This is a genomic window from Solibacillus sp. FSL W7-1324 (assembly GCF_038008025.1).
In the GTDB taxonomy this organism is placed as follows: Bacteria; Bacillota; Bacilli; order Bacillales_A; family Planococcaceae; genus Solibacillus.
This window is the reverse complement of the sequence record NZ_JBBOYH010000001.1, coordinates 2,430,225-2,545,567: the sequence shown is the minus strand read 5'-3', so window position 1 is coordinate 2,545,567 and position 115,343 is coordinate 2,430,225. Positions and strand designations below refer to the sequence as shown.

111 protein-coding genes, 2 pseudogenes, 3 riboswitches and 1 other annotated feature (1 of these 117 only partly in view) are annotated in these 115,343 nt (G+C 39.4%); of the genes and pseudogenes, 90 read left to right on the top strand and 23 right to left on the bottom strand.

The window, feature by feature from the left end; genetic code table 11:
* Positions 1-163 precede the first annotated feature (163 nt).
* Positions 164-373, bottom strand: coding sequence for a small acid-soluble spore protein SspI (gene sspI / locus MKY71_RS12595; protein WP_339172476.1), 210 nt, complete (start codon positions 371-373; stop codon positions 164-166).
* A 123-nt stretch (positions 374-496) separates the two neighbouring features.
* On the opposite strand from sspI, the gene MKY71_RS12590 reads away from it, so the two are divergent.
* The 7 genes from MKY71_RS12590 (at position 497) to pheT (ending at position 9,678) form a co-directional block, all read left to right on the top strand.
* Entirely contained in the window at positions 497-1,258 is a 762-nt protein-coding gene (locus MKY71_RS12590; RefSeq protein WP_340732830.1) for a TrmH family RNA methyltransferase, read from the top strand.
* Positions 1,259-1,859: 601 nt separating this feature from the next.
* Positions 1,860-2,747, top strand: a complete 888-nt coding sequence (gene qoxA, locus MKY71_RS12585) for a cytochrome aa3 quinol oxidase subunit II (RefSeq protein WP_339172472.1) — start codon at positions 1,860-1,862, stop codon at positions 2,745-2,747.
* 37 nt (positions 2,748-2,784) lie between these two features.
* Positions 2,785-4,749, top strand: coding sequence for a cytochrome aa3 quinol oxidase subunit I (gene qoxB / locus MKY71_RS12580; protein WP_339172470.1), 1,965 nt, complete (start codon positions 2,785-2,787; stop codon positions 4,747-4,749).
* Positions 4,749-5,348, top strand: coding sequence for a cytochrome aa3 quinol oxidase subunit III (qoxC, locus tag MKY71_RS12575; RefSeq protein WP_339172467.1), 600 nt, complete (start codon positions 4,749-4,751; stop codon positions 5,346-5,348). Before qoxB ends, qoxC begins: the two co-directional genes overlap by 1 nt.
* A 3-nt stretch (positions 5,349-5,351) precedes the next feature.
* Entirely contained in the window at positions 5,352-5,633 is a 282-nt protein-coding gene (gene qoxD / locus MKY71_RS12570; RefSeq protein ID WP_008407695.1) for a cytochrome aa3 quinol oxidase subunit IV, read from the top strand.
* Between the two features lie 68 nt (positions 5,634-5,701).
* Positions 5,702-5,932, top strand: a binding site (T-box leader).
* 285 nt (positions 5,933-6,217) lie between these two features.
* Entirely contained in the window at positions 6,218-7,255 is a 1,038-nt protein-coding gene (gene pheS / locus MKY71_RS12565) for a phenylalanine--tRNA ligase subunit alpha (protein WP_079528316.1), read from the top strand.
* Positions 7,256-7,272: 17 nt separating this feature from the next.
* Positions 7,273-9,678: a phenylalanine--tRNA ligase subunit beta gene (gene pheT / locus MKY71_RS12560; RefSeq protein WP_340732826.1), complete on the top strand. Its 2,406-nt coding sequence runs from the start codon at positions 7,273-7,275 to the stop codon at positions 9,676-9,678.
* Positions 9,679-9,724: 46 nt separating this feature from the next.
* Here the strand turns inward: pheT and MKY71_RS12555 are convergent, their stop codons facing one another.
* Positions 9,725-10,201 (bottom strand): nucleoside-diphosphate sugar epimerase, encoded by a 477-nt coding sequence (locus MKY71_RS12555; protein ID WP_340732825.1) that lies wholly within the window; start codon positions 10,199-10,201, stop codon positions 9,725-9,727.
* 126 nt (positions 10,202-10,327) lie between these two features.
* Here MKY71_RS12555 and MKY71_RS12550 point away from each other — a divergent pair, with 126 nt between their 5' ends.
* A complete protein-coding gene (locus tag MKY71_RS12550; protein ID WP_339172459.1) occupies positions 10,328-10,867 on the top strand; it encodes a hydrolase in 540 nt (179 codons plus the stop codon).
* 311 nt (positions 10,868-11,178) lie between these two features.
* Here the strand turns inward: MKY71_RS12550 and MKY71_RS12545 are convergent, their stop codons facing one another.
* Together MKY71_RS12545 and MKY71_RS12540 are read right to left on the bottom strand one after the other, a co-directional pair.
* Entirely contained in the window at positions 11,179-11,718 is a 540-nt protein-coding gene (locus MKY71_RS12545) for an ECF transporter S component (RefSeq protein ID WP_339172456.1), read from the bottom strand.
* Positions 11,719-11,917: 199 nt separating this feature from the next.
* Entirely contained in the window at positions 11,918-13,312 is a 1,395-nt protein-coding gene (locus MKY71_RS12540; protein ID WP_340732823.1) for an amino acid permease, read from the bottom strand.
* A 333-nt stretch (positions 13,313-13,645) separates the two neighbouring features.
* Here MKY71_RS12540 and MKY71_RS12535 point away from each other — a divergent pair, with 333 nt between their 5' ends.
* From MKY71_RS12535 to MKY71_RS12520, 4 genes are all read left to right on the top strand, one after another.
* Positions 13,646-14,296, top strand: a complete 651-nt coding sequence (locus tag MKY71_RS12535) for a TrkA C-terminal domain-containing protein (protein WP_339172452.1) — start codon at positions 13,646-13,648, stop codon at positions 14,294-14,296.
* Positions 14,297-14,522: 226 nt separating this feature from the next.
* A complete protein-coding gene (locus MKY71_RS12530) occupies positions 14,523-15,722 on the top strand; it encodes a quaternary amine ABC transporter ATP-binding protein (RefSeq protein WP_339172450.1) in 1,200 nt (399 codons plus the stop codon).
* Positions 15,715-16,578: an ABC transporter permease gene (locus MKY71_RS12525; RefSeq protein WP_339172449.1), complete on the top strand. Its 864-nt coding sequence runs from the start codon at positions 15,715-15,717 to the stop codon at positions 16,576-16,578. The genes MKY71_RS12530 and MKY71_RS12525 overlap by 8 nt, the downstream gene beginning before the upstream one ends.
* A gap of 1 nt (position 16,579) precedes the next feature.
* On the top strand, positions 16,580-17,467 hold the full coding sequence (locus tag MKY71_RS12520) for a glycine betaine ABC transporter substrate-binding protein (RefSeq protein WP_340732821.1): 888 nt from the start codon (positions 16,580-16,582) through the stop codon (positions 17,465-17,467).
* Positions 17,468-17,604: 137 nt separating this feature from the next.
* Here the strand turns inward: MKY71_RS12520 and MKY71_RS12515 are convergent, their stop codons facing one another.
* Positions 17,605-18,795: a coenzyme F420-0:L-glutamate ligase gene (locus MKY71_RS12515; RefSeq protein ID WP_339195304.1), complete on the bottom strand. Its 1,191-nt coding sequence runs from the start codon at positions 18,793-18,795 to the stop codon at positions 17,605-17,607.
* Between the two features lie 133 nt (positions 18,796-18,928).
* Between MKY71_RS12515 and MKY71_RS12510 the strand changes: the two genes are divergently transcribed.
* Both MKY71_RS12510 and MKY71_RS12505 read left to right on the top strand, forming a co-directional pair.
* Positions 18,929-19,843, top strand: coding sequence for a LysR family transcriptional regulator (locus MKY71_RS12510; protein ID WP_340732820.1), 915 nt, complete (start codon positions 18,929-18,931; stop codon positions 19,841-19,843).
* Positions 19,844-19,845: 2 nt separating this feature from the next.
* Positions 19,846-21,291: a DEAD/DEAH box helicase gene (locus MKY71_RS12505; RefSeq protein ID WP_340732819.1), complete on the top strand. Its 1,446-nt coding sequence runs from the start codon at positions 19,846-19,848 to the stop codon at positions 21,289-21,291.
* Between the two features lie 69 nt (positions 21,292-21,360).
* Here the strand turns inward: MKY71_RS12505 and MKY71_RS12500 are convergent, their stop codons facing one another.
* Positions 21,361-22,254, bottom strand: a complete 894-nt coding sequence (locus MKY71_RS12500) for a TetR/AcrR family transcriptional regulator (protein ID WP_339172442.1) — start codon at positions 22,252-22,254, stop codon at positions 21,361-21,363.
* Positions 22,255-22,485: 231 nt separating this feature from the next.
* Between MKY71_RS12500 and MKY71_RS12495 the strand changes: the two genes are divergently transcribed.
* The 4 genes from MKY71_RS12495 (at position 22,486) to MKY71_RS12480 (ending at position 26,366) form a co-directional block, all read left to right on the top strand.
* Entirely contained in the window at positions 22,486-24,009 is a 1,524-nt protein-coding gene (locus tag MKY71_RS12495; RefSeq protein ID WP_339172440.1) for a DHA2 family efflux MFS transporter permease subunit, read from the top strand.
* A gap of 570 nt (positions 24,010-24,579) precedes the next feature.
* Positions 24,580-25,476: a group II intron reverse transcriptase/maturase gene (ltrA, locus tag MKY71_RS12490; protein ID WP_340731702.1), complete on the top strand. Its 897-nt coding sequence runs from the start codon at positions 24,580-24,582 to the stop codon at positions 25,474-25,476.
* Positions 25,380-25,865 carry a group II intron maturase-specific domain-containing protein gene (locus MKY71_RS12485; protein WP_340731987.1) on the top strand — a complete coding sequence of 162 codons (486 nt, stop codon included), beginning with the start codon at positions 25,380-25,382 and terminating at the stop codon, positions 25,863-25,865. Before ltrA ends, MKY71_RS12485 begins: the two co-directional genes overlap by 97 nt.
* A 129-nt stretch (positions 25,866-25,994) precedes the next feature.
* Positions 25,995-26,366 carry a VOC family protein gene (locus tag MKY71_RS12480; RefSeq protein WP_339172438.1) on the top strand — a complete coding sequence of 124 codons (372 nt, stop codon included), beginning with the start codon at positions 25,995-25,997 and terminating at the stop codon, positions 26,364-26,366.
* A gap of 39 nt (positions 26,367-26,405) precedes the next feature.
* On the opposite strand, the gene rnhC is transcribed toward MKY71_RS12480, so the two are convergent.
* Entirely contained in the window at positions 26,406-27,335 is a 930-nt protein-coding gene (gene rnhC / locus MKY71_RS12475; protein WP_340732818.1) for a ribonuclease HIII, read from the bottom strand.
* A gap of 263 nt (positions 27,336-27,598) precedes the next feature.
* Here rnhC and zapA point away from each other — a divergent pair, with 263 nt between their 5' ends.
* The 13 genes from zapA (at position 27,599) to MKY71_RS12410 (ending at position 42,687) form a co-directional block, all read left to right on the top strand.
* The gene (gene zapA, locus MKY71_RS12470; protein ID WP_339195292.1) at positions 27,599-27,859 is read left to right on the top strand and encodes a cell division protein ZapA; all 261 of its coding nucleotides are present in this window, start codon (positions 27,599-27,601) and stop codon (positions 27,857-27,859) included.
* 5 nt (positions 27,860-27,864) lie between these two features.
* A complete protein-coding gene (locus tag MKY71_RS12465; RefSeq protein ID WP_339172432.1) occupies positions 27,865-28,404 on the top strand; it encodes a CvpA family protein in 540 nt (179 codons plus the stop codon).
* 215 nt (positions 28,405-28,619) lie between these two features.
* Entirely contained in the window at positions 28,620-30,335 is a 1,716-nt protein-coding gene (polX, locus tag MKY71_RS12460; RefSeq protein ID WP_340732816.1) for a DNA polymerase/3'-5' exonuclease PolX, read from the top strand.
* A 14-nt stretch (positions 30,336-30,349) separates the two neighbouring features.
* Positions 30,350-32,716: an endonuclease MutS2 gene (locus tag MKY71_RS12455; RefSeq protein ID WP_339172428.1), complete on the top strand. Its 2,367-nt coding sequence runs from the start codon at positions 30,350-30,352 to the stop codon at positions 32,714-32,716.
* A 70-nt stretch (positions 32,717-32,786) separates the two neighbouring features.
* The gene (locus tag MKY71_RS12450) at positions 32,787-33,200 is read left to right on the top strand and encodes a DUF350 domain-containing protein (RefSeq protein ID WP_339172426.1); all 414 of its coding nucleotides are present in this window, start codon (positions 32,787-32,789) and stop codon (positions 33,198-33,200) included.
* A gap of 417 nt (positions 33,201-33,617) precedes the next feature.
* Positions 33,618-35,309 (top strand): long-chain-fatty-acid--CoA ligase, encoded by a 1,692-nt coding sequence (locus tag MKY71_RS12445; RefSeq protein ID WP_339195290.1) that lies wholly within the window; start codon positions 33,618-33,620, stop codon positions 35,307-35,309.
* Positions 35,310-35,413: 104 nt separating this feature from the next.
* The gene (locus MKY71_RS12440) at positions 35,414-35,995 is read left to right on the top strand and encodes a TetR/AcrR family transcriptional regulator (protein WP_339172423.1); all 582 of its coding nucleotides are present in this window, start codon (positions 35,414-35,416) and stop codon (positions 35,993-35,995) included.
* A 14-nt stretch (positions 35,996-36,009) separates the two neighbouring features.
* Entirely contained in the window at positions 36,010-36,783 is a 774-nt protein-coding gene (locus MKY71_RS12435; RefSeq protein WP_340732814.1) for an enoyl-CoA hydratase, read from the top strand.
* Positions 36,784-36,845: 62 nt separating this feature from the next.
* A complete protein-coding gene (locus MKY71_RS12430) occupies positions 36,846-37,619 on the top strand; it encodes an electron transfer flavoprotein subunit beta/FixA family protein (RefSeq protein ID WP_339195289.1) in 774 nt (257 codons plus the stop codon).
* A 56-nt stretch (positions 37,620-37,675) separates the two neighbouring features.
* Positions 37,676-38,653, top strand: a complete 978-nt coding sequence (locus MKY71_RS12425) for an electron transfer flavoprotein subunit alpha/FixB family protein (RefSeq protein WP_339195286.1) — start codon at positions 37,676-37,678, stop codon at positions 38,651-38,653.
* Between the two features lie 261 nt (positions 38,654-38,914).
* On the top strand, positions 38,915-39,229 hold the full coding sequence (trxA, locus tag MKY71_RS12420; RefSeq protein ID WP_339172413.1) for a thioredoxin: 315 nt from the start codon (positions 38,915-38,917) through the stop codon (positions 39,227-39,229).
* A gap of 135 nt (positions 39,230-39,364) precedes the next feature.
* Positions 39,365-41,155: an excinuclease ABC subunit UvrC gene (gene uvrC / locus MKY71_RS12415; RefSeq protein ID WP_339172410.1), complete on the top strand. Its 1,791-nt coding sequence runs from the start codon at positions 39,365-39,367 to the stop codon at positions 41,153-41,155.
* 32 nt (positions 41,156-41,187) lie between these two features.
* Positions 41,188-41,366, top strand: a riboswitch (Lysine riboswitch).
* 88 nt (positions 41,367-41,454) lie between these two features.
* The gene (locus MKY71_RS12410) at positions 41,455-42,687 is read left to right on the top strand and encodes an aspartate kinase (RefSeq protein ID WP_340732810.1); all 1,233 of its coding nucleotides are present in this window, start codon (positions 41,455-41,457) and stop codon (positions 42,685-42,687) included.
* 96 nt (positions 42,688-42,783) lie between these two features.
* Here MKY71_RS12410 and MKY71_RS12405 read toward each other — a convergent pair whose 3' ends face one another.
* Entirely contained in the window at positions 42,784-43,200 is a 417-nt protein-coding gene (locus MKY71_RS12405; protein ID WP_339172406.1) for a YslB family protein, read from the bottom strand.
* 271 nt (positions 43,201-43,471) lie between these two features.
* Here MKY71_RS12405 and MKY71_RS12400 point away from each other — a divergent pair, with 271 nt between their 5' ends.
* The 11 genes from MKY71_RS12400 to MKY71_RS12350 all read left to right on the top strand — a co-directional run bounded on the left by MKY71_RS12400 (position 43,472) and on the right by MKY71_RS12350 (position 52,047).
* A complete protein-coding gene (locus MKY71_RS12400; protein ID WP_339172403.1) occupies positions 43,472-44,086 on the top strand; it encodes a succinate dehydrogenase cytochrome b558 subunit in 615 nt (204 codons plus the stop codon).
* Positions 44,087-44,180: 94 nt separating this feature from the next.
* Positions 44,181-45,926, top strand: a complete 1,746-nt coding sequence (sdhA, locus tag MKY71_RS12395; RefSeq protein WP_339195281.1) for a succinate dehydrogenase flavoprotein subunit — start codon at positions 44,181-44,183, stop codon at positions 45,924-45,926.
* Between the two features lie 16 nt (positions 45,927-45,942).
* Positions 45,943-46,719, top strand: coding sequence for a succinate dehydrogenase iron-sulfur subunit (gene sdhB / locus MKY71_RS12390; RefSeq protein ID WP_251686562.1), 777 nt, complete (start codon positions 45,943-45,945; stop codon positions 46,717-46,719).
* A gap of 142 nt (positions 46,720-46,861) precedes the next feature.
* Positions 46,862-47,305, top strand: coding sequence for an acyl-CoA thioesterase (locus tag MKY71_RS12385; protein WP_340732807.1), 444 nt, complete (start codon positions 46,862-46,864; stop codon positions 47,303-47,305).
* A gap of 69 nt (positions 47,306-47,374) precedes the next feature.
* Positions 47,375-47,596 carry a helix-turn-helix domain-containing protein gene (locus tag MKY71_RS12380; RefSeq protein ID WP_008405041.1) on the top strand — a complete coding sequence of 74 codons (222 nt, stop codon included), beginning with the start codon at positions 47,375-47,377 and terminating at the stop codon, positions 47,594-47,596.
* Positions 47,597-47,669: 73 nt separating this feature from the next.
* Positions 47,670-48,113: a MarR family winged helix-turn-helix transcriptional regulator gene (locus tag MKY71_RS12375; RefSeq protein ID WP_339172394.1), complete on the top strand. Its 444-nt coding sequence runs from the start codon at positions 47,670-47,672 to the stop codon at positions 48,111-48,113.
* A 16-nt stretch (positions 48,114-48,129) separates the two neighbouring features.
* Positions 48,130-48,930: a glutamate racemase gene (gene racE, locus MKY71_RS12370; protein ID WP_339172391.1), complete on the top strand. Its 801-nt coding sequence runs from the start codon at positions 48,130-48,132 to the stop codon at positions 48,928-48,930.
* A 124-nt stretch (positions 48,931-49,054) separates the two neighbouring features.
* On the top strand, positions 49,055-49,807 hold the full coding sequence (gene rph, locus MKY71_RS12365) for a ribonuclease PH (RefSeq protein ID WP_339172388.1): 753 nt from the start codon (positions 49,055-49,057) through the stop codon (positions 49,805-49,807).
* Positions 49,807-50,400 (top strand): XTP/dITP diphosphatase, encoded by a 594-nt coding sequence (locus MKY71_RS12360; protein ID WP_339172386.1) that lies wholly within the window; start codon positions 49,807-49,809, stop codon positions 50,398-50,400. The genes rph and MKY71_RS12360 overlap by 1 nt, the downstream gene beginning before the upstream one ends.
* 106 nt (positions 50,401-50,506) lie before the next feature.
* Positions 50,507-51,007 (top strand): metallophosphoesterase family protein, encoded by a 501-nt coding sequence (locus tag MKY71_RS12355; protein WP_339195272.1) that lies wholly within the window; start codon positions 50,507-50,509, stop codon positions 51,005-51,007.
* A 611-nt stretch (positions 51,008-51,618) separates the two neighbouring features.
* A complete protein-coding gene (locus MKY71_RS12350) occupies positions 51,619-52,047 on the top strand; it encodes a group I intron-associated PD-(D/E)XK endonuclease (RefSeq protein WP_339195249.1) in 429 nt (142 codons plus the stop codon).
* Between the two features lie 101 nt (positions 52,048-52,148).
* Here the strand turns inward: MKY71_RS12350 and MKY71_RS12345 are convergent, their stop codons facing one another.
* Positions 52,149-52,649 (bottom strand): nucleoside-diphosphate sugar epimerase, encoded by a 501-nt coding sequence (locus MKY71_RS12345; protein WP_339172365.1) that lies wholly within the window; start codon positions 52,647-52,649, stop codon positions 52,149-52,151.
* A 240-nt stretch (positions 52,650-52,889) separates the two neighbouring features.
* On the opposite strand from MKY71_RS12345, the gene MKY71_RS12340 reads away from it, so the two are divergent.
* The 7 genes and pseudogenes from MKY71_RS12340 (at position 52,890) to MKY71_RS12310 (ending at position 59,974) form a co-directional block, all read left to right on the top strand.
* Positions 52,890-53,966, top strand: a complete 1,077-nt coding sequence (locus MKY71_RS12340) for an aldo/keto reductase (protein ID WP_340732800.1) — start codon at positions 52,890-52,892, stop codon at positions 53,964-53,966.
* Between the two features lie 271 nt (positions 53,967-54,237).
* Positions 54,238-55,038: an ABC transporter ATP-binding protein gene (locus MKY71_RS12335; RefSeq protein ID WP_339172361.1), complete on the top strand. Its 801-nt coding sequence runs from the start codon at positions 54,238-54,240 to the stop codon at positions 55,036-55,038.
* Positions 55,039-55,053: 15 nt separating this feature from the next.
* A complete protein-coding gene (locus MKY71_RS12330; RefSeq protein ID WP_340732799.1) occupies positions 55,054-55,533 on the top strand; it encodes an ABC transporter permease in 480 nt (159 codons plus the stop codon).
* A gap of 244 nt (positions 55,534-55,777) precedes the next feature.
* Positions 55,778-57,016, top strand: coding sequence for an IS110 family transposase (locus tag MKY71_RS12325; RefSeq protein WP_340716285.1), 1,239 nt, complete (start codon positions 55,778-55,780; stop codon positions 57,014-57,016).
* A 129-nt stretch (positions 57,017-57,145) separates the two neighbouring features.
* A pseudogene (locus MKY71_RS12320) lies at positions 57,146-57,496 on the top strand (ABC transporter permease); the annotation flags it as partial.
* Positions 57,497-57,580: 84 nt separating this feature from the next.
* Positions 57,581-58,594 carry an ABC transporter substrate-binding protein gene (locus tag MKY71_RS12315; RefSeq protein WP_340732798.1) on the top strand — a complete coding sequence of 338 codons (1,014 nt, stop codon included), beginning with the start codon at positions 57,581-57,583 and terminating at the stop codon, positions 58,592-58,594.
* A gap of 39 nt (positions 58,595-58,633) precedes the next feature.
* Positions 58,634-59,974, top strand: coding sequence for an LLM class flavin-dependent oxidoreductase (locus MKY71_RS12310; RefSeq protein ID WP_340732796.1), 1,341 nt, complete (start codon positions 58,634-58,636; stop codon positions 59,972-59,974).
* 120 nt (positions 59,975-60,094) lie between these two features.
* Here the strand turns inward: MKY71_RS12310 and MKY71_RS12305 are convergent, their stop codons facing one another.
* Genes MKY71_RS12305 through MKY71_RS12295 form a run of 3 tightly spaced genes read right to left on the bottom strand, consistent with a single transcriptional unit; the run spans position 60,095 to position 62,314 of the window.
* Entirely contained in the window at positions 60,095-60,766 is a 672-nt protein-coding gene (locus MKY71_RS12305; RefSeq protein ID WP_340732794.1) for a GNAT family N-acetyltransferase, read from the bottom strand.
* Positions 60,766-61,446 carry a GNAT family N-acetyltransferase gene (locus MKY71_RS12300; protein WP_339172348.1) on the bottom strand — a complete coding sequence of 227 codons (681 nt, stop codon included), beginning with the start codon at positions 61,444-61,446 and terminating at the stop codon, positions 60,766-60,768. The genes MKY71_RS12305 and MKY71_RS12300 overlap by 1 nt, the downstream gene beginning before the upstream one ends.
* Positions 61,436-62,314, bottom strand: coding sequence for a carbon-nitrogen hydrolase family protein (locus MKY71_RS12295; protein WP_340732793.1), 879 nt, complete (start codon positions 62,312-62,314; stop codon positions 61,436-61,438). The genes MKY71_RS12300 and MKY71_RS12295 overlap by 11 nt, the downstream gene beginning before the upstream one ends.
* A 308-nt stretch (positions 62,315-62,622) precedes the next feature.
* On the opposite strand from MKY71_RS12295, the gene MKY71_RS12290 reads away from it, so the two are divergent.
* From MKY71_RS12290 to MKY71_RS12195, 20 genes and pseudogenes are all read left to right on the top strand, one after another.
* On the top strand, positions 62,623-64,074 hold the full coding sequence (locus tag MKY71_RS12290) for an aldehyde dehydrogenase family protein (protein WP_340732792.1): 1,452 nt from the start codon (positions 62,623-62,625) through the stop codon (positions 64,072-64,074).
* Positions 64,075-64,377: 303 nt separating this feature from the next.
* Entirely contained in the window at positions 64,378-65,727 is a 1,350-nt protein-coding gene (locus MKY71_RS12285; protein ID WP_340731670.1) for an IS1182 family transposase, read from the top strand.
* A gap of 492 nt (positions 65,728-66,219) precedes the next feature.
* Positions 66,220-66,726 (top strand): annotated as a pseudogene (locus tag MKY71_RS12280) (HD-GYP domain-containing protein); the annotation flags it as partial.
* An 81-nt stretch (positions 66,727-66,807) separates the two neighbouring features.
* The gene (locus MKY71_RS12275; RefSeq protein WP_340733645.1) at positions 66,808-67,416 is read left to right on the top strand and encodes an HD-GYP domain-containing protein; all 609 of its coding nucleotides are present in this window, start codon (positions 66,808-66,810) and stop codon (positions 67,414-67,416) included.
* 111 nt (positions 67,417-67,527) lie between these two features.
* Positions 67,528-68,712: a PqqD family protein gene (locus MKY71_RS12270; protein ID WP_340732791.1), complete on the top strand. Its 1,185-nt coding sequence runs from the start codon at positions 67,528-67,530 to the stop codon at positions 68,710-68,712.
* A gap of 412 nt (positions 68,713-69,124) precedes the next feature.
* Positions 69,125-70,573 carry an aryl-sulfate sulfotransferase gene (locus tag MKY71_RS12265; protein WP_340732790.1) on the top strand — a complete coding sequence of 483 codons (1,449 nt, stop codon included), beginning with the start codon at positions 69,125-69,127 and terminating at the stop codon, positions 70,571-70,573.
* 62 nt (positions 70,574-70,635) lie between these two features.
* The gene (locus tag MKY71_RS12260; RefSeq protein ID WP_340732788.1) at positions 70,636-71,643 is read left to right on the top strand and encodes an ABC transporter substrate-binding protein; all 1,008 of its coding nucleotides are present in this window, start codon (positions 70,636-70,638) and stop codon (positions 71,641-71,643) included.
* A gap of 17 nt (positions 71,644-71,660) precedes the next feature.
* Complete coding sequence (locus tag MKY71_RS12255; protein WP_340732786.1) at positions 71,661-72,440, top strand: ABC transporter ATP-binding protein; 780 nt, start codon at positions 71,661-71,663, stop codon at positions 72,438-72,440.
* A gap of 24 nt (positions 72,441-72,464) precedes the next feature.
* Positions 72,465-73,283 carry an ABC transporter permease gene (locus tag MKY71_RS12250; protein ID WP_340732785.1) on the top strand — a complete coding sequence of 273 codons (819 nt, stop codon included), beginning with the start codon at positions 72,465-72,467 and terminating at the stop codon, positions 73,281-73,283.
* A 200-nt stretch (positions 73,284-73,483) separates the two neighbouring features.
* Positions 73,484-74,263, top strand: coding sequence for a uroporphyrinogen-III C-methyltransferase (gene cobA, locus MKY71_RS12245; protein ID WP_339172327.1), 780 nt, complete (start codon positions 73,484-73,486; stop codon positions 74,261-74,263).
* Between the two features lie 14 nt (positions 74,264-74,277).
* Positions 74,278-75,006 carry a sirohydrochlorin chelatase gene (locus tag MKY71_RS12240; protein ID WP_339172325.1) on the top strand — a complete coding sequence of 243 codons (729 nt, stop codon included), beginning with the start codon at positions 74,278-74,280 and terminating at the stop codon, positions 75,004-75,006.
* Positions 75,007-75,025: 19 nt separating this feature from the next.
* A complete protein-coding gene (locus MKY71_RS12235; RefSeq protein WP_339172323.1) occupies positions 75,026-75,169 on the top strand; it encodes a YezD family protein in 144 nt (47 codons plus the stop codon).
* Positions 75,170-75,193: 24 nt separating this feature from the next.
* Complete coding sequence (locus MKY71_RS12230; RefSeq protein ID WP_340732783.1) at positions 75,194-77,017, top strand: assimilatory sulfite reductase (NADPH) flavoprotein subunit; 1,824 nt, start codon at positions 75,194-75,196, stop codon at positions 77,015-77,017.
* A gap of 35 nt (positions 77,018-77,052) precedes the next feature.
* Complete coding sequence (gene cysI, locus MKY71_RS12225; RefSeq protein ID WP_339172317.1) at positions 77,053-78,792, top strand: assimilatory sulfite reductase (NADPH) hemoprotein subunit; 1,740 nt, start codon at positions 77,053-77,055, stop codon at positions 78,790-78,792.
* A 2-nt stretch (positions 78,793-78,794) separates the two neighbouring features.
* A complete protein-coding gene (locus MKY71_RS12220; RefSeq protein ID WP_339172314.1) occupies positions 78,795-79,412 on the top strand; it encodes a precorrin-2 dehydrogenase/sirohydrochlorin ferrochelatase family protein in 618 nt (205 codons plus the stop codon).
* Positions 79,413-79,463: 51 nt separating this feature from the next.
* Complete coding sequence (locus MKY71_RS12215; protein ID WP_339172311.1) at positions 79,464-80,114, top strand: SIMPL domain-containing protein; 651 nt, start codon at positions 79,464-79,466, stop codon at positions 80,112-80,114.
* 170 nt (positions 80,115-80,284) lie between these two features.
* A complete protein-coding gene (locus MKY71_RS12210; RefSeq protein WP_340732782.1) occupies positions 80,285-81,343 on the top strand; it encodes a YkvI family membrane protein in 1,059 nt (352 codons plus the stop codon).
* A gap of 306 nt (positions 81,344-81,649) precedes the next feature.
* Positions 81,650-82,459 (top strand): ABC transporter ATPase, encoded by an 810-nt coding sequence (locus MKY71_RS12205; RefSeq protein ID WP_340732781.1) that lies wholly within the window; start codon positions 81,650-81,652, stop codon positions 82,457-82,459.
* 2 nt (positions 82,460-82,461) lie between these two features.
* Positions 82,462-82,935: an SMI1/KNR4 family protein gene (locus MKY71_RS12200; protein WP_340732780.1), complete on the top strand. Its 474-nt coding sequence runs from the start codon at positions 82,462-82,464 to the stop codon at positions 82,933-82,935.
* Between the two features lie 328 nt (positions 82,936-83,263).
* Positions 83,264-84,454, top strand: a complete 1,191-nt coding sequence (locus MKY71_RS12195) for a M14 family metallopeptidase (protein WP_340732779.1) — start codon at positions 83,264-83,266, stop codon at positions 84,452-84,454.
* A 41-nt stretch (positions 84,455-84,495) separates the two neighbouring features.
* Here the strand turns inward: MKY71_RS12195 and MKY71_RS12190 are convergent, their stop codons facing one another.
* Positions 84,496-84,780: a hypothetical protein gene (locus MKY71_RS12190; protein WP_079528174.1), complete on the bottom strand. Its 285-nt coding sequence runs from the start codon at positions 84,778-84,780 to the stop codon at positions 84,496-84,498.
* 193 nt (positions 84,781-84,973) lie between these two features.
* Here MKY71_RS12190 and MKY71_RS12185 point away from each other — a divergent pair, with 193 nt between their 5' ends.
* On the top strand, positions 84,974-85,126 hold the full coding sequence (locus MKY71_RS12185) for a YpzG family protein (protein WP_079528172.1): 153 nt from the start codon (positions 84,974-84,976) through the stop codon (positions 85,124-85,126).
* A gap of 64 nt (positions 85,127-85,190) precedes the next feature.
* Here MKY71_RS12185 and MKY71_RS12180 read toward each other — a convergent pair whose 3' ends face one another.
* On the bottom strand, positions 85,191-85,352 hold the full coding sequence (locus tag MKY71_RS12180; RefSeq protein WP_340732778.1) for a hypothetical protein: 162 nt from the start codon (positions 85,350-85,352) through the stop codon (positions 85,191-85,193).
* A gap of 135 nt (positions 85,353-85,487) precedes the next feature.
* Here MKY71_RS12180 and MKY71_RS12175 point away from each other — a divergent pair, with 135 nt between their 5' ends.
* Positions 85,488-85,694: a hypothetical protein gene (locus MKY71_RS12175; RefSeq protein WP_339172296.1), complete on the top strand. Its 207-nt coding sequence runs from the start codon at positions 85,488-85,490 to the stop codon at positions 85,692-85,694.
* Positions 85,695-85,767: 73 nt separating this feature from the next.
* On the opposite strand, the gene MKY71_RS12170 is transcribed toward MKY71_RS12175, so the two are convergent.
* Entirely contained in the window at positions 85,768-86,208 is a 441-nt protein-coding gene (locus tag MKY71_RS12170; protein WP_339172294.1) for a cell wall hydrolase, read from the bottom strand.
* A gap of 202 nt (positions 86,209-86,410) precedes the next feature.
* Between MKY71_RS12170 and MKY71_RS12165 the strand changes: the two genes are divergently transcribed.
* The 9 genes from MKY71_RS12165 (at position 86,411) to MKY71_RS12125 (ending at position 96,774) form a co-directional block, all read left to right on the top strand.
* Positions 86,411-87,667: a LysM peptidoglycan-binding domain-containing protein gene (locus tag MKY71_RS12165; protein WP_445683737.1), complete on the top strand. Its 1,257-nt coding sequence runs from the start codon at positions 86,411-86,413 to the stop codon at positions 87,665-87,667.
* A gap of 133 nt (positions 87,668-87,800) precedes the next feature.
* Positions 87,801-88,781, top strand: a complete 981-nt coding sequence (locus tag MKY71_RS12160) for an NAD(P)H-dependent flavin oxidoreductase (protein ID WP_339172291.1) — start codon at positions 87,801-87,803, stop codon at positions 88,779-88,781.
* 179 nt (positions 88,782-88,960) lie between these two features.
* Positions 88,961-89,059, top strand: a riboswitch (TPP riboswitch).
* Between the two features lie 66 nt (positions 89,060-89,125).
* Positions 89,126-89,224, top strand: a riboswitch (TPP riboswitch).
* A gap of 76 nt (positions 89,225-89,300) precedes the next feature.
* The gene (gene tenA, locus MKY71_RS12155; protein WP_339172290.1) at positions 89,301-89,993 is read left to right on the top strand and encodes a thiaminase II; all 693 of its coding nucleotides are present in this window, start codon (positions 89,301-89,303) and stop codon (positions 89,991-89,993) included.
* The gene (thiM, locus tag MKY71_RS12150; RefSeq protein ID WP_339172287.1) at positions 89,971-90,714 is read left to right on the top strand and encodes a hydroxyethylthiazole kinase; all 744 of its coding nucleotides are present in this window, start codon (positions 89,971-89,973) and stop codon (positions 90,712-90,714) included. The genes tenA and thiM overlap by 23 nt, the downstream gene beginning before the upstream one ends.
* On the top strand, positions 90,711-91,523 hold the full coding sequence (gene thiD / locus MKY71_RS12145; protein ID WP_340732777.1) for a bifunctional hydroxymethylpyrimidine kinase/phosphomethylpyrimidine kinase: 813 nt from the start codon (positions 90,711-90,713) through the stop codon (positions 91,521-91,523). The genes thiM and thiD overlap by 4 nt, the downstream gene beginning before the upstream one ends.
* Positions 91,507-92,124: a thiamine phosphate synthase gene (gene thiE, locus MKY71_RS12140; protein WP_339172284.1), complete on the top strand. Its 618-nt coding sequence runs from the start codon at positions 91,507-91,509 to the stop codon at positions 92,122-92,124. The genes thiD and thiE overlap by 17 nt, the downstream gene beginning before the upstream one ends.
* A 125-nt stretch (positions 92,125-92,249) precedes the next feature.
* Positions 92,250-94,613: a bifunctional 2',3'-cyclic-nucleotide 2'-phosphodiesterase/3'-nucleotidase gene (locus MKY71_RS12135; RefSeq protein WP_340732776.1), complete on the top strand. Its 2,364-nt coding sequence runs from the start codon at positions 92,250-92,252 to the stop codon at positions 94,611-94,613.
* Between the two features lie 197 nt (positions 94,614-94,810).
* Complete coding sequence (locus tag MKY71_RS12130) at positions 94,811-95,725, top strand: glycine betaine ABC transporter substrate-binding protein (protein ID WP_340732775.1); 915 nt, start codon at positions 94,811-94,813, stop codon at positions 95,723-95,725.
* A 140-nt stretch (positions 95,726-95,865) separates the two neighbouring features.
* Positions 95,866-96,774 carry a glycine betaine ABC transporter substrate-binding protein gene (locus MKY71_RS12125; protein ID WP_340732774.1) on the top strand — a complete coding sequence of 303 codons (909 nt, stop codon included), beginning with the start codon at positions 95,866-95,868 and terminating at the stop codon, positions 96,772-96,774.
* An 83-nt stretch (positions 96,775-96,857) separates the two neighbouring features.
* Here the strand turns inward: MKY71_RS12125 and MKY71_RS12120 are convergent, their stop codons facing one another.
* A complete protein-coding gene (locus MKY71_RS12120; protein ID WP_340732773.1) occupies positions 96,858-97,580 on the bottom strand; it encodes an EAL domain-containing protein in 723 nt (240 codons plus the stop codon).
* 96 nt (positions 97,581-97,676) lie between these two features.
* On the opposite strand from MKY71_RS12120, the gene MKY71_RS12115 reads away from it, so the two are divergent.
* A complete protein-coding gene (locus tag MKY71_RS12115; RefSeq protein ID WP_339172274.1) occupies positions 97,677-98,768 on the top strand; it encodes an NAD(P)-dependent alcohol dehydrogenase in 1,092 nt (363 codons plus the stop codon).
* 267 nt (positions 98,769-99,035) lie between these two features.
* On the opposite strand, the gene MKY71_RS12110 is transcribed toward MKY71_RS12115, so the two are convergent.
* Positions 99,036-99,719: a TraR/DksA C4-type zinc finger protein gene (locus tag MKY71_RS12110; protein ID WP_339172272.1), complete on the bottom strand. Its 684-nt coding sequence runs from the start codon at positions 99,717-99,719 to the stop codon at positions 99,036-99,038.
* A gap of 161 nt (positions 99,720-99,880) precedes the next feature.
* Between MKY71_RS12110 and MKY71_RS12105 the strand changes: the two genes are divergently transcribed.
* The gene (locus MKY71_RS12105; protein WP_340732772.1) at positions 99,881-101,545 is read left to right on the top strand and encodes a ribonuclease J; all 1,665 of its coding nucleotides are present in this window, start codon (positions 99,881-99,883) and stop codon (positions 101,543-101,545) included.
* 104 nt (positions 101,546-101,649) lie between these two features.
* Here the strand turns inward: MKY71_RS12105 and MKY71_RS12100 are convergent, their stop codons facing one another.
* Together MKY71_RS12100 and MKY71_RS12095 are read right to left on the bottom strand one after the other, a co-directional pair.
* Entirely contained in the window at positions 101,650-102,201 is a 552-nt protein-coding gene (locus MKY71_RS12100) for an integrase (protein ID WP_340732771.1), read from the bottom strand.
* Between the two features lie 266 nt (positions 102,202-102,467).
* On the bottom strand, positions 102,468-102,764 hold the full coding sequence (locus MKY71_RS12095; RefSeq protein WP_340732770.1) for a KGG domain-containing protein: 297 nt from the start codon (positions 102,762-102,764) through the stop codon (positions 102,468-102,470).
* Between the two features lie 357 nt (positions 102,765-103,121).
* On the opposite strand from MKY71_RS12095, the gene MKY71_RS12090 reads away from it, so the two are divergent.
* Positions 103,122-104,915 carry a carbon starvation CstA family protein gene (locus tag MKY71_RS12090; RefSeq protein ID WP_339172267.1) on the top strand — a complete coding sequence of 598 codons (1,794 nt, stop codon included), beginning with the start codon at positions 103,122-103,124 and terminating at the stop codon, positions 104,913-104,915.
* A 34-nt stretch (positions 104,916-104,949) separates the two neighbouring features.
* On the opposite strand, the gene MKY71_RS12085 is transcribed toward MKY71_RS12090, so the two are convergent.
* Positions 104,950-105,513, bottom strand: coding sequence for a GNAT family N-acetyltransferase (locus MKY71_RS12085; protein WP_340732769.1), 564 nt, complete (start codon positions 105,511-105,513; stop codon positions 104,950-104,952).
* Between the two features lie 205 nt (positions 105,514-105,718).
* Here MKY71_RS12085 and MKY71_RS12080 point away from each other — a divergent pair, with 205 nt between their 5' ends.
* From MKY71_RS12080 to MKY71_RS12070, 3 genes are read left to right on the top strand one after another with little or no spacing between them, the layout of a single operon-like run.
* A complete protein-coding gene (locus tag MKY71_RS12080) occupies positions 105,719-106,492 on the top strand; it encodes an ABC transporter ATP-binding protein (protein WP_340732768.1) in 774 nt (257 codons plus the stop codon).
* Between the two features lie 11 nt (positions 106,493-106,503).
* Positions 106,504-107,445, top strand: coding sequence for an ABC transporter substrate-binding protein (locus tag MKY71_RS12075; RefSeq protein WP_340732766.1), 942 nt, complete (start codon positions 106,504-106,506; stop codon positions 107,443-107,445).
* Between the two features lie 19 nt (positions 107,446-107,464).
* Entirely contained in the window at positions 107,465-108,235 is a 771-nt protein-coding gene (locus MKY71_RS12070) for an ABC transporter permease (RefSeq protein ID WP_339172262.1), read from the top strand.
* Positions 108,236-108,240: 5 nt separating this feature from the next.
* Here MKY71_RS12070 and MKY71_RS12065 read toward each other — a convergent pair whose 3' ends face one another.
* Positions 108,241-108,669 (bottom strand): winged helix-turn-helix transcriptional regulator, encoded by a 429-nt coding sequence (locus MKY71_RS12065; protein WP_339195183.1) that lies wholly within the window; start codon positions 108,667-108,669, stop codon positions 108,241-108,243.
* 163 nt (positions 108,670-108,832) lie between these two features.
* Between MKY71_RS12065 and MKY71_RS12060 the strand changes: the two genes are divergently transcribed.
* The 3 genes from MKY71_RS12060 (at position 108,833) to MKY71_RS12050 (ending at position 113,788) form a co-directional block, all read left to right on the top strand.
* On the top strand, positions 108,833-109,348 hold the full coding sequence (locus MKY71_RS12060; protein WP_339172258.1) for a DUF4242 domain-containing protein: 516 nt from the start codon (positions 108,833-108,835) through the stop codon (positions 109,346-109,348).
* 20 nt (positions 109,349-109,368) lie between these two features.
* Entirely contained in the window at positions 109,369-110,412 is a 1,044-nt protein-coding gene (locus MKY71_RS12055; RefSeq protein ID WP_340732765.1) for an acyl-CoA dehydrogenase family protein, read from the top strand.
* Positions 110,413-110,602: 190 nt separating this feature from the next.
* Positions 110,603-113,788: a DEAD/DEAH box helicase gene (locus MKY71_RS12050; protein ID WP_340732764.1), complete on the top strand. Its 3,186-nt coding sequence runs from the start codon at positions 110,603-110,605 to the stop codon at positions 113,786-113,788.
* Positions 113,789-113,829: 41 nt separating this feature from the next.
* On the opposite strand, the gene MKY71_RS12045 is transcribed toward MKY71_RS12050, so the two are convergent.
* Positions 113,830-114,279 carry a universal stress protein gene (locus tag MKY71_RS12045; protein ID WP_340732763.1) on the bottom strand — a complete coding sequence of 150 codons (450 nt, stop codon included), beginning with the start codon at positions 114,277-114,279 and terminating at the stop codon, positions 113,830-113,832.
* 107 nt (positions 114,280-114,386) lie between these two features.
* Positions 114,387-114,977 (bottom strand): biotin transporter BioY, encoded by a 591-nt coding sequence (locus MKY71_RS12040; protein ID WP_339172252.1) that lies wholly within the window; start codon positions 114,975-114,977, stop codon positions 114,387-114,389.
* Positions 114,978-115,178: 201 nt separating this feature from the next.
* Here MKY71_RS12040 and MKY71_RS12035 point away from each other — a divergent pair, with 201 nt between their 5' ends.
* Positions 115,179-115,343: the beginning of a protein adenylyltransferase SelO gene (locus MKY71_RS12035; protein ID WP_340732762.1), read on the top strand. It continues 1,299 nt past the right edge of the window; the window shows 165 of its 1,464 coding nt (coding positions 1-165); its start codon is at positions 115,179-115,181; its stop codon lies off the right edge, out of view.

Sequence of the window (115,343 nt, the reverse complement as noted above, 5' to 3'; positions counted from 1 at the left end):
TGAATAACAACGGGAGACGCTGTGACGATTCATGAAGAGCTACAAGTGATGTCTGTATTCAAGATGGAATGCCCCATCACTACATAGAAAAAGCAATCCGGGAGACGCTGGATTGCTTTTTTGTATGGAATCATAATTGAAAGTTGGTTGGTTATGCTAAAAGTTAGCTGACAAATTGTTTTGCTAATTTTTGTGAAAATTCATTTCGCTCACTTTCGCTTGCACCATTCCACCATTTTTCCAGGAATACTCCAAGGCCTGGTAGTAAATGTTCCTCGCCCCGTGAAATTGCATCATTGACGATATCCTGAAATTCAGCGGCATCTGAGCCTGTAACATTGGCAGTAATTGCTTGTCGAATTTGAAAATCCATATGAAACCTCCTTTTCCCATACTTTGTTCAAAATAATAAACTTTATACATGGTATTGCATTATGGTTTACAAAATAATTGTGATAAAATATACAATCGAGTACGTAAAAAAGGACGGGAAATCATGAAAAGAATCGAATCAACACAAAATGCGCTAGTGAAGCATTGGAAAAAGCTTGTTACACAACGTAAAGAACGTGAAAAAACAGGAGAGTATATTGTCGAAGGCTTTCATTTAGTGGAAGAAGCGTTAAAACATAAAGAACAGATTGTACAAATCATTGTGCGTGATGGTGTGGATCTACCATTATTATGGGCAATCGATGAGGTAGTATTAGTCCATGTAAATGATGCAGTCTCTAAAGAAATTGCGGAAACAGAAAATTCCCAAGGAGTATTTGCCCATTGTAAGCAACAGCAAATTTCAGAAGATGAACAATTTAATTGGCGTAAAGTACTATTAGTCGATGCTGTTCAAGATCCGGGTAATATCGGTACGATGATTCGTACGGCAGACGCTGCTGGAATTGATGCGGTTGTTTTAGGCAAAGGCAGTGTCGATGCATTTAATCCAAAGTCATTACGTTCAGCACAGGGCTCTCATTTTCATATTCCAGTCGTACGTGGAGACTTGTTGGAATGGGTGGAAAACCTGCAGGCTGACGGTATCCGTGTATATGGGACTTCACTAGATGAGTCGATTTCATATAAAAATGTTGAGCCTAGTGATTCATTTGCTTTAATTGTGGGTAATGAAGGGAGTGGCATTAATCCGCAAATTTTGGCAAAAACAGACCAGAACATCATTATTCCTATTTTAGGTGGAGCAGAATCACTAAATGTAGCGGTGGCAACAGGAATATTATTGTATGCTTTTGTAAAATAAACAGGTAAAACGTTGACGAGGGATTTTGTAAGTAAGTACTTATAAAATCCCATTTCTTTTAAAATATTAGGTAAAAAGTGGAAATAAAATCCATAATTTGAGAGGGATTACGCTTTCTGATTAGTCGCAAAATATGAACTTTAACGAGTTCATAGAAATGTCATTTTTGAAATGAAGTTCCCTTTTAGCTCGCAATTGCTCTGTTTTACTGCATTTGTCGTCATTATTTTAAAATATTAAAAAAGAATCGCTTGAAAAATGGCAGAAATAAGGGTTTTTTCCAATTTGATGTTTTGACACTTATTTGATGTTTAACTAAAATCTAAGTAGGTTAGACAGGCGCCTTAAGTTGTCACAACAAAAAAATAAAATAATGCTTTTTGAAATAGTGAGCAAACTGTTAATTATGGGATTCAATTTAAAGGCTCTAAATGGTGATGAATTGATGGTCTGGCTATTTGCCACTATATGCATAGTGTAAATGGTAATAAGTGAATTTATTCATTCGATGTCGCACTACGTATTATTTTATTTTCGCTCTCACATGAAAGCGCTTAAGCAAAATCTAACAAGCTCTATTTAATTGGAAAGGAGTCCAACTATGAAAGTAAATATGAAGGGAACATTACTCTCTTTCATGGGACTAGGTGCTATTCTATTAGCAGGCTGTAACGATAAGTTAGCAGTACTTGATCCTAAAGGTCCTCAAGCTCAAAGACAAGCCGATGACACAATGTTATTAATTTACCTAATGTCAGGGATTGTTCTAACAGTATTAGCAATTTTGGTATTTATGTTATTTAAATACCGTGCATCAAAACAAAGCCCAGATTACGAGCCACCGCATATTCATGGTCACTGGCTTGTAGAAACAATTATGATTGGTATTCCTGTTATCATCGTTATTTTCTTATCATTTGTTTCTGTTAAGAGTAACTACATTGTTGAGAATGTTCCTCAAGAATATGAAGATCAGGAACCATTAGTTATTTATGCTTCATCATCTAACTGGAAATGGCACTTCAGCTATCCGGAACAAGATATTGAAACAGTAAACTACCTATATATTCCTGCTGGACGTTCAGTTGAATTTAAACTTTATTCTTATGGTCCAATTACAAGTTTCTGGATTCCACAACTAGGTGGTCAGAAATACGCAATGGCAGACATGGTAACAACATTACACTTAGCTGCTGACAACCCAGGCGAATTCTGGGGACGTAACGCGAACTTCTCAGGTCGTGGTACAGCAGAAAACATTTTTGATGTAACAGCATTAACTCAAACTGAATTCGACGAATGGGTAACAGAAGTTCATGAAACGGCTGCTCCATTAACAGAAGAGAAGTTTGATGAATTATTAGAGCCAGGTCACCTTGGTAAACAAACTTATACAGGTACACATCTAGAGTTCTCACCAGCTCCAGAACACAACCATGAATCTTCAGACGAAAACGAAGAAGATGAAGAAGATCATTCTTCACACTAATTTTTGAAAGTAACAACTTTTCGAAAGGAGTACTACTATGTCGGAATTCTTTGCACAGTTTGCAGTTCCACACCCAAGCACATTAATTTATATCGCAATGGCTTCTATAGTATTAGGGTCAATCGCGTTAGTAGCAATCGTTACTTATTTTAAATTGTGGGGCTACCTATGGCGTGAATGGATTACAACTGTTGACCATAAAAAAATTGGTATCATGTATTTAATCACCGCTTTAGTTATGCTTTTCCGCGGCGGTGTCGATGCCGTAATGATGCGTTTACAATTAGCTGTTCCAGAAAACGGTTTCTTAGACGCTCAGCACTATAACGAAGTATTTACAACTCACGGAGTAGTCATGATTTTATTCATGGCGATGCCATTCATTACATTCTTCTTTAACTTTTTAGTACCATTACAAATCGGGGCACGTGACGTAGCGTTCCCACGTTTAAACAACTTGGCATTCTGGTTATTCTTCATGGGTATGGGATTATTTAATATCTCATTCATCGTTGGTGGATCACCTGATGCTGGATGGACTTCATATTTCCCATTAGCGGATAATGAGTTCAGTACATCAGTTGGTACAAACTATTACATGCTGGCACTTCAAATTGCCGGTCTTGGTACGTTAATGACAGGTATTAACTTCATTACGACAATCTTTAAAATGCGTGCACCAGGTATGACATTATTCAAAATGCCAATGTTCACTTGGTCAGCACTTATTGCAAACTTAATCATCGTATTCGCGTTCCCAGTATTAACAGTAGCATTAGCTATGGGTACATTGGATCGTTTATTCGATACTAAATTCTTTGCTATCGGCGACGGTGGTATGGACATGCTTTGGGCCAACCTATTCTGGGTTTGGGGTCACCCTGAAGTATATATCTTAATTTTACCGGCATTCGGTATTTTCTCTGAAGTTATTTCGACATTCGCACGTCGTAACTTATATGGTTATACGTCAATGGTTTGGTCAATGATCTTAATTTCAGTATTCTCGTTCGCTGTATGGACTCACCACTTCTTTACAATGGGTCAAGGTGCATTCACGAACTCGATCTTCTCGATCACAACAATGGCAATTGCAATCCCAACAGGGGTTAAAATTTTCAACTGGTTATTCACACTTTATAAAGGGAAAATTGAAATTACAACACCAATGTTGTATGCATTACACTTCATTCCTTTATTTACACTTGGTGGTGTAACTGGGGTTATGCTTGCGATGTCAGCAGCTGACTACCAATACCACAACACAATGTTCTTAGTAGCCCACTTCCATAACGTAATCATCCCAGGTGTTGTTTACGCGATGTTAGCTGGTTTAACGTTCTACTGGCCAAAAATGTTCGGTTTCATGTTAAACGAACGTATTGGTAAAGCAACAGTTTGGGTAATGTCATTCGGTTTCGTACTTGCATTCATTCCAATGTATATCACTGGTTTAGATGGTCAAGCGCGTCGTATGTACACTTTCTCTGAAGCTTCAGGTTTCAGTACATTAAACATGGTATCGTTCGTAGGTGCCGGAATCATGTCTGTTTCATTCATCATGTTAGTATGGAACATTTGGTACAGTTTCAAAAACTCTCCACGCGACATCGGTTCAGATCCATGGGATGCACGTGGTCTTGAGTGGGCGACACATACACCAATCCCACACTATAACTTTGCAATTACTCCAGACGTAACTGATTCAACTTCAGAAGCATTCTGGGATTCTAAGAAAAATGGCACGAAGTTATTCAAAGGTCAAATTGAAGATATTCATATGCCAAATAACTCAGGTCAAACATTTATCTTATCAATATTCTTCTTCATCGGTGGTTTCGCTATGGTATTCAGTATGTTTACTTTAGCTATCATCAGCTTAATCGGTATTTTAGCTTGTATGGGTTACCGTTCTCTAGAAGACGACCATGGCTACCATATCCATAAAGAAGAAGTAGAATTAATCGAGAAAAAATATGAAAAAGAAGGAGGTGCGAAATAATGGGTAAAGTTAATAACAATGTTCCATTGGAATATTCAACAGAGGAAAATAACCTGAAAATCTTCGGATTCTGGACTTTCCTAGGTGCGGAAATTATGTTATTCGGTACATTATTCGCATCATACTTTGTTCTATCTGGTCGTACAGGTGACGGTCCTACTCCTGCTGAGATTTTCGAAATCGGTCCAGTATTAGCAGAGACATTCATTCTTTTAACATCAAGTTTTACAATTGGTTTAGCTATTCATGCGATGCGTCTTGGCAGTAAAAAAGCGACATTGTCATTTATGGGTATTACATTAGCACTTGGTGCAGCGTTCGTATCTGTCGAAGTGTATGAATTTATACACTACGTGCATATTGGTGCAGGTATTACTACTAGTGCCTTTACATCTGCTTTATTAACAACGTTAGGAACACACGGTCTTCACGTATCGTTCGGTTTATTCTGGGGAATCTTCATTATGATCCAAATCGCTAAACGTGGACTTAACTCAGTAACAGCAGGGAAAACGTTTATCTTCTCACTATACTGGCACTTCCTGGATGTTGTTTGGATCTTCATCTTCAGTTTCATTTACTTGAAAGGAATGATGTAATCTATGGCTAAGTTCTTTCCAATCGGCCAAATTATGGGCTTCGTATTTTCACTGATTTTAACAGTGATTGCAATGCTTGTTTACTTCACAGATATGTCATTCACAACTGGAATGGTTATCCTTTTAGTAACAGCATTCATTCAAGCAGGTTTACAGTTTATTGTTTTCATGCACGCTGGTGAAACAAATGACAAGTGGGCTATCTACTCGAACATCGTATACGGTATCGGTTTAGTAGTATTGACTGTTTTAGGTTCTTTATTAATCCTTCTTTGGGATATGTAATGATGAAAAACACTCCAGCTAGTTGATAAATGTATGAAAATACATTAAACTAGTTGGAGAATATATTACGAAATGCGTTGACCGGGAAGAGTAGGTATACACCATTTGTTTTAGGGAATGCAAGCCAATGACTGAAAGCTTGCTAACAAATTGTATAGCGAAGTTCACCCCGCGAGCAGCATCCGGGATCCACTTGTGGTGAAAGGATTGCCGGCTAGACATAGTCGTTAGCTCCAATGAAGTGATTGCGGTTGCGCAATAACTAGGGTGGTACCGCGAAACTCGTCCTCGTCCCTTTCTTAGGGGACGAGGATTTTTTATTTTCATGAATGTTAATTATAGTTTCGAGGGTTTGCTTGCATATTAACTTGGTGAAGTTGATTGAAGTGGAGGTTCGACTCCTGCAGGAATAGCGTGACGCCTGAGACTAGGAACAAAAGCTAAGAACGCCACGTCCTGTGGCAACGCTTTTGTGACCAACATCCTGTTGGCCTCACGCCCGAGGAAAGCGTAACCGTAACGGAAATCAACGTTTTCAAAGTCGAAACTTTGTTAGCGAAACTTATAAGGAGGAATTTTTTTAAATGGAACAACAATTAAAGCAATTGGAACAAGAAGCATTAGCCAAAATTGCCGATGCAGCGGACTTAAAAGCATTAAACGAAGTTCGTGTAGCGTACTTAGGTAAAAAAGGACCAATCACGGACTTATTAAAAGGAATGGGGAAACTTTCTGCAGAAGAACGCCCGAAAATGGGTGCCCTCGTTAACACTGTACGCGAAAATGTAACAGCAGAACTTGAAAAGAAAGTTGCAGTACTAGAAGAAGCAGCAATTTTAGCACAGCTTGAAAACGAATCAATCGATGTTACGTTACCAGGCGCAAAAGTGCGTGCAGGTAACCGTCACCTGTTAACACGTGTAATCGAAGAAATCGAAGACCTTTTCCTAGGAATGGGCTACGAAATCGTGGAAGGTCCAGAAGTAGAAAAAGACTACTATAACTTTGAAGCGATGAACTTGCCTAAAGGTCACCCGGCTCGTGACATGCAGGATTCATTCTATATTTCAGAAGAAACATTATTACGTACACATACATCACCAGTGCAGGCACGTACAATGGAAGCCAAAAAAGGCGAACCAATCCGTGTGATCTGCCCAGGTAAAGTATTCCGTCGTGACACAGATGATGCGACTCACTCACACCAATTCATGCAAATTGAAGGCCTTGTGATCGGTGAAAACATCCGCATGTCTGACCTTAAAGGTACACTTGATGCATTAGCAAAGAAAATGTTTGGAGCAGAACGCGAAATTCGTCTTCGTCCATCATTCTTCCCATTCACAGAGCCATCTGTAGAAGTAGACGTTTCTTGTCATAAATGCTCAGGAAAAGGCTGTAATGTATGTAAACAAACTGGCTGGATCGAAATCTTAGGTGCCGGTATGGTACACCCGAACGTACTTGAAATGGCGGGCTACGATTCAACTAAGCTTTCAGGTTTCGCATTCGGTATCGGTGCAGAACGAATCGCAATGTTAAAATACGGTGTGGATGATATTCGTCATTTCTATACAAATGACACACGCTTCTTATCACAATTCCACCAGGCAGAAGTGTAAGAAGGAGGATAATATAAATGTTAGTTTCATTAAAATGGTTAAGTCAATATGTAGACATTTCTTCGTTGGAAGCAAATGAATTAGCAGAAAAAATTACGCGCGCGGGGATTGAAGTTGATGCAGTAATTGACCGTTCACAAGGCATGTCAAATGTTGTTGTTGGTCACGTTGTATCAAAAGAAAAACATCCGGAAGCAGATAAATTAAATGTGTGCCAAGTGGATGTAGGGGAAGAAGAACTACAACAAATCGTATGTGGTGCGCCAAACGTCGATGCTGGTCAAAAAGTTATCGTAGCACGTCCAGGAGCAAAATTACCAGGCGGCATTAAAATTAAAAAAGCAAAGTTACGCGGACAAGAATCAAAAGGGATGATATGTTCACTACAAGAGTTGGGCATTGAAGGCCGTCTTGTGCCAAAGGCTTATGCGGATGGCATTTATGTATTACCTGCCGATTCAACTCCAGGTGCAGACGCATTGGAAGTTTTAGGCTTACGTGATACAGTGCTTGAACTTGGTTTAACACCGAACCGTTCAGATGCAATGAGCATGCTTGGTGTTGCTTATGAAGTAGCTGCAATTTTATCTCAAGATGTTAAATTACCGGAAATCGTTTATACAGCTTCAGCTGAAAAAGCGGAAGACGTTTTAAAATTAACGGTAGAAGATAAAGAAGCGAACCCGATGTATGCAGCAAAAGTTGTAAAAAACATTGAAGTAAAAGAATCTCCTTTATGGCTGCAACATGCGTTAATGTCTGCTGGTGTACGCCCACATAATAACGTAGTCGATATTACAAACTATGTATTAATGGAATACGGTCAACCATTACATGCATTTGACTACGATAAATTGGCAACAGGAGAAATTGTGACACGTATGGCTCGTGATGGCGAAGTAATGACGACGCTTGATGACCAGGAACGTAAATTGGCCAGCCACAACCTTGTCATTACAAATGGTCAGGAAGCAGAAGCGGTTGCAGGTGTTATGGGCGGTGCTAAATCAGAAGTATCAAATACTACAACAACAGTAGTAATCGAATCTGCATACTTCAATCCGGCGTCTGTACGCCGTACTTCAAAAGAAATCGGCTTACGTTCAGATTCGTCAGCACGTTTTGAAAAAGGTGTTGATCCGAACCGTGTCCTTCCTGCAGCAGAACGCGCAGCACAATTACTTGCTGAACTAGCAGGCGGAGAAGTATTGGAAGGTACAGTGCTAGTCGATGAACTTGAAAAATCACCTGCACGTGTTGTCGTATCACCTGACTTTATTAACGGTCGTTTAGGGATGAAGATTTCTTTAGAGGACATGCTGTCTATTTTAGAGCGTTTAAAATTTGATGTGGAAGCAGCTAATGGCTTATTAATCATCGATGCTCCGACACGACGTCAGGATATTAAAATTCCGGAAGATATCGTGGAAGAAATTGCACGTATGTATGGCTATGATGAAATTCCGGTTAGCTTACCGGCAAGTGAGCAAGTTGGCCGTTTAACACCATATCAAGCAGGACGCCGTATTGTACGTAATGTTATGGAAGGTGCCGGTCTTTATCAAGCGGTAACATATTCATTAACTTCAGCGGCACAGGCTCAAAAGTTTGCATTAAAAGCTGAAGAGACAACTAAGTTATTAATGCCTATGTCTGAAGAGCGTACGACATTACGCCAAAGCTTAATTCCGCACTTAGTAGAGGCAGCAAGCTATAACACAGCCCGTCAAGCGGAAACAGTGGCATTATATGAAATTGGTTCAGTATTCCTTGGACAAACTGCTGAAGAACTTCCATTTGAAGAAGAGCACTTGGCGCTTGTATTAACAGGAAAATGGATTGATAATACATGGCAAGGCGAAAAGAAAAATGTTGATTTCTTCGTGGCCAAAGGTATTGTGGAAGCGGTATTTGCTAAATTAGGCTTAACAGCTCGTGTAAGCTATGTTAAAGCACAAGTAGATGGCTTACATCCTGGTCGTACTGCTGATGTTTTATTAGATGGTGAAAAAGTGGGTGTCATTGCACAGCTTCATCCGCAAGAACAAAAAGCATTCGATGTAAAAGAAACATATGTTGCGGAACTGAACTTGAATGCCATTTTAAGTGCAACACAAGAAGAGCTTGTTTATTCGATGATTCCGCGCTTCCCGGCAATGAGTCGTGATATCGCATTAGAATTGGATGTAGCAGCTCCAGCTGGTGAAATTGTAAGCATTATTAAAGGTGCAGGCACTTCTTTATTGAAAGAGGTAAAAGTATTTGATGTTTATGCAGGGGAGAAAATGACGGCTGGTAAAAAATCAGTAGCCTTCTCGTTAACATACTTCGACCCAGAGCGTACATTAACAGATGAAGAAGTAGTCGCAGCACACAATAAAGTACTAAAAGCATTGGCAGCAGCTGGTGCAGAAGTACGCTAATTAACAATAATAAAACCCGAATGGTTCGATGACCATTCGGGTTTTATTATTGCGGAGATGGTTTTGCAGGCTTGACCATTCCTGTAACAGCACCGATTAAAGCGCTTAATGTATGGACAATTCCAAACGTATAAAAGTTAAGGAAAACATGATTCGTATACTCATTTAACAGGGGGAAACGATAGATTGTCGAGCCGGGTGTCTTCGTATCACCACCGAGGGATGCATATACATTGTTTGAAAAATCAATGGCATAATAGATGAACGCCACTAACAGCGCAATTCCAAATACTAAATAAATTATACGCATAAGTTGATCTTTTGCGTTTCTGGCTGTTTCAGTAAAAAAGCGAAACGTAATAAATAAACTAAGTATAATAAATGGTGCAACTAGTGCTAAACCAAGTGCACCCAGATTTCCTCCATTTGCAACATCGTCCGGTTTCACTGTAAAAAAGTGCTGAATGATTAATACTCCAAATAAAGTAATGCCCATACTTATGAACCAACTAAGACGCAACATATAAATCCTCCATTTCTCTTTTCACTATACAGTGTCATGCATTTCGTTTCAATGGAGGTTCTACTATTCATTTAGTGGAAAAGTTCAGTATAATAGAGAAGAATGCAACTTAGGGGAGGTATATTCATGTTAAAAAAAGAAGAAGCAGTATTAGTACTGATTGATATTCAGGGGAAATTGGCGCAAGTTGTTGAAGAAAGCGCAGTCGTTGTAGATAATATCGCCACAATGGTACAAGGGGCAAAATTATTGGATTTACCTATTTTATGGCTTGAACAATATCCAAAGGGACTTGGGCCGACAGATGAGCGGGTTGCCGCGCATTTAACAGATGAAAAACCGATTGAAAAAATTACATTCAGTGCTTATGATACAGAGGAATTTGTACAGGCTTTACAGCAAACAGGCCGTAAAAAGATTTTACTGGCTGGGATTGAAGCGCATATTTGCGTCTATCAGACAGCGGCTCACTTACTGGAAAATGGATATGAAGTCGAAGTACTGGCAGATTGCGTGTCTTCGCGAACAGCAAGTAACCGCGAAGTAGGGATTCAGAAAATGATGCAGCTTGGTGCGCGCGTAACGAGTGTTGAAATGGCACTATTCGAAATGCAGCAAGTAGCAAAAGGTGATACATTTAAAGCAATCAGCAAATTAGTAAAATAAATCAGATTGAGGCAGGGACATAAGTAGATTTATTGCTAAATAAGAGGAAAGCATTTATTAAGAAATGGATATATTGCAAAATTGATTGGAATGGAGGGCGACTCCTGCGGGAATAGCGTGACGCCTGAAACTGGGAACAAAAGCTAAGAACGCCACGTCCTGTGGCAACGCTTTTGTGACCAACATCCTGTTGGCCTCACGCCCGCGGAAAGCGTCCCGGAATGGAAATCAATTTTAACGCTCAGCAAAAAAAAGCTATTTTTCTCTCAGAGAAAAATAGCTTTTTTGGGTTATGTCCCAACCTCATTTTTTTATTTGAAAAGAGGCAGTTTTTTCAAAGCGATACATACAGGTAATGCAATAAGAAGACCTACTGCATTTTGCACGAGATTTCCGGGAATTGATGCAAGTGGGATAACCCAGTTCCCATAAAGAACACGTTCACAAATATAATAACCGCCAAGCATAAATGGAACCGAGATAACAATAGCCGCAAAGTTATAAATAATGCTGCCGCCATTTTTTCCATGCATTGTAGCAATTTTACCTACGATATAGCCTTGCAGACCACGTGTGATGAATGTAAATGGTGCCCACAATGTCCAGCCGGATAAAATATCAAACAGTGCCATACCGAATGCTCCAGCCATAGCGCCCTTCTTTGGACCAAATAAAATCGCGATGATAAAAAGCATGGCAGAACCTAAATGAACGAGCCCCCCATTTGCTGCAATCGGCAAACGGATATTAATAAAAAATGTGGCTACGAATACGAGTGAAATAAGAAGGCTCGTAATAATTAAATCTTTTGTTTTTTCTGATGAGGTAGTGATTGTTCGTGTTGATTCCATATTGATTGACGCTCCCTTGCTTGAAATTATCTCTCATATTAGCAATTCGTTGGCATGTGTAAAAGGTTCAAAAACAAACAATTTAATAAGGTCAGAAAATTTGGATATCAATCCTCTGAAATAGAAAAGCGCCTCAAATTATGGAAACAAATTTGTGGCGCTTCGGTTATAGAGCGGTTATTGTACCATCTCTGTTCAATTATTCAGATTTAGAATTCAACGTAGAATGTTTTTTCCCGTACATAAAATAGACGATTAGCCCGATAATGAACCAAACACCGCAAGCAATCCATGTGTGGAAGGATAGTTGTGTAATCAGAAATATACATAAAATAAATGATAAGATAGGTAAGACAGGATAGAACGGTACTTTAAATCGATCCTTCGGCAAGTCTTTATTTTTTCGCAAGTACAAAATGCCGGCAGAAACAAAAATAAATGCAACCAATGTACCCATATTTACAAGCTCAGCCAATAAATCCAATGGAATAAACCCTGCAAAAAATGAAATAATCACGGTAAACAGCCATGTGTTTTTGGCAGGCATTTTACGTTTTTTGCTTAATTGTGCAAGCATTTTTGGCATTAAACCATCACGGGCAAAAGCCATCAACAATCTTGTCCCACCGTACATCATGACTAGTATAACGGTCATCATGCCTATTACGGCACCGAGCGATATAATGCCAGCCGCCCATTCCTGATCGATCACTTGCATCGCGTAAGATACCGGATCGGTTACGTTCAAGTCTGTATAAGGTACAATCCCTGTCAGTACAAGTGAAACAACAATATACAATACAGTACAGACAAGCAGGGAACCGATAATTCCGATTGGCATGTTCCGCTGTGGATTTTTCACCTCTGCGGCAGCCGAGGATACGGCATCAAATCCTAAGTAAGCAAAGAAAACGAGCGCGGCACCTGTGAAAACACCACTCACTCCAAATGGCATGAAAGGTGTCCAGTTTTCCGGTTTCACATAAAAGACACCAACAGCAATAAACAATAAAATAACGCCAAGTTTAATCGCGACCAATAATGCATTAAAACGTGTCGATTCTTTCATACCCAATGACAACAGAGCACCTATCGCAAAAATAATACAAATCGCAGGCAAGTTAATATATGTACCATTTTCAGGACTGAATGCCCCTGTCAATGCTACCGGCAAATGAATACTCAATCCTTCCAGCAGTGAAACGAAGTAACCTGACCAGCCTGTTGCCACGGCAGCTGTTGCGAGTCCGTATTCCAATAATAATGCCCAGCCGACCAGCCATGCGATGATTTCACCAAAAACAATGTAGCTATATGAATAGGCACTTCCCGCAACGGGTACAGTAGAAGAAAATTCAGAATAGCAAAGTGCTGCTAATGCACAAACGACAGCAGCAATCGTGAAGGAGAAAACAATTGCAGGGCCTGCATGGAGCGCCGAGACTGTCCCCGGTAATATGAAAATGCCTGTACCGACAATGGCACCGACACCTAACATAATCAAATCAAAAGGACCGATTGTTTTGGGTAACTGCATGTTGCCATTTTTGAGTAAAAGGTCACTGATTGGTTTTTTTCTAAATACTTTTTTCATTAATACACCTTTTTCTAATTTACAATAATCAAAATCTTATCATCATTTTTCAGAATAATAAACAAGTTTATTGAGTTGAAGTGCTGAAGTGTTAATTTTGTCGAAAAATGGAGAAATAACTCGAATGAACTAGTTAATAATGTTATTGTTAGTATTTAACAGAAAAAAATACGTGTCATTTACTACAAAATTATTTGAAGAAATTGAATAAAGTCGATTATTCAAAATCGGTGAACTATTTGTTGTTTTTATAAAAAGGTATATAATGCGATATAGTGTAAATATAGAAATTTTACTTATGTATTATGAACACAGCACAAAGGAGTGCAAATAATGGAGAAAAAAATCCAAATTAAGCAGCCTAAATATCAAGTAATAGCAGAAGATATTGCAGCTAAAATTGTTGAAAAAAAATATGTTGTCGGTGAAAAGATTTATGCCCGATCATCGCTGGCATCCCAATATAATGTTTCATCGGAAACTGCAAGACGAGCGATTGCCGTTCTGCAGGATTTAAATATTGTCGAAGCGACAAAGGGGAGCGGTGTTGTCATCGTTTCCTATGAAAATGCCGCTAAATACATCCAGCGTTTAGCAGGCGTCAAATCAATTAGAGATCTACAAAAGCAATTAACCGATAGTATTGAACGCCAAATTGATGAATTGCATCATTTACAGGATACATTAGGAGAAATGGTCAATCGGACTAGCCGCTACCAATCGATAAACCCGTTTGTACCATTTCAAATCGATATTACTGAAAATTGCCCATTCATATCGAAAAATGTAGGCGAGATTAATTTCTGGCAGCAAACGGGTGCTACCATAATTGGCATCAAAAAAGATCATGAGCTGATTGTTTCACCTGGTCCATATGCAACACTCTCTGCCGGAGATACATTATTTTTTATCGGTAAAGAAGAATGCTATTCGAATGTAAAACACTTTTTACAGCTAGAAAGTAACAACTTTCAATCAGAATAGATAAAGTTCGTCAAATTTATAACAAAAACAAACTACTCCATCGTTGTATTTGAGGGGTAGTTTTTTCTGTTTAAAGGACTATTTTTCTAGATGAGCGAGTAAAAAATGCACTCTTAATTTGACATTAGTAACAACGTCTATTAATATGAAAGTTGTTGCTTTTAACAACCTTAGATAAATATAAAGTTGTTACTAGCATGAAATTAATTATTTTAGGAAGTGGATTATGGGGAAAATAAAAATAGACCGAGTCACTAAAGTATTTGGAAAAAATACATCACAGGCATTAAAGCTCGTGAAGCAAGAGAAATCCAAAGAACAGATATTAAAAGAGACAAATGCTACTGTAGGTGTATATGAAGCTAGTTTGACAATTGAAGAAGGTGAGATTTTCGTAATTATGGGGCTTTCAGGAAGTGGGAAGTCTACATTAATCCGTTTACTTAATCGTCTTATTCAACCGACAAGTGGTGATATTTATATAGATGACCAAAATATTACGAAGCTCAATAAAAAAAGCCTGCAGCTTGTTCGCAGAGAAAAAATGAGCATGGTGTTTCAAAACTTCGCTTTATTCCCGCAACGTACCATTTTACAAAATGCAGAGTATGGCCTGGAAATCAGAGGCGTTCCTAAAGAGGAAAGACGATTAAAAGCAGAAAAGGCTTTACAGAATGCAGGGTTGCTCTCCTATAAAGACCAGTATCCAGATCAATTATCAGGTGGTATGCAGCAGCGTGTAGGACTTGCACGGGCGTTGGCAAATGATACAGAAATCATATTAATGGATGAAGCTTTTTCTGCTCTTGATCCGCTTATTCGTAAAGAGATGCAAGATGAGCTATTGGAGTTACAAGCTAATTTACAAAAAACAATTGTCTTCATTACACATGATTTAAATGAAGCGCTTCGTATTGGTGACCGTATTGCCATTATGAAGGATGGAAAGGTCATGCAAGTAGGAACAGGGGAAGAGATTTTGACAAATCCTTCAAATGAATATGTTCGTTCATTCCTGGAAGATGTAGACCGTTCGAAAGTATTGACAGCAGAAAATGCGATGATTCGTCCAATGACTATTCAAATTGATCATGAAGGACCAAAAGTTGCGTTGCAGCGTATGAGAGAAGATAAAGTAAGTGTGCTTCTCGCTGTAGATAAAGCCCGAAAATATTTAGGCTATATTACTGCAAATGATGCACTGGAGCTTGCACAATCTGGTGAAAAATCACTGCATTCAATTTTACGCAATGATATGCCGATTGTTGAGCCATCAACAGTTATTCAAGATATTTTATCGGTTATTTCCGATTCTCCGACACCGGTTGCTGTCGTCGAAGAAGGAAAACTGCGCGGAGTACTGATCCGTGGAGTTGTTTTAGAGTCGTTAGCCTCTGAAAAAAACGGAGGTGTAGACAATGAGTAAAATTTTAAATTTAGCAACGCCATTACCGGTAGCGGAAAAAGTTGAAGATTTGATGGATATTGTAACAGATACTTTTTCAGCCCAGTTCCGTTTCATTCAAAGTAACGGTGAAGATACGATGAATCTGGTTACATCAGGATTAACAGCTATTCCGCCGTATGTATTTATTTTAATCATTGCCGTGTTGGCATTTTTCGCAACAGGCAAAAAATTCGGTTTAGCCATCTTTTCAATTATCGGTTTACTGTTCATATTAAACCAGGGCTTATGGGATCAGCTTATGAATACATTTACACTCGTGCTGTTTTCAAGTTTAATCGCGATTGTAATTGGTATACCACTTGGCATTCTAATGTCAAAATCCAAAGTAATAGAAGAAATTTTAAAACCAATTTTAGACTTTATGCAAACAATGCCTGGATTCGTTTATTTAATTCCAGCGGTTGCGTTTTTCGGAATTGGTGTCGTACCAGGTGTATTTGCCTCAGTTATCTTCGCATTACCACCAACTGTACGTTTTACAAATCTAGGTATCCGTCAAGTTCCGACACATTTAATCGAAGCTGCGGATTCTTATGGTAGTACATTCACTCAAAAATTAGTGAAAGTAGAACTGCCGCTTTCAAGATCTACGATTATGGCCGGTATAAACCAAACCGTACTATTATCTCTATCGATGGTCGTTATTGCATCAATGATCGGTGCACCAGGTTTAGGTCGTGAAGTATTATCGGCTTTACAACGAGCTCAAATCGGTAATGGATTTGTTGCGGGGATAAGTCTAGTAATCTTCGCTATTATTGTAGACCGATTAACACAAAGTTTAAACAAACAAAAATCAAATGGGGGAAAGTAAAATGAAAAAAATGAAATGGATGCCTGCAGCAACAGCATTGAGCGCAGCGCTATTATTAGGTGCGTGCGGAGATGATACATCAGAGAAAAAAGATACAGCCTCTACGGAAGATTTAGGCTCAATTGATTTAGCCTATGTAGAATGGGATTCAGAAGTTGCTTCTACGTATGTAGTGGCAGAAGTACTGGAAAGTGTCGGCTATAAAGTTGATATCACACCATTGGATAATGCGATCATGTGGGAAGCAGTTTCCAAAGGTGAAGCAGATGCGATGGTATCTGGCTGGTTACCTGCTACACATGCGTCACAGTATGAAAAATACGGTGCAGATGTAGAAGATCTAGGACCAAACTTAAAAGGTGCAAAAATCGGATTAGTTGTCCCAAGTTATATGGAAGCAACATCAATTGCTGATTTAACTACTGAAGCGGCATCAACGATTACTGGTATTGAAGCGGGTGCAGGTGTAGTAGCGGCTGCTGAAAGAGCACTTGAAACATATCCAAACCTTGAATCTTGGTCATTACAACCATCTTCATCAGGTGCGATGACAGTTGCTTTAGAACAGGCGATTAAAAATGAAGAAGATATCGTTGTGACAGGCTGGAGCCCTCACTGGAAATTTGCCAACTTTGATCTGAAATATTTAGAAGATCCTGAAGGTGTATTTGGCGGAGAAGAAAATATTCATACATTTGTTCGTCAAAACTTGGAAAAAGAGTCTCCTGATGCATTCAAGATTTTAGATGCGTTTGAATGGACAACAGAAGATATCGAAGAAGTAATGCTGAACATCTACTCAGGAACAAAACCTAAAGAAGCAGCAAAACAATGGGTTGAAGCAAACCAGGATGTTGTAAACAACTGGACAGAAGGTATAGAGAAGTAAATTAAAAGAGTCTATAAAAGACTAAGCTAAAACAAAGAAACGGTGCAAAATTTGAAATTCAAATTTGCACCGTTTTTTTTAACTTTCAACATATAAATGAAAGACTCAACTCCTGTTAAGGGAATTGAGTCTGTTTTTTATTTTGTATAGTTATCGAAATAACCTTGGATGTAGATCATTGGTGTACCTTTATCGCCTGAACCAGAAGTCAGGTCAGATAAAGAACCGATTAAATCTGTCAGCTTACGAGGTGTTGTCCCTTGGGCAGCCATATTACCAGTTAAATCTTCTTCTTTGTTGTTGATGTATTCTTTGATAGCATTTTTCAGTTCTTCACCGTGCAGGTTAGCGAAATCATTGTCAGCTAAATACTTCAACTTAATTTCGTTTGGCGTACCATCAAGACCTGGTGTATACGCAGGTGATACAACAGGATCTGCAAGTTCCCAAATTTGGCCTACAGGATCTTTGAATGCACCATCACCGTAAATCATTACTTCTACAAGTTTCCCTGTAGCAGCTAAAATTTTAGCTTGGATGTCATCAACGATTGGTTGACAGTTGTCCGGGAATAATTTCACGCCATCTTCTGTCGATTTGTTAGATCCAAGTAAACCGTATTTAGAGTTAAAGCCAGAACCGTTTACAGATTCAGCTAAAATGTTATCAAGACCATAAACTTTTTCTGCACCGGCAGCTTTTAAAATGCGTTTTGTACGGAAGCGAGAGTGAATATCACAAGTTAAAATGCTTTTCGTATAATCTAAAATCGTTTTTGCATTGTTCGAGAAGATAACTTCAACTTCTGCACCTTGTTCAACGATTAATTCTTTATAATATTCAATGTAATCTACACCTGTAAATGTATGTTTGTTAAAACCGAAATGACCACGGAATTCAGCTTCTGTCAATACATCCGTCCATGGATTGATTCCTTTTTCGTCAAGATCATCCAATGATACTAAATGGTTGCCCACTTCATCAGATGGGTAGCTTAGCATAAGAATGATTTTCTTAGTACCTGCTGCAATTCCTTTTAAAATGTTCGAGAAGCGGTTACGTGAAAGAATAGGGAAAATCACACCTACCGTATCATCACCGAATTTTGATTTTACATCAGACGCGATATCTGAAATTTTAGCGTAGTTCCCTTGTGCACGAGCAACAACAGATTCTGTCACTGTTACAATATCACGATCTTCAATTTCAAAGCCTTCTGTTTTTGCGGCATTTAATGCTGTATCAACAACGATTTGTACAATATCGTCCCCTTCATTAATAATTGGGCCACGAAGACCGCGTACAACCGTTCCTACTACTCGTTCCAAAATAATCTCTCCTTCAATAGCTCTAAGTTATATTTTAATTGTCTTTGCTTTAATCTCACAATGTTTACTATAACCTGTTCATGTGATATAAGTAAAATTAATAAATTTAATATCTGATATAAGTAGGGATTATATGATAATAAAACTAGAAGCATATCGTATTTTCAATGAAGTGAGTCGAAGCAAAAGCTTTTCTAAGGCAGCAAACGCTTTATATATGACACAGCCGGCCGTGAGCCAGTCTATTTTAAAGCTTGAAAAAGAACTTGATACCGTTTTATTTAATAGAACACCAAAAGGAGTAACCTTGACAGAAGAAGGTGAATTATTACACGAATATGTTAACTCTGCTCTTGGCATTTTAGACGCGGGGGAAGAAAAAATCGCCGAGTTTAAAAATCTGCGTACAGGCGTTTTACGTATTGGAGTAGGAGATACAATTTCAAGGTACTTTTTACTGCCGTATTTAGAGGCATTCCATATAAAATATCCTGGCATTAAACTAAAGGTTTTAAACGGTACTACAAATGAAATATTAGCTTTTATCAAATCGGGGGAAGCGGATTTGGGCATCTGCAACTTGCCGGTTAAAGATCCACAGCTTCAAGTTATCCCTTGTAAGGAAATTCATGATATATTTGTGTGCGGACAAAAATACAAAAATTTATCAAAAAAGCCAATCCGTCTGGATATGCTCATGAAGCTGCCATTAATTTTTTTGGAGAAAAAGGCAAATTCCCGTAATTATGTGGAAAACTATTTAAAGGAACAAGGGTATACAATTTCTCCTGAATTCGAGTTAGGTTCACATGATTTAGTATTGGAATTCGCAAAAATTAATTTAGGTATAGCAAGTGTAACGAAGGAGTTTGCGACCGATTATCTTGATAAAGGGCTTTTGCATGAAATTGAGCTCCAACAGCCAATTCCTAAGCGTAATTTAGGGATTGTCCATTTAAAAAATGTTTCACTTTCAAAAGCAACGAAAAAACTTATCGCAATTGTTGATCCGGGAATCATTCATATAAAAGAAGAAAATGAGGAATAAATATGACAACTAATTTTAACGACTATCCATTATCACCTGAATTACAGCGTGCGCTTAAAGATTTGGATTACAGCACACCGACTGAAGTTCAGCAAAAAGTGTTGCCCCATGCATTAAAGAAACAAGATTTAATTGTTAAAGCACAAACAGGAAGCGGAAAAACTGCGGCATTCGCAATTCCGATTTGCGAAAATATTGATTGGATCGAAAACAAGCCACAAGCACTCGTATTAACACCGACACGTGAATTGGCTGTCCAAGTAAAAGAAGAGTTTACCAATATCGGACGTTACAAACGTATTAAAGCAGCCGCCTTATACGGAAAGCAGCCGTTCCGTTATCAGCAGGACGAATTAAAGCAAAAAACACATATTGCTGTTGGTACTCCGGGACGCGTCCTGGATCATATCGAAAAGGGAACACTGAAGCTCGATAAAATTCGCTATGTTGTGCTTGATGAAGCAGATGAAATGCTCAATATGGGCTTTATCGAGCAAGTTGAAGCAATATTAGCCCATGTGGAACATCGTGAAGTAATGATGCTGTTTTCCGCGACAGTACCGGAAACGATAAAAAAACTGGCATCGAATTATTTAAACGACGCTGTTGATATTGAAGTCCATTCGGAAGAGGCAGCGCCAAAAATTGAGCATGCGGTTATTGAAGTACAGGACGAGGAAAAGACTGCGGCGGTTGAAAAAATGGCGGTTGTGGAAAATCCGGATACGTGTATTATCTTCTGTCGTACGAAAGATCGCGTCGATGCCTTGCATGATTATTTATATGACCGTGAATACAGTGTCGATAAGCTGCACGGTGGTATGGATCAGTCGACCCGTCTACTTGTTATGAACGATTATAAGCGCGGTGACTTCCGCTATTTAGTAGCGACAGATGTTGCAGCGCGCGGTATTGATATCGAGAACATTTCATTGGTGATTAACTATGATTTACCAATGGAAAAAGAAGCATATGTCCACCGTACAGGACGAACTGGACGTGCGGGCAAGGAAGGGAAAGCTGTTACGTTTGTTACACCATTTGAACATGACTTCCTTGCAGGAATTGAAGAACTGATCGGATTTACGATTCCGAAGATGGATTTGCCGACACATGAAGAAGTAGAGGCAAAGGCAGAGGCGTTTGACAAAAAGATGCAAAGCCGACCACAAAAGAAAAAACAAAAGAATGCAAAAGTTGATGCAAATATTACGAAGCTTTATTTTAATGGTGGTAAGAAGAAAAAGCTGCGTGCTGTTGATTTTGTCGGAACAATTGCAAAAATTCCGGGGATGACCGCTGCAGATATCGGCATTATTACGATTCTGGATACATCTACGTTTGTGGAAATTTTAAATGGTAAAGGCAATCTCGTATTAAAAGCGATGAAAACAACGCCGATTAAGGGCAAGCAACTGAAAGTCCACATTTCAACGAGCAATAACTAATAAAAAGTCGTATTGAACAGATGACGTTCAATACGACTTTTTTATTGATAACGGAATCAGATACAAACATTACTTCTGGTCCACATTTTTAATGAAGTACCATAATAAATTTGCAAGCTCGACATTTTCTCCGGCATGCAGTGTGTTTGCGAATGATTCGCGGAAAGGCTTAAGCAATGTTTCGATAACCGGAAGACGTAGCTCTTTACGCTGCAGCTCATCCAAAATACTTTCAGTGAATTGTGCACCCACCTCATTGTCAGTATCCAGTTTCAACTGGTCAAGGAAGCCCTGAACCTTTTCGATTAAATCGTTCTTTGTAATCGTCTGGTAAATTGTTTTCTCTTCAACAAGTTGAAGGGCGTCCTGTGTAACGAGGATTTCGCCGTTTTCCAACATAATAGGATAAATTGCTTTCACATTTCGAAGGGCAATTTGCAATATTTTCTTCTGGTCGATTATTTCACTATAGAAGAGGCGGTGGGAATAGGTTAAATGGTGAACCATCGCAAAATAAATTATGGCAAGTTCAAGGGAATAGGGACGAACTTCCTCTCCAAAAATATCCGTAAAACGATTGGATACCCACTCAATTTCCAATAGGCGATAGCGTTCCAATAAATGACGTAGCTCCTTGTCGTTCGACTGGAAAATATTTTCGAACAAGGATACTAAGTTTTGTTTTTTGTTGATTTGCATAAGAACGAGAATTTGTTCCAATAATAAGTTTTCATCGGTAATATCTTGATTCAGCAGCATTTCATGACGTAGTAGGCTTGCTTCGTATCGGGTCTGTTCCATAATCGCCTTAAAACATTCCACTTTAGATGAGAAATAATTATAAAATGTCCCTTTTGAAATAAGCGCTTTGTCTAAAATGTCTTGTATTGATGTTTCATGAAAGCCTTTTTCGATAAAAAGCTGCAATGCACTATCAAGTACCTGTCTTTTTCGTTGATTCATGAACTTCCTCCATATCAATTAAAGCGATTTCCTTTGCATATAACGTAATAAAAGTGAATTTTTTCTGTACTATATACTCTGAATTGTACTCTCATTCTACTGTTTAAAGCGAGTATTCGCAATGTTTTTAGACTATGAGTATAAAATTGTTGAATTTTTTGGACTCCGAGTATAAAATAGTTCGAGTACAGAAATAGGAAGATTGAAAGATTAAAGAAGGGAAATAAAATTATGGAACAGACACAAGATGTAAAAACATTTAAAAAGCCTCCGTATTTAATGATTGCCGTATTATTTGTCGGGGCGTTTGTAGCATTTTTAAATAACACATTATTAAACGTAGCATTACCATCTATTATGGCTGCCTTTGATATTGAAGATTATTCAACAGTACAATGGTTAGCGACAGGCTATATGCTTGTAAGTGGGGTATTGGTTCCTGCTTCTGCATATTTGATTACAAAGTTCAGAACACGACCTTTATTCATTATTTCGATGTCGATTTTCGTTATCGGTACAGCATTGGCTTCATTTGCGCCTAGCTTCGGATTTTTATTGGCAGGCCGTATGATTCAGGCAGCCGGTGCAGCAACAATGGCACCGGTTTTAATGAACGTTATGCTAATTAGCTTCCCGGTTGAAAAACGCGGGCAGGCAATGGGGATGTTCGGTCTAGTTATGGTATTGGCACCGGCAATCGGACCGACTTTATCTGGATGGATTGTTGAACATTATGACTGGAGCGTACTGTTCAAAATGATTCTTCCGATTGCCGTTTTATCACTATTATTGGCAATTTGGAAACTGGAAGATGTTCTTCCAAATCGTGACGCTAAAATCGATATACTTTCAATTGGATTGTCTACAATCGGTTTTGGGGGATTATTATACGGCTTCAGTACAGCAAGTTCAGCTGGCTGGTCAGCAATTGAAGTATGGGGAACAATTACTGTAGGGGCAATTGGCTTAGCATGGTTTATCATTCGCCAGTTCCGTTTAGAGCAGCCGTTATTGGATTTACGTATTTACACATATCCTTCATACGCTTTAGCATCTGTCGTATCAATGGTATTATCTGTAGCGATGTTCTCGGGTATGATTTTAACACCTGCATATGTGCAGAATGTTCGTGGAATCGAACCATTTGAAGCAGGTTTAATGATGTTACCGGGTGCGATCGTAATGGGGATTATGTCACCAATTACAGGGAAATTATTCGACCGTTTTGGACCGCGTATTTTAGCGGTTATCGGATTAACGATTACAACATTAGCAACGATCGGATTAGGTTATTTGGAAGTTGATTCAACTTACTTATTTATTATTTCGATTTACACAATCCGTATGTTAGGTATTTCAATGGTTATGATGCCAATTATGACAAACGGTTTAAATGCTTTGCCAAACCGATTGAATCCGCATGGTACAGCGATGAACAATACAGCTCAGCAAGTAGCAGGGGCAATTGGTACAGCAGTTTTAGTAACAATCTTCAACTCACATACAAAAACACGTGCAGCTGAAATTGCAGCGGATATGCAGGCAAACGCTTCATCTGCAGTACAGCCGACTGCTGAGCAAATTGCACAAGCCCAAGCACAAGTAATGCAACAGGCAATGCTTGACGGGATTACGTTCAGTTTCTTCGTAGCAGCAGGAATTACAGTTGTAGCTTTAATTTTAGCGCTATTTATTAAGCGTGTAGACGTTACGAAACGTGAAGACTTTACTGGAAATATACCAGAAAAAAAATAAAATGATGCAACGGCGGGAGATTTTAGCTCCTGCCGTTTTTTTAGTGTGCCCGGCATGCACAACAGCTTGGTGGTGAAAGTCCACTACAGGCTTGGCAGTAGGAACTGTTAGCGAAAGACAAGGGTGTCCATGGTGACGTGGAATCTGAAGGAAGTCGGACGCAAACTCTCGAACTGACGAACAGAAATCAGATAAAAGGCTGACTTGGGACGGATGAGCTTGCTAAACAAAGCGAAGTCCAATACTGCCCAAATCCCATACAGTAAATCTGGCAGTTACATGAGAGGAAGGCGGTTGTGCTTACCCGGGGAGGTCTCTTGAGGGTTATCTAATTAACAATTTGTTTAGTGATAAATGGATGAATCAAGAGAAGTCAGCAGAAGCCATAGTAGTCTTCGACCGAAGATGAAGGGCCGAACAATCTTTTAATCTTGAAAGAAACAAGGAGGTGGAGACATCCCGCCAAAACACAGAAAACATCAAGGTATAGACCAAATAGATGGCTACTTATAGAGGGATAAGCTGGAAGCGAAAGAGTATATAAGAGTGTGTAGGGATGTAAACATGGAAATGAAGAAACAAGAAAGTATCAATTTAATTGACAGAGTAACGTCTCATAGAAACCTATGGAACGCATACAAGAAAGTAAAAGGGAATGGTGGAGCACCTGGAATCGATGGTATCACAGTTGATGGACTGAAAGCGCATTTAATGAAATATGAAGAACCATTGAAAAGGAAATTAAAAGATGGTTCCTATCAGCCACAACCAGTGAAGCGGGTAGCTATCCCAAAAGCGGATGGCTCCAAACGATATCTAGGTATACCATGTGTATTAGACCGAGTTGTGCAACAAGCCATTTTACAAGTAATCCATCCAATTATTGATCCACACTTCTCGAATAAAAGCTTTGGTTTCCGAAAAGGTCGAAATCAACACCAAGCGATTGCCCTTGCGAAGAGATATTACGAGGAAGGTTTTCGAACAGTGGTCGATTGTGACTTGAAAAGCTACTTTGACACAATCCATCATCAACGGCTACGAGCTTATCTAGAAGAATTCATAACAGATAAAATCGTACTTAAGTTAATATGGAAATTCCTACGCTCTGGCATATTGGACAAGGATATCCTCATTGAAACGACAGAAGGTACACCTCAAGGTGGTCCACTCTCTCCTATTCTAGCAAATGTGTACTTAAACAAGCTAGATAGAGAATTAGAAAAACGAGGACATCGATTCATTCGCTATGCGGATGATTTCGTGATTTATGTGAAGTCGCCAAGAGCAGGTGAACGGGTCATGACAAGTGTCAAGAAATTTATCGAAGATGAACTGGGTCTAACAATCAATGAGCAGAAAAGTAAAGTATGTGGAGCAACAGCAGCTACATTCCTAGGTTTTCATCTTCAAAATCTGTCGGGAAAGTTGGATACCGACCAATCAAGTCCGCCAAGAAACGACTAAAAGATAAGTTAAAAACATTGACGAGTCGTAAACGAACCGGGACATTTCGTGAGATTGTGAAAAGAATCAATCAAACAACGGTGGGTTGGATAAATTACTATGGTATCGCTAACATGAAAACTTTTATCAGAGAAATACAAGCATGGCTAAATCATCGCTTACGTCAATTAATATGGAAACGGTGGAAACTACCACGAACAAAATATGCGAAATTAAGCCAATACGGAATCCAACATGATGAAGCCATGAAAACGGCACATTCAAGAAAAGGATACTGGCGAATATCACGAAGTGAGGTTCTACACCAAGCCATTCCAAATAAAAGGCTCGTAAAGTGGGGACTGAAAGACCTGTCCCAACTTTACGAGCGAAGATACTCAAAAGATTGAACCGCCGTATACGGAACCGTACGTACGGTGGTGTGAGAGGTCGGCTAATTAAATAATAATTAGCCTCCTACTCGATTTTGTTATACTTGGGTAAAGTGAAATACGCTGTATTAAAAAGGAGTTCGAAAAATGATTGAACAATTAGGGCAAGTCATGTTGTATGTAGAAGACCAGGAGCAGTCAAAAAAGTTCTGGACTGAAAAGTTAGGATTTACTGTAGTTTCCGATATCAATAACGGCATGCGAATTATTACGATTGCACCAAAAGATGAAACTCAGACAAACCTTGTATTGCATGATAAAAAGAAAATAGAAGAGATGTCTCCTGAATTAAATTTGTCTACGCCTTCATTAATGTTCTATGCACAAAATTTAGAGGAATTGTATGAAGATTTTAAAGCAAAGGGAATTACAGTCGGGGAGTTCATGAAGATGCCTTTCGGGAAAGTTTTCAACTTTGCCGATGATGAGGAAAATTATTTTGCCGTAATGGAAAAATAATGAAGGAGCTGAGCCAATTTAATGGCGACAGCTCCTTTTCTATTTCTTCTTTTGTAGAAGTTTGCGTGCTTTTTCCGTATTGGCAAAATGCCATTTCGTCATGGAACGAAGTGTGTCCTCGCCATGCTTCAACCAAATTTTAGCGGCCATTTCATCGACTTTGCCGCTCGCTCCTTTTTGAAGAGGGAACCCGGTCACTTTGGCAAGCCGGTCCATTTCTTTAAGGAATGCATAACGCGCCAAAATCGAGGCTGTAGCAACAGCTACATGCAGATTTTCGGCTTTAGTCGAGAAAAGGACATTTTGACGGACAATTTCTTTTTCATTTTTTATGTGATTATAGTATATTCCGCGCTCCGCAAATTGGTCGATTAAAATATATTGCGGGGTTTCTGGTGCTATTTTCTCCAATACATGCTTTAATGCCTGATTGTGCAGCAGCGCTTTTATTTTACCTTGTGAATACCCGCGTGACTGAATAGCATTATACTTATCATTGCGCAGTGTCAAAATACTGTGAGCGCATACCTTCATTAAGTCTGGGGCGATTTGTCGCATATAATCATCAGTTAATTGTTTGGAATCCTTTACTCCAAGTTCCTGGACGAGCGCAATTTTATCTGCGGGAACATAAACAGCAGCAACAGTTACAGGACCAAAGTAATCGCCTGTTCCAGTTTCATCTGAGCCTAAAACCGATAATGCCGCAAAATTGTCCGGGAGTGTATCACCCTTCGTGGAGGCAATTTTAGCCGGCGAAACCCCTGCTTGCCCCCAGCGTGCCGCCTCACGTTCTGCACCTGCCCCTTGAAACATTACTTTTCCTGATTTATAGGCGGTAATAGCCGTATCCGATAATTTTACCGCAAAAATAACGCCGGGAGCCTTTCGTTCTATTAAAGCGTCTTTATAAAAATGTTGAATTGATTGCTGTTGTTCAGCACTGCAAAGTAAAACAATATTTGTCATAATCGATCCTTTCAAAAATGATGTAATACTATGTAGTATAGCTTTTTGAATAGAAAAGGGGAACTCACTTATGTATGCTTCATACAGAGGAACATTCGGCACATGGTGTTGCGATAGTGAAATTGGAAATGTTATGATGTACAATAGGAAAATGGCATCGTTATATAATAGAATCAATCAGGTTTGCTTTCAATCTTTTATTGGGCAAAGAACGAAAAAAGTTTATTCGTTATTGTTCACTTATTTTTTCTGGAGGGATTATTTTGGCTGAGCAAGAAAAGAATCGCATTTCCGTAGAAATATATGGTAATACATATAAAATGGTAGGAACAGAATCATCGGTCCATATGCGTCTTGTTGCTTCATTAGTGGACGACAAAATGCGGGAAATCAGTGCCCATAATCCATCTTTAGATACAGCGAAGCTAGCTGTATTAACAGCCGTAAATTCTGTGCATGACTATCTATTATTAAAAGAGCAATATGAAAAACTAGAAATACAATTGAAACATTTGAAGGGTTGACATACATGTTAGATTTAATTATTCTCGCAGTCTTTATCATTAGTCTTATAGTTGGGGCGAAACGAGGGTTCGTCGTTCAGCTTATTAATATCGGAAGTTTTATCATTGCCCTCATTGTAGCGATTATATATTATAAGCCGCTAGCAGAAAAATTTGTTTTATGGATTCCGTATCCTGGATTTACAGAAGGTTCAACAATGACGCTCGTTCTGGATTCACTCGATGTTGACCGTACATTTTATCGCGTCTTTGCGTTTGCCATTATTTTCTTTGCAGTGAAGATTGCCCTCCAAATTGTCGGATCGATGTTTGATTTTTTAACGTATTTACCTGTATTGAGTTCGTTAAACTATGTGTTGGGTGCAGTTCTTGGATTCATCGAAATGTATCTTGTACTTTTTATTGGACTGTACGTAGTAGCACTGCTGCCGGTGGAATCGATTCAGACATTCATCGACAGTTCGATTTTGGCAGGACTCATACTTGAGCATACACCGCTAATTACGAGCATGTTCCAAAATTGGTGGTATATACAAAAAAACTAACTTATTTTAGCGGGTGTCCTAAATTCGGAAAAGGAGTCACTAAAGAAGGAAGTCAACCTAACAAGCATCGCAGTGTGCTAAACAGCTGACTTTTCCGCGCACCGTGCATCTTTAGCCGAATCGGGACATCATTATGCCGAGGCCTAATTGATTTGAAAATCATGCGAATGCTTCTCTCGATTTTCGGGAGGAGCTTTTTTAAAGGAGAGACAATGATGAACAAAAAAATTATTATTCGTACATTGGAAAAAATAGCTTTATATATGGAGCTGCAGGCAGAAAATCCGTTTAAAGTATCCGCCTTCCGAAAAGCGGCGGCGGCACTAGAAGCAGATGAACGAAGCCTTAGTGAAATCGATGATATTACAGCAATTAAAGGAATCGGTAAAGGAACGGCAGCGGTTATCACTGAACTGATGGAAAACGGGGAATCGACTGTCCTGAAAGAGCTGGAGGCAGCCGTACCGAAAGGGCTCGTTCCATTGATGAAACTACCGGGTTTAGGCGGTAAAAAGCTTGCAAAACTGTATCAGGAACTGAACATCGTGGATGCCGATACATTAAAGGCGGCATGTGAGGCAGGACAAGTACGAGGGCTTGCCGGGTTTGCAGCAAAAACAGAGGAAAAAATCCTAAAAGAACTTGAAACATTTGGTTCTCGTGCTGAACGATTGCCTATTTGGCAGCTTGAGCCTGTCGTACTGGAAATTAACGAACTTTTAGCAAGTTTGCCTGAAGTGGAGAAGTTCTCGGTTGCAGGGAGCTTCCGCCGTGTTGCGGAAACGAGTAAAGATGTTGATTTTATTGTGGCAACTAAGGAATATGAAGTTGTACGTGAAGCAATTTTAACGCGCCTCGCAATATTGGAAACCGTTGCCGCAGGGGATACAAAAGTGTCCGTCATATTGGATCGTGAAGAACCGGTAAGTGTGGATTTCCGTTTAGTGACACGTGAAGAATTCGCTTCGGCACTACATCATTTCACAGGATCAAAAGACCATAATGTACGTATGCGTCAGCTTGCAAAGTCAATGGGCAAGAAAATTAGTGAATATGGGGTCGAGCAAGAAGACGGAACCGTCGTAACATTTGAATCGGAAGAAGCGTTTTTTGCGCATTTTGATTTACCTTTTATTCCGCCGACTGTACGTGAAAGCGGTAAAGAGCTCGATCGTCTAGATGAACTAAGCGGATTAGTAAAGCTGGAAGATATAGTAGCGGATCTTCATATGCATACAACTTGGTCTGATGGCGCGCATTCAGTGAGCGAGATGGGGCAAGCTTTAATAGATATCGGTTATTCCCATGCGGTCATTACCGATCATTCGCAGTACTTAAAAGTGGCGAATGGATTAACACCTGAACGACTTGAGCAGCAAAAGATTGATATTTATGCATTTAACGAAGCAAATCCAAATTTCCGACTATACAGAGGTACGGAAATGGATATTCTTCCTGATGGGACATTAGATTTTGGAGACGATGTTTTAAAAGAACTTGATTTTGTGATTGCATCGATCCATTCAAGTTTTACACAATCGCAGGACAAAATTATGGCGCGTTTAAAAACAGCGGTGGAAAATCCATATGTCCATATGATTGCCCATCCGACTGGCCGAATCGTCGGACAGCGCGGAGGCTATGATCCGGATGTGCCATTATTGATTGAATGGGCGGCAGAACATGGTAAAATATTGGAACTCAATGCAAATCCGTACCGCCTGGACTTAAGTATCGAATATTTAACGCTGGCAATGGAGAAAAATGTACCAATCGCCATCAATACAGACGCGCATGCAATTGACCAGTTGCGCTTTATGGACATCGGTGTCAAATATGCACAAAAAGCGTGGCTGAAAAAAGACCTGATCGTCAACACATGGTCAAAAGAAAAGTTCGAAGCATTTATTGCGAAAAATAAAGAAAAGTAATAGGAGGTGTTCTCATGATCGAACAACGAGCATTGAAAACACTAGAATTTCATAAAGTACGCGAGCAAGTAGCGGCATTTTGTACAAACTCGATCGGAAAACAGGCGATCGATGAACTTGTACCGGAAACAGATTACGATACAGTTGTTGAACTGCTGGAAGAAATGGATGAAGGACTTGCGATTTTGCGTGTGAAAGGCAATGTGCCATTGGGCGGCATTTTCGATGTACGTCCGCATGCACGCCGCTCACAAATTGGCGGTATGCTCAGCCCGATGGAATTAATGGAAATCGCAAGCACAATACGTGCAAGCCGGATTTTACGGAATTTCATAGAAGATATCGAATCTGAAAATACAATTGAAATTCCACATTTTATCGAGCGTAAAGAACAAATGCCTGTCTTAACGGCATTACAGCACGAAATTAACGATTGCATTGATGATAATGGTACGGTACTTGATTCAGCGAGTTCTGCATTACGCTCCATTCGCCAGTCATTGCGTTCAGAGGAATCGAAAGTGCGTCAAAAGCTGGAAAGTCTCACACGTGGTTCAAATGCAACAAAGATGCTGTCTGACGCGATTATCACAATTCGTAATGACCGTTTCGTAATCCCTGTTAAACAAGAGTATCGGTCACACTATGGCGGAATCGTCCACGATCAGTCCGCTTCAGGTCAAACATTATTTATCGAGCCTGATGCAGTGATTCAAGCGAACAATGAAGTACAGCGCCTAAAAGTGAAAGAAAAGGCTGAAATCGAGCGCATTCTATCCGAGTTGACTTTGAAGGTACAGGAAGTAGGACACGAAATATTCGTTCTTGTGCAATTACTTGGAGAACTGGACGTTATTTTAGCAAAAGGGAAATACGGACAGGCGAATAAATGCACAATGCCTAAAATGAATAAAGAAGGTTATACACGACTAGTCCGTGCACGTCACCCGCTATTGCCAATTGATGAAGCAGTAGCCAATACGATCGAATTTGGACGGGATGTTACAGCAATTGTTATTACCGGACCAAACACAGGCGGTAAAACAGTAACGTTGAAAACTGTGGGTCTGTGTACAATTATGGCACAGTGCGGTCTTCCGGTTCCTGCACTGGATGGTTCGGAATTAGCCGTGTTCGAACAAATTTTTGCTGATATTGGCGATGAACAGTCCATTGAACAGTCATTATCAACTTTCTCCTCTCATATGGTGAATATAGTAGACATTTTAAGCAAATTTAACGAAAAATCGTTAATTCTATTCGATGAGCTTGGCGCAGGTACCGATCCGCAGGAAGGTGCAGCACTCGCAATTGCTATATTGGATGAAACAGTTGATCGCGGTGCGCGTGTTATGGCAACTTCTCACTATCCGGAGCTGAAGGCATATGGCTATAACCGTCCATCTGTAGTTAATGCAAGTGTAGAGTTCGATATAGAAACACTGAGCCCGACTTATCGATTGCTCATTGGAGTGCCGGGTCGTTCAAATGCATTTGAAATTTCGAAACGTCTTGGATTAAGTTCGAATGTAATCGACCATGCAAAATCCTTTACAGGTACTGACCGTCATGAAGTAGAATCAATGATTGCTTCACTCGAAGAAAGCCGATTACGATCTGAACGTGAAGCGGATGAAGCTCATCTTTTACTGGAAGATGCACAAAAGATCCGTGCAGAGCTGGAAGAACGTCTTCGTATTTATGATGAGAAAAAGGAAAACCTCGAGAAAAAAGCAAAAGACAAGGCGCGCAAAATTGTCGATGAGGCGAAGAAAGAAGCAGAAGCAATTATTGCAGAGCTGAGAAAAATGAAAGAAAATGCCGCATTATCGGTGAAAGAGCATGAGTTAATCGATGCGAAGAAGCGTTTAGATAATGCAGCACCGATTGATAATAACAAAGTGCTTCAAAAGGCTGTCGCTGCCCGTGAACGTAAGCAGAATCTGCAAGTGGGCGATGAAGTAAAAGTATTGAGCTATGGACAAAAAGGTACACTTCTGCAAAAAGCAGGAAATGAGTGGGTTGTTCAAATTGGTATATTAAAAATGAAACTTCCGGAATCTGATTTAGAGTATGTCAAACCGGAAAAAGAGCAGGCTACTCGTCCGATGATGAATGTGAAAAATCGCAATAGTGTCGTCAAACTGGAACTGGATTTACGTGGGGAACGATATGAAGAAGCGCTTATACGCACAGAAAAATATTTGGATGATGCGTTATTGGCGAACTATCCGCGTGTATCGATTATTCACGGTAAAGGCACTGGTGCATTACGCCAAGGGATTCAAAGCTTCCTGAAAAACCATAAGCGTGTTAAATCATACCGTTATGGTGAAGCAGGCGAAGGCGGATTTGGTGTTACAGTCGTAGAACTAAAATAGTTGTTGCTCCTTTTAAATTATGCGCTAATATTAAACATAGAAAGAAAATAATTAAAGGGGGTAAAATGGATTGCTAGGATCAGACTTTTGGCACCATCCTCTCGTAGAAACAGCAGGCTATTTTAGTGTGGTAGTCCTTTGCCTATTCGTATCAATGATTTTATTTGAGATTGTAACAAAGTATAAAAATTGGGATGAAATAAAAAAAGGAAATGTCGCGGTCGCTTTAGCTACTGGAGGAAAAATTTTAGGCGTCTGTAATATTTTCAGATATTCAATTAATCAGCATACATCATTTATTGAAATGCTCGGTTGGGGTTTATTCGGTTTTACGTTACTAATCTTTGCCTATTTTTTATTTGAGTTTTTAACGCCGAAATTTAATGTGGATGAGGAGATTGCAGCTGACAACCGTTCAGTCGGATTTATCTCATTTACCATTTCACTCGGTTTGTCATTTGTTATCGGAGCAAGTATTTCATAGGAGCATATACATGGAAACATTATCGAAAATCTTACTCGTCGTCTGTTTCATTTTTTTCGCAGTCGGCATTTACTACATGATGACACTCTAAACATAAAAGCAAATGTCCTAGTATTTCGCTAGTGCATTTGCTTTTTTTACTGGTTTTGAAATTTATTATCACTCGACCAATCTATCCTTAACCAAAAAATATTTAATTTATTTAAAACTTTATTGGAAAAGTTATATTTCCATACTAAACGAATAGTCCTATATGTTTTATAGTCAATAATACTATAAAAGTCAAAATAAATAACGAGAAAATAATTGCATAAACGAGAATATAATGTGTATATCTATGAAAATAGTTTGAAACCATTTCCAGTTTTCATTATAATGATGTAAACAAGTAAAGCTTTATCGAAGGGGAGGAGTTTTATGACAGAAAAGGTTTGGTTGGCAAGCTATCCGAAAGAAGTACCACATTCAATTGAGTTGCCGGAAATACCTGTACACCAGTTTTTAACAGAAGCATTTGAGTCAATGCCGAATAAAGTGGCCATACACTTCATGGGGCGTGAACTTACGTACAAAGAGCTATATGAATCAGCATTGAAGTTTGCGAACTATTTGCGTTCTCTAGGGGTGGAGAAAGGCGATCGAGTAGCGATTATGCTGCCGAACTGTCCGCAAGCGGTTATCGCCTACTATGGCACGATGTATGCCGGTGGGGTTGTCGTACAGACGAATCCGCTTTATACAGAACGTGAGCTTCAATATCAGATGGCGGATTCCGGAGCAAAAGTAATCTTAGTGATGGATATTCTATACCCTAGGGCAATGAAAATATTACATGAAACTAATATTGAAAATGTCATTGTTTCAGGAATTAAAGATTATTTGCCATTCCCGAAAAACCTGGTGTATCCGTTCATCCAAAAGAAACAGTATGGTTTTAGTGTAAAGGTGGAGCATAGCGGAACGAATCACCTGTTCACAGAAATCATGAAAATGGCCAAGACGGATAAAATCGAGCAAGACTTTGATTTTGAAAACGATTTAGCCTTATTGCAATACACTGGGGGGACAACAGGTTACCCGAAAGGTGTTATGTTAACGCATAAAAACCTGATTGCAAATACATTAATGTGTGATGCATGGATGTATAAATGTAAAAAAGGTGAAGAGACAATTTTAGGCATACTTCCATTCTTCCATGTATATGGTATGACTACGGTATTAATTTTATCGGTCATGCAGCAGGGCAAGATGGTATTACTGCCGAAATTTGATGCAGAGCAAGCATTGAAAACGATTGATAAACAAAAACCAACTTTATTCCCCGGCGCCCCAACAATGTATATTGGCTTGTTGAATCACCCGGATTTATCAAAATATGATCTATCATCAATTAAAGCATGTTTAAGCGGTTCTGCTGCATTGCCACTGGAAGTTCAGGAAAAGTTTGAAGCATTGACAGGTGGTCGTCTAGTAGAAGGATACGGCTTAACCGAAACTTCTCCCGTAACACATGCCAACCCGATTTGGGATCATCGGATCAACGGTTCAATCGGTTTACCTTGGCCAAACACAGAAGCGGTTATTTTACGTTCAGGTGAAGCAGAAGTATTGCCTGTAGGTGAAATCGGCGAAATAGCGGTAAAAGGACCGCAAGTTATGAAGGGCTATTGGAATCGTCCTGAAGAAACAGCGATGACATTTACAGATGGCTGGTTTTTAACAGGGGATTTAGGTTATATGGATGAAAAGGGTTATTTCTATGTTGTTGACCGCAAAAAAGATATGATTATTGCAGGTGGATTTAATATTTACCCGCGTGAAGTAGAAGAAGTGCTGTATGAGCATGAGGCGATCCAGGAATGTGTCGTTGCCGGTATACCTGATCCGTATCGCGGAGAAACCGTTAAGGCGTATATTGTTCTTAAAGAGGGTAAATCAGTTACAGACAAAGAACTGAACGAGTATTGCCGTAAAAACCTGGCTGCTTATAAAGTGCCTCGTTTCTATGAATTCCGTCAAGAGCTGCCGAAAACAGCAGTCGGAAAGATTTTACGCCGTACATTGATTGAAGAAGAAAAACAGAAAATGGCACAACAAGAAGCAAAATAATTAATTGTTTAGCAAACTATTGACAGAATGCAGAACAAACTATAATATGAAAACATGAATGAATGGTCATTCATGTTTTCATATTTTTTTTGGTGGTGATCTGCTTGAAACGAAACAAACCCAAATATATGCAAATAGTAGACGCGGCAGTCATTGCTATAGCAGAAAACGGCTATCATCAAGCCCAGGTATCCAAAATAGCCAAACAAGCCGGGGTTGCTGATGGTACAATCTATTTATATTTTAAAAACAAAGAAGATATTTTAATTTCTGTATTCCAGGAAAAAATGGGTATTTTCGTAGAGAATTTACAGGCTATAATAAAAAGTGGGGAAACTGCTTCCGATAAGTTATGTAAAATGATCGAAAATCATTTCCGTGTTCTATCAAGTGATCGCCACTTGGCAACAGTAACTCAGCTGGAGTTACGCCAATCGAATAAAGAAATTAGACTGAAAATTAATTCTATTCTAAAAGAATATTTAATTTTACTAGATCAAATTTTAATCGAAGGTATGCTAAATGGTGAATTCAACCAGACGATGGATGTTCGTATTGCGAGACAAATGGTGTTTGGCACAATTGACGAAATTACGACAACTTGGGTAATGAATGAAAATCGATATGATTTATTAGAGCAAGCTCCGAAAGTAAAGCAATTACTGCTAAACGCACTAAAAGCATAAAGGGGATGTAGAGGATGGAGTTTCTAAGTTGGAAAGTAGAAGAAGGGGTAGCAATTGCAACAATTTCAAGACCACCAGCAAATGCACTTTCACAAGGCTTGATCCAAGATGTGAATGCACTTTTAGACGCTGTAGAAAATGATGAAAATGTACGTGTTATCGTCTTACATGGCGAAGGACGGTTCTTCTCTGCAGGTGCGGATATTAAAGAGTTTACGAGTGTACAGTCAGGAGAAGCATTTACAGGATTGGCGAAAAATGGACAAGATGTATTCGAGCGTATTGAAACATTCAGTAAACCGGTTATCGCCGCGATCCACGGTGCAGCATTAGGGGGCGGATTGGAACTTGCGATGGGATGCCATATGCGCTTTGTAACCGCATCGGCAAAATTAGGCTTACCTGAACTATCACTAGGCTTAATACCTGGATTCGCAGGAACACAGCGATTACCACGTTATGTTGGTGTAGCAAAAGCAGCGGAAATGATGTTTACAAGTGACCCGATTACGGGGGCTGAAGCTGTTGAGTGGGGATTAGCAAACCGTGCTTATTCCGATGAAGAGCTGTTGCCTGAAACATTGAAAATCGCTAAAAAAATTGCGAAAAAATCACCAATCGCGCTTAAAGCAGCGATCCAAATGCTGAATTACTCGAAACCATCATCTTATTACGATGGTGTAAATGCTGAAGCAAACAGCTTCGGTGAAGTATTTGTTTCGGAAGATGCTAAAGAAGGTATCAAAGCATTTATTGAAAAACGTGAGCCAGTGTTTACTGGCAAATAAAAAAATGTATTCTTCCCTGTTTTTCGGGATTAAAATTAAAAAGCTTTTAGGAGGTCTAGATTATGAATATTTTTGTATTAGTAAAACGTACTTTTGACACAGAAGAAAAAATCGTCGTATCAGGCGGTAAAATTCAGGAAGATGGTGCAGAATTCATCATCAATCCATACGATGAGTACGCAATTGAAGAAGCAATTCAAAAGCGTGACGCATTAGGCGGTAAAGTAACAGTTGTGACAATCGGTGGCGAAGATGCGGAAAAGCAGTTACGTACAGCTTTAGCAATGGGTGCCGATGAAGCGGTATTGATTAATACAGAAGATGATTTAGATGAGCTTGACCAATATTCTTCAGCTTATATTTTAGCGGAATATTTAAAAGACAAAGAAGCAGATTTAATTTTAGCAGGAAATGTAGCGATCGATGGTGGTTCAGGACAAGTTGGCCCGCGCTTAGCAGACCTGCTGGGCATTAACTACGTAACAACAATTACTTCATTGGAAATCGAAGGCACGAACGTTAAGATTGTGCGTGATATCGAAGGGGACGCTGAAGTATTAGAAACATCATTACCATTATTAGTAACAGCTCAACAAGGTTTAAACGAGCCGCGTTACCCATCTTTACCGGGGATTATGAAAGCGAAGAAGAAACCGCTTGCAGAACTGGAATTGGATGATTTGGATATCGATGAAGACGATGTTGAAGTAAAAGTAGAAACAGTTGAAATTTACTTACCGCCACAAAAAGCGGCTGGTCGTGTTTTAGAAGGTGATCTTTCTGCACAGGTAAAAGAATTAGTAAACTTACTTCATAACGAAGCAAAAGTAGTCTAATAGAAGTCAACTAGCGTACGAAAATTTTTACGAAGATGGTAATGGAGGGATATTCTATGTCAAAGAAAGTTTTAGTGTTAGGTGAAGTTCGCGAAGGGAGCTTACGTAACGTTTCATTCGAAGCAATTGCAGCAGGTTTACAAATCGCTGACGGCGGTGAAGTAGTAGGTTTATTAGTTGGGGATGCAGTAGCTGAATTAACACAGGAATTAATCGCATACGGAGCGAGCCGTGTTATCACAGTAGAACATCCACATTTGAAAAACTATACATCTGACGGATACAGCCAAGCAATTTTAGCAGTAATAGAACAAGAAAATCCAGAAGCAATCGTTTTCGGTCATACTTCTTTAGGTAAAGACTTATCGCCAAAAATTGCTTCACGCTTACAATCTGGTTTAATTTCAGATGTTACGGAAATTCAGGGAGCAGGCGATGATACAGTATTTGTTCGCCCAATCTACTCTGGTAAAGCATTTGAAAAAGTAAAAATCAAAGAGGGTATTATTTTTGCGACAATTCGTCCAAACAATATTCCGCCATTAGTAAAAGACGATTCTCGTTCTGGTGAAGTATCATCAGTATCAGTTGATATTACAAATTTACGTACAATCATCAAAGAAGTTGTACGCAAATCAACTGAAGGTGTAGATCTTTCAGAAGCGAAAGTAGTAGTTGCAGGTGGTCGTGGTGTTAAATCAGAAGAAGGTTTTGAGCCATTAAAAGAGCTTGCTAATTTACTAGGTGGAGCAGTTGGCGCATCTCGTGGTGCATGTGATGCTGAATATTGCGATTACTCATTACAAATCGGCCAAACTGGTAAAGTTGTAACACCTGATTTATATATCGCTGCAGGGATTTCTGGTGCGATCCAGCATTTAGCTGGTATGTCGAACTCAAAAGTGATTGTTGCGATCAACAAAGATCCAGAAGCGAATATCTTTAAAGTAGCAGACTACGGTATCGTTGGCGACTTATTCGAAGTAGTGCCAATGTTAATCGAAGAGTTTAAAGCACTTAAAGTAAATGCTTAACAAGTGATTAGGGGCTTCCTTCTTTTGAAGGGAGCCTTTAATTTTTATAATGGTGAGGTATGTATGGTGTGAAGAAAAACGGATATCGTATAATGCATTAAATTGTTTAAATAAAGGGTATAGTTCTTCTAATATCCTCTAAAATCCATCGGAAACAACGGCTAAATTTGAGGGTCATGATATTCCCAAGCATTTTACTACTGTTTAATTGGGAAAACATGCTATACTACAACCATATGTTATTTAAGGAGGCTATTTAATATGGCAATTGTACACGCGACAGATCAAACATTTCCACAAGAAATTTCAAACGGCACAGTTTTAGTAGACTTTTGGGCTACTTGGTGCGGACCATGTAAAATGATCGCTCCAGTTCTTGAAGAATTAGATTCAGAAATCGGTAACGATGTTAAAATCGTAAAAGTTGATGTTGATAACAACCAAGGTACTGCTGCTGATTACCAAATCATGTCAATCCCATCATTATTATTATTCGTAGATGGTGAATTAAAAGCAAAAACTGCTGGCTTCATGCCAAAAGAAGCTTTAGTTGATTTCATTAACGACAACAAATAATTAAACCATTGACCATTCAAACGCCAAGGCGTTACTGATATGTCAACAAGCCGTATGCCGTATAAGGTGTACGGCTTTTTTCTTATACCCCAATCAGTTAAAATAAAAGAAAGGACATATTAAACAGGTGAGAAAATGAATGCAATCATAAAAGCAAAACTAGAAATACTGCCAAATGAATCAGGTTGCTATATTATGAAAGACCGTCAAGGCACGATTATCTACGTTGGTAAGGCGAAAGTATTGAAAAATCGAGTACGTTCTTACTTTACGGGAAGTCATGACGGGAAAACTGCAAGACTAGTCAGTGAGATTGAAGACTTCGAATATATTGTGACTTCAAGCGATTTGGAAGCCCTTATTCTGGAGCTGAATTTAATTAAGCTGCATGACCCGAAGTATAATGTAAAACTAACGGATGATAAAACGTATCCTTATATAAAAATAACGAATGAACGATACCCTCGTATTATTACGACAAGAAAAGTGAAGAAGGATAAAGCGAAATATTTCGGTCCGTATCCGAATGCCTATGCGGCGAACGAAACGCGTAAATTACTGGACCGTCTGTACCCGCTTCGTAAATGTACGCATCTGCCTAACCAGGTGTGCCTGTACTATCACTTAGGTCAATGTTTGGCACCGTGTGTAAAGGATATTGAAAAACAGGTGTATGATGAAATGATTGATGAGATTTCGAAGTTCTTAAATGGGGGCGTCGAAGAAATACAACAAGACCTTCAGCAAAAAATGCTGGATGCAGCCGAAAATCTGGAGTTTGAGCGGGCAAAGGAATTCCGGGATTTGATTGCCCATATTGATCAGATTATGGAAAAGCAAAAAATCGTCACAGATGATTTAAGCAACCGGGATGTATTTGGCTATGCAGTGGAAAAAGGCTGGATGTGTGTTCAGGTGTTTTTCGTGCGTCAAGGTAAACTCATTGAGCGGGATGTTTCGGTTTTCCCGATCTATAATGAGCCGGAAGAGGAATTTTTAACATTTGTCGGGCGTTTTTACGAACAGCCGCATCATCTATTGCCAAAAGAGATTTTTGTACCGAAATCGATTAACGAAACAATTTTACAAAAGCTTTTGAATGTGAAGGTACTGACACCAAAGCGCGGTTCCAAAAAAGAGCTTGTTGATCTGGCGATGAAAAATGCGGAAATCGCCATTCATGAGAAATTCCAGTTGATTGAACGTCAAGAAGAGCGGACAGTAGGGGCTTGTGAAGCGCTTGCTGAAGCAATGCAAATTCCGTTGCCGCTTAGAATAGAGGCGTTTGATAACAGTCATATGCATGGTGCAGACCCGGTATCGGCGATGGTTGTTTTCATCGACGGGAAGCCTGCGAAAAAGGAATACCGGAAATATAAAACAAGGGAAGCGGCCAAGCATGATGACTATGGTGCGATGCAGGAAGTCATTCGACGTCGCTACACACGTGTACTGCGAGAAAACCTGCCATTGCCTGACCTGATTCTTATCGATGGGGGAAAAGGACAGATGGAAGTCGCACGTGAAGTAATTGAAGACGAACTTGGCTTAGTCATCCCGATTGCAGGACTTGCTAAAGACGAAAAGCATAATACGTCCCAGCTTTTATTTGGTACGCCTCCGGGAGTTGTACCGTTGAAGCGTACAAGTGACGGCTTCTATTTATTGCAGCGTATTCAAGATGAGGTTCACCGATTTGCGATTACATTTTTACGTCAGCAGCATCAAACGAATGCCATTACTTCTGTTCTTGATGGGATTGAAGGAGTGGGTCCGAAGCGGAAGCAGCAGCTTATGAAGCATTTTGGATCAGTGAAAAAAATTCGCGAAGCTAGCGAGCTGCAGCTGCAGGAATCAGGAGTACCGGCAAAATTGGCGGAAGTCATCTATCGTCATTTTCATGAAGCACCATTGAATAAAGAATAGGGTTGTGCTAATATAAAAGACAATTCAATATTTACTAAGATAGAGGCGCAGTATTCAACAGTACATTGCTCGAGGAAGAACAATTCCATTGACAGCAATCGAAAGGGGGTCCTGCCGAAGTGAAGTGCGTATTGTTCGCGCAGTTTGCTGGTTTTGCATTTAAGAGATGTAAAACTGTCAGAGCTTTATGTTCTGGAGGGCTATCCTGAAAAACTTATAACTATTATTTGTATTGACGGCGGCTTTCCATGAACATGGAAAGCCGTCTTTTTTGTTTTCGAATTTAAGGAGGGAAAAGAATGGAGACAGTTGTAGTAAAGTTTGGCGGTCCGGCATTGACTACACCGGAAAAAATCGTACACCTAGCTAAAAAAGTGATAAAAGAGCAAGGGCGTGGCATAAACTTAGTCGTTGTCGTTTCTTCAATGCCCGCTATACGACGAGAATTGAGACAATATGCTGCTGAAATTACCGATGAGCCGTCGAAACGGGAAATGGATGCACTTGTCTCATCAGCAACACAAATAACAAGTGCGATGCTTGCAATGGCGATTCAGGAGCATGGAGGCAAAGCTGTCTCTTTAGCTGGATGGCAAACAGGTATCCATACAAATCAAAAGCATGGTAACGCACGGATCGATAATGTCGATAGTAAACGAATTCAGGAACATTTGGCATTAGGCGAAATCGTCGTCGTAGCAGGTTTTCAAGGAGTTACGGGGACAGACAATATTTCAACATTCGGCAAAGGAGGTTCTGAAACTTCAGCGGTTGCACTTGCGGTTGCCCTCGAAGCAGAGCGTGTCGAGATTTTTTCATCGGTTGAAGGGATTTTCACAGCAGACCCAGAAATTGTAAAGGGATCTAGGAAACTACCGGAAGTTTCTTATGATGAGATGTTGGAATTTGCAAATTTAGGGGCTAAAATATTGCACCCACGTGCGGTTGAACTTGCCAAAAAATACAATATACCGCTCATTGTACGTTCTTTCGTACAGGACGTGGAAGGCACTTTTATTAAAGGGGATGTAGACATGGAGAAAAACTTACTTGTACGCGGGATAGCCTACGAATCGGATATTATTCGTTTGACGATCGGCTATGATTCGTATGAAACCGCGTCATTGGCAGAAGTGTTTAGTGTTTTAGCAGAAAATGATATCAATGTGGATATTATTGTTCAAGCAGTCATTGATGGCGTGAAGCCGACCATTTCCTTTACAATTTCCAAGGATGAGTTTGCGGAAGCATTACGGGTTTTGGAAACTAGTAAATTATCACTTGGATTTAGTTTTGCAGATTTTGAAGTAGGTTTAGCGAAAGTATCGATTATCGGTTCTGCGATGGCATCCAATCCGGGGGTGGCAGCTCGCATGTTTGCACGTTTGGGACGCGAACATATTCCTGTAAAAATGGTCAGCACTTCGGAAATTAAAGTGTCTGTCGTTGTACCACAGGAAGAAATGGTTCGTGCTGCGAATGTGCTGCATGAGGAATTCGATTTGGCAATGAAAGAAGTAACCGCTTCTTAAAGTAATAGCTGGAAATGAGCTGAAGTAGCTTATTTCCAGCTTTTTTATTGTGTAAATTTGCATCTTCACCAATAGATAATTATGATAAGTTGAAGACTAAATTTTCTCTTTTAAATCCCATTTTAACGTAAATTTTACGATGTGTTTGTCATTGTCTTTTTCTTCATAGCATTCCGTCAAATAGCCAAGCTGTTTTTGCTTCTGCTCTGCCAAAAAGCCGGCTTCAAGACGGAAACAACGTTGTACAATATTAAGTGGCAATTCCTCAGATGTCGAAAGTATGTAGTGAAGTTCGTCCTTCGTTTCCTTTTCCAGAATTAACTGGCCCCAGCCAGCTTCCATGAAAAATGAAGGCAGTTCATCCATTGAAAATAATGGGAACTTTCTTGCAATTTCTTTACCTGCCCAATATAAAACATCTTCTTCATGCTTTCCTAAAATAGAAGGAAGAAGATGGTCACGAATGATTTCGTAGCCAAAAGTTGGAATCGTTTTCATTTTGTACCCTTCCATATAAAAAACCTCTTTCATAAATTTTCGTATAATTTTCATTCTTTCGTGAAGAAAAGAGTTATAAGCAGAAAAAACGGTTCTCAAAACAGCGTAAAACCGTCTTTAAAATGATTATAAAATATCCTGCGTTGCCTTGACGCTAGTATCTGTTGAGAGTACAATGGACATGTCATAATATTGTACCATGATGAAATGCGCAGTCAACATCCCAACTTTTACAAATTTGAGGCGTTGCGCATGTGTATTTCAAGTACTAAGGGGGGTAACAGTTTTGTCGAAAGATCGTGAATTTTTATGGCGCCGCTTACACTCGTTACTAGGTGTAGTTCCTGTCGGGTTGTTCTTGGTGTTCCACTTATTTCTGAACTTCACTGCAATTGGCGGTGAGGAAACTTACAATAACGCTACAGGTGTTATGGAATTACTTCCACACTCGTTATTGTTAGCGATGGAATGGATTATTATCTATATTCCATTAATGTTCCACGGATTCTATGGAGTGTATATTGCTTTTACAGCGACATACAACACGGGACGTTTCAGCACATTCCGTAACTGGATGTTTGCATTGCAACGTTTCACAGGGATCTTCCTTGTAATCTTCATTGCGTGGCATATTTTCCAAACACGTATCCAAAAAGCATTAGGTGCTGAAGTTGAATTTAATATGATGGTTGAAATCGTTGATAATCCATTAATGTTAGTATTCTACATTTTAGGTATCGTTTCAGCAGCATTCCACTTAGCGAACGGTTTATGGTCGTTCTTAGTAAGCTGGGGTATTACACAATCTAACAAATCTCAACGAATCGCAACTTATGTTACATTGTTAATCTTCGTAGTATTAGCAATCGTTGGTGTTGCAGCTATCTTAGCATTCGTTTAATCACTTAACTTAGTCACTACTACATAGTTAAGTACCTAGACGGAATGGAATATGAGTAAAAGTTTTAGCAATTAATGAGGAGTGAGAAATAATCATGGCAAAAAGTAAAGTTATCGTCGTTGGTGGCGGTCTTGCTGGCTTAATGGCTACGATTAAAGCAGCTGAAGTTGGTACTGAAGTTGAATTATTCTCGTTAGTTCCGGTTAAACGTTCACACTCTGTATGTGCACAAGGCGGAATTAACGGAGCAGTTAATACAAAAGGTGAAGGGGATTCTCCATGGATCCACTTTGATGATACAGTTTATGGTGGTGACTTCTTAGCGAACCAACCTCCAGTTAAAGGTATGTGTGATGCAGCACCAGGTATTATCCACTTAATGGACCGTATGGGTGTAATGTTCAACCGTACTCCAGAAGGTTTACTTGACTTCCGTCGTTTCGGTGGTACGTTAATGCACCGTACAGCATTCTCTGGTGCGACTACTGGTCAACAATTATTATACGCACTAGACGAGCAAGTTCGTTCACACGAAGTAGCTGGTTTAGTTACGAAATATGAGCACTGGGAATTCCTTGGTGCAGTGCTTGATGACGAAGGCGTTTGCCGCGGTATCGTAGCACAAGATTTACGTAGTGAAGAAATTCGCTCATTCCGTTCTGATGCTGTAATTATGGCAACAGGTGGTCCTGGTATTATCTTCGGTAAAACAACTAACTCAGTAATCAACACTGGTTCTGCAGCATCGATTGTTTACCAACAAGGTGCAACATATTCAAATGGTGAAATGATTCAAATTCACCCAACAGCGATTCCTGGAGACGACAAAAACCGTCTAATGTCTGAATCTGCTCGTGGTGAAGGTGGACGTGTATGGACGTATAAAGACGGTAAGCCTTGGTACTTCCTAGAAGAGAAATATCCAGCTTACGGTAACTTAGTACCACGTGATATCGCAACACGTGAGATTTTTGACGTGTGCGTAAATCAAAAATTGGGTATTAACGGGGAAAACATGGTATACTTAGACTTATCCCATAAAGATCCTCATGAATTAGATATTAAACTAGGTGGTATCATCGAAATCTACGAAAAATTCGTAGGTGATGACCCACGTAAATTACCGATGAAAATCTTCCCAGCGGTACACTATTCAATGGGTGGATTATGGGTTGACTATGACCAAATGACTGAAATCCCTGGTTTATTCGCTGCAGGTGAATGTGACTACTCACAACACGGTGCAAACCGTTTAGGTGCGAACTCATTATTATCAGCGATTTACGGTGGTATGGTTGCAGGTCCCAATGCTGTTAAGTACATTAAAGGACTTAAAAAGCATGCAGAAGATTTACCTGAAGAAATCTATACGCGTCGCGTACAGGAAGAAACAGAAAAATGGGAAGCTATCCTAAAAATGGATGGTACAGAAAACGCTTACTTACTACACAAAGAGCTTGGTGAGTGGATGACTGACAACATGACTGTTGTACGTGTAAACGCAAAATTAGAAGAAACTTATGCGAAATTAACTGAACTTCAAGAGCGTTGGGAAAACATCAACATTAACGACACACAAAAATGGTCGAATCAAGGTGCTCACTTCACTCGTCAGTTAAAGAACATGCTATATTTAGCTAAAGTTATGACTAAGGGTGCATTATTACGTAACGAATCTCGTGGGGCTCACTACAAGCCTGAATTCCCTGAACGTGATGATGAAAACTTCTTAAAAACAACTATGGCGAAGTTCGATCCGGCAACGGGCGAACCAATTATTACTTATGCCGATGTAGACGTTTCGTTAATTCCACCACGTAAACGCGACTACTCAGCGTAGAAGGGGGAACTAAACAGTGGAAACAGTAAATACTGATAGAACAGTTAAGTTAGAAATCGTTCGTCAAGACAATGAGAATGGTGCTACACGCGTTGAGAAGTTTGAAGTTCCTTACCGTCCAGGTATGAACGTTATTTCTGCTCTTATGCATATTCAAAAAAATCCTGTTACTGCTGATGGTCAAAAAACGACTCCAGTAGCATGGGATATGAACTGTCTGGAAGAAGTTTGTGGTGCATGTTCAATGGTAATCAACGGACGTCCACAACAATCTTGTTCAGCATTAGTAGACAAGTTAACTCAACCAATTCGTTTAGAGCCAATGAAAACTTTCCCGGTTATCCGTGACTTACAAGTAGACCGTGAGCGCATGTTTAACGCACTTAAGAAAGTTAAAGCATGGGTACCTATCGATGGTACTTATGATTTAGGCGAAGGTCCTCGTATGCCAGAGCGCAAACGTCAATGGGCTTATGAATTATCAAAATGTATGACTTGTGGTGTATGTATGGAAGCATGTCCAAACGTTTCTGAATCTGCATCATTCATCGGTCCATTTGCATTATCTCAAGTACGTTTATTCAACACACACCCAACAGGTGCAATGAATAAAGACGAGCGTTTAAATGCAATCATGGGCGATGGTGGTCTTGCAAACTGCGGTAACTCACAAAACTGTGTAGCTGCATGTCCAAAAGGTATTCCTTTGACAACATCTATCGCTGCACTTAACCGTGAAACAACAGTTCAAATGTTCAAAAACTTCTTCGGTTCTGACCACATGGTTGACTAATCGAATGAATATAATTGACCCTCACCTTGGTGGGGGTCTTTTTGTTTTGGATCGCTTTTTGATTTCTGACAAATTATGCTATAATGAATGAGTATTCATTATCAGGGGATGATGATGGAATCAGACAAAGGGGGAATTTATTATGCGAGCTACATATATTCAGGATGCAACAGAATGGATGGCAGGATTTTCGTTTTCGACAAAGGTAAAGGTGCGTTTTTCGGAAACGGATATGTACGGGCATGTGAACAATACAAAAGTATTTGCCTATTTCGAGTATGCACGTATCGAATATTTTAAAGCATTAGGATTTGATTTTACAGCAGGATCAGATACGGGAAATATGCTCGTTGTTGCGGATATCCAATGTGATTATTTAAAAGAAGTGTTTTTCGACGAAGAATTGACAATATTTGTTAAAACCGCATCAATCGGCACATCATCGATGAATTTGCATTATTTGGTGAAAAATGAAAAAGATGAAGTGTGCTATACAGGGCGCGGAACGCTTGTACAATTGAGCAGTGACACGGGGAAAGGTGTCCCGTTACTGGAAGAACAAAAAAAATTATTGCTTGGGAAATAGTTAAATGCCCTCACCTGCTTTGTATTTTCGACATAATGTACAAAGAAGAGGATAGGAGGGTGTTGCAAAATGAATCGTCCGCAGCATCGTTCGCTGTTAACAAAAAGAGAACGCGAGATTTTTGAGCTATTAATAAAGGACTATTCAACACGGGAAATATCAACTAAGCTAGGCATTAGTGAAAAAACCGTTCGTAATCATATTTCCAATACGATTCAAAAGCTGGGTGTATCAAGTCGTACGCAAGCGATTCTTGAGTTATTAAGACTTCAGGAATTGTCGATATACTGATTCGATGCTTGCTATTTTATGAAAAAAACTTCAAAATAGAACTATGAAACGCATCGAGGAGTGAATGGAGTAGATGAAAGATCACAGCACACATAGCTCTGAATCTGTAGCAATCCTGGAAAAAGAACTAAGATATATTTCACACTTAATCAAGCAAAAAGGTCGAGAAATTTTAAGCAATTATACGATTACACCTCCGCAATTTATTGCATTGCAATGGTTGCATGAATCGGGTGATATGACGATCGGTGACTTGTCGACGAAAATGTATTTAGCATTTTCGACAACGACAGATTTAGTGGACCGGATGGAGAAAAATGAATTGGTACAGCGTGTACGTGACGAAAATGATCGACGTGTTGTACGGATTCATCTTTTACCTGAAGGCGAAAGAATTATCCAGGAAGTAATTTTAAAGCGTCAAAATTATTTGCGGGATATTACACAGGAATTTAACGCAGAAGAGTTTGAGCAATTATCAAGAACATTACAAAAACTACATTTATTAATGAAATAGGATAGAGGCGGTACAAGTGAATGCCCCAATAGGTGTTATCGATTCCGGAGTTGGCGGATTAACAGTGGCAAAAGCAATTATGGAGCTTTTGCCGAATGAAACAATATATTATATAGGTGATACGGCGCGATGTCCTTACGGGCCACGCACAAAGCAAGAAGTCCGCAATTTTACATGGGAGATGGCAAAAGCGCTTGAAAAGATGAATGTGAAGATGCTTGTCATTGCATGTAATACTGCGACTGCCGTTGCATTGGAAAGTCTGCAAAAGCATATGCCATTTCCGGTTTTAGGAGTTATTAATGCAGGGGCACGAGCGGCCATAAAAAAGACAAAGCGCAATGAAGTTGTCGTATTAGCGACAGAAGGCACGATCAAAAGCGGCGCATATGAAGAAGCAGTGAAATCATTGTCGACAAAAGCGAAAATAATTCCACTTGCCTGTCCGACATTTGTGCCACTCGTTGAAAGTGGCGAATACGAAGGCCAATTTTCGTATGACCTTGTTGCGAAAGGATTAAAGGCGCTTGAAGATGAGCGATTTGATACAGTTATTTTAGGCTGTACACATTATCCTATTTTACAAAAGCAAATCGAAGCAGCAGTAGGCTCACAAGTTCACGTCCTGTCATCTGCCGAAGAAACGGCTAAAGATGTTGAAGCGATTTTAAGCTACACAGGACAATTACGAACAGAGGAAAAACCGCCACACCATATTCTGCATGCATCTGGTTCTGTGCCGATTTTCCGTTCCATAGCGGAACGTTGGCTGGAAAAAGGTGAATTGGATATCCGTAAAATTACATTCGAAAAATAGTTGATAGCTCAAATTAGGCATTTTGTCTAATTTGAGCTTTTTCCTTCTATGTCTTGCTTTTCTGCTTTAGACCCACCTTAAATTGTGATAAGATAAGTGCGCGAACAAATTGAGGAGGTCACGAATGACTAGACATGACTTAAGAGCTGTGAATGAATTACGTCCAGTTCAAATTGATAATAATTATTTAATGCATCCGGAAGGCTCGGTATTAATAACAGTTGGAAATACAAAGGTGATTTGTACTGCAACGATTGAAGAAAAAGTACCTGGTTTTTTACGTGGACAAGGTAAAGGTTGGATTACGGCTGAATATTCCATGCTACCACGCGCTACAGAGCAACGCACACGCCGTGAAAGCTCTGCAGGGAAGGTAAGTGGCCGCACAATGGAAATTCAACGCTTAATCGGCCGAGCATTACGTGCTGTCGTTGATTTAGAAGCATTAGGTGAAAAAACAGTATGGATTGACTGTGACGTAATCCAGGCAGATGGCGGAACGCGTACAGCATCGATTACAGGAGCTTTTGTAGCGATGACACAGGCAATTGCAAAACTAGGTGCTGACAAGCCATTCGTAAAATTCCCGGTTACAGATTATTTAGCTGCGACGAGTGTCGGAAAACTAGAAAACATTGGCGCAGTTTTGGACTTAAACTATGTGGAAGATTCAGCTGCACAAGTCGATATGAACGTTATTATGACAGGTGCCGGCGAATTTGTGGAATTGCAAGGGACAGGCGAAGAAGCGACATTCAGCCGTTCAGAACTAAATGAATTACTCGATTTAGGAGAAGCCGGAATTGCACAGCTAATCGAAATGCAAAAAACAGCATTAGGCGACATCGCAAACTTGATCGGAAAGGTGGAAGCATAATGAAACAAGTAGTAATTGCCACGAAGAACAAAGGTAAAGCGAAAGACTTTGAAGCATTATTCGGACCATTTGGCTATGAAGTTGTCACAATGTTTGAGGTTGCTCCAGATGTGGAAATTGAAGAGACAGGTACGACTTTTGAAGAAAATGCCATTTTAAAGGCGGAAACATTGGCGAACATGCTTGGCCAAATCGTGATTGCAGATGACAGCGGATTAGCGATCGATGCTTTAAACGGTGAACCGGGTGTGTATTCAGCGCGTTATGCCGGCGACCATGATGATGAAGCGAATATGGTGAAAGTGCTGGAAAACATGAAGGACGTACCGGAAGAACAGCGTACAGCCCGTTTCTGCTGTGCTTTAGCAATTGCTGGACCGAACATGGAGACAAAAACAGTATTCGGTACTTGTGAAGGTATAATTGCACATGAGAAGAAGGGGACAAATGGATTCGGTTATGACCCGATTTTCTATGTACCTGCTTTGGAAAAACATATGGCGGAACTTTCTGCCGAAGAAAAAGGCGCCATTTCACACCGAGGCAATGCCATTCGCAAACTGGCATTACAGCTAGCAGAATTTCTGAAATAGCAATTTCGGCAATTGCTGGAAATTGTAAAAATTTGTTTAATAACGATTGAATTTTCGTTTCAATGCTGTCAAACTAAGTATAGAAATGTAAAGGATGTGGATACGTATGAAGCTGTTGATAATGAGTGATACACATGGTGACGAGGAAATCATTGAACGTGTAAAGGGCTACCATCCAGATGCGCATAAAGTGATCCATTGTGGTGATAGTGAATTACCGTATGCACATCCTGCTCTGCAAGGAGTAGAGCGTGTGAAAGGGAACTGTGATCATGACCATAACTATTTGGAAGAGATGCTTTTTCAGGTAAATGGAGATCGTGTGTATGTGACACACGGGCATTTATACGATGTGAAAAACTCTCCGATGAAACTGATTTACCGCGCAAAGGAAGTCGGCGCACAAATCGTATGTTTTGGTCATTCACATATCCTTGGTGCAGAATATATTGATGACATATTATTTATCAATCCGGGCAGCTTGTTGAAGCCACGCCGGATCGAAGAAAAGTCATTTGTGACTCTGACGATAACTTCCACACATTTTACATTACAATGTTATGACGATAATAATAATTTGATTGATGAATTGTTTTATGAGCGTTAATTAACAATGTGAAGCCTTGAAGTAATGAGGGCTTCACTTTTTTAATACAGAATTTAGCAAATGGAAAATTATTTTAGTTAAATAATAATTTTGTTTAATTTGTTTGTTGACTTTAAATATAATATACCATATAATAAAAAATGTCTTTATTACCAATTGGTTTAAAGAAATTGTCTCAGTAGCTCAGCAGGATAGAGCAACGGCCTTTAAGTAAATAGGAGCCTTTATACGGAAAATGAACGTATAAAGTGGACGACACCGTATCGGTAAACCCTTAACAGATTATGCTGATGGCAATACCGAGGAAACGAGAACATTTGAATGGCTTTATGCAGGTAAAATGTTTGCTGCAAGAAATTGCGGGAGGTTCCGTAGAGACTAAACGTGTCGCACCTGAAATGGTGAAGTTATAGTCCAGACCAACAAATTATACGTCTGTATAAGTAGTGAAAACTATAGTGGTAAGCTAAGCCGTCGGTCGGGGGTTCGAATCCCTCCTGGGACGTATAAATACCGTCAAACTTGAATTAACAGGTTTGATGGTTTTTTTTTTGCAAAAAATCAATTAGTAATTTAAAATAAGAACAAATGTTCCTGTTGGAGGTGGTTGCATGTACTTTCATCATACAAAGACAAAAGGAGATTTAGCGGTATTAAAAAGCCAATTAGATTTGTTTGAAAAAGGATATTTGGTGTTGCTGCCACAAACAGAGCATGCACCTTTTGATATCGTTGCATATAAAGATCAACAATTTTGGCGAATACAAGTTAAGTACCGTAATATGAATGAAAACGGAACGATGTATGTAAAGTTTCAACAATGTTACTCGACTAAAAATGGTGTTCAAATCCAGGATGTCGATAAATCACAAATTGATCTTTACTGTATTTATTGTCCGGAGACAGACCTCTGCTATTATTTCAATCCAAAGCAATTCAATAGATCTGTCACAATTAGATTAAAGGAAACAAAAAATAAACAAAAAAAAGGTGTTTATTTTGCTGAGAGCTTTTTAGAAATACCTGAGATTTTGAAGTGAATACTCCCATGAAACAGGTCGACCAGTAATTCTGGCTGACCTTTTCATTTGAACGGATTATAATTAATATTACCGGCGATAGAATCCAACTTCGCATAAAGTCATTTCAATGCGATATTTTCAATATACAGGTCAACATCTTTCATCAATTGTTTAAATAAGATTCTATTTTTCTTTTTTATATTTATTCTTTTTCGTGCAGATTTTAAAGAGAATTCTTCATGAACAATACAGCTTCTGAGGTTCGCCAATAACTTAGTATTATTCTTGAAAGTTAAGTGATCTCCCAGTTTTCTTTCTAAATCAAGAATTATGTTCATGTCGGACTTATTTTTGTATTTATGCTTAAAATAAACTTTATAAATGTCTTTTAGCAGTTGTTCGGTTAATGAATACAATTCGACTGTGAGTGTTGCATATTTCCGGTCCCTGCGGCGTCCATAAAACTCCTCCAACTCATAATCGCTCAATAAGTCCACCCATTTAAAAGCACCTGATTGATTCGATGTATTTTTTACAATTTGCTGAAATTCTTTTTCGATCAAGCAAAGATCCGCAAATGCATGGTCTTTTAATTTTTTGATTTCTTTCTTCTTACTCATCTCAAACACTTCCTTCCAACGATTTAATTTAACAGTAAAGGGGGAGGCACATTCACTTACAAACCCCCTAAGCACTAAGTTATCTATTTTCTTACCCGAATTTTTATATTAATCAACTATTTTTTGAGTCATTCAAAGAAGTAAAGGATTTCAGTAGTTGTGCAATTTATCCTGTAATGGCCGTAGAATGTTTTATTTAATATGGAACATGGGAAAACACAAGGCATAGGAGGGATAATGATGGATTATAATTTATTTGGCAACTCAGGTATGAATGTTTCTAAATATGCATTAGGTACAGTGATGTTCAGTACAAACGGTCTTGAAGACGCGGGGGCGATGGATCAGGCAACCGCAAATTATATGGTGGATTATGCAATGGATCAAGGCATCAACCATTTTGATACAGCCAATATGTATGCGAAAGGTGATGCGGAAGTTATTTTTGGCAATGCGATACGTGATAAACGCCAGGATATGATCATCAGCAGTAAAAAAGGATTTCAGCTGATAGATAAACCAACCGATACGGGAGCTTTAATCAATGTTGATTCATCGATAGATGCGCTATTAAAAAGACTTGGCACGGACTATATTGATCTATATTATGTACATTGTTGGGATGGTCAAGTAGACGTTAGTGAAACGGTCCAAGAGATGAATGACTTAATTAAAAAAGGGAAAATTCGTCATTGGGGTGTAGCCGATTACAACGGCTGGGCGCTTGCGAAGACACATACGTGGGCAGTAGAAAATAATATGATACCGCCAATTGCTCAGCAAATCTATTACACACCGGAATCTCGTGAAGCAGAGTACGAAATTTTGCCGGCCGGTAAAGAATTGGGCATTGCTAATAGTATTAGGTCTCCACTTGGTGAGGGGCTGCTTACTGGTAAATTTACAAGAAACAAAATGTTCGAACCAGGTACAAGACAAGAAAATGGCTGGCCGGAAACATATATTAAAAATCCGGATTTGTTTTATAATCTAATCGATTTATTGCAAGATGTTGCGTCTAAACATAAAGCGACAGTAGCGCAAGTTGTTCTTGCATGGCTGCGTGATCGACCAAATGTAGATTCAATTATCTTGTCTGCAAGAACAAAAGAACAGTTGCATGAGAATATAGCATCCTATAATTTAAAATTAACAAACGAGGATATTTCACAAATTAATAACTTAACAGCACTGGAACCTATTTATCCATTATGGCACCGTGCTATGAATACATTGGATAGAGCTTCAAATGCAGAAAAGGTCTATTTAGACGAATACATTAAGTTGATGGATAGAAAAAATAAGACCGGCTTATAATTAACGACTTCTAGCAAAATAAAAAAATATAATCAGATAATTCCAATAAAACTAGTTGACATTTAAATCCGTTTTATTTATTATTAATTTCAATATATGGCTTAGCAAGCTCACTAGAGATACTAGAGGCTCCCTTATCTAATTGATAAGGGAGCCTTTTGTTTTAACTGAAAGGGGGATTAACTAATTGTGAGTGGACGATTCATATAAAAAAATTTTTGCAATAATCATACTATTATAATTGGAATTGTATGAAATTGGAGGGTTAACAATGGAAAAGATCAAGTTTGAAAAAGTCTCCAAAAACTTCTTAGTCCGAGATGAAAACAAAAAAGGGGCACAACGTGAATTTACCGCTATTCAAGGCATTGACTTCTCAGTAAAGGAGGGTGAATTCATTACTTTAGTAGGGCCGAGTGGATGTGGAAAATCTACATTACTCGATTTGTTGACAGGTTTAACGAGCCCGACAAAAGGCAGGATTCTTATTGATGGTCGTGAAATTAACGGACCAGGACTGGACCGTGGGATTGTCTTTCAACAATATGCATTATTTCCATGGAAAACTGCACGCGGCAACATTGAATTTGGGTTAGAAGCGAAAGGTATTCCGAAAAAGGAGTGGCAAGAAAGAACCGACTATTATTTGGACCTAGTAGGCCTGAAAAACTATTCTGATCGCTATCCGCATGAATTATCAGGCGGGATGAAGCAGCGAGTAGCAATTGCGCGGAGTTTAGCATTCAATCCAGATGTATTATTAATGGACGAACCATTTGCCGCATTAGATGCGCAAACTCGTGAAACTTTACAAACGGAATTATTGCGCATTTGGAAGAAGACAGGTAAGACAATTATTTTCATTACCCATGGAATTGATGAGGCCGTGTACTTAGGAGAACGGGTTGTTGTTCTTTCAGCCAATCCCGGTACTGTCAAAAAGATTATAGATATTCCATTGAACAATCGTTTAGCAGACGCAGATATTAAATCAAACCCTGCATTCGTAAAAGCGAGGCATGAGGTTTGGAGTTTATTGCATGAACCGGAATATCAAGGCGCACACATTTAAGAAGGGGGTTTTTAGATGGTAACACTAAATAAACCGACGCAAATCGAAGAACCGAATAAACGACATAGGGCTTCCGGAAAATCACTTTCAATCATAATAAAAGCCTTTAAGAAATCAATCGTACTTATTTTGTTTGTATTATTATGGGAGCTGGCCCCACAGCTAGATTTTGTAGACAAGACATTTTTACCGCCATTTTCCGAGGTCATTCTTGCTTGGTGGGACCTATTTATAACAGGAGAAATATGGAGACATTTTGAGGCGAGTATTTTACGCTCACTTTTTGGCTTTGCATTAGCATTAGTCATAGCGATACCATTAGGTCTGCTAATTGGATGGTATCCGTTAGCAAGAGAGTTACTAACACCAATCTTGGAGCTATTCCGTAACACAGCAGCATTAGCGCTGTTACCAGTATTTATTTTACTGTTAGGGATTGGTGAAGTTTCTAAAATATCAATTGTCTTATATGCATGTACTTGGCCCGTTTCGTAATATGAGGTTAGCCAGATTTTTCTGGTTGACCTTTTTTGTTTAGGTCTTATTATAACGGTAGTCGGGGTAGAACGTCTGGCCCGTGGGACTTGATCCCGTCCGCAAAACTGTTCACCCCCTACTTGTATAAACATGTTTCGAGCTGGTTGGGACAAGGATCCCGTTTAACAAGCGAACCTATGACATTACAAGCAGCTATAGGGGTTACCGACGAATTTAGTTTTCTTTAGGAGGAGATGTAATTATGAATCCAGTCGTTGGTCTGGATGTTTCAAAAGGAGAAAGTCAGGTTCAAGCCTTTTTAGATAAAGGCAAACCATATCGTAAGAGCTTTAGTATTAAACATACTCTTGATGGTTTAGATAGTTTATTAGAATTTCTAAAGGAAGTAGAGAAATTAGCTGATGGTAAGCAACCTTCGGTTATTTTAGAATCTACAGGTCAATATCATATGCCCGTTATTCAATTTTTGGAGGAGCAACAATACGTCTATATTATTGTTAATCCACTTATCTCTCATCGAGCTAGAAGTACAAATTTACGCAAGGTAAAGACCGATGCCATTGATGCCTATCATCTATGCGAATTGTATTACAAGGAAGAGTTAGAGCCATATAAAAAGAGAGGTATACAACTCTTAAATCTTCGTAATCTCACTAGACAACAAGAAACAGTATCAAGCACAGCTGCACAAACAAAGTTACAGCTACAGTCCATCTTAGATCAGGTTTTCCCTGAATACAGAGGTGTCTTTGGAAATCTCTATTCAAAAATTTCGTTACAGATTCTATCCATCTTCCCAACCTCCAAAGAGGTTTTAAGTGTTAGCGAATCAGAACTTACTAATAAAATTGCGGAATTATGTACAACCCGTTCAGAAAGATGGGCAAAAGAAAAGGCAATTAAATTGAGAGAGGCTGCATTACGTAATCCATTTCAAAACAACTTGTATCAAAGCCATATCTTTAACCTAAGAATGTTTATTAACATTGTTCTTCAATATCAAGAGCATCTATCAAAGTTAGCAGCAGAAATAGATGCCCTCGCTAAAGAAATTGAAGAATATGAGATAATCCAGTCTATTCCTGGTGTTGGAGAAAAGATTGCGGCAACAATCATCTCTGAAATTGGAGAGATAGAACGGTTTAACCATCCTAAAAAGCTAGTAGCATTCGCCGGGATAGATCCTAGCGTTTACTCTTCTGGTCGATTTACTGCTTCCATCAATCGTATAACCAAAAGAGGTTCCAGCAGGTTAAGACAAGCGTTATTTATGGCTGTACAATGCGGTATAAGAGATGCACGTAAGCAAAAAACAAGTGATGAAATACTCCCTAGAAATAAGAAATTACGAGAGTTCTACGATAAAAAACGCGAAGAAGGAAAGCCATTTAGAGTAGCAATCATTGCATGTGCTAATAAGCTTTTACATTGGATATATGCCCTACTTAAAAGGAAAGAAGCCTTCCAAAATGCGGTTTAAAAAGTATATTTAAGTGGATTAAACAAAACCTTCCAATTTTAAAGAGGAAGGCTTATTTGGTGTACCCTTTTTTAGTATATCATGTAGGATTTAATATTTTTATCGAAAAATCTTGACAACTATTAGCTGGTTTTATTAAATACTATTTCTGCTGTAAAAAATGTGGATCCATTATTAATTAAATCAGCTCGCTCAATGAATATTTCTTCCTTTAAATTGTTTTACAAAGTTATTTTACCTGCGTCGGTCCCGACGATTTTTACTGGTATTCGTATGGCGGGGACGGGTGCGATTTTAGTATTGATTGCTGCTGAGATGATTGGTGCAAAAGCGGGACTTGGTTATTTTATTACGTATTCGCAATATAATTTCCTAATAGCTGAAATGTATGCGGGCATTATTACTATTGCATTATTAGGCTTATTGATTAACTATGGCCTTTCAGGTGCAGAGCGCTACTTCTCGCGATGGAAACAGTAAATATTTTATTTTTAACTAAAACCTACTAATTTTATTTGTTTAGTTATGTATATTGTGTTTAAACAGGAAAAGGGGAATCGTAGCATGAAAAAAATTTGGTTGTTAATAGTCGTATTAAGTGTAAGTCTGGGAGCTTTAGCAGCGTGCTCAAAAAATGATTCACGGAGTACAGCAAGCGCAAATGGTCAAGATCGAGTTATACAATATCAAAGCACACCAGGAACTGTAATATTCCCTGAATTAGCGGAGGCCCTTGGTTATCTGGGGGATTTAGAGCTGGAAAAAGTAAGTGATATGGTCGGCGGTCCAGAAAGTATTCAACTAACAGCAACAGGCGAAAACGATTTCGGTTCAGCATTTAACGGTGCCATTATTAAATCCTATGCACAAGGTGTAAAGATTAAATCTGTTGTAGGCTCTTACGGAAGTGATGAAAATACATTTATCGGCTATTACACATTGGACGACAGTGGCATTAAAACAGCGAAAGATTTAATCGGCAAGAAAATCGGAATGAACACTTTAGGGGCGCACTCTGAGTTTGCAGTAAAACAATTTTTACGTGATGGCGGTTTAACAGAAGATGAAATTCAAGGGGTTCAATTAGTCGTTGTACCAGGCGCAAGTGCAGAGCAAATTTTACGGGCTGGTCAAATCGATGTTATAGCACTTAGCGGTATCGGGAAAGAACGCGCTTTAGAAACTGGCGGCATTTATCCGGTATTTAAAGATACCGATTTATTTGGTGAATTTACAGCAGGCGAATTCTTTTTTACTGAAAAGTATATTGAAGAAAATCCTGACACAGTTAAAACATTTGTAGAAGGAGTTTCGAAAGCAATTGAATGGGCTAGAACAACACCCCGTGAAGAAGTCATTGCAAAATTTGAGGAAATTGTTTCTGCACGTGAAGGTAGTGAAACAACGGAAAATTTAAAATACTGGAAGAGTACAGGTATTGCTGAAGAAGGTGGAAAAATTGCAGAAAAGGAATTCCAAATCTGGATCGATTGGTTAGTGGAGAATGGTGATTTACCAAAGGGTCAAGTGAAGTTAGAGAATCTATTCACAAATGAATACAATCCATATGCCAAATAAATTTTTTAACTAAATTTAACGAAAAAGGAGAATATTAAAATGACAAAAAGACAATTAAGTTTAGGTGCGTTTATTAATCTGCCGGGTCACCATGTTGCGAGCTGGAGACATCCCGAAACCGAAGTGCGTAAAGTAACAGATTTAGCCTATTTAACAGAAATCGCACAAGTTGCGGAGCGCGGCAAGTTTGATAATTTATTTTTTGCAGATGTATTTGGTCAGCCGATTTTAGAAAATGCACACTCAGGATTGAAGCTGGATCCGGTCGTGATTATTTCTGCATTAGCTGCTGTCACGAAAAATATCGGTTTAACAGCAACATTAACAACATCGTATAATGAACCGTTTCATGTAGCACGTAAGTTTGCAGCAATTGATCATTTATCAAACGGCCGTGCAGCCTGGAATGTTGTGACTTCAGCCAATGAGCGAGAGGCATTGCTGTTTGGCCGTGATGCACACTTTCAACACGCAGAACGTTATGAACGTGCTGATGAATTTGTAGATGTTGTGAAAAAGCTATGGTATTCGATAGATGAAGAGGCATTGGTAATTGATAAGGAAAATAGTCATTATTACAACTTAAATAAAGTGACTGAAATAAATCATGAGGGGAAATTCTTTAAACTGAAAGGAACATTGGATGCGCCGTCCACACCACAAGGCCATCCGGTAATCGTACAGGCAGGCTCTTCGGAGGCAGGAAAAGAGCTGGCTGCGAAAACAGCTGAAGTTATTTTTACAGCATGGCAAACACTGGAGGATGCACAAGCATTTTATAAAGATGTTAAAGGCCGTTTAGCAAAATACGGTCGTAATCCTGAAGACCTTAAAATATTGCCAGGGGCTTTCATTGTTGTAGCTGAAACAGAAGAGGAAGCAATTGCGAAACACCAGCAATTAAATAACTATATCACGCCAGAAGTAGGGCTGGCTTATCTATCCGGCTTTACAGGGGTAGATTTATCGGAGCACGACTTTGAAGGGCCAATTCCAGATTTTAACGGTCAGCAAATTGACGGCACGAACCCGAATATTCGAACGAGTATTGTGAAAGGTATTGTAGAGGCAAAAGGGTTAACAACTTTGAGGGAATTATACAACAATATTGCAGGGGCTCGCGGGCATCGAGAAATTATCGGGACGCCAACCCAAGTGGCCAATCAGTTGCAGGAATGGTTTGAAAATGAAGCGGCTGATGGTTTTAATATAATGGCACCAACTTTCCCGCAAGGCTTCAACGACATTGTAGAACTAGTAATTCCAGAATTGCAGCGACGAGGAATATTTAAAACGGAGTATGCAGGTACGACATTACGTGAAAATCTTGGCTTAAAACGTCCGGTTAATCCATATATACAGCAAAAAGTTCCACTTTAATCTGTAATTTAGCGTTTCTGACAATTTAAAAGCACTTCAGTTTCTAATGTACTTAGAACCTGAAGTGCTTTGTTTGTGAGAAACAGATAACTGAGTTACGATTAATATAATTAAATACTATTAAATCGCCAACAACTCCACACTTTCCTTTGCATCAAGCTGCTCGATCATCTCTACCCATGCATCTGGCTTTTCCGGCAATACTGCATAGTACGTCTTTAAAAACGTCGCAATCAGTGATGCATTTAACTCGGTTTGTTCGTAGTCAGCGGGCATAAAGCATAGATCAAGTCCGCTTACAGCTGTCCCGTCCAACTGCCATGATGGATGGACGTACGGGAAGTTTAGCCGTTTATAGCCTAAATGTGATAACACTTCACGGCGGACGAACGGGTCCATTGGTTTTACTCCGCCAAAGCCGTGATCGTCTACACGATACGGGTCATAGATTTCTGCAAACATGCCCGCCATTTGCTTGTTGTTTTCCTGTGCCAATGCTTGTAAATCTGCCGCACGTTTTGTTGCTAAAAAACGACCGACGCCAATCCCTTCTCGGCCGATAATTGTAAAATCGGTCATGCCAACATTCAAATCTTTATAATAGCGGTACTCTGTTGTCCCAACGACTTCACCTTCATGGACAGCGACAAATACGCGAATGCTTGGATCTTCCAGCGGTTCTTTCCATAAATCAAATGCTAATACTTCCTCCGGTGGAAACACCGTTTTTAATAGTTCATACATATGTGCAAACAGTGGATCGGTAATTGATGTTATGCGATTATAATCCATTAATAAGCCTCCTTGATTTGGACGAAAGGATTGCGCCATTCCATTAATACACCATAATGATGCGACTCTTCATCCTCTAAATATTGGGGTACAACTTGTATCGGCATGCGACCGCAGCGTAGCAGGAACGAAATGACCTGGTCGTGTATTTCACCACGCAAAACGGCTTCGATATACGCTTCTGGTGAAAGCTGGTCGGCATGGTGATGATAATTCGGCATGCGGCTGCCGCCAAGCAGACGAACGCGCTTTTTCTCAATGACGATTTCGTACATCGAAAGCATGAGCCATTTACCAAGCCCTAAACTGCGATAAGCTGGGCGCACACAAAGATCAACAATGTAGAGCGTATCGCCATTTGGATTATGAGTTCGAATATAGCCGTTATCGGTTATGTCCTCCCACGTATGTATGGGATCGTTTGGGTCAAAATCAACGAGCAAAGACGTCATGGAACCGACGAGTTGGCCATCCACTTCAATGCAAAGTGTACCTTCCGGGAAATGTGTAACATGACTTATAAGCTGTTCTTCACTCCACCATAGTTCTGAAGGAAATGGGGGAGGAAAGCAATCCTGTTGAATACGGATAAGGGCATCAAAATCTGCAGGCGTGTAATTCCGGATTGTCGCAAGGATTGGCTTGCTGTCTTGAAACACATAAAACTGTTTACGGTACATTGATAAAACTGCTTTCCCAGTCATTGTACAAATCGGTACGACGGTCACGCCACGTTGTTACTGAGCCCTTTTCGCGTACTTGATAAAGCAGTGCCAGATCTAAATCCCCCGTAACAACCATATCGTTATTGAGCTCTCCTTCAACGACGATGCCACGCGGTGGGAACGGGACATCATTTGGTGCAATAATCGCGGACTGTCCAAAATTCAAGCGCATAAAATCAATGGTAGGAAGCGACCCGACAGTAGAAGCGGTAACGACATATACTTGGTTTTCAATAGCGCGGGCATGACTTGTATATCGAACACGATGGAAGCCGTGGCGATCATCGGTACAAGATGGGCAAAAGATAACATCTGCGCCACGAGCTTTTGCCATTCGTACGATTTCAGGGAACTCGATATCGTAACACGTTAAAATTGCAATTCTACCTTTTTCTGTATCAAAAAGGTGTAACTCATCACCTGCCGCCATGTTCCACTCGTTTACCTCGGTTGGGGTAATATGAAGTTTCGCCTGTGTGGCAACCGTGCCATCCGGATAAAATAAGTGAGCGACATTGTAGAGTTTGTCATTGTTCCGTATGACATGGGTACCGCCGATAATATGCGTCTTTGTTTTAACAGCTAAACTTGTAAATAAATCAAGGTACTGCACTGTAAAGTCAGGAAGCTCATTGATGGAAAGTGGTTCTCCTTTATCGTTGCCTATTGATAACAGCTGCGTAGTAAAAAATTCAGGGAATAAAATAAAATCCGTTTCAAACTCTAGGGAAGCTCGCACGTAATGGTCTACTTGCTGAGCAAAATCCTCAAATGATCGAATCGTATGAAGATGGTATTGAACCGTTGATACACGTAGTTTCATATGGACCTCCTTGCTATTTTTACATAATATTACCAATATATTACTAGCAATAATAGTATGTTTTTCAGTTTATTTCAATGCGTATGTGGAAATGCATCCGTAACTCATGTATATTGTGAAGATTTTCACTTATACTAACGTGGCAAAATATTTAAGTAGAAGAGAATGATTTTATGAAAAGAAAATGATATTTGTGGTAATAAAATGACGAATCAAGGGTACTAAGTGATATATGTACATGCACTAAAGTAAGATGCATGGCATTTTGAGTAATTCTACTGCATTAAACGTTGGAAAGGATGATACCTATGAATAAAAAGTGGAATAAGCAGTTTATTGGTGGCGAATGGAGAGAAGGAAACAGCGAAAGAGTATACGTAGACCAGAATCCTTACAACGAGGAAACAATTGCGGAAATTCGGTTGGCAAATGAAAAAGACATAGATGAGGCGTATCAAGCGGCCAAGGAAGCACAAAAAGAATGGGAACAGGTCAATGCTTATCAAAGACAAGCGATTATAGAAAAAGCTGCTCAAATTGTAGAGCGAAAAAGAGAAGAAATCGTGCAAATTTTAGTGGAGGAAAATGGGGCTTCCCATACAAAAGCCAATATTGAAATTAGTGGTGCGATTGGCATTATGAAAGAGGCTGCTACGTTTCCTCTCCGGATGCATGGGAAAATCATGCCATCCATTATTCCTGGGAAAGAGAACCGAGTGTATCACAATCCGGCTGGCGTAGTGGGGATTATTAGTCCATTTAACTTCCCGTTCCATTTAACGATGCGTTCCCTTGCACCTGCTTTGGCAACTGGTAATGGAGTTGTACTTAAACCGGATCTGCAGACGATGATTTCAGGGGGACTTATTTTAGCTGAAATTTTTGAGGAAGCCGGCATCCCTAAAGGATTGTTAAATGTAACAGTTTGTAGCTCATCTGAAATTAAAGATGCATTTGTTGAGCATCCTATTCCTCAAATTATTTCTTTTACCGGCTCTACAGAAGTAGGACGCCATATTGGAGAGGTATGCGGAAGAAACTTAAAACGTGTAGCTTTAGAACTTGGAGGAAACAATGTTATGCTCGTTTTGAAAGATGCGGATGTTCAAAGAGCAGCTGCTTCTGCCGCATTTGGTAAATTTTTAAACAGCGGGCAGATTTGTATGTCACTGAATCGGATTGTTGTTGAACGTCCAGCGTATGATGCTTTTATAAAAGCATTTGTGGAGAGAGCATCCAAAATTAAATATGGAGATCCAAAAAATGATGATGTCGTTGTTGGTCCGCTTATTAATAATAAACAAATCGAACGAATTCAGAGATTAATCGACCAAAGTATTGAAAAAGGAGCAGAATACGCCCTCCAAGGGGAAGTAAAAGGGAATGTACTAGCTCCAACTATTTTGACTAATGTTACGAATGATATGCCGATAGCACAGGAAGAAATTTTCGGACCTGCTGTAGGTGTGATCGTTGTAGATAGTGAGGAGGAAGCGATTCGCGTTGCCAATGACAGTGACTATGGATTGAGCGGTGCCGTTCATGCCGGTACAACAGAACATGGTGTTGAAGTGGCTAAACAGATTATTACAGGAATGATTCACGTCAATGATCAGGGAGTCAATGATGAACCGATCGTTGCCTTTGGCGGAGAGAAAGCTTCAGGTTTAGGCCGATATGGCGGTGAATGGGCAATTCATGAGTTTACAACGACAAAATGGATTTCTGTTCAGACAGACCCACGAGAGTATCCATTTTAATATTTAAATCAATAAGATTAGACCTAATCAACATTTGAGATTAGGTCTCAGACTGTAGACAAACTCGAAGAAATTCGAGTTTGCCTACAGTCTTTTTTGTTTTAAAATAAAGTTAACTGATGAATACCGTTGATTTCCATTCCAGGGGACGCGTTTCGCGGGCGGGTGCCAATCCTCCTCGTCGCTACGCTCATGCGGTGTATCGGCAGTCCCGCTTTTCCCGCAGAAGTCGCCCCTTCCATTCCAATCAACTTGATCTATTCTTTCTAATAAAGTTTATCTAAATCAAAGAGGTGTCCCGATATGATGACTAAAAACCAAATGAATGAACGTAATCAATTAGAAATGTTGACGATTGAACAGCTTGTCCCAGAAAATCATCTCGTACGTAAATTAGATGCAGCCATTGACTTTTCTTTTGTATATCCATTAGTTGAAAACTTATATTCACCTTTCGGTAGACCAAGTATTGATCCTGTTGTCTTATTTAAAATGACAATGATTCAATACGTTTTTGGTATTCGTTCGATGCGCCAAACGATTAAGGAAATTGAAACGAATGTAGCGTACCGCTGGTTTTTAGGCTTCGGTTTTCATACAGAAGTGCCTCACTTCTCGACGTTTGGGAAAAATTATACGCGGCGTTTTGAGGATACAGATGTATTTGAACAGATTTTCTATCGCATCTTGAAAGAAATTGTGGAGGCGGGTTTATTATCAGCTGACCATATCTTTATTGATTCCACGCATGTGAAGGCAAGTGCGAATAAACGAAAATTTGATAAAAAGATGGTTCGAAAAGAGACACGTGCCTATGAAGAAAAGCTACAGGAAGAACTAAACATAGACCGTGAAAAGAACGGAAAAAAGCCGTTTCCACCAGAGAAGTTTGAAAAGGAAGAATGGAAAGAAATCAAAGAGAGCACAACGGACCCTGAAAGTGGTTACTATGTGAAGGACGAACGAACAAAACAATTTGCCTATTCATTTCATGCAGCGACAGATGAACGTGGCTTTGTATTAGGAACGATTGTGACACCTGGTAATATACATGATAGTCATATGCTGCAACCGCTTGTTGAAAAGGTCATTCATCGTGTGAAAAAGCCAGTGGCTGTTGCTGCGGATGCTGCTTATAAAACGCCTGCGATTACGAACTTTTTGTTAGAAAATCAAATGTTGCCTGTTCTTCCTTATACAAGACCAAAAACGAAAGATGGCTTCTTCCGTAAACATGAGTATGTCTATGATGAACATTATGATTGCTACATTTGCCCAAATGATCAGATGTTACCATATGTGACAACTACGAAAGAAGGCTACCGCCAATACAAATCAAATTCCGCGATTTGTGCCAACTGTCCATTTTTAGCACAATGTACAGAAAGCAAAAATCATACGAAATTGATTCAACGTCATATTTGGTCCGAATATGTTGAAGAAGCGGAACATCTTCGTCATCATCATGAAATTAAATCAATCTATGCGAAACGTAAAGAAACGGTTGAGCGTGTCTTTGCGGATGCAAAAGAAAAGCATGGTATGCGATGGACAACTTTAAGGGGCCTTAAAAAATTGTCCATGCAGGCGATGCTTACTTTTGCTGCCATGAATTTGAAGAAACTTGCCACATGGACTTGGCAAGGAGCTTAGATGAGGGCATCTTCCCTCGAAGAGGAGAACTTTTACAGAACTTCGGGACCTAATTTGATAAAATAAATGACAAAAGGCATCGAGAGACGAACTCTCGATGCCTTTTGTCGACAATCTGAGACCTAATCAACATTTGAGATTAGGTCTTTTAATTTTTGGGGGTATATTCTGTCATATTGAAGTGAGACTTTTGATTTAGTTATTATTAAAATTTCCAGATAAGCCTAAGTTAATAGAAAAGATTAAAATTAGGAATTGAGTTGCAGGATATATAGGAGTATTGTTAAGATAGCCTTATTGAAAAAATAGTAAATAAATTTTCTTTTTTATAACTTATAGGTACAAAGTGAATATATTTTGGTTAAAAGAGTAAAAAAACAAAAAAATGAGAAATTTAAATCATAGATATATAGAACTAATTTCCAATATCGTGTTATAATGGTGTGTGGAACATAAGGTCTATTACTTGGTAATTTAATTGTGAGGTAAAATATGAAGAAAACATCATTGTTACAAGAAGAAAAGCGTTCAACCATTCTCTTTTTATGGTTATTTTATGTCGTATTTTTTGTTTATGATATATTATTTTATGGTCTCTTTCCGAAATTTCCATGGCTGGATTTAGATACGGGAAGTACGGGATGGTATGATTTTATGTATATCAAGTAAGGAATAATAGCTGGGCTTATTCCTATTACAATATACTTAATAAAAAAAGATAAAACAGTTTATGTTAAATATATTATATTTTTTGGATATTTCACCACTAATCTATTTTCAGATATAATGTATTATAAAGATAGTTCTCTTGCATATACCAGCGGCAACTTAGTAGAAGTTATATTTATCCTATTTTCTCCTATATTTGTAACTAAGAAATATACATATTATGTATCATTAGGTTTGATTGTTAAATATGCTTTGGTAGGTATCTTTATACAAGATCCAGTAGTTTTATTTCCAATTGTAATTATAATAGTATGTTCTTTTATTTCATTTATTCTACTTCATAGAATATTAAATTATATTAAAGCATTGAAGTATTCATATGATGAACAGTTGGAAGGTATTGTAAAAGGGGTGATAGCAACTCTAGAATTAAAGGATCCATATACACGTGGACATAGTGAACGAGTAGCAGCTTACGCAATGAAAATGGCAGAGGCTACTGGGAAATTTAAACCAGCTGAGTTAAACCATTTTTATTATGCTTGTCTATTACATGATATTGGTAAAGTTAATATACCAGACTCAATTTTGACAAAGCCTGGTATGTTGACAGATGAAGAATTTGATATAATTAAGACACACCCTGTTGTGGGTGCAGAAGCTATTCGAGATGTTGAAGGCATTGCAGATAATATAGATGTAATTTATCATCATCATGAAAGATGGGATGGTAAAGGGTATCCGGATGGACTGGCGGGAGAAAAAATTCCGTTTTTAGCAAGAGTTACAGCAGTGGCAGATGCTTTTGACGCAATGACTTCTTCAAGATCGTACCGTCCTGCACTACAATTTGAAGTAGCACATCAACGAATTCTCGATGGTCAAGGAAGTCAATTTGACCCGCAACTGATAGAATTATTTAAACAGATTTATCCTGATTGGGTGAGAATTTCTAAAACCTATTCTAAAGGTATGGACATGAGAGGAGGGGAAAAACGTGAAAATCCGCAAATTAAATAAAATTAAAGTAACTTGCTGGTGGTGTTTCCTTATTCCTAAACCATAAGTAAGTACATACTTAGGATGCTATAATTATAGCATCCTATTTTAATTTATAGAGGAGGCTATATATTGAAGGTATCCTTTCAATCTGAAATAACGTTGTACCCATTATCCATTCGAAAAGATAAAAAACATTATATTGTTGAGGAGCCGATTTCCGGGGATTTCTATGAATTACCTGAGATTGGCGTTGATGCCATCAAACGTTTGGAACAAGGTGAGAAACTCGTTTCCATTGAACATGCATTAAAAAATTCATATCCAGATGAAGAGGTGGATATTGTTGATTTTGTAGAGCAGCTCTTGGAGTTAGGGCTTGTTCAGGAAGTGGATGGTGTGTTCGTTAAAAAAGAACAGTCAAAATCTTCGGCACGTTCGGGTGCTTTCTTATGGATTCCGCAATCGCTGGGGCGTCTATTTTTTAATGGAGCGATGAACAAAATCTACTTGCTCCTGCTCATTGCAAACATCATCATTCTCATACTGAACCCGGAACTTTTCCCGCATTACAAAGACATATTCCTTTTCGATTCCATGGTACTGAATATTCTTATGTATCTATCAATTTCTTTAGTTTTAATTTTAATTCATGAATTCGGACATATTCTTGCCATTCGATCACATAATTTACCGGCTAAATTAAGTATTGGAAATCGGCTCATATTTATAGTCTTTGAAACAGATCTCACTCAAGCTTGGAAGCTCGATCCCAAGAAAAGAAATATCCTGTACCTTGCCGGAATATCTTTCGAGCAGGTAATTCTTTTCATTTCATTCGGTATTATGTTTCTTTTTCCGGATGCGAGCATTATAGGAATTCTTGGGATAATCGTGTTGGATATTTTCATTAAATTTATATATCAATGCTGTTTCTATATGAAAACAGATGTTTATTATGTTGTGGAAAATATAACAGGCTGTTATAACTTGATGGAAAACGGTAGAATCTACTTGAATTCCTTATTTAAAAATCATCGAAAAGATGGAGAAAATTATAAAGAAATATTCCAAAATGAATGGAACGTGATTCGGCTGTATAGTGTATTCTACATAGTTGGTGTTGTTTTAACGTTAATTTTGGCAGTAATGTATTTTGTGCCGCAGCTTTATTATACGTACACTACAATTTATCTGAATCTTCTCGGAGCAGATGACCGTGCCGCGTTTTGGGATGCCATTGCATTTTCGGTAATGACTATGTTCATGCTTTTCCTGCTTGTTTTTGTAGCCAGGAAACAGAAACATGAAAACTGAAAGAAATCGCTGAACTCGGATTATTCAAGTTTAGCGATTTCTTATTTGTTTTCCGAAAATTTTAAATTATTTTAAAAACCTACTTGACGAATAAGAATTAAATCGGTACGATACTGTTAATACTTTTAAAGTTAAGTAGTTTACTAGGGATTGGATAAGTGAGCGACTACTTTAAAAAATAATTTAATAAAGTGCTGATTAGACAACTAAAGGCGCTAAAAATACGTTTCTCTCACCAAACACATTGGAGGAGGCTGTATTTTTAGTGCCTTTTCTTTTTAACCTTTGTTAAAAGGTTGTCTTGGAAGGAGGAAATTAAACAACATAGGAAATTGATAACTATTGAATGGTCATTTATTAAAACTAAAATACACGATTAACTTGAAAAAATAATGAAAAGGGAGAGGTATATATGGGAAATCCAACAATTCATCCGACAGGGGCAACAGTTTATAATCCAGAAAAGGCGGCAAGCGGTTTTACAATTTTCCAGGCAGCAAATGAAGGGGCATTACTGATCGATATGAACGGGAAAGAAGTTCATTTATGGAAAGGGCTACGCGGCTTCCCGAACAAAGTATTTCCAGGTGGTTTTGTGCTTGGGCACACGTTTAACCGTGATCCACAGTACGGTTTCCAAGATGAGGGCGATATAGTACAAATTGATTTTGAAGGTAATGTTGTATGGAAATTTGACAAGCATCAGTTTATCGAAGATCCAGGTCACGAAGCAAGATGGGTTGCACGTGCACACCACGACTATCAGCGTGTTGGCAGTCCTGTTGGCTATCCGGCACCTGGTCAGGAGCCACAAACAACAGGTGGAAATACATTGATTTTGGTTCACCGTGATGTAGTGAACGAGAAAATCTCTAAACACCCATTATTGGATGACGCATTCATTGAGGTCGACTGGGAAGGTAACATCGTATGGGAATGGAACGCACATGAGCATTTCGATGAGCTTAACTTTAGTGAGGAAGCGAAAAAGGCAATTTATGAGGAGCCGAATCGACGTTTCTTTGGTAATCATTCTGGCGACTGGCTTCACATCAATTCCATTTCATTAGTTGGTCCGAACCGCCATTATGATAATGGCGATGAACGTTTCCATCCGGACAACATTATTTGGGATGCGCGTGAGGCAAATATTATTGCGATCACAAGTAAAGAAACAGGGGAAATCGTATGGCAACTTGGTCCGGATTATGACACACCGGAGACGAAACATTTAGGATGGATTATCGGACAGCATCATGCACATATCATTCCAAAAGGCTTGCCGGGCGAGGGCAATGTTTTAGTATTTGACAACGGAGGCTGGGGAGGATACGGCGCACCAAATCCAAATTCGGTTGACGGTAATAAAGTAGCAATCCGCGATCATTCCCGTATTTTGGAAATCGACCCGATTACACTTGAAATTGTATGGCAATATACTGGGCTTGAAGCGAAGTTTTCGGTACCAACGGATTCCTATAAATTCTACAGTCCTTATATTAGTTCGGCGCAGCGTTTGGAAAATGGCAATACGCTTATTACAGAAGGCTCGAATGGACGTATTTTTGAAGTTACGGCAGACCATGAGATTGTATGGGAATATATTTCTGCCTATAAAAATGAACGAGGGTCAAATATGGTTTACCGCGCATACCGTGTTCCTTACAACTGGGTACCTCAATTGGAAACACCGGTTGAAGTTGAGATTAAGCCGATTGATGTGAAAGAGTTCCGCGTACCGAATGCGGCAGAAGGCGGGGCACATTCAGTTGCTGAGATTAAGGAAGCTTTCTCTTATGGAGAAGGAGCACTTTGCGTGGCACGTTATGATGAGACAGTGGCGAAGAAAATTACAACATAAATTATCAGAAATAATTTCTAGTATTAAAATAAAAATAGTTAGCTAATGGAAAGAGTGAAAATATGAAATTAAAAGGATCAATACATTTACTGCTCTTATTAGTAACAGCGCTTCTATTGGCGGCATGCGGTAATGATGCAAATTCAGCCAATGCTGGCGGCAAAAAAATTCGGGCAGCGATTGATACAGCAGCAGGGGGCTCATTCCAAATTCGGGCCGCTGCTAATAACAGTTACTTTGCGGATAGAGAATTGGATGTAGAGCTTTCCAATTTTGCATACGGAATCGATACTGTGAACGCTGTTTTGACAAAGCAGGCCGATACAGGGTTGGCAGCAGATTATGCATTATTGAATTCACTAGGGAAAGGTGATTTCGTAGTCGTTTCTTCACTGACAGGGAGCGATGAGCATTTCAACTCTGTCAGTCTGTCGGAAATTTTGGCAGTAAAGGGCATAGAAGTACCGGCGGATATTAAAGGTAAAAAAATCGGTGTTGCAAAAGGAACAGTATTTGAATATCAATGGGCTAAATACTTAGAGCACTACAGTATTAGCGAAGACGACATTAAATATGTACCGTACAGTACACCTGATGAAGCTATCGTCGGAATGAAAAAAGGGGATATCGATGTCGTTATTGGATCTGGTGCCTTGATAGAGAAATTTAAAAATATTGATGGTGTGCATGAAATCGACCGATTGAGTTCTGTACCTGATTTAGGTGTATCGAGTTATTTAATTGTAGACCGTAAATTTGCTGAAGCAAATGCAGAAGAAATCGGAAAGTTTCTTGAAGGTATTGAACAAGGAGTTGAATATGTAAAGGGGAATCCGGAAGGTACTGCGGACATCGGCTATAAAGATTTAAAAATCGCAAAAGAAGATATACTGCTAGATTTAAAACGAGTGAACTATACGCTCGGTTTTACGAAAGAAGATTATACACATTTATCCAACATGAAAGAGTATTTGCTGGAGCGCGGTATTTTGGATGAAGATTTTGATTTGGATGAAAAGCTGTATTTAGATCCGGCGAAGCAAGTATTGAAAGAAAAGGTAACTTACTAACTAAGGGGGAAAAGGCAATGCTGAATACGATAACAGAAGAAGCAATTGTAATTAAAAATGGTGCCAAAACGTTTCAAACAGATATTGAAAATCCGACGTATGTATTAAAAAATGTAGATTTATCGATTAAGAAGGGCGAGTTTTATGTACTTCTCGGACCAAGTGGCTGCGGTAAATCGACATTGCTGAATATTATTGCGGGATTTTTGGATTTGTCGGTTGGCGAATTGCAAATTGTGACTTCTCGTGAAGAAAACCGAGATGGACGTGGTTTCGTTTTTCAATCAGCGGATTCAGCATTGTTCCCTTGGTTAACTGTTGAGGAGAATATTTCATTTGGCTTAAAAATGAAGAATGTGCCTGCAGAAAAGCGAAAAAAGGTAGCCAATACTTTCATAAAGCTAACGGGTTTACTTGGCCATGCGAAAAAGTTTCCTGATAATTTGTCGGGTGGGATGAAGCAGCGTGTACAGCTTGCCCGAGTATTGGCAAATGAGCCGGAAATCTTATTAATGGATGAGCCTTTTGGGGCACTTGATGCGATGACACGACGAACGATGCAAAATGAGCTCATTCGAATTTGGAAGGAAACAAATAAAACCGTTATCTTTGTGACACATGACATTCAGGAAGCGATTCTTTTAGGTCAGAAGATTGGCATTATGTCTGTCGGTCCGAATTCACGAATCGAAACGACTTATGACGTAAACCTGCCTTATCCTCGAGATATAACAAGTGTTGATTTTAACAACCATTATAAGCAAGTCCAGACACATTTTGAGGACTTCACCATTTAATAAAAGATATAAAGGAGGCAGCTTATGACGACGATTGAACTGAAAAAAGGACAGCAAGTGGCACCTGTCGCAAATGTAAAAAAGAAAAGCCGCATCGGTAAATTGATTTTACAGTCCGGTATTATCGGCTGGTTATTTATACTGCTTGTATGGCAAATTGCTTCGATGTTTTCCGAACCGATGTTTTTGCCAAGCCCATATTTAACATTGATCGGGGCGATTGAAATTGCCAGTGATGGGACATTGTTTCTCTATATGGGCTACAGTTTTTTACGGGTACTGGCAGGATGGACACTCGGCCTCTTAATTGCTGTACCATTTGGCCTGCTTATAGGAACGAACAAGTTTGTGCGGGCACTGTTTGAACCGGTTATTAACTTTGTACGTTTCATCCCGCCGCTTGCATTCATTACATTATTTATGCTGTGGTTTGGGATTGGCGAACAGTCAAAAGTTTTTTTAATTGTTTATGCAACATTTTTTGTTATTACGATTAATACATTAACAGGGGTCCTATCCATTTCAAATGATAAATTATTATCTGCGAAAAGTATGGGAGCTTCGAAATTCCAAATGCTTATTTATGTCGTAATTCCTGCAACAATCCCGTACATATTCACAGGTGCGAAGCTTGCAATGGGTTCATCGTTCATGGCGATAGTCGGTGCGGAAATGGTCGCTGCAAATGAAGGAATCGGTTTTATGATTTGGAATGCACGACTGTATTTTAAAACAGATTGGATTTTTGTAGGGCTTGTCGTACTTGGGTTAATGGGCTTTATTATGGACCGGATTTTCGCATATACAGGACGTAAGCTGCTTGGTCGCTATAAAGTTGTGTAACATAAAAGTGGGCTAAACGAATTTGTTTAGCTCATTTTTATGAAAGACTTTAAAAGCAATTTAAAATAATCGGTTTGTACTATTAATCTAATTATTCATATTTTTTTACTTGGTTTTATTGATTTGTAGAAAATTTCCATGTATCATATGGTTTATTATACAATTATTGGACTTTTATTTTCATAAAGGAGAGTAAATTAATGGGGAAAGTATATATTGTTGGGGCAGGACCTGGTGATGTTGATTTAATCACTGTAAAAGGCTTGCGTTGTATACAAGAAGCAGACGTAATTCTATATGATCGATTAATTAATAATGAGTTGCTTTCTTATGCAAAGCGCGGGGCCCAGTTAATATTTTGCGGTAAATTGCCGAACCGTCATGCAATGATTCAGGAAAATATCAACCTGTCATTAGTTCATCATGCTCTGCAAGGTAAGACGGTGACCCGATTAAAAGGTGGCGATCCATTCGTTTTTGGACGTGGTGCTGAAGAAGCGGAAGTGTTAGCGGAAAATGGCATTCCTTTTGAAATCGTGCCGGGAATTACATCAGGCATTGCTGCACCGGCTTATGCAGGAATACCGGTTACACATCGAGAATTAGGCTCCAGTTTTGCGATTGTCACAGGACATATGCGTGAAGGAAAGGACGATTCCATTCAATGGGAGAGTCTTGCAAAGGGCATTGATACACTTGCCATCTATATGGGAGTAGGCAATTTGCCGTATATCTGCCGACAACTTTTAACGTATGGACGTAACGCATCAACACCTGTTGCATTAGTACATATGGGAACTTTCGAGCAACAGAAGACGGTTACAGGCACTCTTGGTACGATCGTTGATATCGCTAGAGCAAACGATGTAAAAAATCCAAGCATCATTATCGTGGGTGAAGTTGTAGCATTACGGGAAAAAATTGCATGGTATGAGCAAACAGTACGGCAGGATAAAAGATTGAAGGAAAAAATCGTGTAAAGCAGGTGACTGTAATGAAAGCAATTTTGTATGTTGGGCACGGCACCCGTTTGAAAAAAGGCGTTGAAGAAGCGGTACGTTTTCTTGATAAAACGAAATCTTTTGTAGAAGTCGAAATTCAGGAAACCGCCTTCTTGGAATTAGTCGAGCCGAATATTGTTGAAGGCATTGCAAATTGTATCAATCAAGGTGCAACACATATATCGGTTGTCCCGATTTTATTATTAACGGCCCAGCATGCTAATGAAGATATACCTGCCGAAATAAAGATCGCAAAAGAACGTTATCCGCATGTGAATTTTACAATCGGGCGTCCTTTAGGAATTCATCCATTTTTAATTGAGACAGTTTATGAAAGAATTATAGAACAACAGGTGCCGATTAATGCGGATGCAGAAGTTATATTGATCGGCAGAGGAAGCAGTGACAATGCCGTTGTAAAAGATATGGCGATAATCAGTGAACAGCTAAAGGAAACTTACGGTTTTCGGGAAGTGAAATCTTGTTTTTTATATGGTGCAGGTCCGTCTTTTGAACAGACATTAGTTGAGCTGAAATCCAAGCAGATGAAGCAAGTTTTTATTGTACCTTATTTATTGTTTTCCGGACTTTTAAGTGTAGGAATCGAAAAGAAAATACGTGCGGTTGACCTTGATCCATCTTCCATAATTTTATGTAACCATTTAGGCTATAACGAAAAAGTACGGAATGTTTTGCTGGAAAGAGTGCAAGAGGTCATCTGAAAATTAGGAGGCATTTATTATGACGAAATCCAATGATATTAGCCAAACTCTTGAGAAAATTAAAGATACAGTTGCATCTGTTAAATATGGAACAGTGACTTTAGTTATCCAGGACGGTCATGTTGTACAAATTGAAAAAAATGAAAAAATAAGATTGAAATAAAACAAGATTCGCGAGGTGGAAGTTTTGACGTTAAATCTGCATAATAGCCCATTTTCCGAGGCACAGACAAAATTAATCAATGAGCTTTATCCAACATTAACGGACTATCAAAAAGTTTGGTTGAACGGTTATTTAAGCGCAATACAGACAATTGGAGATTCCAGTCAGCCGCTTGAAGTAACGGTAACTGAACAAGGGCAAACCGTTGCAGTACTGGAAGCAGTCAAACAGGAGGCAACCATTTTATACGGTTCACAAACTGGCAATGCACAACAGGTTGCAAGTAAATTGAAAACGGCTTTAGAGTCACAGGGGATTGAGGTCGCTCTATTTGCAATGTCCGATTTTAAGGCGAATAATCTGAAAAAACAGAAAAATATTTTCATCATTACAAGTACACATGGTGAAGGCGATCCACCGGATAATGCCATCTCCTTCCATAGCTTCCTATATGGTAAACGTGCGCCGAAACTGGAGGATGTATCTTTCTCTGTTTTATCGTTAGGCGATAGCTCGTATGAATTTTTCTGTAAGACAGGAATTGATTTTGATGAGCAATTAGAAAAATTGGGCGGAAAGCGTTTAGTACCCCGCTTTGATTGTGATTTGGATTATGACGATCTTGCATCAGAGTGGATCGGGAGCGTAGTTGAAGCATTGGCACAAAATATGCCGAACAAACTGTCAGAACTACAAAAGTCTCCGGTTGCGGTAAGTGTATCTGAAGAATCCGTATACAACAAAAATAATCCCTTTTATGCGGAAGTTCTGGAAAGTATCAATTTAAATGGCCGCGGATCGAATAAGCAAACACAACATTTGGAGCTTTCATTGGAAGGGTCCGGTTTAACTTATGAACCGGGTGACAGTGTCGGCATTCTTCCGGAAAACGATGCAAACTTAGTAACTGCATTACTATTATCGCTTGGCTTTGAAGGATCAGAAATAGTGTCTGTGAAAGACCAGTCTAAAACATTAAGTGAAGCGCTCACTGCCCATTTTGAAATTACCGTACTGTCAAAACCATTACTACAGAAGCTTGCTGCTTTTTCAACCAATGAAGTGCTTAAGAAGTTGCTGGAAGATGATATGAAGTTGAAAGAATATATTTATGGACGAGACTTGCTGGATGTTGTGCAAACATTTGGCCCGTTCAACTGGACTGCCCAGCAATTTGTTGATCAACTTCGTAAAAATCCGGTACGACTCTATTCGATTGCTAGCAGCCAAAAGGCTAATGAAGAAGAAGTGCATTTAACAATCGGTAAAGTTTTCTATGAAGTAGATGAACGTGAGCGTATAGGAGTAGTATCGGGGCAAGTGGCGGAGCGAATTGAAATTGGAGATAAGGTTCCGGTTTATATTCATAAAAACCCGAACTTCCGTCTGCCTGAAGATACAACAACACCAATTATTATGATTGGTGCCGGTACAGGCATTGCGCCTTATCGTTCATTTTTGGAAGAACGTGCTGAGGAAGGAACCGAAAGCAATGCATGGCTGTTTTTCGGTGACCAGCATTTTGTTACAGATTTTCTGTATCAGACTGAACTGCAGCGCTGGCTCAAAGATGGGACATTAACGAATTTATCTGTAGCCTTTTCACGCGATACAGAACAGAAAGTATATGTACAGCATCGTCTGCTCGAAAATGCTGCAGAAGTCTATAGATGGATCAACGATGGTGCGGTTATCTATGTATGTGGTGATGAGAAGTATATGGCACATGATGTGGATCAAACATTGCGCCGAATTGTTGCGGAACAGGGCGGCAAAACGGATGAAGAAGTTTCCCTGTATTTTAATGAGCTTAAAAGCCAAAAACGTTATCAGCGAGACGTTTATTAAATCAGATTATTTTAACATAGATAGGAGATAGGCATATGAGTCAGAAAATTGTACTTCCCCCACAGCCGGGTAAACCAAATGATGTCGAACGTATTAAAGACGAAAGTAATTATTTACGGGGAACGCTAGAAAAAACAATGCAGTATCCAATTAGTTCAGGAATTCCGGATGATGATAATCGTCTAATGAAATTTCATGGCAGCTATTTGCAGGATGACCGGGATTTACGTACAGAACGTGAACGACAAAAGCTGGAGCCAGCCTACCAATTTATGGCCCGTGTCAGAACTCCGGGAGGTGCGGCAACACCGGAACAGTGGCTTGTAATGGATGAGATGGCGGAAAAGTACGGGAATGGGTCACTAAAATTAACGACTCGTCAGGCATTCCAGGTGCATGGCATTTTAAAATGGAATGTCAAAAAGTATATGCAGGAAATTCACGAAGTACTGCTTGACTGTATCGCTGCATGCGGTGACGTAAACCGGAATGTGATGTGTAATGTTAACCCGAATCAATCGGCATTTCATGAAGAAGTATATAATTGGTCGGCGAGGTTAAGTGAACATTTACTGCCTCGTACTCGTGCATACCATGAACTATGGCTCGACGGAGAAAAAGTTTACGATGGGACACAAGACACAGAAATAGAGCCTGTATACGGTTCCCTGTATTTACCGCGTAAATTTAAAATTGGTATTGCCGTTCCACCGAGCAATGATATTGATGTATTTTCACAGGATATTGGTTTTATTGCCATTGTACAAAATGACGAGCTGCTAGGCTTTAATGTCGCGGTAGGCGGCGGGATGGGTATGACACATGGTGATAAAGAAACATACCCGCAATTAGGACGTTTAATCGGATATATTCCAAAAGAGCGACTGCTTGAAACAGCCGAAAAAATTTTAACAATCCAACGCGACTACGGAAATCGTGCGGAACGTAAAAAAGCCCGCTTTAAATATACGGTAGATGCAAAAGGTTTAGATTTTATTAAAGAAGAGCTGCATCAGCGCTTAGGATGGGAGCTCGAAGAAGTAAGACCGTACACATTCAAGCGTACAGGAGATGAGTACGGCTGGATAAAAGGTGAAAATGGAAAATGGCATTTTACATTATTCATTCAAAACGGACGAATTAAAGATTTTGATGATTATCAATTAAAAACAGGTTTGCGTGAAATTGCGAAAGTGCATACAGGGGTTTTCCGTTTAACACCTAACCAGAATCTTTTAATCGCGGATGTAACACCACAGAAAAAAACGGTTATTGATAAGCTGTTAAAAGCCTACAACATTACGGACGGTGCGCATTACTCGGCACTGCGCCGCAATTCAATTGCCTGTGTCTCATTACCGACATGCGGCTTAGCAATGGCAGAGGCGGAGCGTTATTTGCCTACGTTAATTACAAAAATTGATGAAATATTGGGGGATAACGGGTTACGTGAAACCGAGATAGGTATTCGTATGTCAGGATGCCCGAACGGCTGTTCACGTGCAGCAATGGGTGAAATCGGTTTTATCGGAAAAGGACCTGGCAAATATAATTTATACTTAGGCGGAGATTTTAAAGGACAGCGCTTGAACAAAATATACAAAGAAAATATTGGTGAAGAAGAAATTTTGAATATCCTTGCACCGATTTTTTCTGAGTATGCAAAAGAACGTTTCGAAGGTGAACATTTCGGTGATTTCACGATTCGTAAAGGTTATGTAGAAGCAGTAACGGATGGCCGACAATTCCATGAGTTAAGCGAAGTGCGAAGCTGACGATGTTTCCGATGATGGTCAACATAAGAGATAAAAAAGTGATTGTAATAGGAGGAGGAAAAATCGCTGCTAAGCGGATCGAGTCGTTATTACGCTTCCAACCGAATATTACAGTCGTAAGTCCAGTGCTTGAGGAACGTTTGCATGCCTTTGTTAAAAATGGTGAAATCGAGCATATTGCAAAATCGTTTCAAACTTGTGATGTACAAGACGCACTTCTCGTCATTGCCGCTACAAATGATACAGCGGTAAATCAACTGGTTAAAGAAAGCTGCCACCCCAATCAGCTCATTAATATTGTCGATGATTCTGCAAATAGTTCGTTTCATTTTCCGGCAATGTATGAGAAAAATGAAATTACGATCGCAGTGACGACGAGTGGTATTAGCCCGATTCTTGCCAAAAATCTGCGGGATGACTTCGCAGCAATTGTGGATGGGCTTGAACCGGATTACTTATTATTTTTAAAGGAAGTCCGGCAATTGGTAAAAGCGGGTCAATTTACAAAGGAACAGAAGCGATTTCTGCTTGCAGAGTGTTTGGAAGATTATTATCAGACCGATTCACATATGCGAACAATGTTTTTAAGAAATCTGCTTGCGGCAGAGAACGGCATTTGAACGAGATATCGCATAAGATAGGAAAATGAGTTAAAGGAAAGGTGGAAGCTCTTGTATCACCAACAAATGATGTTTCAACCAGTCACTAACACCCGGGAAATGACCGTTACAGGGACTGGTGAAATCGTTGCTCAGCCTGATTATGCGCAAGTACAAATTGAAGTTCGGACGCAAGGGAAAGATGTCAGCGCGATCCAGCGGGAAAATGCGGTCATTATGAATCGTGTCATAGACTCACTAATGGCTTTAAAGATTCCAAAAGAATCGATTCAGACGACTGCTTACAATATCTTTCCAAACTATGATTTCATAGATGGGAGACAGGTGCTAAGGGGCTACGAAGTACAAAACGCCATAACAGTAAAAATAGACGATATTGGTCAAGTAGGTACGGCAATTGACACGGCAATTCAAAATGGGGCAAACAATGTATCAGCTATCGAGTTTAAAATTACGGATACAGATGTTTATTACCGGCAGGCACTTCAGTTCGCTCTGATCGATGCCGTGGGGAAAGCAACAGCCATGGCAAAAACGATGGGTGTTACATTACACATGGTGCCGGTGGAAATAGTCGAAGAGCAAACGATTGCTCCGGTTCCGTACAAGGCGATGCAGTTAAGCAGCCAACGGGTAGTGACACCGATTGAACCTGGAACGATGACAGTAAGCGCATCAGTTCGTGTAAAGTTTAGTTATTAGAAAACTATATTCCATTCAATAATACTTTAACCGTCTAGAAAATAGCGGTTAAGGTATTTTTTATTGCATTTATTTTCACTTTGAATCTCTTCTTTTTATATTCAAGCATGTTTTCTACCTGCCTGTACATAAAGTATCTATGATAAATAGAAATATAAAGAAGGTGCGAATTGAAAAAGAGTATTCAAATTGCAGGGGCGTTTGTCAGTTTAGTTGTCGGTGCAGGTTTTGCTTCGGGACAGGAGATTATGCAGTACTTTACAAGCTTTGGGTTAATGAGTGTGTTTGGATGTATTGTAGCAACGATTATTTTTACGATGTTGGGGATGACGCTTGCACAGATTGGTTCGGATTTGCAGACGACTTCCCATAAGGAAGGTATTCATTTTATTGGTGGACGCTTTTTTGGTCCGGTACTGGATCAGATGATTTCCTTTGTGCTGTTCGGCATTGCGGTTGTTATGCTGGCTGGAGCAGGCTCTACATTCAATCAGATGTACAGTATGGATGCATCGGTCGGCAGCTTATTAATGGCGCTGCTCGTCGTAGTGACACTGATGCTCAATGCGGAAAGTATCATTAAAATGTTGGCGGCGCTCATGCCTTATTTACTTGGTATCATTTTTATCCTTTTAATCTATTCATTGTTTACGATGAATTATCCGATAAGTGAGCTTAATGCAATCGCAAAAAGTCAGCCTTCTGCAACACCGCACTGGTTTTCTGGTGCTGTCATATATGTTTCGTACAATATTGCGGGTGGTGCGGCAATGCTTATTGTGATGGGGGGCACGGCTCCAAATAGAAAGGTTGCAAGAATAGGAGGTGCTTTAGGGGGCATTTTTCTAGGTTTGCTTATATTGCTCATCAATATTGCCTTATTTGTCAAAATGGATATTGTGGCAGGTGTGGAAATGCCGACACTGGAACTTGCAAAACAAATTCATCCTGCTGTAGGAATCATCATGTCCTTCGTGCTGCTGGCGATGATTTACAGTACTGCTGTAGGAACCCTGTATATATTGGCTGTACGAATTGTAAAACCGGACCGTTTTGCATTTAAGGTTACGGTCAATTTGCTATGCATCGTTGGCTTTGCGATTAGTTTAGTCGGCTTTACAACGCTGATTAGTAAGCTGTATGTCGTAATGGGATATTTAGGTATAGGGCTAATACTATGTATTTTAATTTCAGCATTATTTAAATCGAGTAATCGGAACGTAAGTTGAAACTTCCTTAAGAGCTGCAAGATTGCCAGATAGACCTTAAGTTAATTTCAGGGGCTAACAATACCAAGATGTCGAAGTGAGTTCTGAATTTGCCGTTAAGTAATTCAAGGGTAAGAACTTACTTTGATTTCCTTGGAAAATGAAAGGACATAGGTTATTAATTTTTTTCAAAATGAAGATACATAAATGAGATTGTTTACTTATTTAAAATTTAATACTTAGTATAAACTCCCTCTTTTGTCGAATCCGTATTGACCTGAATAATTAAGGTTATATAGTATTGAGATGAAATGGAGGTTTTCACGCATGCTAAAAAAACTATCAGAACAAGATTTCGCAGTATTACGAGGACCGCTGGAGTCTGGTAGACAAAGTCCGAATTCGTTGGCATCTGTGCTTGTATTAGGCATTTTCCTGCAGGCACTATTTTTCTATCTAACTTATAATATTGCAGGTAAATACACAATCTATCCAAATTTCGAAAGTATTAAAACAATTCATATGTGGCTTACAGGAATCATTATTTTATTGTCCCTTCTATTCGCTCTTCCTGTCGTTTTTAATAAGATGGAGAAGCTGCAGTACTTCCTGTCGATTATTATGACACAAAATTTTTCTGTATTTTTATTCCTTGCGCCGTTATTTCTTTTAGGGGAACAGGACGCTGCAACAGTTGAATCGCTACTAAATTTAACATGGATTACACTTTCAATTGCAGGTGTATTGTTAATTGCTACGTGGATCCGCTTTTATTTACTTCTTAAAAAAGGGCATTACCGGACAGGATCAAGAAGCGAAGAAATGCGTGGTAAATTTGAAACGAAATCCTATATTCCGATTGCAATCATCGGCAGTGCGGCATTTGTTTTTCTTATCCAATTTGTTGTGAAAATCGGTTCACCCGATTTGTATGAAACCATCACGCTTGTCTTTTTGCCTTTTGGCATATTTTATACACTCATTTTCGTACTGCCGGAGCAGCTTGTCATACTATATTGCAAAATAAGATTTAAAAACTTCAATTTTGATATAAACGGTTATCTGAACACGGAAAGAGCAGTCAAAACGTCCCAAACAAGGCCGACGCTCCAAGATAATAATATTGAGGAGGTATAGAAATGGAATTTAAGGATGGATCAATAATTTATCCCTTGCCGGACGATACTTTACTTTCTGAAAAGGAAGGTAAGTGGAGAATAAGTTTACCAGAAACGTATAAAGAATTTATAAAAAAATATAATGGTGGTACTCCTATAAAGGATAGTTTTAAGTGTAATAGCCATGTTTATGCGATTGATAGGTTTTTATGTATTTTAAAAGTAACCGGGGAAAGAGATGATGAGTATTACGATATAGGAGTAGTTAGAACTCAACTAGACGAAAGAATTGTTTTTGATGAAAATTTAGTAGGTACTGAACTGCTACCAATAGCTGTTTTATTTGCAGGTGACTTTGTTTGTTTAGACTATCGTATCAATGTTGAAGAGCCTGTTGTATGCGTTTGGAATCATGAAGAGTCTTCAGATTTAAATCCTATAACATATATTGTAAGTAATAGCTTTGAAGAATTTCTAAATATGTTAACAGAATAGACTTTTTGGTAGATTCTAACTCTTGATAGAATGCCAGTAAGTAGTCACACTTATTTAATTAACCTCAAGCACTTGATTGTCTACTATAGACAACAAGTGCTTTTTATTTTTTTGTGAGAAATTTTTGTATTGAACAATTTAAAAAGATTCTATGAAATTCATAGCTTATCATACCTTGACTGGCTTTATGCCTTTCAAGGTTTCTTTTTGTAGAGGGTTACCTAGTACCGTATTTTGAAACAAACAGTGAGTATCTTCTACCCGGTTAATAATCTCCCGCCGCATTCATATACTTTCCTATTGAAGATTTTATTGAGGGAGGAGCTTTGTGGAAATTTTCGTAAGACCGGGTGATTCCTTTTGGTATTACAGCCAGGTTTTTAATGTTCCTTTTCAGCTGATACTTGACTCAAACCGGAATTTGAATACACAGGCACTCATGCCAAACCAACCCGTTCAGATTCCCGGTTATGTGACAAATCCATATACAGTTCAACGTGGAGATACGATTTGGTCGATTGCACAAAGAATCAATATGCCGATGGATGCGCTTTTTCTGCTAAATCCGGTACTCAGTCCATATGTACTTCAAGTCGGTCTCAGGCTGCTGTTGCCTGTTCGTGTGACATGGAGAGTTGTGAACGGAGAACAGGATTACGATTACAGGACGATGGTTCAGGATATTCGGTCATTGCAGACAATCTATCCGTTTATCTTTCATGACCCGATTGGCAATTCTGTATTAAATAAAGAAATTCCGGGGCTCACGATTGGGAACGGGCAGAAACGTGTGCATTTTAATGCTTCTTTTCATGCCAATGAGTGGATTACGACACCGGTAGTGATGACATTTCTTAATGACTATCTCCTGTCGCTTACGAATAATGGTGCAATACGAGGGCTTTATACATTGCCATTGTATAATCAGATGAATTTAAATATTGTACCTATGGTAAATCCGGACGGAGTGGATTTAGTGCTGAACGGACCTCCGGAGGATGAAAGTATCCGCAATAAGCTTATCGAGTGGAATGGCGGCAGTACAGATTTCTCTGGGTGGAAAGCGAATATTAATGGGGTTGATCTGAACGACCAGTTCCCTGCCGAATGGGAGCGAGAAAGAGAGAGAAACCCGAAAACACCAGGGCCCCGGGACTATGGTGGGGAAAGTCCGCTATCCGAACCGGAATCCATCGCAATGGCCGAACTGACTGTTGAACGGGATTTCTCGCGCGTGTTGGCCTTCCATACACAAGGGAAAGTTATTTATTGGGGATTCATGGGATTGGAACCGCCTGAAACAGAAGTGCTTGTCAATGAATTTGCGCGGGTAAGCGGATATGAGCCGGTGCAGACAATTGAAAGCTATGCGGGGTATAAAGACTGGTTTATTCAAGATTGGCGCCGTCCCGGTTTTACAGTTGAACTGGGACTAGGAACGAACCCATTGCCAATTAGCCAATTTGGTGAAATATATGAAGAAGCTTTAGGGATTTTTTTAAGTGCACTTTATATGTAAAGAAAGTCCCCGTTACGTCCATAGATGTAACGGGGGAACTTTTATGAATCCTTCAAGCTTTCATCAATTTCCAGGATGCTTTGCTTTAGCTCGTCTAGTTTGGATATATTTTGCTCGACAATATCCAAATGCTCCTGTCTTTGCAATGCATTGGCAAGCGCATTTTCGGTACGCTCCATTGAATTGAATGCATGTTCAACGGCAAACTCTTCCGGGTGGGACATTGCCTGCTTTACTGCACGTTCTGTTCGTTCAACGGAGTTGGATAATAAAGTAATCGGGTGATTTTGTTTCCAGCTAGGTGTACCTGAACTTTTCTTAGCCATTGTTCCTCATCCTTTCCAAAGAGAATTGACTGATTCACACTTTTAGTATTGGTGGATGCAATGATTCCATACGCGGAAGAAATTCGAAATTGTTAGGACTGGCACCATCAATTTTTATCTATGTAGGGAATAACGATAGCAAAAAAAGCCATACTTATATTGATTCACTTTTAAACATAGGGAGGCGGAACGAATGGATAAGAAGGGTTTCACAGATCCAAAATCTAAGAAAATCCACCATAACTGGACGAGCGATAAGCATCAAAAATCTCAAATCAAAGGGGAAACAGAGGTAACTTTGAACAACCAGATTTTGAGAATTAATGCGAAAGCGAGACAGTTCTAACCTTTGTCTTGAAGTAAATCAGGCCTTCATTACAGTACATACTGTGATGAAGGCCATTTTTATCTCAATACGATTTTCGTTTCCCTTTTTGAGCTTGCTGATGAAGCTCCGTTAGCTCATTTGCAATTTCTTCCTTTACTTTATTAGGTGCAATTTTCATGTCTTTCGGTGTTTGCGGTAATGATTGTTTATTCGTTCCTTTACTCTTACTATCATCTCTGCCCATTAATATGCTCCTTTCAATTTTGATTCCTTCTTAATATGGCTTTCCAGCAATTTTTCATTACAAAAATCGTGCCAGCCTTAAAAAGCATAAAACATCCTAACCTGAGCACATTAAGGCAGTAGGAGGTGATGAAATATGAGCAAAAACAGCAAAGAGACGATGAATACACGCACACATAATCCTTTTTCAACTTATAAAGAATTACACCGAAATACAACAAGTCACAATCGGAATCCGGAAGATAATACAGCGGAATTTTCGGAAGAATTCGATTCAAAATTAAAAAATAAAAACAATAAAACAAACCATGATAAAAACCAGCAATCAAATAAAAATAAATAGTTGTTAAAGCAAGAAAAGCCTTGTCACATAATTTGTGCAAGGCTCTTCTTATATATTTGGGCAATGATGACAATTAGCCCTGATAAACACTGTCACATGTACCACCTATCGGTTCATAGAAGCAATGCTGTTTAAATTGCCCTGTAAATGGTTGACCATACCATGTTGGCGGACAAGGACCATATGGGTTGAAATACCAAAGTGCATATTTTGCTGGATGTTCTCTCCAATAGTCTAGCACTTGTTTTGCCAATTTCCGTTCTGTCTCTCTGGCCCTTTGATAAAACATATTCCCTTTTTGTACCGCCTCAAAAGAATAGTTATTGCCCTGTACTTGGAAAATAACCTGTTCAATCGTTCTCACATCATTAAAGTCCAGGCATGTGGCAATAGCACGGTTCACAATTACATTTCCCACGTACAGCATCCCTTGTTTTCCTTCGCCTTCCGCCTCGGCCCGCATCATTCGAGCGATTAAATCAACATCGGCATCCCGGTATTTAACTCTTGGCATTTTTTCACCTCACAACTATAGTATGAAACAGTTAACCCAGGTGCTCATATGAATAATTGAAATCATTTAAAATTATTTCTTGTGATAACTTATGTATTTCTAACCTATCTTTCCGCATTAACACGGGATATAGTTCATAAATTAGTACATAGAAAAAGGAGGACGGACAATTCAAATTCATGTTGTACAACCGGGAGAATCATTGTGGGCAATCGCACAGTTTTATGGAACAACAGTGCAAAGTATAGTGGAAGCAAACCAAATTACGGAGCCCGCGCGGTTAGTGATCGGGCAAGCATTGGTCGTTCCACTGAAAGGGCAATACTATATTGTACAGCCAGGGGATAGTTTATGGTCTATTGGTCAACGGTTTCAAGTGAATTATACAACGCTCGCGCAAGCAAATGGGTTGAGTCCGGATGCGTTGCTAATGATTGGCACCTCATTGTATATACCGGAACCATCCAAAAGGTCTGCAGAAATTTTGGCATATGTAGAACCAAGAGGCAATGAAATAAATGAAATGCTGCTGGATCAAGTTCGTGAGGCAAACCCTTACTTAACGTACTTAGCTGTATTCAGTTATGAGGTGAGTCGGGATGGTTCAATAAAAGCACCGACCATTAATCCTTTACCCGAGATCGCTGAACAAGAGAAAACAAGTATAGCAATGGCGATTACCAATCTCGAAGATTATCAGTTTAGCGCTGAGCTTGCCCGGGATATTTTTCAAAGTGTCGCGGTCCAAAATTTATTGCTGGACAATATCATAGCAGAAGCAAAACGCATCGGGAATATTTCGGATATCCATTTTGATTTTGAACGTATATCACGTGACCAGCGGGAAGCTTATAATAACTTTCTTCGAAGAGCTGTCGAGCGGTTGCATGCGGAAGGATATACGGTTTCTACCGCATTGGCTCCCAAAACGAGAGCGGATCAGCCCGGGGAATGGTTTATGGGGCATGACTATAAAGCACATGGCGAAATAGTGGATTTTGTTATGCTCATGACATATGAATGGGGGTATTCTGCAGGACCTCCAATGGCCGTTTCTCCACTGCCACAAGTCGAACAAGTAGTACAATACGCTTTAACAGAAATTCCTGCGAGTAAAATTTTATTGGGGCAAAATTTGTATGGCTACGATTGGACATTACCTTTTGTCCAAGGCGGAGATTACGCAGAAGCAATAAGTCCTCAACGAGCTATTGAAGTAGCAAAACGTTACAATGCGGCTATCCAATTTGACATTACTGCACAGGCCCCATACTTTAATTACTATGATGAGCAAGGCCGTTCACATATTGTCTGGTTTGAGGATGCACGTTCCATTCAGGCGAAGTTTGATTTAGTAAAGCGCTTGAATTTGCGCGGTGTTGGCTATTGGAAGTTAGGATTGCCATTCCCGCAAAACTGGCAGCTTATCGGGGCTAATTTTAATGTGGTGAAGAAATAGAAAAAGCAGCATAGATGGTCAGATGAAATCAAAAACTATTCATCTGACTTTTTTGATTGTCATCTATTTAAGAAGGAGATTTGGTCAATATTGATGAAGTATTAGTAGTAGCTGAAGAAAAGGGGGATTATTGATGGGGAATGTTCCGGAAATCTTACAAAACTTACGAATCCCAGTAATTGGGGCACCGTTGTTTATTATTAGCAATCCAAAATTGGTCATTGCGCAATGCAAGGCAGGAATTGTCGGGTCGATGCCAGCGCTGAACGCAAGGCCGGCAAGCCAGCTAGATGAATGGTTAGCTGAAATTACAGAGGAGTTGGCAAGCTATAATGCCAAAAATCCGGATCGGCCGGCAGCGCCATTTGCCATTAACCAGATTGTTCATAAAACAAATGACCGCCTGGAACAGGATATGGAGCTTTGTGTGAAATATAAAGTTCCGCTTATTATTACTTCACTTGGGGCACGCGAAGAAGTTTTTGAGGCAGCGCATAGTTATGGAGGCATTGTTTTCCATGATGTCATCAACAATTATTTTGCAAAAAAAGCGATTCAAAAAGGTGCGGACGGTATCATTGCAGTAGCAGCAGGTGCAGGAGGCCATGCCGGTCAGCAGAGTCCATTTGCGCTTATACAGGAAATCCGCGAATGGTTTGACGGACCGTTAGCTTTATCAGGATCCATCGCACGAGGCCATTCCGTATTGGCAGCACAGGCGATGGGTGCTGATTTCGGCTATATTGGCTCACCATTTATCGCGACGGAAGAAGCTTTTGCGCGTCAAGAATATAAACAGATGATTGTGGATAGTACAGCAGAGGATATTATATACAGTAATTTATTTACAGGAATCCACGGAAATTATTTGAAAGGCTCTATTATGAATGCGGGGATGGATCCAAATAATCTCAAAGAAAGTGATCCTTCTGCGATGAACTTTAACGATAATAACGCAAAAGCCTGGAAAGATATTTGGGGAAGCGGGCAAGGAATTGGTGCAATTAAAGAGATTACCTCTACCCAGCAATATGTTGATAAACTGGCTGAGGAATATGCGCAGGCTTATCAAGAAATGACTGGTAAACGATCGACAGTAGCCCATTTACAATAGTCAACGTCGATTGCGGTAAAACAAAGATGCTATTTTCTCTAAGGGGAAATAGCGTTTTTTTCTGAGCACTAAAAATAGCTTTACTTTCTGGAATGATTCCCTAAATATAGTAGTAATTTCATAATTTTTCGAATTCCCTTGCCCGGGTTGAATTAATTTGTTACACTCTGGGTAATTAAATGCATTTGCGGGGGGACACAGCAGTGTTGAGAAGGTTAAAACCTGACCCTTAGAACCTGGCCGTTAATACGGACGTAGGGAGCAAAGTACACGCTATACATATGTACTTACTTTGACTCCGCGTATCCTTTACGTGGAGTCTTTCTTTTGCAAATATACACGCATTTGATTTGCGGGGGGACACAGTAGTGTTGAGAAGGTTAAAACCTGACCCTTGGAACCTGGCCGTTAATACGGACGTAGGGAGCAATGAAAAGTGGTACTTACACTTTTTGGGGACGTCTCTCTATATAGAGGCGTCTTTTTTTGTGCTTCCGCCAACAAAAAGGAGGAGTAACAATGGGATTTTGTGAAAAGGTAAGGAAAGAAACGGATTTTTATTGGGAGGCTAGCTTCTATCATCCATTTGTACAAGGGATTGCAGATGGAAGTTTACCGCTGGAGAAGTTTAAGTTTTATATGCTGCAGGATGCATATTATTTAAAACATTATACGAAAGTTCTTGCTCTTGCAGCTGCAAAAGCGACTACGGATGACGATGTTCAATATTTTCTGCAAACAGCAAAATTTATTCATGACGCAGAGTTGGAGTTGCATCGTACAACGTTTAAAGAATTAGGCGTGACAGCGGATGATTTGGAGCAATTCGAAGCGGCTCCAGCAGCCTATAACTATGTAAGCCATATGTATAATGCGGTGCATAACGGAGATGTAGCTGAAGCATTTGCGGCAATTTTACCTTGCCCGTGGCTGTATCAGGAAATTGGGCAAAGGTTAAAAGATGCACGTCCGAATGTCCCCCTTTATGAACAATGGATTGCACTCTATGCGTCCGAGGAGATGCTACAAAATATTGAAATACAAAAGTCAATGCTGGATCGATATGCGAAAGAACAACCAGCAAAGGTAAAAGTCTTGCAGGAACATTTTAAGAAAAGCTGTTATTACGAATGGATGTTTTGGGAGATGCCTTGGACGAAGCAAAACTGGGAACAAGGGGTGTATGTCAATGAGCCTGCAAGCAATTCATAAAAATCAGCCGTTAGTACATTGCATTACAAATTATGTCGTCGCAAATTTTACAGCGAATGGTTTGCTTGCGGTAGGTGCCTCACCGGTAATGGCGGATGCGATCGAAGAAGCGGGAGAAATGGCTGCTCAGTCAAGTGCATTACTTTTAAATTTGGGTACTTTGAATGAACGGACAGTAGCATCGATGAAGGAAGCAGGATTTAGCGCAAATAAGCATCATACTCCGGTTGTTCTGGATCCAGTAGGAGTAGGGGCAACAAAGTTTCGAATTGAGACAGCACGACAATTGCTCTATCTTCTAAAGATTGATGTTATCCGCTGCAATATTGGAGAATTGGCGGCTCTTGCGGGAGCGGATTGGACTTCCAAAGGTGTTGATAGCGGTAATGGACATATCGATGTTGCAGCGACGGCCAAACAGCTGGCGAATCACTATCAATCTATTGTAATCGTTACAGGAGAACAAGATGTGATTACGGATGGGGAAAGAGTTGAATTTGTAACGGGTGGTCATGAAAAAGTGACAAAAATGACTGGGAGCGGCTGCTTATTGAGTGCCTTTTGTGCTGCGGTGCTTGCAAACAGTAAAGAACCGTTTAATGACTTACAAACTCTGCTCAATGAATATAAACAGGCGAGTGCCAATTCTGTTGCAGCTATAGGAACTTTCCATACTAACTTCTTGAATGAACTAGAACTTTTAGCGGAGGGACGACGATGATTACATGTACAATTGCAGGCTCAGATAGCGGTGGCGGTGCAGGCATTCAAGCAGACTTGAAAACGTTTCAGGAATTACGTGTATTTGGTACATCGGTCATTACCGCACTAACCGCACAAAACACGGAAGGCGTGCACGGGATTTTTCCGACAACTCCTGATTTCGTGCAAGCTCAGTTAAAAGCGGTACTTCAAGATTTTGATATAAAAGCAATTAAAACAGGTATGCTGTTTAGTGCAGAAATTATCGAGGCGATAGTCGCGCAGCTTAAAGAAACAACAATTCCGATAATTGTTGACCCAGTCATGATTGCAAAGGGAGGTGCCAGTTTACTCGAGCAGCAGGCAACAACAGCCCTTAAAGAAAAGTTATTGCCGCTTGCAACTGTTTGTACACCGAACATTCCGGAAGCGGAAATTCTGACTGGCTATACAATTCAAACTGAAGAAGATATTAATTCAGCGGCACAGCATCTCTTAAGTCTAGGACTGGAATGTGTAGTCATTAAAGGTGGTCACTTAAGCGGTAAGCATGCGACAGATACGGTTTTCATTCGCGGGGAACAACCATTTAAAATGAAAACAGAGCGAGTGGATACGAAGCATACGCATGGAACAGGCTGTACATTTTCCGCAGCAATCACGGCGGAGATGGCAAAAGGAAGATCGATAGAGGCAGCCATTATAGAAGCGAAAAAATATGTGCAACTGGCTATTCGTCATCCGCTCAATATTGGTCACGGCTTTGGCCCGACAAATCATTTTGCTTATCATGAACAGCGGGGGTTGTGCAATGTCCATGTTTTTTGATTTAAATAAGTATTTTGTTATGGGAACAATCAATTGTAAACGCGACCCGCTCCTTGTTTTAGAAGAGGCGCTACAGGCAGGAGTTACGATGTTCCAGCTGAGGGAAAAAGGTGAAAATGCTTTAAAAGGTGATGAGTACATTCAATTTGCCCGGCAATGCCAAAAGCTGTGCCAAATATATAAAGTACCGTTCATTATCAATGATGATGTCGAACTTGCATTAAACTTAGATGCAGATGGAATTCATGTAGGACAGGAAGATATCAAAATCGAAAAGTTTAGATCACTTGCAAAAAATAAGATTGTCGGAGTTTCGGTGCATACAATGGAGCAACTGGAATTGGCCATGGAAAACGGCGCTGATTATGCGGGGATTGGTCCAATTTATCAAACTACCTCAAAAGATGATGCGAGAGCACCGGTAGGGCTGATGTTATTAGAAGAAGTGAAGTCTCGGTACCCTCAATTTCCGATTGTAGCAATTGGCGGAATTTCCCCTGAAAACAGTTTCCGTGTAAGACAAACAGGAGCAAATGGCGTGGCTGTTATTTCAGCAATCAGTCAAAGTAATAATATAAAAGAAACCGTAAATATACTGTAAGTTAAAATATGTCATAAAAGTACTATTTAAATAGAGGCAGCCTATATCAAAATACTCTTTTCCACTATTCTGTCAATTTAGTATGATAGTTCTGTTATACACTACAGAATATGGGAGTGAAAGAAATGTTGAAAAAACTATCTGCTTCGGCCTTAACGCTAACACTTTTAGCAAGCGGCATGTCAGCAGTTTCAGCGGCACCAACAACTACGAATGAAGATATGACACGTGGAGAGTTTGTGAAGGCCGTAATTGATGCATTGGGAGTAGAGGTCGGTACTGGACAAACTGTAAAATTCCAGGATGTACCTGATTCTCTTAAACCGTATATTGAAAAAGCGGTGGAATTAAAGTTAATCAAAGGAAAAACTCCAACTAAATTTGCACCGAACGAAAAACTGACACGCACACATGCTTTTCTTATTGCGGCAAGAGGATTACAAGATGAGGAAACATATTCTGAAAAGGTATTGGATCAGTTTAAAGATGCAAACAAAATCGGACAAGGCAATCGCCAGGAAATGGCCAAAGCAGTAGGGACAGGATTACTGACAGGTTTTGAAGACGGCACGATCCGCCCGAACGATTTTGTAACAAAAGCACAGATGCAAAAAATTCTGCAGCGCTTTTTGGAAGAATACAGCCCGGTAGAAGCAAATTCGACGGTTTCTCTACGTATTTTAGGTACGACAGATATTCACACAAATATTATGAACTATGATTATTACAAAGATACGCCATCGAACAGTTTAGGTTTGGCAAAAACTGCGCTACTAATCGAAAAAGCACGTGAAGAAAATCCAAATACAGTGCTGTTTGACAATGGAGATGCAATACAAGGAACGCCACTTGGCTCTTATATTCAGTCCGTAGCAAAATTAAAAGACGGCGAAGTTCACCCGTCGATTGCAGCTATGATCGCACTAGATTATGATGTAGCGACATTCGGTAACCACGAGTTTAACTACGGTTTGGAATTTCTAGATGAAGTAACAGATGATGCGCCATTCCCATATGTTAATGCCAATGTACGCAATGCAACGACAAAGGAATTAATGTATAAACCTTACGTTATGATTGAAAAAGAAGTAGTTGATTCAAACGGTGAAAAAACAACAATAAATATTGGGGTAACGGGTATTGTACCACCTCAAATTTTGAAATGGGATAAAGCAAATTTAGAAGGAAAAGTAACAGTCGATGATTCGGTAGAGGCTGTTAAAGCAGTTGTTCCGCAAATGAAAGAAGCAGGAGCGGATGTTGTCGTAGTCCTTTCACACTCAGGTATTGGTGATGCTACACACGAAAAAGGCGAAGAGGATGTATCGTATTTACTATCTACAATTGAAGATGTGGATGCAATCATTACAGGACATGCCCATGGTGTCTTCCCTGGTAAAGTGGATAGCTCTATAACAAATGTTGATATTGAAAAAGGAACAATGAACGGCAAGCCGATGGTTATGGCTGGTAAGTTCGGCAGTCATTTAGGGGTCATTGATCTAGAGCTAGAAAAGAAAGACGATGCTTGGGATGTGACAACAGGTACTGGCGCGGTGCGTGAAATCGCCAAAGATAATGACGCAGTAAGCACTGAGGTTGTAGAAAGTGTGAAAGAAGCACATGAAGGAACAATCAAGTATGTGCGTCAGGCAGTAGGGACAACAACAGCTAACATTCACAGTTACTTCTCGCAAGTACAGGATGATCCTTCTATTCAAATTGTAACGGATGCCCAATCAATCTATGTGAAAGAAAAGCTGAAAGGTACAGCGTATGAAAACCTTCCTGTCCTATCAGCGGGTGCCCCATTCAAAGCAGGAACAAGAAGTGATCCGGAATACTATACATTTGTACCAAAAGGTGAGCTTGCAATTAAAAATGTAGCAGATTTATATTTATACGATAATACACTTGCTATGTTGAAAGTAACAGGTGCGGATGTGAAAGAATGGCTGGAAATGTCTGCAGGTCAGTTCAATCAAATTGATGTGGCAAAATCAGATGAACAGCAATTAATCAATGAAGAGTACCGTTCATACAACTATGATGTGATTGACGGTGTGACGTATGAAATTGATGTAACACAACCGGCAAAATACGATGAGAACGGAAATGTAGTAAACGAACAAGCATCACGTATTGTCAATCTGCAATATAACGGTAAGCCGATTGATGAGGCACAGGAATTTATCGTAGCGACGAATAACTATCGTGCAAACGGTTCATTCCCGGGTGTTCGTAATGCAACAGCGGTTGAAATTTATCCTGATGAAAACCGTCAGGCAATTATCGACTATATTTTAGCCGAAAAAACAATCGATCCGTCAGCAGATGGTAACTGGAAATTCGCTCCGATTCCGGATAGCGTAAATGTTGTATTTGAATCTTCTAAAAAAGCAGTGGATGTTTTAGATGAAAACAGCGCTATTAAGTATATTGGTGAAGGTACAGATGGCTTTGGCAAGTATGGTTTAAAAACAAAATAATAATGAAAATGCCTGTAGGCGAAGAATTTACTTCTTCTGTCTACAGGTTTTTTATTTTTGGGAGTTCAGTCACGTGTAAGGACAATAAGAACCTAAGTAAATATTTTCAGATACATCCATTTGACATAGTAACAACCTGTTGTTAGTATGGGGTTGTTGCTTTTTTAGATAAAAATTTCAATTGAGGGGATGAGAAGATGAATAAAATGAAAACAGTAGGTATAACTTTAGGGGTGTCTTCAGCACTTCTACTCGCTGCTTGCGGAGATAATACCGAAACAAAGGAAAATTCAACAGGCGCGTCGGCTGCCAGTATTGGGGAACAAGTAAATTATACGGTTGTCGCTACTGAACCTGGAGCAGGTCTGACAGGCCTTTCACATGATGTATTGGAGCAGTATGAAAATCTGGATGGCTGGACATTACAGGAAAGTTCAACTGCCGGAATGCTGAGTACATTGGATAAGGCAATCCGGAATGAAGAACCGGTTATTGTGACGGGGTGGACACCACACTGGAAATTCTCGGCTTACGATTTAAAAATACTTGAAGATCCTAAAGGAATACTAGGTGGCGCTGAAAATATTCAAACACTTGCCAGAAAAGGCTTGGAACAAGACCTCCCGGATGTATATACAGTGCTTGACCGCTTCTATTGGGAACCGGAAGATATGGAGAAAGTAATGTATGATGCTCAAGATCATGGCGATTTTGATGTGGCGGCAGCTGATTGGATTGAAAATAATCAGGACAAAGTAAGTGAATGGACGAAAGATATAGGACAAGGAAATGGCGAGCAGGTAAAAATCATTTCTACACCATGGGATTCAGAATTTGCATCAAGCAGTGTAATAAAACTCGTTTTGGAAGACTTAGGATATGAACCTGAAGTGACGCCGGTCGATCCGGCCATCATGTTCCAGTCAATCGCAACCGGTGAAGGTGACGTAACAGTCGCACCATGGTTACCGACAACTCACAAAGCCTTTTATGACAAACATAAAGACGATATTGTTGATTTAGGTGAAAATCTGGAAGGAACACAAAACGGTTTTGTCGTTCCAGCTTATATGGATATTGATTCAATTGAGGATTTGGAACCAAAAGAATAGATAAGGTTTGCCCCGTAAATATTCTTTACGGGGCTTTACTAATTCGTATCGCCAGTTTGACATGAGTAACAACCTGTAGTTAAATTGGAGTTGTCGCTTTAAAGGGTAGATAAATTATGATTGTAGGGGGATGAAACATTTTGAATCGATTTAAAAATTTAGGTTTAACTATAGGGATGTCTGCCGCATTGTTATTAGCAGCATGTGGGGATGATACAGGAAGCAGTGATAATTCAAATGAAAAAGAAATCAGTATTGGTGAAGAAGTGGGCTATACAATAGTTGGTATTGAACCTGGTGCTGGAATAACAGGTTTAACATATGACGCATTAGAACAATATGAAAATCTAGAGGGTTGGACATTACAGGAAAGTTCGACGGCCGGTATGATTGGTAGTTTAGATCAAGCAATCCGTAATGAGGAACCGATTATTGTTACAGGTTGGAAGCCCCATTGGAAATTTTCAGCTTATGATTTAAAAATACTGGATGATCCAAAAGGAGCTTTAGGTGGGGAAGAATATACGAATACTCTTGTAAGAAAAGGGTTAGAAGAAGATTTACCTGATTTGTTTACAGTTCTTGATCGATTTCATTGGGAACCGGAAGATGTAGAACAAGTAATGCTTGAAGCTTCAAATAGTGATTTTGATACTGCTGCAGCGGAGTGGATTCAAAATAACGAAGACAAAGTAAATGAATGGACTGAAGGTATTACAAAAGGGGGCGGGGAAGAATTAAAGTTAATTACTACTACATGGGATTCTGAATTAGCATCAAGTAGTGTCATGAAACAAGTGGTTAATGAGTTAGGCTATGAAGTTAATGTAATTCCTGTTGATCCAGCAATTATGTTCCAGGCTATTGCTACCGGTGAGGGAGACGCCTCTCTTTCTGCGGCACTTCCAACAACACATGATGCATTTTACAAAAAGCACAAGGAAGATATAGTAGATTTAGGAGAGAACTTAAAAGGCACACAAAACGGTTTTGTCGTTCCAGCTTATATGGATATTGATTCAATTGAGGATTTGGAACCGAAGAAGTAAAATATGAATCAAATCCTTAAATTAGATCTAACTATGAAAAGAGCTATGTGCAGTAGTGGAAAACTACTGCACATAGCTTTTTCTTATGTAATGGAACGCTGTGGTTCGGGGCTTGGTTTTCCAAATAAATAGCCTTGGAAAAGTTCATAGCCGATTTGTTTTAGCCATTCAAAGTCTTCCTCAGTTTCAATTCCTTCAGCAAGTGGTGTTGCACCAATTTCAAGTGCTTTCTTTAAAAACTGTTTAGCAGTATGTTGTTTTTCAAGATCATCCTTTACACCTTGTACATACTTCATATCAAGCTTCATATAATGTGGTTTCATGTCAGCGAGCATTTCCAGTGTGTTATACCCTTCCCCTACATCATCCAAAGCATATTGAAAGCCCTTTTCGTTATAGTAATGCAAGATTGATTTTAAATGCTCGATATCATCGACCTGTTCCGATTCAACAACTTCAAAGACAAATTGATTCGGGTCAATTTGCAGAAGCTTCGCAAGTTTCACCGTTGACTGCAGACAATGTTCAGGAGAATAAATCGATGTAGGGATGAAATTGATAAATGTCTTTTTCTTAAGTATGGCAGCATATTTTACGGCAGCCATACGACATAAACGGTCTAATGCATATAAGCGTCCCCGGGTTTTTGCTGCTGTAAAAATCTCGTTAGGGAATATAAGCGTTCCATCTTCACGGGTAAAGCGTGAAAGCACTTCATAAGCATAAATCTCTTTTTTATTATTTACGATTGGCTGTGAATAGCTGACAATCGCATTTCTATGTATGACATCATCAATCCATTGCATGTCCAAAACCTCTTTTTATAATGAAGTGTAATTACAACATGATTGGGAATAGTAAGGTAGGTGAGAATAAATTAACAAATAAGGAGACATGGAGAAATGAAAATTACAGCAGCTGTAACTGAAGCACAAGGAAAAGATTTCGTCTTGCAGGAAGTCGAACTTGCCTCTCCAAAAGCAAATGAAGTATTGATCAAAATAGTAGCAACCGGTGTTTGTCATACGGATGCGGTAGCACGTGATTTAGCAATTGCGCCACTGCCAGCTGTTCTTGGTCATGAAGGATCTGGAATTGTGGAAGAAGTAGGTGAAGGCGTAACAAGCTTAGAAAAAGGTGACCATGTTGTTATTTCATTTGCACATTGCGGTTCATGTCCAAACTGTTTGACTGGTCATCCGACAGTATGCGATACGTTTAATCCACTCAACTTTGGCGGTGTCCAAAACGACTATACAACACGTCTTTCAAAAGATGGTACCGAGTTGGCAACATTCTTCGGGCAGTCCTCATTCGGAACATATGCTATTGCACATGAGCGAAATGTTGTAAAAGTAGATAAAGATGTCGACTTAGCATTGCTTGGTCCACTTGGCTGTGGTATACAGACAGGTGCCGGGACAGTATTGAATCGACTTCAACCACAATTTGGTTCCACAATTGTCATATACGGTTGCGGTGCTGTTGGTCTATCAGCATTAATGGCAGCAAAAATTGTAGGGTGTAAACAAATTATTGCTGTGGATGTCCATGATTCTCGTTTGGAGTTTGCAAAGGAACTCGGAGCAACACATGTATTAAATGGAAAAAATGTCGATGTCGTTGCTGAAGTGAAAAAGATTACAAACGGTGGTTCCAACTATGCTGTGGAAACGACAGGTGTGCCGCCCGTTGTAAAACAATCCTTAAATGCATTACGCCCATTAGGTACTTGTGCCATTGTAGGTGTTACACCTGAGATGGCAATTGATGTCCATAACGACATTATGGCGGAAGGGAAAACAATGATGGGGGTCATCGAAGGAGATTCGGTTCCTCGCGTATTTATTCCGGAATTAGTCAACTATTATAAAGATGGTAAATTCCCGTTTGATCGACTCGTAAAGTTTTATGAGTTCGAACAAATTAACGAAGCTTTCGAAGACTCTAAAAAAGGGACGACGATTAAGCCGATATTAAAAATCGCGAAATAATGAGAAAGAGGCAGGGACATAAGTAGAATTATTGTTAAATAAGAGGAAAGGCTTTATTAAGAAACGGATACATTGCAAAATTGATTGGAATGGAGGGCGACTCCTGCGGGAATAGCGTGACGCCTGAGACTACAGGCTCAGGCCACGCCCGCGGAAAGCGTCCCGGAATGGAAATCAATTTTTAACGCTCAGCAAAAAAAGCTATTTTTCTCAGAGAAAAATAGCTTTTTTTTGGTTATGTCCCAGTCTCTTTTGAATATATGACGGTCATTCTAAATAATCGTATTTACGTGCTTCATCCGCATACTCTTTGGAAATTTGCCCTTGGAGATAATCTTCTTTCGATACATGCAATATTTCCAGTGCGGAATACGTATCTTCGTCATCTTTGTCTTTATATAAATCATTGTAGTGATCGAAATCCCCTTCAAAATCTGCAGGTGTATCGGAATTTCCGTATTGTGCGACGATTTGGAAGGAGTCTTCGTTATCTTGAAGCTCATCATCCTTTTCTCGATTTGAAAAGGAGTTGTCAACTGCCGGGTGGAGCAGTTGTTCTTCAACAGGGCGATCTGTTGCAGGGGTTTTTGCATCACTATGCTCAATACAAAAAGAAGTATATGGAATTGCTTGCAGTCGATCATATGGGATTTCTGCTTGGCATTTTGCACAAACTCCATATGTACCATTATTCATCCGATCAAATGCTGCTTCAATTTTGCCCAATAAATCATCACTATGCACTTTTAACGCCATATCTTTTTCACGGTCATATAATTCGGTTGCCAAATCTGCGGGATGATTGTCAACAGTAGAGAGCTCATCAGTAGAATCCCTTAAACTCGCATGTGCAAGTATTTCATTTTCATTTGTATTGACATCACCGATTAATTCTCTTTTTTGTTCGATAAGCAGTCGTTTTAGTTTAGTAAGCTGTTTTTCATTTAGCATTAATATCAATTCCTTTCAATTGTAGTATGAGCGAAATACGATGAATTATTTCAAAACATCGTGAACTGCTTTCGTATAGTTTCTTTTTAAAATAGAAATACTAGCGGATAAGGCGAAATTTTATGCACATAAAAATATCCATCCTATAGGAGGACTCGAAGTTGCTAAATACTGAAAACACACTATCTATCTTCGCACTCGGCGGCATTAATGAAATCGGAAAAAATATGTATGTCATTGAATATGGGCAAGAATTAGTTATCGTTGACTGTGGCGGGAAATTTGCGGATCAAAGTTTATTAGGTGTCGATTTGATCATCCCGGATTTAAGTTATTTGGAGGAAAATAAACATAAAATCAAAGCTTTAGTTGTAACGCATGGACATGAGGACCATATTGGCGGCATCCCGTATTTGCTGAGAAAAATTAATATTCCCATTTATGCATCCAGATTTACACTCGGGTTAATCGAATTAAAATTAAAGGAGCATAAACTGCTCCGCGATACGGAGCTAAATGAAATAAATGCAGAATCTCAAATTCGTTTCGACCAATTATCTCTCACATTCTTTAAAACAAGTCACAGTATCCCTGACTGTTTAGGAATTGTTTTTCATACACCAGAAGGGAAAGTAATTCATACAGGGGACTTTAAATTTGATTTTACGCCTGTAAATGATCAAGCATCAGATATTCACAAAATGGCAGCACTCGGTTCAGAAGGGGTGCTTGCATTAATTTCCGAAAGTACAAACGCTGAACGTCGGGGCTTTACGCCTTCCGAGCAAGTAATTGGAGGTCATTTGGATGAGGCGTTTCAAAAGGCTACTGGAAAAATCTTTATTTCTACATTTGCTTCCAATGTAAACCGGATTCAGCAAATCGTTGACGCAGCAAAAAAGACAAATCGAAAAATTGTTCTTTTAGGTCGCAGTATGGTCAATGTTACCTCGGTAGCGATGCGACTTGGCAACTTGGATATTCCGGATTGGATGCTTATCGAACCAAGAGAGCTGAAAGAACTACCGCCGGAACGTGCAGTAATATTATGTACGGGAAGCCAAGGGGAGCCATTAGCTGCGCTTTCCAGACTCTCAACGGGGCGTAATAGAGATGTTAAAGTCGTCCAAGGCGATACAGTTATTTTTGCAGCTTCTCCGATACCGGGAAATGAAAAAGATGTTTCGAAAATCGTTGATAATCTGTTTCAGCTTGGCGCAAAAGTAATTTACGGAAATTCAAGCATTACCGGCATGCACGTTTCTGGACATGGCTATCAAGAAGATTTAAAGATGATGCTGACACTTATGAAGCCTAAATATTTCATTCCAATTCACGGTGAATACCGTATGCTTCACATTCATCGTGAATTGGCGGAAGCGGTTGGCGTTGAAAAAGGCCATACATTTATCCTTAAAAATGGTGAGATTGTCGATATTAAAGGTGGGGAAGCACGGCAAACACGGGCTATTCCAGCCGGAGATACGTATGTGGATGGTACGGGAAGTGATGAGGTCGGTGAAATCGTACTGCGGGACAGAAAACAGCTATCCGAAGATGGGATGCTCGTTATTGTCGTTACGATCAGTAAATTCGATGGGTCCATTATTTCAGGACCGGACAGTATTTCACGCGGATTTGTCTATGCAAGAGAATCAGAAGGATTAATAAATGATATTAATGAAATTGCTCAAGCAGCCGTCGAAAACTTTAATGAATCCAATCCCTTTGCCATGAAAAAAGCGATTAAGCACGCGGTAGACCAATATATCTTTACTTTAAAAATGAAAAAGCCGATGATCTTACCGATTATTATTGAAATATAAAACTCAATCATTACAGAAAAACGATCTTGAAAGGACATTTTCGCTTTCAAGATCGTTATTTTATTACATGCATTTGTTCACATTTTTGTTTGGGCTCACCAAAATTAAGCAGGCAAAAGCTCTGTTTGTTCCAGTAGCTGTTTGTATGCTGACAAATCTTCTTCATAATTTCTAATATATGTGGAAAGACTTTGTTTTTTTATTAATTCAAATGAATTTTGATCGATTATTTGTAAATTTTGATTCAGGTTTTCTGCATTAGCCCATGCTGTTTCTTCAAAAGCAATGTTCATTTGATGTTCTTCAATAATCATACCTAGTAAATCGGGATTTTTAAAAATTTCCTTTGTAGAATATTGATCTCGCATATCAAAATAATCGAGGGTTCTATCTAAAGAAGCATCGAGTGCAGGGCGGTCGAGAGCATGACCAAGTTCATGAAGCGTTATCGTTTTTACATATTGATCAAATGGAATGCTTGAGAGTTCTCCAGCAGCTTCCACTAACCGTTTAGCATCGAAACTAACAACATTTGTTATAAAATTATAGCTCATATTTACTCCGGAATGGTCCTCTTCCAGCATGATAGTGAGGCCGGTAGCTTTTATAGTGGAATGGATTAATTCATATAAAAATTCGTTTGTATATGGTTGCATGTATGCGCTCATTTCCTTTTCTCTATGTAAAATAATAAGAAAACACAATAAAACGCTCACTGAAAATACAGCAAGCATAAAATAATATATAATTCTCGTATAATATTTTCAAGTAATTTGATTGGGTATGTATGCTGTTGGAGAGAAATTATGGATAAATGATTAAATATACAAAAAAGGATGTTGGTCGTTCTTCTAAACGGCCAGCATCCTTTATTAACTTTAATGTTCAAATTAACCTGTCTTCAAGGTTCATCAATTAATTACTAGTTGTTTTTGTTATTTTTGTTGTTAGAGTTGTTGCTGTTATTATTTCTGCGGCTTGCTTCTCCGCCTTTGCGGCCAGCCTCTTCACGGCTCATTTTGCCGCCATTATTATTGTTGTTGTTGTTATTACCGTTTTGGTTGTTTCCGCTGCTCGCTTCTCCACCTTTACGGCCGATTTCTTCATAAAATTCTCTACCATGGTTATTAGATGTAGTTTCTCCGCCTTTACGACCCGCTTCTTGAACCGTCATTGATCCGTCATTCTGATTCTGATTACGTTTGTTGTTATTAGCCATTTCTTACATCCTCCTAGTGAAAATTTATTAGCTTATTGTTAAGCTTACTAGTTAAATTCCCATCTCACTTTATATTAAACATTAATTATATTTCATTTATATTACAAAAAAATGATATAAAATTATCAGGAATAAATTAGGGTGTTCTTTCTATATTAGAGAGCCTTCCTATCACATAGGTATGTAAAGGGGAATTATTTATACTATTTCGATAATTTATCTAATATCGCTAGATTAATATGATAAAATAGCTATTATGCATAATTTTCAGTTAATTCTAAACATTGTGATACAACAGTTTTGAATTTTGTTATTGTTATATCACAACTACAGAGAGAAACTTAGGGGGAGAAGGAAATGAATGCGATAACTTTAGTAATTGGGGCAATATGTGTTTTAGTAATTGCCTATCGTTTCTACGGGATTTTCTTTACGAAAAAAGTATTGAAGATTAACGAAGATACACCTACACCTGCAAATGAAAAAAATGATGGACAAGATTATGTGCCGACAAATCGTTGGGTAGCTTTCGGACATCATTTTGCAGCAATTGCAGCAGCGGGGCCATTAGTCGGTCCGATATTAGCCGCACAATTCGGTTATTTACCGGGCTATTTATGGCTACTAATTGGTGCTGTTATTGGGGGAGCTGTACATGATGCCGTTGTATTATTTGCTTCGATGACAAAAGGCGGAAAGTCATTATCGGAAGTTATGCGTGAAGAACTTGGGCCTGTCGCTGGTTTTTGTACAGGTTTAGCAATGCTTTTCATTATTACGATAACAATGGCCGGTTTATCGATGGTTATTTTAGGAGCTTTAGCAGAAAATCCTTGGGGAACATTTGCTGTTGCCGCTACGATACCGATTGCAATGCTCATGGGTCTGATCAATAAATTTACAGGAAACTTAAAAATTTCAACAATACTTGGGGTCATCCTTCTTGTTGGCGCGGTGTTCTATGGACCGTCTATTCAAGGTACTTGGTTGGGCGATGTATTAACATTGGATCGTGAAACATTATCGATTCTATTGCCGATTTACGCATTCTTTGCAGCCGCTTTACCTGTATGGTTCTTACTGGCACCTCGTGATTACTTAAGCAGCTTCATGAAAATAGGGGTATTTGTTGCGTTAATCATAGGTGTGTTCATTATTAATCCGACAATTCAGTTCCCGGCATTTATTCCAGAGTTCCTTGGAGGCGGTCCGATCGTTGCAGGTCCGGTATGGCCATTCGTATCGATTACAATCGCCTGTGGAGCCATTTCCGGTTTCCACGCATTTGTTGGATCTGGTACAACACCGAAAATGTTAAATCGTTGGGATGATATTCGCGTTGTTGGTTTTGGGGCAATGCTCGTAGAATGTGTCGTTGGGGTAATGGCACTGATTGCTGCAACTGTATTGCATCCGGCAGATTACTTTGCGATTAACTCTTCACCAGAAGCATTCGCAAAATTAGGCATGACGGTAGTTGATTTACCGGTGCTTTCAGAAGCGATTGGGATGGATTTAGAGGGACGTACTGGTGGTGCCGTAACACTGGCAGTCGGTATGGCATCCATATTTTCAGGAGTAGAATGGTTTAGCCATCTAACGGCTTACTTCTATCAATTTGTTATTATGTTTGAAGCTGTATTTATTTTAACTGCAATTGATGCAGGTACACGTACAGCACGTTATTTAATTCAAGATTTCCTAGGGAATGTGTACAAGCCGCTGAAAAAGACGGATTGGCTTCCAGGTGCGATTGGGGCCAGTGCATTGGCCTGTATCATGTGGGGGTACTTATTGAATTCAGGTGACATTGCTTCTGTCTGGGCATTATTCGGAGTGTCGAACCAGCTGATGGCCTCGATTGGTTTAGTGTGTGGTGTCACATTCGTCTTGAAAGTAGCAGATAAACGGATTTATGCCTTAACTTGCTTTATTCCATTAGTGTATTTATATATTACGGTAAATGTAGCAGGATTCTGGATGGTGAAAAATGTTTACTGGAATGAGATGGCTGGCGGCTACAATATTTTAAACGGTATTTTATCGATTATTATGCTGACATTAGGTTTGATTATTGTCATTACATCATTCATCAAATGGCGTGAACTTTGGGCACATCCTCGTTTCACAAAACAGGCAACTGCTAACTAATTATTAATAAAGAGCGGAAAAATTAGAGTCATCTCTAAATTTTCCGCTCTTTTTGTGTTAGGTATAAGTAATTAAGAAAGTCATCCCTGAAAACAGCATTTAAAATACACGGTTGCTTTTGTCTTTTTTCCAGCAGTAAATGTTCTTCCGGGAATTGTTTTTCAATATTTAAAGAGATGAAAGGAAGCTTTTCCTGTGCCTTTTGAGAACGTAAATTGACTGTGCGCGCACCGGCGAATACTACTTCTAGGTGTAAGTATTCGAATGCGATTTTTAAAAGTTCGATTTTAGAAGCCAGATTATAGCCTTGTCCCCAATAATCCACGCCAATCCAGCTTCCGATATGGCATTGCTTATTGGATTGATCGATAAACATCAATGTAGTGATTCCGATCAATTTGTCCTCTTCATTCAAAATTAAACGGGAAATCGTTCTTCCTTCAGATTCCTCCATTAATGTATTAATAATAAAGTTTTCCGTATCTTCCACAGATTGAGTTGGAAGTCCGAGTGCATTCTTCACCTCGGGTGCCTGGGATAAACGATGGATTTCTTTAGCATAGCTAAGTGCTTGCGGAATTAATGTTACTTTTTTCATTCAGGTGACCTCACTTTCCAGTAAAACATACCAATCTACGTAGAGTAGATTGCTCCATTTTACATTATATTCTAAAAAAATCCGATTATTTTTTAGAAAATAAAAATTAATTAAAAAATAAGGTTGTTTTATTTAAGTAAGTATAATAATATAACTCATATAATATAAAACCAAGTTGAATAATCGGTATTGGGGTGAAATGTAGTTGTCGACAGCTAAGATTGAAATTAATGAAGTTTCAAAGTCGTATGGAGAAAATGGTCCCACAGTTTTAAAGGATGTCTCATTTACTATAAATCATGGTGAAGTCATTGCCATTTTAGGAAAAAGCGGTTGCGGTAAAAGCACATTGCTAAATTGCATCGGCGGCTTTGAAACAATTAAGAAGGGGCAAATCCTGCTCGATGGAACGGCCGTGACGAAACCTAGCAAGCGTTGTATCATGCTTATGCAAAATTACGGACTGCTGCCATGGCGCTCTGTTCGAAAAAATGTGGAACTTGGAATTGAAAATTCGAATTTAAGTACTGCTGAGATTACGGAGAAAGCGTCCTATTATTTGCAGATGGTTGGATTGCAAGATCGTGCCGATTCATTACCGAGTGAGCTTTCAGGCGGTATGCAGCAAAGGGTAGCAATAGCACGTGCACTAGCCATACAACCGGAAGTTATTTTAATGGATGAGCCGTTTGGAGCGCTTGATACATTTACACGCTATTACTTACAGGATGAATTGAAGCAGATCCAGCAACGCGAAAAAATGACGATTGTATTAGTTACCCATGATATCGATGAAGCGATTTATTTGGCCGATCGCATTCTCATCATGAAGCCAAATCCAGGCGAGATTCATAAAGAAGTTGTACTCAAGCTGCCAAAGGAACGTGATCGTGCAGATGCAGATTTTCAGCATTACCGTGAAATCATATTTAATGAATTCCAATTTACGCATAAAGCAGCAATTGAATTTAATATTTAGGAGGATAGTAGATGAAAAAAGTAATGTTAATGATGACGATGCTGTTCGTGGCATTGTTGGCAGCATGTGGGTCGAGCGAAACAGGCAGTTCTGCAGGTAACGGGGAAAAACCAACGATTAAAATCGGATATTTACCGATTACGCATGCAGTTCCGTTGTATATGCAGAATGACGAAAAGTATGAAGATTATAATTTAGAGCTTGTGAAATTCGGATCTTGGCCAGAGCTGATGGATGCACTGAATACTGGTGCTATTGATGGAGCATCTGTATTGATTCAGCTAGCGATGAATGCAAAGGAAAAAGGCATTGATCTAAAAGCAGTAGCACTTGGTCACCGAGACGGCAATGTATTGATCGGTGGTAAAGATATTAATTCAGTGGAAGAACTGAAAGGGAAATCTTTTGCGATTCCAAGCAGATTTTCAACACATAATATTTTGCTGTATGAAATGCTGAAAAAACATGGTATTGCTTACGATGAAGTAGATGTTATTGAATTGCCGCCAGCGGAAATGCCTGCAGCTTTAGCGGAAGGGCGTATTGCTGGTTATGTAGTTGCTGAGCCGTTTGGTGCGATTTCCGTTGCTTTGGAAAACGGGAAAGTGCTTTATCAGTCAGAAGAAATTTGGAAAGATTCAATTGATTGCGGTTTAGTATTGCGCGGTCAGTTTATTAAGGGAAATAAAGAATTGGCTGGAAAGTTTGTCGATGACTATGTAGCGGGCGGAGAGCTTGCGCAAGGTAAAGATGACCATATGCATGAAGTTGTTGGTCAGTATTTAACAGTTGAAAAAAATGTGCTGGATATTTCATTGGATTGGATATCCTATGACAACTTAAGCATTGAACAGGACAGTTATGCGATTTTGCGTGATGCATTACTGGAAATGGGATTATCTGAAAACCCGCCTTCCTATGAAGATTTTGTTGATGCCAGCTTTGTAAATTAGTAGAGGACGGAGGGATATTATGGCGATAGTGAAGAAATTGTCCCCGATTGCACTTGGCTTTCTATTATTAATAGTCGTTTGGCAAGCTGCAATTATGATCGGCGGGCATCAGTCGGCACTTTTCCCTCCGCCTTTAAAAGTGGGGGAAGCGTTACTGGCGATCATTTCCGATGGTACGCTGTTTGGACATATACAAATTAGTTTATTTCGATTTTTCTCAGGTTATCTGATTGCTGTCGTTGCAGCCATTTCATTAGGGCTGATTTTAGGAAGGCTGCCGGCAGTCTGGAAAGTGCTTGATCCGGTTGTGCAAGTATTGCGACCGGTTTCGCCGATAGCGTGGTCACCATTTATCGTTTTATGGTTCGGCATCGGGAATATGCCGGCGATCGTTATTATTTTTATCGCTGCTTTTTTCCCGGTCTTGTTGTCAACGGTATCAGCGGTAAAAAAGGTCGATAAAACGTATTTACGTATTGCAGCGAATTTTGAAATGAGTCCTTTTGAGACAATGAGAAAAATAATATTGCCGGCTTCATTTCCGATGATTGCCAATGGACTCCATATGGCGCTAGGTTCTGCATGGATTTTCCTCGTAGCCGGGGAAATGGTAGGTGCGCAATCGGGATTAGGATTTTTAATTGTCGATGCGCGAAATTCTTTGAGCCTGGATTTAGTTATGGCGAGCATTGTTGTAATCGGGGTACTTGGCCTATTACTGGATAAGGGAATCCATTATTTTGAAAGCTGGGTAAACCGCATTTGGGGAGGCGCAAATAAAACTGCCTAAAAGTTTTAGACAGTTTTTAGCGGTCGTATATGTATCGTGTCGACGCGTTCGCCTGATTCAGTAGAATAATATCCGATTTCTACACGCTGTTCATCAGGACCGACGATTTCTTTATAGCAGGTTTCCAGATGGTCAGCACCCCATATAATCATCGCATTGAATACATGCTCAAGCGCGGTACCTTTTTCCGTTAATGTATAACGGTAGCGCGGGGGATGGACGGAATATAGCTCACTTTGAACAATCTGCGCTTCTTCCAATTCTTTTAACCGGTTTGACAGAATATTTGCTGACAAACCAGGAAGCTTCAGCTTAATATCATTGAAGTTCGTTTCACCGATCAGCAGTTCATGAATGATGAGAAGCGTCCAGCGATCACCAAGAATATTTAATGTTTGTGCAATGTTACAAGGTAAGTCATAACGTGTTTTCATGTTTTCGCCTCCTTGATACAAGTATAAACATTAATTTTATGCAATGCGAGTTAATTTTTTTAACCTGTATAAGACATTTAAAACGGGTATTCATAGTGCGCTCAATCCGAACGCCTATTTGAATATATAACTATCTAACATTTACTATTAGGAGGAAAATACAATGAGTTTATATTTAGTAGAATCAACAATTAACGAGGTTTCTTCGAAAGAAGCATTTTCGGCATTAGTCGAAAAGGTGCATGCTACAGAAGGTGTTGGAGTTATCGAAGTTCAAGTGGCAAAAGATTTTTCACGTGGTTATTTCATTATTGAAGCATCTAATGAGGAAGCTGCAAAAACAGCATTACAAACACAAGGTGTTGCAATTGATTTAGTAAAGGAAGTACGTTTAATCGGGAAAGAACTTGATGAAGTGAAAGCAGGCGGCGAGCAAGTAAACTACCTAGTAGAATGGGAAATTCCTGCAGAAATCACAATGGAAAAATATTTAGAGCGTAAAAAGAAAAATTCCGTAAAATACGAAGAAGTTCCAGATGTAAAATTCTCTCGTACTTATGTATGTGAAGATATGACGAAATGTTTATGTTTCTATGATGCACCAGACGAAGCAGCTGTTAAACGTGCACGTGAAGCCGTACAAACACCGATCACATCATTAACGGAATTGGCAGACTAAAAGGAAAGGATGCGGGGACAATGGCATTGAACAAAGAATTGTTAGATCAAATCATCGATGAAAAACTGAAGCCCGTAGTGAAGAAGGTCGATGAGCAGGCACATTATGCAGAAGATTATATTTTTGCGCTAAGTGAGGCTGGTTTCTTCCAATCGGCAAATAAGGACCAATCGACGCTATTACAGGATGAGGCAGCGGTTGTTCGTGAAACGGCAAAGGTTTGTATGACAACAGCATTTTGCGTTTGGTGCCATTTAGCCGCATTAACTTATATACGTAATAGTCATAACGCATATTTAAAGCAGACAATACTACCTGAGCTGGAAACCGGCGTGAAACTTGGTGCAACAGGTTTATCAAATGCGATGAAGTACTATTCAGGATTGGAAAAACTTCATTTGAAGGCAGAAAAGACAGATGAAGGCTATGTCATTAATGGAACATTGCCGGCTGTATCAAACTTGGGGAATCGTCATTACTTTGGTGCAGTTGCGACAGTCGATGATCATGAAATTTTGGTGCTTGTCCCAACTGATAGTAAAGGGCTTGACATGAATGAACGACTTGGTTTCCTTGGCGTGAATGGCAGCGCAACCTATTCATGCAAATTCGATCAAGTCTTAATTTCGAATGACTTTGTTATTTCCGAGGATGCGAAAGCATTTTGCGATATTATTCGCCCTACGTTTATTTATTATCAAGTTCCGCTTGGAGCAGGTGTGATTGCCGCAGCAGTTGAAGGCATTGAAAAAGTTAAGGCGAAGCAAAACGGCTGTAACGAATACTTAAAAGTACAGGCAACCGAACTGCGCGATCATTATGAAAGAATTAATGCGGAGTTGAACAACTTGGCAAGTAATTTGACTTTGAAGGAAATTGTCAACACACGACTGCAAGCAGTGCATGATACTTTAGCTGCGGTACAGGCGAACATGATTCACAATGGAGCTGCCGGTTATGTTGCAGGAAGTGTACCATCCCGCAAGTTGCGTGAAGCATACTTTTTTGCCAACTTGACGCCAACCGTGCGACATCTTGAAAAAATTAAATCATCTTTTGCTTGAGTTTGTACAGGCAAGGACTATACGAAAATATCATTTTTCTCAACGGGGGAAATGATATTTTTTATTTTTCCATTTGTTATCTTAATCCATATTGACGAAAGAGTTTTTAAAGTTTTTTTCATCTTCGCTTCGAACTAGTAATTCAATGAGTGACATGAGAAAATGGATGAGTAGAAAAAGGGGGATCGGCATGGATATTAAATTAACTGAAAAACAAATAAAAAATCTATGCGGAACCGTTTCTTTTAAAAAAGGGCAAACTTTTTATCAAACAGGGAAAGTGAATTTCCTGCAATATACGGATATGTATGGAGAAGCGGTTGTAAAAAGCACAGAACAATTCGTTGTCCGCATAGAAAAAGAGGAAGCAGGTCAATTTAAGTCAACGTGCAGTTGCCCGACATTGGGTGATTTCAGCAAAAGCTGTCAACATGTAGCGGCAGTTCTGATCGCTATTTATAATCTCAACAAAAATAAGACACAATCTCTGCCAAATGAGGAATACGATGAAAGTAATATTTCTGAAAACAGTTTTCTTTCTATTTTTAAACAACAGCCGGTACAAACAACAAGTCGGCAGCGACATTTCGAAAACCGGGAAGTATTGGATGTACAATTCTCGATAACACCTGTTCAATATACAGAACAAGACCCCCTTATCGGAATGCAACTCCAAGTTAATGGAGACCAAATTTTATCAATTCGTGAATTTTTAACACATATAAAAAATAAAAAACCATACCGGATTTCCCGTAATACAACCTATAATTTTGAACAGTTTTGTTTTGACGAACAGCATGACGCCATCTTACAGCTCCTGATTAAAATTGTGGAAGATGATGCACTTTATAATGATATGCCTGTACAAAATCAGGAGCAGCAATTGCTGATCATTCCGCCTTCATCGTGGAATGTACTTGCTTCATTGATTCCGAATACGAAAAATATTTCATTAATTTATCAAAATGAACGCTATAGCGAAGTTAATATACAAACAAAACCTACAGCACTTCGCTTTTACATTGAAGCAAAAGGGAAAGAGTATCGGCTTTATATAGAAGGAATTGAACGTGCTGTCTTACTTCCTAGTTACCGGTTAGTGCTATTTGAAGGCGAACTGACACATTTGAGTGAAGACAGCTTAATGCAGCTTTTCGAATTAAGGCAAATGCTGCTGCAAAAACCTTTCTTAACAATTGAGCATTCACACTGGGATTACTTTAGGGAACAGGTCATACCTAAACTGAAAAAAATAGGTAATGTCGAAATGGCACGGGAACTTTCGGTAAAACAGATGGAAAATCCGTTAGTCGTAAACGTTTATTTAGACCGTCTGAAAAACCGTTTCCTTGCAGGTGTGGAATTTCAGTACGGACAATTTGTCATTCAACCATTGGATGATCAGCTTTCGGATGACGTGTTCATCATACGGGATATTGAAAAGGAAGCGGCGGTATTGGCGTTGATGGATGAAAGCGGCTTTACAAAAACGGATGGCGGCTACTATATGCAGAATGAGGAACTTGAATATGAGTTTTTATATCACCAACTTCCAAAGCTCACAAAGCTCGCGAAAATCTATGCAACCAATTCTGTTAAACTGCGGATTGCGAAAGAAAACAACTTTCCGAAAATCCGGGTGAATGTCCAAAAGGAACGGACAAACTGGCTGGAATTTAAATTCGAAATGGACGGGGTTACAAATAAGCAAATTAAAGAAATTTTAGCGGCCATCAAAGTAAAGCAAAAATATTACCGTTTACAAGATGGGGCCTTGCTGTCTCTGGAGACGAGGGAAATCGAAGAAATTCAGCGCTTCCTTCGCGCAATTCCAGCTCAGGATGATGAGTATGAATTAACATTTAATATGCCGATATTGGATAGTCTGCCGTTTTTGGAGCAATTTCAACAAAGTGACGTTTTCAAAGCGGAAGAATCGTTTAAACAGTTTACAGGACAGTTACTACATCCTGAATCTTTGACATTTGAAGTTCCGGAAAGTTTGGAACCGATTCTTCGCGATTACCAGAAACATGGTTTTAACTGGTTGAAATTGCTCTCGAATTATGGATTCGGGGGCGTGCTTGCCGATGATATGGGTCTTGGGAAAACGGTACAGAGTATTGCATTTATCGTATCTGAATTGCCGATAATCCGTGCGAACAAACAGCCGGTTCTGATTGTTTGTCCATCATCGCTTTCGTACAATTGGCTGTATGAGTTTATGCAATTTGCACCGGAAGTCGAAGCGATTGTCATTGATGGGGAAGTAGCGGAGCGGCGTCATTTACTGCGTACTATGGAAGATCATGATGTCATTATTACAACTTATCCATTATTACGTAAAGATAGCGCATTTTATGAACGTCAGCATTTCCATACCGTATTTTTTGACGAAGCGCAGGCATTTAAGAATCAGGTAACACAAACAGCGAGAACAGTGAAGAGAATTCAGGCGACAAATCGCTTTGGTTTAACAGGAACACCGATTGAAAATTCATTATCGGAATTATGGTCGATTTACCGCGTCATCTTTCCGCAGCTGTTTCGCGAGCTGGAGGAGTTCCGCCATATGCAGCGAAAAGATATTGCACGAAGAGTACGGCCGTTTCTTCTTCGCCGAATGAAAGAACAGGTATTAGGAGAGTTGCCTCAAAAAGAGGAAATGATAGAAAAAGCGGAATTATTGCCGGAGCAAAAGGCGTTGTATGCGGCCTATTTGGCTAAGTTGCGTGTCGATACAATGAAACATCTGGACAAAGAAACGTTTCATAAAAATCGTATCCGTATTTTGGCGGGAATTACGAGACTGCGTCAAATCTGCTGTCACCCGGCACTGTTTGTAGAAGGGTACAAAGGTGGATCCGCGAAGTTTGAACAGCTGTTCCGGTTATTAGAACAATCTAAAGCATCCGGACGACGCGTATTAATTTTTTCACAGTTTACGCAAATGCTCAAAATGATTGCGACAGAGCTTTCCAAACGCGGGGAACAATATTTTTACCTTGATGGACAAACACCTTCGGAAGAGCGGATTACACTTTGTAACTCTTTTAATGATGGAAAGCGGGATCTGTTTTTGATTTCATTAAAAGCAGGTGGTACCGGATTGAATTTAACCGGAGCAGATACTGTCATTTTATATGATTTATGGTGGAATCCGGCAGTCGAGGAGCAAGCAGCTGACCGTGCCCATCGTATGGGGCAAAAGGAAGTTGTACAAGTTATAAAGCTTATCGCAAACGGAACGATTGAGGAAAAAATGAGCGAGCTTCAACAGAAGAAAAAAATGCTTATTTCGGATATATTGGACGGTGATGAATCGTCGAAGGGAACTTTAACAGAGCAGGATATCCGTGAAATTTTGATGATATAAAAAGGTTATGAGGACATTTTTATGCACCTCATAACCTATTTTTATTTTTCTGGTGTACGTACAATTAATACATCACATGCTGCATGTCGAACGATTGCTTCTGTAGTGGAGCCCATGAATATCTGCTCGGCCGCATTCGATCCTGTGGCACCGCAAATGATAATATCTGCCGGCGCATGTTCTGAAAGCTTTCTTGCTAAAATTGTTTTAGGCGTCCCTTTTATTAAAATTTTATTGACCGCAGGAATGCCGGCTTCTTTTGCTTCCAATTCATAGCGGTCCAATAAAACTTCACCATGTTTTCGAACCAATTCAACCATATTATCGTAAAGCATATCAAAAGATGCGGAGAAGCTCGTATCGATTACATGGATAATGTGAAGAGTCGAACCGATATTTCGTTTTGCTATATCAATTGATTTTTGAAAAGCAAGTTCACTTATTTCTGAACCATCTACTGCAACAACGATATTTTCATAATGATTTGCCATAACAAATTCCTCCTTCATCTATTGAATAAAGTATATCAAATATATGAATCTCGGTATAACGATGACGCCGAGAACATGAGATGAGGAGTCGCCATCAATCTACTATATTATTTTGTAGGCAGGATTTTCAGGATCTTTTGAATACGATATGCAAAGAATCCGGCAAAAATTGAAAGAATAATATCTTTAGGCATTGGAGGAATCATCCAAAGCCATGCCATTTTGAAAGTAAACCCTTCAGGTGCGGATGCCCATAATGTATAGGCAAAATACATCCACGTTGTTCCTATAATATAGTTAACTGCCATCGCAACTAACGCACCAATAATATAGGCCAGTCGCGTTTGAAACTTTTCGGCAATTTTACCGGCAATATATGCACTTATAATAAATGTTACGATAAAGCCGAAAGTCGGAAGCAGAATCGCCGAAAATCCGCCTGTGAATTTAGAAAATACCGGTGCCCCTGCTAATCCAATAAACATGTATACGGCACATGCAATGGCACCTTTTTTTGATCCAAGCACTAAACCTGCTAATATTGCAAAAAATGCTTGTAATGTTATCGGCACACCACCGACCGTTAGAAACGGTACGAATGAAGTAATATTTGCTCCTACCATAATAAGTGTCGCAAAAAGTGCACTATAAATTAAATCAATCGTTTTAAAACTTTGTGTTTTGTGAACAGTCTCCATAAATTACTCCCCTTATTGTTAACTTCTATATTATTTTAGTTAACATAAATATAAAATGAGGATTGTTTTGTGTCAACTTTTATTTTTGGTAGGTTAACATATTAAATGAGCTTTTTTATAGACAGGTCGGACGAAATTTTGGTTAACTTGCATAAAAAAGTTTATAATAAGTGCATCTTTGAAAGAAATGAGGCGAAAACAATGACAGATAAAAAGCAGAATTTCGGTTTTCGTTTTAATAACAGTTACATGGAGTTGCCGCAAACTTTTTATTCCCATGTAACGGCTAATGAAGTGACATCACCTTCCATCGTCATCTTTAATCGGACATTAGCAGAACAGCTTGGTTTAGAGGCTCAGGAACTA

Bases quoted from the DNA above. Each gene is read 5' to 3' on its own strand.
- sspI (WP_339172476.1), bottom strand. From the start codon at position 373: ATGGATTTTCAAATTCGACAAGCAATTACTGCCAATGTTACAGGCTCA.
- MKY71_RS12590 (WP_340732830.1), top strand. From the start codon at position 497: ATGAAAAGAATCGAATCAACACAAAATGCGCTAGTGAAGCATTGGAAA.
- qoxA (WP_339172472.1), top strand. From the start codon at position 1,860: ATGAAAGTAAATATGAAGGGAACATTACTCTCTTTCATGGGACTAGGT.
- qoxB (WP_339172470.1), top strand. From the start codon at position 2,785: ATGTCGGAATTCTTTGCACAGTTTGCAGTTCCACACCCAAGCACATTA.
- qoxC (WP_339172467.1), top strand. From the start codon at position 4,749: ATGGGTAAAGTTAATAACAATGTTCCATTGGAATATTCAACAGAGGAA.
- qoxD (WP_008407695.1), top strand. From the start codon at position 5,352: ATGGCTAAGTTCTTTCCAATCGGCCAAATTATGGGCTTCGTATTTTCA.
- pheS (WP_079528316.1), top strand. From the start codon at position 6,218: ATGGAACAACAATTAAAGCAATTGGAACAAGAAGCATTAGCCAAAATT.
- pheT (WP_340732826.1), top strand. From the start codon at position 7,273: ATGTTAGTTTCATTAAAATGGTTAAGTCAATATGTAGACATTTCTTCG.
- MKY71_RS12555 (WP_340732825.1), bottom strand. From the start codon at position 10,201: ATGTTGCGTCTTAGTTGGTTCATAAGTATGGGCATTACTTTATTTGGA.
- MKY71_RS12550 (WP_339172459.1), top strand. From the start codon at position 10,328: ATGTTAAAAAAAGAAGAAGCAGTATTAGTACTGATTGATATTCAGGGG.
- MKY71_RS12545 (WP_339172456.1), bottom strand. From the start codon at position 11,718: ATGGAATCAACACGAACAATCACTACCTCATCAGAAAAAACAAAAGAT.
- MKY71_RS12540 (WP_340732823.1), bottom strand. From the start codon at position 13,312: ATGAAAAAAGTATTTAGAAAAAAACCAATCAGTGACCTTTTACTCAAA.
- MKY71_RS12535 (WP_339172452.1), top strand. From the start codon at position 13,646: ATGGAGAAAAAAATCCAAATTAAGCAGCCTAAATATCAAGTAATAGCA.
- MKY71_RS12530 (WP_339172450.1), top strand. From the start codon at position 14,523: ATGGGGAAAATAAAAATAGACCGAGTCACTAAAGTATTTGGAAAAAAT.
- MKY71_RS12525 (WP_339172449.1), top strand. From the start codon at position 15,715: ATGAGTAAAATTTTAAATTTAGCAACGCCATTACCGGTAGCGGAAAAA.
- MKY71_RS12520 (WP_340732821.1), top strand. From the start codon at position 16,580: ATGAAAAAAATGAAATGGATGCCTGCAGCAACAGCATTGAGCGCAGCG.
- MKY71_RS12510 (WP_340732820.1), top strand. From the start codon at position 18,929: ATGATAATAAAACTAGAAGCATATCGTATTTTCAATGAAGTGAGTCGA.
- MKY71_RS12505 (WP_340732819.1), top strand. From the start codon at position 19,846: ATGACAACTAATTTTAACGACTATCCATTATCACCTGAATTACAGCGT.
- MKY71_RS12500 (WP_339172442.1), bottom strand. From the start codon at position 22,254: ATGAATCAACGAAAAAGACAGGTACTTGATAGTGCATTGCAGCTTTTT.
- MKY71_RS12495 (WP_339172440.1), top strand. From the start codon at position 22,486: ATGGAACAGACACAAGATGTAAAAACATTTAAAAAGCCTCCGTATTTA.
- ltrA (WP_340731702.1), top strand. From the start codon at position 24,580: ATGAAGAAACAAGAAAGTATCAATTTAATTGACAGAGTAACGTCTCAT.
- MKY71_RS12485 (WP_340731987.1), top strand. From the start codon at position 25,380: ATGTGGAGCAACAGCAGCTACATTCCTAGGTTTTCATCTTCAAAATCT.
- MKY71_RS12480 (WP_339172438.1), top strand. From the start codon at position 25,995: ATGATTGAACAATTAGGGCAAGTCATGTTGTATGTAGAAGACCAGGAG.
- rnhC (WP_340732818.1), bottom strand. From the start codon at position 27,335: ATGACAAATATTGTTTTACTTTGCAGTGCTGAACAACAGCAATCAATT.
- MKY71_RS12465 (WP_339172432.1), top strand. From the start codon at position 27,865: ATGTTAGATTTAATTATTCTCGCAGTCTTTATCATTAGTCTTATAGTT.
- polX (WP_340732816.1), top strand. From the start codon at position 28,620: ATGAACAAAAAAATTATTATTCGTACATTGGAAAAAATAGCTTTATAT.
- MKY71_RS12455 (WP_339172428.1), top strand. From the start codon at position 30,350: ATGATCGAACAACGAGCATTGAAAACACTAGAATTTCATAAAGTACGC.
- MKY71_RS12445 (WP_339195290.1), top strand. From the start codon at position 33,618: ATGACAGAAAAGGTTTGGTTGGCAAGCTATCCGAAAGAAGTACCACAT.
- MKY71_RS12435 (WP_340732814.1), top strand. From the start codon at position 36,010: ATGGAGTTTCTAAGTTGGAAAGTAGAAGAAGGGGTAGCAATTGCAACA.
- MKY71_RS12430 (WP_339195289.1), top strand. From the start codon at position 36,846: ATGAATATTTTTGTATTAGTAAAACGTACTTTTGACACAGAAGAAAAA.
- MKY71_RS12425 (WP_339195286.1), top strand. From the start codon at position 37,676: ATGTCAAAGAAAGTTTTAGTGTTAGGTGAAGTTCGCGAAGGGAGCTTA.
- trxA (WP_339172413.1), top strand. From the start codon at position 38,915: ATGGCAATTGTACACGCGACAGATCAAACATTTCCACAAGAAATTTCA.
- uvrC (WP_339172410.1), top strand. From the start codon at position 39,365: ATGAATGCAATCATAAAAGCAAAACTAGAAATACTGCCAAATGAATCA.
- MKY71_RS12410 (WP_340732810.1), top strand. From the start codon at position 41,455: ATGGAGACAGTTGTAGTAAAGTTTGGCGGTCCGGCATTGACTACACCG.
- MKY71_RS12405 (WP_339172406.1), bottom strand. From the start codon at position 43,200: ATGGAAGGGTACAAAATGAAAACGATTCCAACTTTTGGCTACGAAATC.
- sdhA (WP_339195281.1), top strand. From the start codon at position 44,181: ATGGCAAAAAGTAAAGTTATCGTCGTTGGTGGCGGTCTTGCTGGCTTA.
- MKY71_RS12385 (WP_340732807.1), top strand. From the start codon at position 46,862: ATGCGAGCTACATATATTCAGGATGCAACAGAATGGATGGCAGGATTT.
- MKY71_RS12380 (WP_008405041.1), top strand. From the start codon at position 47,375: ATGAATCGTCCGCAGCATCGTTCGCTGTTAACAAAAAGAGAACGCGAG.
- MKY71_RS12375 (WP_339172394.1), top strand. From the start codon at position 47,670: ATGAAAGATCACAGCACACATAGCTCTGAATCTGTAGCAATCCTGGAA.
- rph (WP_339172388.1), top strand. From the start codon at position 49,055: ATGACTAGACATGACTTAAGAGCTGTGAATGAATTACGTCCAGTTCAA.
- MKY71_RS12360 (WP_339172386.1), top strand. From the start codon at position 49,807: ATGAAACAAGTAGTAATTGCCACGAAGAACAAAGGTAAAGCGAAAGAC.
- MKY71_RS12355 (WP_339195272.1), top strand. From the start codon at position 50,507: ATGAAGCTGTTGATAATGAGTGATACACATGGTGACGAGGAAATCATT.
- MKY71_RS12350 (WP_339195249.1), top strand. From the start codon at position 51,619: ATGTACTTTCATCATACAAAGACAAAAGGAGATTTAGCGGTATTAAAA.
- MKY71_RS12345 (WP_339172365.1), bottom strand. From the start codon at position 52,649: ATGAGTAAGAAGAAAGAAATCAAAAAATTAAAAGACCATGCATTTGCG.
- MKY71_RS12340 (WP_340732800.1), top strand. From the start codon at position 52,890: ATGGATTATAATTTATTTGGCAACTCAGGTATGAATGTTTCTAAATAT.
- MKY71_RS12335 (WP_339172361.1), top strand. From the start codon at position 54,238: ATGGAAAAGATCAAGTTTGAAAAAGTCTCCAAAAACTTCTTAGTCCGA.
- MKY71_RS12330 (WP_340732799.1), top strand. From the start codon at position 55,054: ATGGTAACACTAAATAAACCGACGCAAATCGAAGAACCGAATAAACGA.
- MKY71_RS12325 (WP_340716285.1), top strand. From the start codon at position 55,778: ATGAATCCAGTCGTTGGTCTGGATGTTTCAAAAGGAGAAAGTCAGGTT.
- MKY71_RS12315 (WP_340732798.1), top strand. From the start codon at position 57,581: ATGAAAAAAATTTGGTTGTTAATAGTCGTATTAAGTGTAAGTCTGGGA.
- MKY71_RS12310 (WP_340732796.1), top strand. From the start codon at position 58,634: ATGACAAAAAGACAATTAAGTTTAGGTGCGTTTATTAATCTGCCGGGT.
- MKY71_RS12305 (WP_340732794.1), bottom strand. From the start codon at position 60,766: ATGGATTATAATCGCATAACATCAATTACCGATCCACTGTTTGCACAT.
- MKY71_RS12300 (WP_339172348.1), bottom strand. From the start codon at position 61,446: ATGTACCGTAAACAGTTTTATGTGTTTCAAGACAGCAAGCCAATCCTT.
- MKY71_RS12295 (WP_340732793.1), bottom strand. From the start codon at position 62,314: ATGAAACTACGTGTATCAACGGTTCAATACCATCTTCATACGATTCGA.
- MKY71_RS12290 (WP_340732792.1), top strand. From the start codon at position 62,623: ATGAATAAAAAGTGGAATAAGCAGTTTATTGGTGGCGAATGGAGAGAA.
- MKY71_RS12285 (WP_340731670.1), top strand. From the start codon at position 64,378: ATGATGACTAAAAACCAAATGAATGAACGTAATCAATTAGAAATGTTG.
- MKY71_RS12265 (WP_340732790.1), top strand. From the start codon at position 69,125: ATGGGAAATCCAACAATTCATCCGACAGGGGCAACAGTTTATAATCCA.
- MKY71_RS12260 (WP_340732788.1), top strand. From the start codon at position 70,636: ATGAAATTAAAAGGATCAATACATTTACTGCTCTTATTAGTAACAGCG.
- MKY71_RS12255 (WP_340732786.1), top strand. From the start codon at position 71,661: ATGCTGAATACGATAACAGAAGAAGCAATTGTAATTAAAAATGGTGCC.
- MKY71_RS12250 (WP_340732785.1), top strand. From the start codon at position 72,465: ATGACGACGATTGAACTGAAAAAAGGACAGCAAGTGGCACCTGTCGCA.
- cobA (WP_339172327.1), top strand. From the start codon at position 73,484: ATGGGGAAAGTATATATTGTTGGGGCAGGACCTGGTGATGTTGATTTA.
- MKY71_RS12240 (WP_339172325.1), top strand. From the start codon at position 74,278: ATGAAAGCAATTTTGTATGTTGGGCACGGCACCCGTTTGAAAAAAGGC.
- MKY71_RS12235 (WP_339172323.1), top strand. From the start codon at position 75,026: ATGACGAAATCCAATGATATTAGCCAAACTCTTGAGAAAATTAAAGAT.
- cysI (WP_339172317.1), top strand. From the start codon at position 77,053: ATGAGTCAGAAAATTGTACTTCCCCCACAGCCGGGTAAACCAAATGAT.
- MKY71_RS12220 (WP_339172314.1), top strand. From the start codon at position 78,795: ATGTTTCCGATGATGGTCAACATAAGAGATAAAAAAGTGATTGTAATA.
- MKY71_RS12205 (WP_340732781.1), top strand. From the start codon at position 81,650: ATGCTAAAAAAACTATCAGAACAAGATTTCGCAGTATTACGAGGACCG.
- MKY71_RS12200 (WP_340732780.1), top strand. From the start codon at position 82,462: ATGGAATTTAAGGATGGATCAATAATTTATCCCTTGCCGGACGATACT.
- MKY71_RS12190 (WP_079528174.1), bottom strand. From the start codon at position 84,780: ATGGCTAAGAAAAGTTCAGGTACACCTAGCTGGAAACAAAATCACCCG.
- MKY71_RS12185 (WP_079528172.1), top strand. From the start codon at position 84,974: ATGGATAAGAAGGGTTTCACAGATCCAAAATCTAAGAAAATCCACCAT.
- MKY71_RS12180 (WP_340732778.1), bottom strand. From the start codon at position 85,352: ATGGGCAGAGATGATAGTAAGAGTAAAGGAACGAATAAACAATCATTA.
- MKY71_RS12175 (WP_339172296.1), top strand. From the start codon at position 85,488: ATGAGCAAAAACAGCAAAGAGACGATGAATACACGCACACATAATCCT.
- MKY71_RS12170 (WP_339172294.1), bottom strand. From the start codon at position 86,208: ATGCCAAGAGTTAAATACCGGGATGCCGATGTTGATTTAATCGCTCGA.
- MKY71_RS12160 (WP_339172291.1), top strand. From the start codon at position 87,801: ATGGGGAATGTTCCGGAAATCTTACAAAACTTACGAATCCCAGTAATT.
- tenA (WP_339172290.1), top strand. From the start codon at position 89,301: ATGGGATTTTGTGAAAAGGTAAGGAAAGAAACGGATTTTTATTGGGAG.
- thiM (WP_339172287.1), top strand. From the start codon at position 89,971: ATGAGCCTGCAAGCAATTCATAAAAATCAGCCGTTAGTACATTGCATT.
- thiD (WP_340732777.1), top strand. From the start codon at position 90,711: ATGATTACATGTACAATTGCAGGCTCAGATAGCGGTGGCGGTGCAGGC.
- thiE (WP_339172284.1), top strand. From the start codon at position 91,507: ATGTCCATGTTTTTTGATTTAAATAAGTATTTTGTTATGGGAACAATC.
- MKY71_RS12135 (WP_340732776.1), top strand. From the start codon at position 92,250: ATGTTGAAAAAACTATCTGCTTCGGCCTTAACGCTAACACTTTTAGCA.
- MKY71_RS12130 (WP_340732775.1), top strand. From the start codon at position 94,811: ATGAATAAAATGAAAACAGTAGGTATAACTTTAGGGGTGTCTTCAGCA.
- MKY71_RS12120 (WP_340732773.1), bottom strand. From the start codon at position 97,580: ATGCAATGGATTGATGATGTCATACATAGAAATGCGATTGTCAGCTAT.
- MKY71_RS12115 (WP_339172274.1), top strand. From the start codon at position 97,677: ATGAAAATTACAGCAGCTGTAACTGAAGCACAAGGAAAAGATTTCGTC.
- MKY71_RS12110 (WP_339172272.1), bottom strand. From the start codon at position 99,719: ATGCTAAATGAAAAACAGCTTACTAAACTAAAACGACTGCTTATCGAA.
- MKY71_RS12100 (WP_340732771.1), bottom strand. From the start codon at position 102,201: ATGCAACCATATACAAACGAATTTTTATATGAATTAATCCATTCCACT.
- MKY71_RS12095 (WP_340732770.1), bottom strand. From the start codon at position 102,764: ATGGCTAATAACAACAAACGTAATCAGAATCAGAATGACGGATCAATG.
- MKY71_RS12090 (WP_339172267.1), top strand. From the start codon at position 103,122: ATGAATGCGATAACTTTAGTAATTGGGGCAATATGTGTTTTAGTAATT.
- MKY71_RS12085 (WP_340732769.1), bottom strand. From the start codon at position 105,513: ATGAAAAAAGTAACATTAATTCCGCAAGCACTTAGCTATGCTAAAGAA.
- MKY71_RS12075 (WP_340732766.1), top strand. From the start codon at position 106,504: ATGAAAAAAGTAATGTTAATGATGACGATGCTGTTCGTGGCATTGTTG.
- MKY71_RS12070 (WP_339172262.1), top strand. From the start codon at position 107,465: ATGGCGATAGTGAAGAAATTGTCCCCGATTGCACTTGGCTTTCTATTA.
- MKY71_RS12065 (WP_339195183.1), bottom strand. From the start codon at position 108,669: ATGAAAACACGTTATGACTTACCTTGTAACATTGCACAAACATTAAAT.
- MKY71_RS12060 (WP_339172258.1), top strand. From the start codon at position 108,833: ATGAGTTTATATTTAGTAGAATCAACAATTAACGAGGTTTCTTCGAAA.
- MKY71_RS12055 (WP_340732765.1), top strand. From the start codon at position 109,369: ATGGCATTGAACAAAGAATTGTTAGATCAAATCATCGATGAAAAACTG.
- MKY71_RS12050 (WP_340732764.1), top strand. From the start codon at position 110,603: ATGGATATTAAATTAACTGAAAAACAAATAAAAAATCTATGCGGAACC.
- MKY71_RS12045 (WP_340732763.1), bottom strand. From the start codon at position 114,279: ATGGCAAATCATTATGAAAATATCGTTGTTGCAGTAGATGGTTCAGAA.
- MKY71_RS12040 (WP_339172252.1), bottom strand. From the start codon at position 114,977: ATGGAGACTGTTCACAAAACACAAAGTTTTAAAACGATTGATTTAATT.